At 65.5% G+C, this 85,812-nt stretch carries 93 protein-coding genes, 2 tRNA genes and 1 pseudogene (1 of these 96 only partly in view); 41 read left to right on the forward strand and 55 right to left on the reverse strand.

What is annotated here, in order from left to right; translation table 11 throughout:
- From WC729_RS18085 to WC729_RS18105, 5 genes are all read right to left on the reverse strand, one after another.
- On the reverse strand, positions 1-1,003 hold the 5' portion of the coding sequence (locus WC729_RS18085) for an NAD(P)H-dependent flavin oxidoreductase (protein ID WP_372855271.1). 401 nt of this gene lie to the left of the window's left edge; the window shows 1,003 of its 1,404 coding nt (coding positions 1-1,003); the start codon lies at positions 1,001-1,003; its stop codon lies off the left edge, out of view.
- A gap of 66 nt (positions 1,004-1,069) precedes the next feature.
- Positions 1,070-2,206: a glycosyltransferase gene (locus WC729_RS18090; RefSeq protein WP_372855273.1), complete on the reverse strand. Its 1,137-nt coding sequence runs from the start codon at positions 2,204-2,206 to the stop codon at positions 1,070-1,072.
- Between the two features lie 48 nt (positions 2,207-2,254).
- A complete protein-coding gene (locus WC729_RS18095) occupies positions 2,255-3,370 on the reverse strand; it encodes a glycosidase (RefSeq protein ID WP_372855275.1) in 1,116 nt (371 codons plus the stop codon).
- Complete coding sequence (locus WC729_RS18100) at positions 3,367-4,125, reverse strand: SDR family oxidoreductase (protein ID WP_372855277.1); 759 nt, start codon at positions 4,123-4,125, stop codon at positions 3,367-3,369. Before WC729_RS18100 ends, WC729_RS18095 begins: the two co-directional genes overlap by 4 nt.
- Positions 4,126-4,160: 35 nt before the next feature.
- Positions 4,161-5,036 carry an alpha/beta fold hydrolase gene (locus WC729_RS18105; protein ID WP_372855279.1) on the reverse strand — a complete coding sequence of 292 codons (876 nt, stop codon included), beginning with the start codon at positions 5,034-5,036 and terminating at the stop codon, positions 4,161-4,163.
- Positions 5,037-5,073: 37 nt separating this feature from the next.
- Between WC729_RS18105 and WC729_RS18110 the strand changes: the two genes are divergently transcribed.
- Positions 5,074-6,474 carry a protein adenylyltransferase SelO gene (locus WC729_RS18110; protein ID WP_372855281.1) on the forward strand — a complete coding sequence of 467 codons (1,401 nt, stop codon included), beginning with the start codon at positions 5,074-5,076 and terminating at the stop codon, positions 6,472-6,474.
- A gap of 18 nt (positions 6,475-6,492) precedes the next feature.
- Positions 6,493-7,905, forward strand: a complete 1,413-nt coding sequence (gene astD, locus WC729_RS18115) for a succinylglutamate-semialdehyde dehydrogenase (RefSeq protein ID WP_372855283.1) — start codon at positions 6,493-6,495, stop codon at positions 7,903-7,905.
- A gap of 4 nt (positions 7,906-7,909) precedes the next feature.
- Here astD and WC729_RS18120 read toward each other — a convergent pair whose 3' ends face one another.
- The 4 genes from WC729_RS18120 to WC729_RS18135 form a co-directional block, all read right to left on the reverse strand.
- A complete protein-coding gene (locus WC729_RS18120; RefSeq protein ID WP_372855285.1) occupies positions 7,910-8,260 on the reverse strand; it encodes a GFA family protein in 351 nt (116 codons plus the stop codon).
- 811 nt (positions 8,261-9,071) lie between these two features.
- Complete coding sequence (locus tag WC729_RS18125; protein ID WP_372855287.1) at positions 9,072-12,122, reverse strand: efflux RND transporter permease subunit; 3,051 nt, start codon at positions 12,120-12,122, stop codon at positions 9,072-9,074.
- On the reverse strand, positions 12,119-13,153 hold the full coding sequence (locus WC729_RS18130) for an efflux RND transporter periplasmic adaptor subunit (RefSeq protein ID WP_372855289.1): 1,035 nt from the start codon (positions 13,151-13,153) through the stop codon (positions 12,119-12,121). The genes WC729_RS18125 and WC729_RS18130 overlap by 4 nt, the downstream gene beginning before the upstream one ends.
- 132 nt (positions 13,154-13,285) lie before the next feature.
- Positions 13,286-13,918: a TetR/AcrR family transcriptional regulator gene (locus tag WC729_RS18135; RefSeq protein ID WP_372855291.1), complete on the reverse strand. Its 633-nt coding sequence runs from the start codon at positions 13,916-13,918 to the stop codon at positions 13,286-13,288.
- A gap of 91 nt (positions 13,919-14,009) precedes the next feature.
- Between WC729_RS18135 and WC729_RS18140 the strand changes: the two genes are divergently transcribed.
- The 5 genes from WC729_RS18140 to WC729_RS18160 all read left to right on the forward strand — a co-directional run bounded on the left by WC729_RS18140 (position 14,010) and on the right by WC729_RS18160 (position 18,953).
- Positions 14,010-15,449 carry an efflux transporter outer membrane subunit gene (locus WC729_RS18140; RefSeq protein WP_372855293.1) on the forward strand — a complete coding sequence of 480 codons (1,440 nt, stop codon included), beginning with the start codon at positions 14,010-14,012 and terminating at the stop codon, positions 15,447-15,449.
- A gap of 615 nt (positions 15,450-16,064) precedes the next feature.
- Positions 16,065-17,048 carry an alpha/beta hydrolase gene (locus WC729_RS18145; RefSeq protein WP_372855295.1) on the forward strand — a complete coding sequence of 328 codons (984 nt, stop codon included), beginning with the start codon at positions 16,065-16,067 and terminating at the stop codon, positions 17,046-17,048.
- Positions 17,049-17,470: 422 nt separating this feature from the next.
- Positions 17,471-17,689: a hypothetical protein gene (locus WC729_RS18150; RefSeq protein WP_372855297.1), complete on the forward strand. Its 219-nt coding sequence runs from the start codon at positions 17,471-17,473 to the stop codon at positions 17,687-17,689.
- Positions 17,690-17,801: 112 nt separating this feature from the next.
- Positions 17,802-18,503, forward strand: coding sequence for a hypothetical protein (locus WC729_RS18155; RefSeq protein WP_372855299.1), 702 nt, complete (start codon positions 17,802-17,804; stop codon positions 18,501-18,503).
- Between the two features lie 192 nt (positions 18,504-18,695).
- Complete coding sequence (locus WC729_RS18160) at positions 18,696-18,953, forward strand: cupin domain-containing protein (RefSeq protein ID WP_372855301.1); 258 nt, start codon at positions 18,696-18,698, stop codon at positions 18,951-18,953.
- 27 nt (positions 18,954-18,980) lie between these two features.
- Here the strand turns inward: WC729_RS18160 and WC729_RS18165 are convergent, their stop codons facing one another.
- The gene (locus WC729_RS18165; protein ID WP_372855303.1) at positions 18,981-19,349 is read right to left on the reverse strand and encodes a response regulator transcription factor; all 369 of its coding nucleotides are present in this window, start codon (positions 19,347-19,349) and stop codon (positions 18,981-18,983) included.
- Positions 19,346-20,224 carry a S1C family serine protease gene (locus tag WC729_RS18170; RefSeq protein WP_372855305.1) on the reverse strand — a complete coding sequence of 293 codons (879 nt, stop codon included), beginning with the start codon at positions 20,222-20,224 and terminating at the stop codon, positions 19,346-19,348. The genes WC729_RS18165 and WC729_RS18170 overlap by 4 nt, the downstream gene beginning before the upstream one ends.
- 324 nt (positions 20,225-20,548) lie before the next feature.
- Between WC729_RS18170 and WC729_RS18175 the strand changes: the two genes are divergently transcribed.
- Positions 20,549-21,832: a BNR-4 repeat-containing protein gene (locus WC729_RS18175; RefSeq protein WP_372855307.1), complete on the forward strand. Its 1,284-nt coding sequence runs from the start codon at positions 20,549-20,551 to the stop codon at positions 21,830-21,832.
- Between the two features lie 66 nt (positions 21,833-21,898).
- A complete protein-coding gene (locus WC729_RS18180; protein ID WP_372855309.1) occupies positions 21,899-22,423 on the forward strand; it encodes a hypothetical protein in 525 nt (174 codons plus the stop codon).
- A gap of 40 nt (positions 22,424-22,463) precedes the next feature.
- On the opposite strand, the gene WC729_RS18185 is transcribed toward WC729_RS18180, so the two are convergent.
- The 6 genes from WC729_RS18185 to WC729_RS18210 form a co-directional block, all read right to left on the reverse strand.
- Entirely contained in the window at positions 22,464-24,347 is a 1,884-nt protein-coding gene (locus WC729_RS18185; RefSeq protein ID WP_372855311.1) for a methyl-accepting chemotaxis protein, read from the reverse strand.
- 219 nt (positions 24,348-24,566) lie between these two features.
- Positions 24,567-25,298 (reverse strand): ABC transporter ATP-binding protein, encoded by a 732-nt coding sequence (locus tag WC729_RS18190; protein ID WP_372855313.1) that lies wholly within the window; start codon positions 25,296-25,298, stop codon positions 24,567-24,569.
- Complete coding sequence (locus WC729_RS18195; protein ID WP_372855315.1) at positions 25,288-26,058, reverse strand: ABC transporter permease; 771 nt, start codon at positions 26,056-26,058, stop codon at positions 25,288-25,290. The genes WC729_RS18190 and WC729_RS18195 overlap by 11 nt, the downstream gene beginning before the upstream one ends.
- Before the next feature lie 198 nt (positions 26,059-26,256).
- On the reverse strand, positions 26,257-26,688 hold the full coding sequence (locus WC729_RS18200; RefSeq protein WP_372855317.1) for a hypothetical protein: 432 nt from the start codon (positions 26,686-26,688) through the stop codon (positions 26,257-26,259).
- 24 nt (positions 26,689-26,712) lie between these two features.
- Entirely contained in the window at positions 26,713-27,372 is a 660-nt protein-coding gene (locus WC729_RS18205; RefSeq protein WP_372855319.1) for an SCO family protein, read from the reverse strand.
- A complete protein-coding gene (locus WC729_RS18210; protein WP_372855321.1) occupies positions 27,369-28,436 on the reverse strand; it encodes an ABC transporter substrate-binding protein in 1,068 nt (355 codons plus the stop codon). The genes WC729_RS18205 and WC729_RS18210 overlap by 4 nt, the downstream gene beginning before the upstream one ends.
- Positions 28,437-28,542: 106 nt before the next feature.
- Here WC729_RS18210 and WC729_RS18215 point away from each other — a divergent pair, with 106 nt between their 5' ends.
- A complete protein-coding gene (locus WC729_RS18215) occupies positions 28,543-28,992 on the forward strand; it encodes a copper chaperone PCu(A)C (protein WP_372855323.1) in 450 nt (149 codons plus the stop codon).
- A gap of 137 nt (positions 28,993-29,129) precedes the next feature.
- Positions 29,130-30,458, forward strand: coding sequence for a mannanase (locus WC729_RS18220; RefSeq protein ID WP_372855325.1), 1,329 nt, complete (start codon positions 29,130-29,132; stop codon positions 30,456-30,458).
- Positions 30,459-30,516: 58 nt separating this feature from the next.
- Here the strand turns inward: WC729_RS18220 and WC729_RS18225 are convergent, their stop codons facing one another.
- On the reverse strand, positions 30,517-31,455 hold the full coding sequence (locus tag WC729_RS18225; RefSeq protein ID WP_372855327.1) for an energy transducer TonB: 939 nt from the start codon (positions 31,453-31,455) through the stop codon (positions 30,517-30,519).
- 327 nt (positions 31,456-31,782) lie between these two features.
- Between WC729_RS18225 and cobA the strand changes: the two genes are divergently transcribed.
- The 5 genes from cobA to WC729_RS18250 are packed head-to-tail and all read left to right on the forward strand — an operon-like array spanning position 31,783 to position 35,663.
- A complete protein-coding gene (cobA, locus tag WC729_RS18230; RefSeq protein WP_372855329.1) occupies positions 31,783-32,571 on the forward strand; it encodes a uroporphyrinogen-III C-methyltransferase in 789 nt (262 codons plus the stop codon).
- Positions 32,568-32,864 carry a DUF2849 domain-containing protein gene (locus WC729_RS18235; RefSeq protein ID WP_372855331.1) on the forward strand — a complete coding sequence of 99 codons (297 nt, stop codon included), beginning with the start codon at positions 32,568-32,570 and terminating at the stop codon, positions 32,862-32,864. Before cobA ends, WC729_RS18235 begins: the two co-directional genes overlap by 4 nt.
- 1 nt (position 32,865) lies before the next feature.
- Positions 32,866-34,497, forward strand: a complete 1,632-nt coding sequence (locus WC729_RS18240; RefSeq protein WP_372855333.1) for a nitrite/sulfite reductase — start codon at positions 32,866-32,868, stop codon at positions 34,495-34,497.
- A complete protein-coding gene (locus WC729_RS18245) occupies positions 34,490-34,915 on the forward strand; it encodes a DUF934 domain-containing protein (protein ID WP_372855335.1) in 426 nt (141 codons plus the stop codon). The genes WC729_RS18240 and WC729_RS18245 overlap by 8 nt, the downstream gene beginning before the upstream one ends.
- Positions 34,908-35,663, forward strand: coding sequence for a phosphoadenylyl-sulfate reductase (locus tag WC729_RS18250; protein ID WP_372855337.1), 756 nt, complete (start codon positions 34,908-34,910; stop codon positions 35,661-35,663). Before WC729_RS18245 ends, WC729_RS18250 begins: the two co-directional genes overlap by 8 nt.
- 125 nt (positions 35,664-35,788) lie before the next feature.
- Here the strand turns inward: WC729_RS18250 and WC729_RS18255 are convergent, their stop codons facing one another.
- Positions 35,789-37,279 (reverse strand): replicative DNA helicase, encoded by a 1,491-nt coding sequence (locus tag WC729_RS18255; RefSeq protein ID WP_372855339.1) that lies wholly within the window; start codon positions 37,277-37,279, stop codon positions 35,789-35,791.
- Between the two features lie 225 nt (positions 37,280-37,504).
- Here WC729_RS18255 and WC729_RS18260 point away from each other — a divergent pair, with 225 nt between their 5' ends.
- Genes WC729_RS18260 through WC729_RS18270 form a run of 3 tightly spaced genes read left to right on the forward strand, consistent with a single transcriptional unit; the run spans position 37,505 to position 39,139 of the window.
- On the forward strand, positions 37,505-37,987 hold the full coding sequence (locus WC729_RS18260; RefSeq protein ID WP_372855341.1) for a UPF0262 family protein: 483 nt from the start codon (positions 37,505-37,507) through the stop codon (positions 37,985-37,987).
- Positions 37,988-37,991: 4 nt separating this feature from the next.
- Positions 37,992-38,681 carry a glycoside hydrolase family 25 protein gene (locus tag WC729_RS18265; RefSeq protein ID WP_372855343.1) on the forward strand — a complete coding sequence of 230 codons (690 nt, stop codon included), beginning with the start codon at positions 37,992-37,994 and terminating at the stop codon, positions 38,679-38,681.
- Complete coding sequence (locus WC729_RS18270) at positions 38,678-39,139, forward strand: cytidine deaminase (RefSeq protein ID WP_372855345.1); 462 nt, start codon at positions 38,678-38,680, stop codon at positions 39,137-39,139. The genes WC729_RS18265 and WC729_RS18270 overlap by 4 nt, the downstream gene beginning before the upstream one ends.
- 8 nt (positions 39,140-39,147) lie before the next feature.
- On the opposite strand, the gene WC729_RS18275 is transcribed toward WC729_RS18270, so the two are convergent.
- Positions 39,148-39,336: a hypothetical protein gene (locus tag WC729_RS18275; RefSeq protein WP_372855347.1), complete on the reverse strand. Its 189-nt coding sequence runs from the start codon at positions 39,334-39,336 to the stop codon at positions 39,148-39,150.
- A gap of 163 nt (positions 39,337-39,499) precedes the next feature.
- On the opposite strand from WC729_RS18275, the gene WC729_RS18280 reads away from it, so the two are divergent.
- Entirely contained in the window at positions 39,500-39,838 is a 339-nt protein-coding gene (locus WC729_RS18280) for an RcnB family protein (protein WP_372855349.1), read from the forward strand.
- A 128-nt stretch (positions 39,839-39,966) separates the two neighbouring features.
- On the forward strand, positions 39,967-40,521 hold the full coding sequence (gene dcd / locus WC729_RS18285) for a dCTP deaminase (protein ID WP_372855351.1): 555 nt from the start codon (positions 39,967-39,969) through the stop codon (positions 40,519-40,521).
- A 195-nt stretch (positions 40,522-40,716) separates the two neighbouring features.
- Here dcd and WC729_RS18290 read toward each other — a convergent pair whose 3' ends face one another.
- The 5 genes from WC729_RS18290 to WC729_RS18310 all read right to left on the reverse strand — a co-directional run bounded on the left by WC729_RS18290 (position 40,717) and on the right by WC729_RS18310 (position 43,819).
- A complete protein-coding gene (locus WC729_RS18290; RefSeq protein ID WP_372855353.1) occupies positions 40,717-41,073 on the reverse strand; it encodes a tetratricopeptide repeat protein in 357 nt (118 codons plus the stop codon).
- 184 nt (positions 41,074-41,257) lie between these two features.
- Complete coding sequence (locus WC729_RS18295) at positions 41,258-41,680, reverse strand: ExbD/TolR family protein (RefSeq protein ID WP_372855355.1); 423 nt, start codon at positions 41,678-41,680, stop codon at positions 41,258-41,260.
- Between the two features lie 33 nt (positions 41,681-41,713).
- Positions 41,714-42,199, reverse strand: coding sequence for an ExbD/TolR family protein (locus WC729_RS18300; RefSeq protein ID WP_372855357.1), 486 nt, complete (start codon positions 42,197-42,199; stop codon positions 41,714-41,716).
- A gap of 94 nt (positions 42,200-42,293) precedes the next feature.
- Positions 42,294-43,070, reverse strand: coding sequence for a MotA/TolQ/ExbB proton channel family protein (locus WC729_RS18305; RefSeq protein ID WP_372855359.1), 777 nt, complete (start codon positions 43,068-43,070; stop codon positions 42,294-42,296).
- Between the two features lie 89 nt (positions 43,071-43,159).
- Complete coding sequence (locus tag WC729_RS18310) at positions 43,160-43,819, reverse strand: energy transducer TonB (protein ID WP_372855361.1); 660 nt, start codon at positions 43,817-43,819, stop codon at positions 43,160-43,162.
- 245 nt (positions 43,820-44,064) lie between these two features.
- On the opposite strand from WC729_RS18310, the gene WC729_RS18315 reads away from it, so the two are divergent.
- Positions 44,065-44,883 carry a hypothetical protein gene (locus WC729_RS18315; RefSeq protein WP_372855363.1) on the forward strand — a complete coding sequence of 273 codons (819 nt, stop codon included), beginning with the start codon at positions 44,065-44,067 and terminating at the stop codon, positions 44,881-44,883.
- Here the strand turns inward: WC729_RS18315 and WC729_RS18320 are convergent.
- The 3 genes from WC729_RS18320 to WC729_RS18330 all read right to left on the reverse strand — a co-directional run bounded on the left by WC729_RS18320 (position 44,880) and on the right by WC729_RS18330 (position 46,283).
- Positions 44,880-45,221: a Rossmann fold domain-containing protein gene (locus WC729_RS18320; RefSeq protein ID WP_372855365.1), complete on the reverse strand. Its 342-nt coding sequence runs from the start codon at positions 45,219-45,221 to the stop codon at positions 44,880-44,882. The two genes, WC729_RS18315 and WC729_RS18320, sit on opposite strands and share 4 nt — an antisense overlap.
- Positions 45,218-45,589, reverse strand: coding sequence for a dihydroneopterin aldolase (locus WC729_RS18325; protein WP_372855367.1), 372 nt, complete (start codon positions 45,587-45,589; stop codon positions 45,218-45,220). Before WC729_RS18325 ends, WC729_RS18320 begins: the two co-directional genes overlap by 4 nt.
- A gap of 61 nt (positions 45,590-45,650) precedes the next feature.
- Positions 45,651-46,283, reverse strand: coding sequence for a glutathione S-transferase family protein (locus WC729_RS18330; protein WP_372855369.1), 633 nt, complete (start codon positions 46,281-46,283; stop codon positions 45,651-45,653).
- Positions 46,284-46,374: 91 nt separating this feature from the next.
- Here WC729_RS18330 and WC729_RS18335 point away from each other — a divergent pair, with 91 nt between their 5' ends.
- From WC729_RS18335 to WC729_RS18350, 4 genes are read left to right on the forward strand one after another with little or no spacing between them, the layout of a single operon-like run.
- Entirely contained in the window at positions 46,375-46,887 is a 513-nt protein-coding gene (locus WC729_RS18335; RefSeq protein ID WP_372855371.1) for a GNAT family N-acetyltransferase, read from the forward strand.
- A gap of 38 nt (positions 46,888-46,925) precedes the next feature.
- A complete protein-coding gene (locus WC729_RS18340; protein ID WP_372855373.1) occupies positions 46,926-47,492 on the forward strand; it encodes a DUF1285 domain-containing protein in 567 nt (188 codons plus the stop codon).
- The gene (locus WC729_RS18345; RefSeq protein WP_372855375.1) at positions 47,489-48,091 is read left to right on the forward strand and encodes a CoA pyrophosphatase; all 603 of its coding nucleotides are present in this window, start codon (positions 47,489-47,491) and stop codon (positions 48,089-48,091) included. The genes WC729_RS18340 and WC729_RS18345 overlap by 4 nt, the downstream gene beginning before the upstream one ends.
- Positions 48,079-49,287, forward strand: coding sequence for a CCA tRNA nucleotidyltransferase (locus WC729_RS18350; RefSeq protein WP_372855377.1), 1,209 nt, complete (start codon positions 48,079-48,081; stop codon positions 49,285-49,287). Before WC729_RS18345 ends, WC729_RS18350 begins: the two co-directional genes overlap by 13 nt.
- On the opposite strand, the gene WC729_RS18355 is transcribed toward WC729_RS18350, so the two are convergent.
- From WC729_RS18355 to gcvA, 3 genes are all read right to left on the reverse strand, one after another.
- Complete coding sequence (locus WC729_RS18355; RefSeq protein WP_372855379.1) at positions 49,257-50,900, reverse strand: putative bifunctional diguanylate cyclase/phosphodiesterase; 1,644 nt, start codon at positions 50,898-50,900, stop codon at positions 49,257-49,259. The two genes, WC729_RS18350 and WC729_RS18355, sit on opposite strands and share 31 nt — an antisense overlap.
- 147 nt (positions 50,901-51,047) lie before the next feature.
- Positions 51,048-53,300 (reverse strand): DNA topoisomerase IV subunit A, encoded by a 2,253-nt coding sequence (gene parC, locus WC729_RS18360; RefSeq protein WP_372855381.1) that lies wholly within the window; start codon positions 53,298-53,300, stop codon positions 51,048-51,050.
- A gap of 39 nt (positions 53,301-53,339) precedes the next feature.
- Entirely contained in the window at positions 53,340-54,239 is a 900-nt protein-coding gene (gcvA, locus tag WC729_RS18365) for a transcriptional regulator GcvA (RefSeq protein ID WP_372855383.1), read from the reverse strand.
- A gap of 113 nt (positions 54,240-54,352) precedes the next feature.
- Between gcvA and WC729_RS18370 the strand changes: the two genes are divergently transcribed.
- From WC729_RS18370 to purC, 5 genes are all read left to right on the forward strand, one after another.
- On the forward strand, positions 54,353-54,535 hold the full coding sequence (locus tag WC729_RS18370; RefSeq protein WP_372855385.1) for a hypothetical protein: 183 nt from the start codon (positions 54,353-54,355) through the stop codon (positions 54,533-54,535).
- A 46-nt stretch (positions 54,536-54,581) separates the two neighbouring features.
- Positions 54,582-55,487, forward strand: coding sequence for an alpha/beta hydrolase family protein (locus tag WC729_RS18375; protein WP_372855387.1), 906 nt, complete (start codon positions 54,582-54,584; stop codon positions 55,485-55,487).
- Positions 55,484-56,698 (forward strand): kynureninase, encoded by a 1,215-nt coding sequence (kynU, locus tag WC729_RS18380; protein ID WP_372855389.1) that lies wholly within the window; start codon positions 55,484-55,486, stop codon positions 56,696-56,698. Before WC729_RS18375 ends, kynU begins: the two co-directional genes overlap by 4 nt.
- A gap of 64 nt (positions 56,699-56,762) precedes the next feature.
- Positions 56,763-57,662 (forward strand): hypothetical protein, encoded by a 900-nt coding sequence (locus tag WC729_RS18385; RefSeq protein ID WP_372855391.1) that lies wholly within the window; start codon positions 56,763-56,765, stop codon positions 57,660-57,662.
- Positions 57,663-57,851: 189 nt separating this feature from the next.
- Entirely contained in the window at positions 57,852-58,631 is a 780-nt protein-coding gene (purC, locus tag WC729_RS18390; RefSeq protein ID WP_372855393.1) for a phosphoribosylaminoimidazolesuccinocarboxamide synthase, read from the forward strand.
- Between the two features lie 21 nt (positions 58,632-58,652).
- On the opposite strand, the gene WC729_RS18395 is transcribed toward purC, so the two are convergent.
- Positions 58,653-58,802, reverse strand: coding sequence for a hypothetical protein (locus WC729_RS18395; RefSeq protein ID WP_372855395.1), 150 nt, complete (start codon positions 58,800-58,802; stop codon positions 58,653-58,655).
- 143 nt (positions 58,803-58,945) lie between these two features.
- Here WC729_RS18395 and purS point away from each other — a divergent pair, with 143 nt between their 5' ends.
- The 3 genes from purS (at position 58,946) to WC729_RS18410 (ending at position 60,246) form a co-directional block, all read left to right on the forward strand.
- Positions 58,946-59,176, forward strand: coding sequence for a phosphoribosylformylglycinamidine synthase subunit PurS (gene purS / locus WC729_RS18400; protein WP_372855397.1), 231 nt, complete (start codon positions 58,946-58,948; stop codon positions 59,174-59,176).
- Positions 59,173-59,841 (forward strand): phosphoribosylformylglycinamidine synthase subunit PurQ, encoded by a 669-nt coding sequence (gene purQ, locus WC729_RS18405; RefSeq protein ID WP_372855399.1) that lies wholly within the window; start codon positions 59,173-59,175, stop codon positions 59,839-59,841. The genes purS and purQ overlap by 4 nt, the downstream gene beginning before the upstream one ends.
- Before the next feature lie 333 nt (positions 59,842-60,174).
- Positions 60,175-60,246 (forward strand) — tRNA-Cys (locus WC729_RS18410).
- 15 nt (positions 60,247-60,261) lie between these two features.
- Here WC729_RS18410 and WC729_RS18415 read toward each other — a convergent pair.
- Positions 60,262-60,603, reverse strand: coding sequence for a hypothetical protein (locus WC729_RS18415; RefSeq protein ID WP_372855401.1), 342 nt, complete (start codon positions 60,601-60,603; stop codon positions 60,262-60,264).
- Positions 60,596-61,339: a queuosine precursor transporter gene (locus WC729_RS18420; protein WP_372855403.1), complete on the reverse strand. Its 744-nt coding sequence runs from the start codon at positions 61,337-61,339 to the stop codon at positions 60,596-60,598. The genes WC729_RS18415 and WC729_RS18420 overlap by 8 nt, the downstream gene beginning before the upstream one ends.
- Before the next feature lie 81 nt (positions 61,340-61,420).
- Here WC729_RS18420 and WC729_RS18425 point away from each other — a divergent pair.
- Positions 61,421-61,497: transfer RNA gene (locus tag WC729_RS18425), tRNA-Arg, on the forward strand.
- A gap of 141 nt (positions 61,498-61,638) precedes the next feature.
- On the opposite strand, the gene WC729_RS18430 is transcribed toward WC729_RS18425, so the two are convergent.
- The 9 genes from WC729_RS18430 to WC729_RS18470 all read right to left on the reverse strand — a co-directional run bounded on the left by WC729_RS18430 (position 61,639) and on the right by WC729_RS18470 (position 69,363).
- A complete protein-coding gene (locus tag WC729_RS18430) occupies positions 61,639-63,132 on the reverse strand; it encodes a tetratricopeptide repeat protein (protein ID WP_372855405.1) in 1,494 nt (497 codons plus the stop codon).
- A complete protein-coding gene (locus tag WC729_RS18435; RefSeq protein ID WP_372855407.1) occupies positions 63,129-66,023 on the reverse strand; it encodes a M16 family metallopeptidase in 2,895 nt (964 codons plus the stop codon). Before WC729_RS18435 ends, WC729_RS18430 begins: the two co-directional genes overlap by 4 nt.
- Positions 66,024-66,198: 175 nt before the next feature.
- Positions 66,199-66,615, reverse strand: coding sequence for a DUF1801 domain-containing protein (locus tag WC729_RS18440; RefSeq protein WP_372855409.1), 417 nt, complete (start codon positions 66,613-66,615; stop codon positions 66,199-66,201).
- A gap of 29 nt (positions 66,616-66,644) precedes the next feature.
- Positions 66,645-67,061, reverse strand: coding sequence for a DUF1801 domain-containing protein (locus WC729_RS18445; RefSeq protein WP_372855411.1), 417 nt, complete (start codon positions 67,059-67,061; stop codon positions 66,645-66,647).
- Positions 67,062-67,065: 4 nt separating this feature from the next.
- Positions 67,066-67,284 (reverse strand): hypothetical protein, encoded by a 219-nt coding sequence (locus WC729_RS18450; RefSeq protein WP_372855413.1) that lies wholly within the window; start codon positions 67,282-67,284, stop codon positions 67,066-67,068.
- A gap of 30 nt (positions 67,285-67,314) precedes the next feature.
- Complete coding sequence (locus WC729_RS18455; protein ID WP_372855415.1) at positions 67,315-67,725, reverse strand: SRPBCC domain-containing protein; 411 nt, start codon at positions 67,723-67,725, stop codon at positions 67,315-67,317.
- Positions 67,722-68,045, reverse strand: a complete 324-nt coding sequence (locus tag WC729_RS18460; RefSeq protein ID WP_372855417.1) for an ArsR/SmtB family transcription factor — start codon at positions 68,043-68,045, stop codon at positions 67,722-67,724. Before WC729_RS18460 ends, WC729_RS18455 begins: the two co-directional genes overlap by 4 nt.
- 102 nt (positions 68,046-68,147) lie before the next feature.
- Positions 68,148-68,630: a hypothetical protein gene (locus WC729_RS18465; protein ID WP_372855419.1), complete on the reverse strand. Its 483-nt coding sequence runs from the start codon at positions 68,628-68,630 to the stop codon at positions 68,148-68,150.
- Between the two features lie 148 nt (positions 68,631-68,778).
- Positions 68,779-69,363 (reverse strand): isochorismatase family protein, encoded by a 585-nt coding sequence (locus tag WC729_RS18470; protein WP_372855421.1) that lies wholly within the window; start codon positions 69,361-69,363, stop codon positions 68,779-68,781.
- Positions 69,364-69,418: 55 nt separating this feature from the next.
- On the opposite strand from WC729_RS18470, the gene pncB reads away from it, so the two are divergent.
- Both pncB and WC729_RS18480 read left to right on the forward strand, forming a co-directional pair.
- Complete coding sequence (gene pncB, locus WC729_RS18475; protein WP_372855423.1) at positions 69,419-70,723, forward strand: nicotinate phosphoribosyltransferase; 1,305 nt, start codon at positions 69,419-69,421, stop codon at positions 70,721-70,723.
- A gap of 169 nt (positions 70,724-70,892) precedes the next feature.
- Positions 70,893-71,327: a hypothetical protein gene (locus WC729_RS18480; protein WP_372855425.1), complete on the forward strand. Its 435-nt coding sequence runs from the start codon at positions 70,893-70,895 to the stop codon at positions 71,325-71,327.
- On the opposite strand, the gene WC729_RS18485 is transcribed toward WC729_RS18480, so the two are convergent.
- Both WC729_RS18485 and WC729_RS18490 read right to left on the reverse strand, forming a co-directional pair.
- Positions 71,324-71,527 carry a hypothetical protein gene (locus WC729_RS18485; RefSeq protein ID WP_372855427.1) on the reverse strand — a complete coding sequence of 68 codons (204 nt, stop codon included), beginning with the start codon at positions 71,525-71,527 and terminating at the stop codon, positions 71,324-71,326. The genes WC729_RS18480 and WC729_RS18485 overlap by 4 nt on opposite strands.
- Before the next feature lie 40 nt (positions 71,528-71,567).
- Positions 71,568-72,233, reverse strand: a complete 666-nt coding sequence (locus WC729_RS18490; protein ID WP_372855429.1) for a DJ-1/PfpI family protein — start codon at positions 72,231-72,233, stop codon at positions 71,568-71,570.
- Between the two features lie 169 nt (positions 72,234-72,402).
- Here WC729_RS18490 and WC729_RS18495 point away from each other — a divergent pair, with 169 nt between their 5' ends.
- A complete protein-coding gene (locus tag WC729_RS18495; protein ID WP_372855431.1) occupies positions 72,403-72,717 on the forward strand; it encodes a hypothetical protein in 315 nt (104 codons plus the stop codon).
- 296 nt (positions 72,718-73,013) lie between these two features.
- On the opposite strand, the gene virB11 is transcribed toward WC729_RS18495, so the two are convergent.
- The 8 genes from virB11 to WC729_RS18535 form a co-directional block, all read right to left on the reverse strand.
- Positions 73,014-73,946: a P-type DNA transfer ATPase VirB11 gene (gene virB11 / locus WC729_RS18500; RefSeq protein WP_372855509.1), complete on the reverse strand. Its 933-nt coding sequence runs from the start codon at positions 73,944-73,946 to the stop codon at positions 73,014-73,016.
- A gap of 62 nt (positions 73,947-74,008) precedes the next feature.
- Positions 74,009-75,130 carry a TrbI/VirB10 family protein gene (locus WC729_RS18505; protein ID WP_372855433.1) on the reverse strand — a complete coding sequence of 374 codons (1,122 nt, stop codon included), beginning with the start codon at positions 75,128-75,130 and terminating at the stop codon, positions 74,009-74,011.
- Entirely contained in the window at positions 75,130-75,825 is a 696-nt protein-coding gene (locus tag WC729_RS18510; RefSeq protein ID WP_372855435.1) for a TrbG/VirB9 family P-type conjugative transfer protein, read from the reverse strand. Before WC729_RS18510 ends, WC729_RS18505 begins: the two co-directional genes overlap by 1 nt.
- Positions 75,822-76,673: a virB8 family protein gene (locus WC729_RS18515; protein ID WP_372855437.1), complete on the reverse strand. Its 852-nt coding sequence runs from the start codon at positions 76,671-76,673 to the stop codon at positions 75,822-75,824. Before WC729_RS18515 ends, WC729_RS18510 begins: the two co-directional genes overlap by 4 nt.
- Positions 76,670-77,935, reverse strand: a complete 1,266-nt coding sequence (locus tag WC729_RS18520; RefSeq protein WP_372855439.1) for a type IV secretion system protein — start codon at positions 77,933-77,935, stop codon at positions 76,670-76,672. Before WC729_RS18520 ends, WC729_RS18515 begins: the two co-directional genes overlap by 4 nt.
- Positions 77,935-80,307 (reverse strand): VirB4 family type IV secretion/conjugal transfer ATPase, encoded by a 2,373-nt coding sequence (locus WC729_RS18525; protein ID WP_372855441.1) that lies wholly within the window; start codon positions 80,305-80,307, stop codon positions 77,935-77,937. The genes WC729_RS18520 and WC729_RS18525 overlap by 1 nt, the downstream gene beginning before the upstream one ends.
- Positions 80,286-80,570, reverse strand: a complete 285-nt coding sequence (locus WC729_RS18530; protein ID WP_372855443.1) for a type IV secretion system protein VirB3 — start codon at positions 80,568-80,570, stop codon at positions 80,286-80,288. The genes WC729_RS18525 and WC729_RS18530 overlap by 22 nt, the downstream gene beginning before the upstream one ends.
- A gap of 21 nt (positions 80,571-80,591) precedes the next feature.
- Positions 80,592-80,885: a TrbC/VirB2 family protein gene (locus tag WC729_RS18535; RefSeq protein WP_372855511.1), complete on the reverse strand. Its 294-nt coding sequence runs from the start codon at positions 80,883-80,885 to the stop codon at positions 80,592-80,594.
- A gap of 187 nt (positions 80,886-81,072) precedes the next feature.
- On the opposite strand from WC729_RS18535, the gene WC729_RS18540 reads away from it, so the two are divergent.
- The gene (locus WC729_RS18540; protein ID WP_372855445.1) at positions 81,073-82,308 is read left to right on the forward strand and encodes a nucleotidyltransferase family protein; all 1,236 of its coding nucleotides are present in this window, start codon (positions 81,073-81,075) and stop codon (positions 82,306-82,308) included.
- On the opposite strand, the gene WC729_RS18545 is transcribed toward WC729_RS18540, so the two are convergent.
- Positions 82,305-83,594: an MFS transporter gene (locus WC729_RS18545; protein ID WP_372855447.1), complete on the reverse strand. Its 1,290-nt coding sequence runs from the start codon at positions 83,592-83,594 to the stop codon at positions 82,305-82,307. The genes WC729_RS18540 and WC729_RS18545 overlap by 4 nt on opposite strands.
- Before the next feature lie 22 nt (positions 83,595-83,616).
- Positions 83,617-84,384, reverse strand: a complete 768-nt coding sequence (locus WC729_RS18550) for a 2-keto-4-pentenoate hydratase (RefSeq protein ID WP_372855450.1) — start codon at positions 84,382-84,384, stop codon at positions 83,617-83,619.
- Positions 84,385-84,588: 204 nt separating this feature from the next.
- Between WC729_RS18550 and WC729_RS18555 the strand changes: the two genes are divergently transcribed.
- Positions 84,589-85,608 carry a LacI family DNA-binding transcriptional regulator gene (locus tag WC729_RS18555; protein ID WP_372855513.1) on the forward strand — a complete coding sequence of 340 codons (1,020 nt, stop codon included), beginning with the start codon at positions 84,589-84,591 and terminating at the stop codon, positions 85,606-85,608.
- Between the two features lie 79 nt (positions 85,609-85,687).
- Positions 85,688-85,812: pseudogene (locus WC729_RS18560) on the forward strand (5-dehydro-4-deoxy-D-glucuronate isomerase); the annotation flags it as partial.

The raw sequence follows: 85,812 nt of genomic DNA on the forward strand, positions 1-85,812 counted from the left end.
TGCCCTTCACGCCCACGTCGAGCTGGAAGATGTGATCCCCGGCCTCCTGGGTGGAGAAGGCGATCTGGCGCTCGGACCGCGCCTCTAGCGCGCGGAGAAAGGGGTTGCGCACCGCGCTGGAATAGAAGCCGGTCGGCGAAAAGCGGTGAAGCAGGACTTCGCCTTCCTCGATGTCGGTGAGCTTGGCCTTCCAGCCTTCCGGGATCGGGCTTTCCCGAGTCAGCAGCGGGCGCGTGCCGAACTGGAAAGCGATCTGGCCGAGCTCGGGATTGTCGATCCAGTTGCTCCAGTCGCGCAGATACCAGACGCCGCCGGCCATGATGATCGGCACGCTGTCCGGAATGCCGCCTTCGCGCATGGTTTCGCGGAGCGCCTTGACGCGGGGATAGGGATCCTCGGGCTTCAGCGGATCCTCGGCATTGGACAGGCCGTTATGGCCGCCGGCGAGCCAGGGATCTTCGTAGACCACCGCCGCGAGCCAGTCGGCCGCCTTGGAATAGGCCCGCTTCCACAGCGCGCGGAAGGCGCGGCCGGAGCTGATGATCGGCAGGTAATTGACGTTGTAGGAGGCAGCGATCTCGGACAGCTTGTAGGGCATGCCCGCGCCGCAGGTGACGCCTGCGACCATGCCGCGAGTCCGCTCCAGCACGCCGTGCAGGATGCGCTGGGCGCCGCCCATTTCCCACAGCACGTTGATGTTGATCGCGCCCTTGCCGCCCGAGATGTCGAACGCGCGCTTGACCTGCTGCACGGCGCCCTCGATCGCATAGTCGATCAATTCCTCGTGGCGCTCGCGGCGATTGAGCGCACGATAGACCTGCGGAATGATCTTGCCCTCGGGGTCGTAGCTGTCGGCGTTCACGGCGGATACGGTGCCGATTCCACCCGCCGCAGCCCATGCGCCGGCTGACGCGTGGTTGGTCGCGGCAACGCCTTTTCCACCCTCCACCAGCGGCCAGACTTCCTGACCGTTATAGATGATGGGCTTCAGACCTTTGAACACACGACCTCCAACCTTAACATACGTTCGATATAGCGTTTGAGTTGCGCTTAGCGAGCAAATTGCGACTCAGCCCAAGGCCCCTGGCCTGCCCATCGCCGCTTCGTAAAGCGCCTTGTAGCGGGCGATCATGACAGCCTCGTCATAGTCGGCCACGGCCTTTGCCCTGTTTCGGGACCCGACAAAGGCGCGTGCGGCCGGTGCGCAGCCGGCAAGTGCCTGGAGCGAGTCCCGCAACCGGACCTCGCCACGATCGACGATATACGCCTTGTTCTCGGGCGCGACCATGTGCGGGATATCCCCGACCCTGGGGGCCACGATCGGCAAGCCCGCCGCCATGCCCTCGATCACTGCGATGGGGAATTGCTCGCTCTTGGACGAGAGAGCCAGGATGTCGAACAGGCCGATATAGCGATGCGGGTCGGGCAGGAAGCCGGGCAGATGAAGGCGATCCTCCATGCCCATCGCTTCGGCCGTACCCATGATCCGTTCGCGCTCCGGCCCTTCGCCGATAATGACCAGCCGCACGCGGGCGGAGACGCCGCCGGTGGCGCGGACCAGGGCAGGCAGGTCCTTCACCTCGCGCAGGCCGGCAAGCGTGCCGATCACCACTTCGCCGGGCTTGCGGCGGAAGCCGGGGATGGCCTTGGGGTCCGGCTTGCCCGCGTAGAGCGCGGTAGCGATGCCGTTTGGGATACGGTGGACGCGGCTCGCGGGCTGCTTCCAGCTCCGCTCAGCGATCTTCTCCAGCGTCTGCGATGGCACGACCAGCGCGTGCGCGGCGGGCAGCGCAAGGCGACGATACATGTTGCGCTCGATCTTCAGCCCGCTCGCTTCGTCGGCATTGAAACCGTCCTCGTGATGGACCAGCGGCGGCATGCCTTTCGAAAAGACGCGCCGCGCCATCACGCCGTCGACCGCGCCCCAGTTATAGGTCAGCACCAGATCGAAGCGGCGCATGAACTTGGCCAGCGCCTCGTAGCGCGAGACCGAGGGTTTGCCGGTGAGCGGCGGCGGGTTCTGCGCGATCTCGTAGCTGATGCCGGCCGTGATCGCGTCGCGCGCGCCGAGCTGGTCGGGCATGCCCGAGACGATGGTGTGGCGCGCATGACCGCCGAACGCGTTCATCAGACGAACCGCCCGCGCCTCCTTGCCGCCGAGGCTGAAGGTCGAGTGGAGGTGCAGGATGTTGACGGGTTGCGGCATCGGGAGGGTGCGTTAGCGGGAAAACCTTGGTGCGTCATTACTTGCCGCTCAGGCGAACGCCGTCTTTGGGATGTGAGTGATGCGGCAGGCCAGATCAGCCTCGCCGCTCGCGACGATATAGTGGTCGCCGGCATCCGCGATGCCCGTCGTGAACACGACATTGTCGAGATACATCAGGTCTTTCAGCGGCTCGGTCAGCATGGGCGCGGGTTCGATCAGCGGCTCGTGGCTGGTGCGGGTCGCCTTCGACGGATCGTCCCGGTCCATCAGCGACCAATAGGTGCGGTAGATGCCGACCACGCCGAGCGGCTCCACGCCGTGCCACAGGCTGAGCCAGCCATCGTCCGTCAGGATCGGGGGCGTGCCGCCACCCATGCGCGCTGTCGCCATGGTTGCCGAATGCGGGCGGATGCCGGGCTTGTCATGGGGCTTCCAGTGCAGCGCATCGGGCGACGTCGCGAGGTTGATCGACGGGCCCGCGCGCCATTCGCTGCCTGGGGGATAAGCGAAATAGAGATCGCCGAGCGGGCGGGTCTGCGCCCAGTGCTTGCCGCCGATCAGCCCTTCGAAGATCAGCATGTCCTTGTTCTGATGATCGAGGACAATGCCTTCGAGCGTCCACTCCATCGCGTCATCGGAAGTGTAGAGCGTGGTCGAATGGCGTTCCGGGCTGACCGAGCAGGTCGTCATCAGATAGCGGTCGCCGACCTTGCTGATCCGCGCATCCTCGACGCCGTAGCATTGGTAGGGCGCGCGCGGTGTGATTGCCCGGTCGTAATGCACCGTGACGACACCGCGGCCGTCGGCGGAAAGCTCGACCGGGAGCAGCCAGGACAGCGAGGTCAGCGCCATGACCTTCCAGCCGCCGCCGCGCATCATGAACTTGCGCGGATCGGAGGTGTCGACGAAATCGAGCGGCCAGGCGTCGAGCTCGTAGCCCCCGTCCTCCCAACGGATCGCATGGATATGCCCATCCGAGATCGGTGCGCGCAGCGCCTCCGCCACGCGCACCATCAGCAGCAGATTGCCGTTGGGCAGCCGCGTCATCCCGGGATTGAACGCGCCGAGGATATAGGTTTCCGCCCCAAGCTTGCCGGCGAGCGGCGAGCGCGAGAGGTCCACATCGCGCGGGCTGAAGACGAGACGATCGAAGGAAAAGGTCATTCTTCAGCCTGTGCACGAGGCGTGATCGTCAATTGCTGGACGACCGCGCGGTTGGGTTGCGTGAGGATGTAGTGGACCGCAACGGCGATGTCCTCCGCACGCAGCATCTCGCCTTTGTGGATCATCGCGCGCTGCTTCTCGGGCGGGATGTCGGGCAATTGCATGTCGGCGCCGGTCTTGCCCGGCTCGACCAGCGCCACCTTGACGCCCTTCGGGCCCATCTCGCGGCGAAAGGCTTCGGCGAAGCCCTGGATGCCGTATTTGATGCCGGCATAGACGGTCGAATGCGGCCCGAGATTGTGGGCGCTCATCGATCCGATCAGCACGATATCGCCCTGCCCGTCGAGCTTCTCCACCGCGGCATGCGCCGTGAGGAGATAGGCGGTGAAGTCAGTCGCGATGGCGTAGCGCAAGTCCTGTTCGGACATGTCGCTCAGCGCTTCGGCGGCGATCGCCGCGTTCACCACCGCGATATCGAGGCCGCCGAGCCAGGCCACGGCCTTGTCGACGAACGCCGCGACATTGTCCGGATCGGCGAGGTCCGTCGCTATCCCCTCGCCCTCCCCGACCTGCCGGATGCGCGCCAGGGCATCCTCCAGATGCTGCGCATCGCGGCCACAGATGAAGACGCGCGCGCCTTCGGACGCCAGCAGTACCGCGATGGCGCGGCCGATGCCCGTGGTGCCGCCCGTGATGATGGCACGCTTGCCGGCGAGGCCGACGACCTCGGTATGGGCGTCCGACAGATCGAGCATGGGGGTCCTCCCGCGGATGTGGAAGGAAGACGCGTTCAGATGGTGGCCGGTTCCCTCATCGTGCGATCGAGCAGGCGCCCGATCGCCTCGATCGCCTCGGGCTCCGCGAGGGTCGGCGTGTGGCCCACCCCCTCGACCGTCATCAGCTCCGCATCGTCCAGCGTGGCCACCATGCGTTCCGCCGTCCGCGCGCCCAGCACGTCGGAGCGGCCGCCCCGCACGATCAGGGTCGGTACCTGCTTCAGCTGGCCGAGCGCGCTCCACATGTCAGGCCCCGCCTCATTGCCGGGGACGCGGAACGGCTCGGCGATCTTCATGTCGTAGTCGAGCACGATCCTCCCCGAACTGTTGAGCCGGTACAGCCGTTTGGCCATGGCCAGCCAGTCCTCGATCTCATAGGCCGGATAGACGTCCGCATTGGCCTCCATCACGGCGCGTGCGGCGTGCATCCAGGTCGGCCAGGTGTTCGACTTGCCGACATAGGTGCGGATACGCGACAGGCCGGCCGCCTCGATCTCCGGCCCCACATCGTTGAGCAGCGCGCCGACGACCTTCTCGCGCGCCGTACCCGCGAGCAGCATGGTGACGATGCCACCGAGCGACGTGCCGAACGCGATGTAGGAGGACACGCCGAGCTCACCGAGCAGCCCCTCGATATCCTGGACATAGGTCAGCGGGACATAGGTCATCGGGTCCTTGGCATAAGCGCTCTCGCCGCGCCCGCGCAGATCGACCGCGATGACTCGCCATTCGGGCGACAGCCGCGCGGCCACATCCTCGAAATCGCGCGCGTTGCGGGTCAGGCCCGGCAGGCACAGGATCAGCGGGCGATCTTCCCGCCCGGGATAATCACGATAGTGAAGCCGCAGGCCGTCGTTCGACCACCAGTAACGATTTTCATACGCCGACATGGTTGCATCCTGCGGTTTGCGCCTCCCATATCGCCGGATGACCCGCCCCCCGCAAGCATATCGGCCCGAAACCGCAATTCTGGAGCTGGGGGACGGATTCTACGACCCGGTCGAGGCCGCCGATTTCCCGGAAACCCGGCTGCGATTCCGCAACGACCGGGCCGCGGCGAGCCTGGGACTCGAGGGGCTGAGCGATGCCGAATGGGTCGCGCATTTCGGGCGGTTCCGGCCGCTGGCGGGCAGCCTGCCCCAGCCATTGGCGCTGCGGTATCACGGGCACCAGTTCCGCGTGTACAATCCCGATATCGGCGACGGTCGCGGCTTCCTGTTCGCGCAAGCACGCGACGATCGCGGCCGGCTGATGGACCTGGGCACCAAGGGTTCCGGGCAGACGCCGTGGAGCCGGTTCGGCGACGGCCGGCTGACCCTGAAGGGCGGCGTGCGCGAAGTGCTCGCGACCGAGATGCTCGAGGCACTGGGCGTCGAGACGTCGCGCAGCTTCTCGCTGATCGAGACCGGCGAAGCGCTCGAACGAGGCGACGAGCCCTCCCCTACCCGCTCGGCGGTGCTGGTGCGGCTGAGCCATGGGCATATCCGGATCGGCACGTTCCAGCGGCTGGCCTATGGCCGCGACGAGGACGGCATCCGCCGCCTGACCGCTTATGTGCTGCGCCATTATTATGGCGAGGAAGCGGGCGACGACGCGCCGGTCCGGCTGCTCGACCATGTCGTCCGCCGCACCGCGCGGCTCGCGGCAAGCTATATGGCGGCGGGTTTCGTCCACGGCGTGCTCAACAGCGACAATATCAACGTGACGGGCGAGAGCTTCGATTACGGGCCGTGGCGCTTCGCCCCGACCTGGGACCCGGGCTTCACCGCTGCCTATTTCGACCATGCCGGGCTCTACGCCTTTGGGCGCCAGCCCGAGGCGATCCATTGGGACGCGATGCAGCTTGCCGTGTCGCTGCGCCTGATCAGCGAGGCGGAGCCGCTGATCGCAGTGCTGGAGCGGTTCGGCGAGCAGTATCAGCCGGCAGTGTCCAGCGCGATCCTGTGGCGGCTCGGGCTCGAACCCCGCGATCCGGAGAGCGACCGCGCCGTCGTCCAGGCGGTCGAACGGGCGCTGCGCAGCGACAATGCATCGATCGACCGGTTCTTCTTCGATGCGTTCGGCGGGACGCTGCCCGACTCCTATGGCGCCGCGTTCGACGAGGTCCGGACGGTGCTGGCGGCCTATCGGCCCCGCAGCGACCGGCGCCATGCTTATTGGCAGGGCGCGCCCTGTTCGATGCTGATCGACGAGGTGGAATCGATCTGGTCGGCGATCGCCGAGCATGACGACTGGTCCGCCTTCAACGCCAAAGTCGCCGCGATCCGCGAAATGGGTGACGCGCTTCGTTCGGTTGAGCCGGATCAGTGGAATTTGCCGGCAAACTAGGGCAAGACCGAATGCAATATGGCATCCGAGATCGTTTCGACTGAACCCGCAACCGGCGCGATCCTGTGGCGGCGCGAGATCGGCGATGTCGATGCCGAAGTGGCGATGGCCCGGGCGAGCTGGGCCGAATGGGCCGCCCGCCCGCTTGCCTATCGCATCGAGACGCTGCGCCGCTTCGCCAATGTGGTGCGCGCCAAGGCCGATGCCCTTGCCGACCTGATCGCCCGCGAGACCGGCAAGCCGCTGTGGGAATCGCGGACCGAGGTCGAATCGGTGATCGCCCGGGTCGATATCTCGGTGACCGCCTATGCCGAACGCACCGCGCAGCGCCGGCTCGACGCGCCGATGGGGTCGCGCATGGCGCTGCGCCACAAGCCGCACGGGGTGCTGGCGGTGCTCGGCCCGTATAATTTCCCGGCGCACCTGCCGTGCGGGCACATTCTGCCCGCGCTGCTGGCGGGCAATGCCGTGGTGTTCAAGCCGTCGGAAAAGACGCCCGCGGTCGGCGCGTTCCTGGTCGAGTGCTTCCATGCCGGCGGCGTGCCGGAAGGGTGCATCCGCGTGTTGATCGGCGGGCCGGCCGAAGGCAAGGCGCTGGCCATCCATGACGGCATCGACGGCCTGCTCTTCACCGGCTCCGCGCATACCGGCGTCTCGCTCCACCGCGCCTTCGCCAACCGGCCGGAAAAGATCCTGGCGCTGGAGATGGGCGGCAACAACCCGATCATCGCGTGGGACACGCCCGACATCCACAGCGCGGCGATCGTCATCGTCCAGTCGGCCTTCACCACCGCCGGCCAGCGTTGCACCGCGGCGCGCCGGCTGATCGTCGACGAAAAGCTGTACGACCCGCTGATCGACGCGGTGAACAAGCTGGTCGGCCGCCTGATCGTCGGCGAGCCACATGCGACGCCTGCGCCCTTCATGGGGCCGGTGATCGACAATGAAGCGGCCGACATGCTGACCGAGAGCTTCCTGGAGCTGATGATGCGCGGCGGGCGGCCGATCCGGCATCTCGAACGCGTGGTCGAGGGACGGCCGTTCCTGATCCCCGCGCTGATCGATACGACCGAGATGCGCGAGCGGCCCGATATCGAGCTGTTCGGCCCGATCCTGCAGGTGATCCGCGCCAAGACCTTCGACGAGGCGCTCGCCGAGGCGAACAACACGCGGTACGGCCTGTCCGCCTCGCTGCTCAGCCAGGACCCGAAGCTTTACGACCGGTTCTGGGCCAATGCGCGCGCGGGCATCGTCAACTGGAACAAGCCGACCAACGGCGCCTCGTCGAAGGCCCCGTTCGGTGGGATCGGCTGGTCGGGCAATCACCGGCCCAGCGCCTTTTATGCTGCGGATTATGCTGCGTATCCGGTCGTGTCGAACGAGGCGGACCAGGCGCGTGCCTCGATCGGCGTGGGATTGCGCGAGGGCTGAGGCGTCAGAGCCTGGCGCCGTCGAATCGATGCAGTTCCAGCGCATCCAGATCGGCCGACGGCACGCAGCGCAGGTTGATCGCGCTGGTTTCCGAACCGTCCGGGCTGACGCCATAAGCGAACGGCTCGGTGCCGCAGGTGCGGCAGAACTGATGCTCGATCTTGTGCTTGTTGAAGAGATAGGCGTCGAGCGCCTCCTCCCCGCTGTTGAGCGTGAAACTGCTGCGCGGCGCGAAGGAGAGGAGCAGGCCCTTGCGACGGCAATGCGAGCAATTGCAGGAGATGGCCGTGGTCGGCACGTCACCCTCGACGGTGAACGTGACTGCGCCGCAATGGCAGCTTCCTTCGAACGACATGTCTCTACTCCCGAAAAGGCGGATCTGCCCGGCATGGCTATGGGCAATTGGCGGTCGCCGCTACCCTGTTGTGGGTGCGGGCGCTGTCGCATCGACCTGCCTTTTGCGCGGAGGCTGAGCATGGGGCCCGCGACGGGTCCGAAGCTTGTCCTGCGCCGTGATATCGGCAAGGAAAGAGCATAACAGCGCGACGATTTTTTTCTTCCCCTGTTATTTCCAATTTTGTTGGAGATATTTTTATTGAATCTCAGCCCCTTGCCTGCCGTTTTCCCTGTTATGCCATAACAGCGGAAAAATTGCGCAAAACAGCGGGTAAAAACGCGCCGCGTTCCGCTGTTACGTGGGTCAAATCGATTAAACGGGGCGCATCGATTCAACTGTCCAGCGGAGGCTGCTTTTGTGGCTCGGTCCATCCGTCCGCCACTGACATGACGGAACGAAGCGTTGAATCGAACGGCCGTGAGACCTGCGCGCGGGGTGATCGGGCTGCCCGACTGAGCCGATCCGGCCGGTTCTGGAGGAAGCTTATCGCGGAAGTCGACGATGGCGACGGTGTGATTGAATGGGCGAACGAATCGCCTTGGTTTATTTGCAGGGTTGGGCGCAAGTTGGTCGCGCATGTCTGCGTTTGGCCGCTAGCGGAATGGCCGCTTTGAGCGCGCAACCCGATGGTAGCCGCCGTTGGCCAGCAAGTTTGGTTCCCTCTGACCGGCGCTCCAGCGCACGGTCTTACCGTTCGCCGAACAGGTTTCCGCAGTCCCGCGGAGGGCTGCGCCATTCACTCGCGTCACGGTGGTTTCGGACGAGATCGCTAGTTGCCAGTGACCCGGAACCAGATGGCGTAGAGCGCCGGCAGGAAGAGCAACGTCAACACAGTGCCGATCGCAGTGCCGCCGATCAGCACGAAGGCCATCGGCCCCCAGAAGCTGGACGTCGTTAGCGGGATGAAGGCGAGCACGGCCGCCAGTGCGGTCAGCAGTACCGGGCGTGCCCGCTGCACCGTTGCTTCGACGATCGCGTCATGTGTCGAAAGCCCGGCCTTCTGGTTGTCGTGGATCTGGCCGATCAGGATCAGCGTGTTGCGCATCAGGATGCCGCCGAGGCCGATCATTCCGAGGATGGCATTGAACCCGAACGGCTGCTGGAACAGCAGCAGCACAGGGACTGCGCCCACCAGTCCCAGCGGCGCTGTCAGAAACACCATCGCCGTTGCCGCGAATGAGCGAACCTGCAGCATGATCACCGTGAGCATCAGCACGATCATCATCGGGAACACCGCCCCTAGTGCCACATTGGCCTTGGCGGCTTCCTCAACCGCACCGCCGGTATCGATGCTATAGCCCTGCGGCAGCGCGGCGCGGATCGGCGCCAGTGCCTTTTCCACCTGTGCACTCACTTCAGCAGGCTGAAAACTTTCGTCGATGTCGCCACGCACCGTGATGATGGGTACGCGGTCGCGACGTTTGAGAATCGGCGCTTCGGGCCGATATTCGACGCGGCCGATCTGATCGAGCGGAACCGTGCGCCCATCCGCCGTCGCCAGCGACAGGTCGGCGAGCCGCGCGGGATCGAAGCGTTGCGCACCGGCGGCGCGCGCTTCGATTTCCACGGTTCGGATGTCCTCGCGGACTTGTGTCACCGGCACACCGCTCAGCAGGAGCTGGAGTTGCTGCGCGGCCGACTGCGGGTCGAGCCCGATCGCCCGCAGCCGCGCCTGATCGAGGACGAAATGCGCAGTCGGCACAAGGTCGCCCCAATCGGTGTTGACCTGACGCATGTTCGGATTGGCGCGCATCATCGCCGCCACCTGGCCTGCGATCGCCCGCACTCGATCGGGACTGGGACCACCGACGCGGAACGTCACGGGATAGGGCACCGGCGGGCCAAACAGGAGTTGGGTTACCCGCACGCGCGCTTCGGGCGCCAAACCTCCGGCAATGCGCGTCCGAAGCCGGGCCTTGAGCGCATCGCGCGCTCTCGCGTCCGGCGTTAGGACGATGATCTTGGCGAACGCCGGATCGGGCAGCTCGGGACTGAGCGACAGGAAAAAGCGTGGAGCCCCCTGGCCCACATAACTGGTCACCACCTTCGTTTCGGGCTGCGCCCGCAGCCAGTTCTCCACCTTGCGGGTCGCCGCGTCGGTCGCCGCGATGCTGCTGCCTTCGGGCATGTAGATTTCGGTGATCAGCTCGGGCCGTTCGGAAACCGGGAAGAACTGTTGCTTCACCAGCCCCATGCCAAGGACCGAGAGCAGGAACGCCACCACCACAGCACCTGCCGCGAACCATTTGCGGGTGATGGCACGGCGGACAACCGCGCGGAATCGCTCGTAGCGTGGCGTGGCGTAGATAGCCGCATGACCTCCCGGCACCGGCTTGATCGCCGGGAGCAACTGCACCCCGAGATAGGGCGTGACGGTCACCGCCACGATCCAAGACACGATCAGCGCGAAACCGACGACCCAGAAGATGTTGCCGGCATATTCGCCCGAGCTCGATTTGGCGAACCCTACCGGCATCAACCCGATGATCGTGACCAGCGTGCCTGCGAGCATCGGCGCTGCGGTGGAGGTCCAGGCATGGGCCGCTGCCTTAGTGCGCTCCCAGCCTTCCTCCATCTTCACCACCATCATTTCGATGGCGATGATGGCATCATCCACGAGCAGGCCAAGTGAGAGGATCAGCGCGCCGAGCGTGATCCGGTCGAACACGCGGCCGGTCGCCTCCATCACCACGAACACCGCGGCGAGCGTGAGCGGCACGGCAGCGGCGACGACGATGCCCACGCGCCAGCCGAGGCTGATCAAGCTCACCACCATCACCACGGCAAGGGCCACGAAGAATTTCAGCATGAACTCGCCGACCGCTTCGTCGATGTTCACCGCCTGGTCGGAAACCTTGCTGAGCTGCAGACCCACCGGCAAGTCACGCGTGATCGCCTGCTCTTCGCCCTCCAGCGCCTTGCCGAGACTTAGGCCGTTCCAGCCGTCCCGCATCACAATGCCGAGGAGGATCACCGGTTCGCCGCCGTTGCGGATCAGGAAGGTGGGCGGATCCTCATAGCCGCGCGAGACCGTTGCGATGTCGGAGAGGCGAAGCGTACGCCCGCCGGCCACGATCGGCGTAGCGCGGATCTGGTCGAGATCCGAATAGGCGCCGTCGAGCCGGACGAACACGCGCGGCCCCCTTGTCTCGGCCGAACCAGCCGGCGCCACGATATTCTGCCGGGCCAGCGCACCCAATACGTCGCTCACCGGCACGCCCAGCGTCGCTAGTTTCGGGAAGGAGAAATCCACGAAGATACGTTCGGGCCGCTCGCCGATCAGGTCGATCTTCTTGACACCGGGTACATGCAGCATCCGTTGGCGCAGCGTCTCGGCATGGCGAGCAAGCTCGCGCGGCGGCATCCCCTTGGCCTTGACCGCGTAAAGGGCGAAATCGGTGTCGGAATATTCGTCATTGATGAAGGGCCCGAGCGCGCCTTGCGGCAGACGCGAGGCTTCGTCTCCCAGCTTCTTGCGCGCCTGGTAGAATTGATCGGGTACTGCCTTGGGGGGTGCCGAATCCTTGAGCGTAAGGGTGAGGAAGGCGAGCCCGGGCCGGGTGAAGGCCTCTACCCGGTCGTAATATTCCAGCTCCTGGAGGCGCTTCTCGAGCGGTTCCGCGACCAGGTCCTGCATTTCCTGCGCGGTCGCGCCGGGCCATGCAGCCGTCACGGTCAGCACTTTTACCGTGAATGTCGGATCCTCGGCACGGCCAAGATTCAGAAAGGAAAGCGCGCCGGCGACGATCACGATGATCAGCACGAACAGCGTGACCGCCCGCTCGCGCACCGCGAGTGCGGAGAGGTTGAAGCCACTCATCGCGCGGCCTCCGCCGTATAAACGCGGACGGTCTCGCCAGCATGAAGCTGGTCCGAACCGAGCCCGACCACGCGCTCGTTCTCGCGCAGGCCACCCGCGACCACGGCGGTTTCGGCATCGAGCCGCGCGACGCGCACGCGACGCCATTGGACCTGGTTGCTCCCCGTAGGCAGCACCCAGACCCCCGGCCCCGAGCCCGGATCGTGCAGCGCGCCGAGCGGCACGATCACGCCTGCATCACGCGTCGCCGCGATCGACACGGTGACGGTACGGCCTAGCGGCGCCTGCGCGGCGTCATTGCTCAGAACGTAGCGCGCATCGAAGGTGCGTGTGCGCGCATCGGCGGAGGCGGAAAGCTGACGCAGCCGCGCAGACGAATCGGTGGATGCGCCCTCGATCGTCGCGATCGCCGTCGAACCGATCGCCGGACGGACCGTTTCCGGCAAGCTGACGGACGCTTCGCGTGGTCCTTCCTGCGCAAGCCGCACGACCGGCTGCCCGGCCGAGATCACCTGCCCGGGTTCGGCAAGCGTATCCACCACGACGCCATCCGCGTCGGCGCGCAGCACGGCATAGTCGCGCGCATTGCCCGCCGTGCGCGCGGACGCTTCCGCTGCGGCCAACTGGGCCTGTGCGCTATCGGCCGCAGCCTTTGCCTGGTCATAGGACTGGGCCGAGATAGCGCCCTCCTGGTCGAGCCCACGCAGCCGCTGCTCTTCGGTGGTGGCCTGAACTGCCCGGGCGCGGGCTGCCGAGACAGCCTCTTGCTGCACGGCGACCGCCAGTCCGAGATCGGTCGGATCGATGCGCATGAGCGGCTGGCCACGGCGGACGCGATCTCCGACGTTCACCAACCGTTCGACGATCTTGCCGCCGACCCGAAAACCCAAGTCACTCTGCACCCGAGCGGAAACCACGCCCGTGAAGCTGCGAGAGGCTTCACCTGCTGGCCGTACGGTTGCGATCTGTACCAGCGGCGCTTCGGTACGCGGATCTCGCTCGGCGGTTCCGCCGCAGCCGGCGAGCAGCAAGGCGAGTATCGCGGCCACGCACCGCGACGAGGGAGACACACCAGGCATGAAGTAACCCCAAGCGAGTGACGATTTTCGCAATCTGTCACGCTGTGACGATTCTGTCAATTCGTCACAGCTAAGGCATTCAGTTCATGGAGCCAGGCTACGCAGCACCAGCCGCGCTACAGCTCCTGTACTCGCTTCCAGGCGATTCAATTCGAGCTTGAGGAGCAGCGGGTTGGCGAATACGGCCATGGTCTTGAGGATCGCTAGACAGACCTCATCGATTGGCGTCTTGCGCTCGAATTCGCCCGCCTCGCGCCCGTCGAGCACGATGCGGCGAATGATCTGGGTGAGCGTTTCCAGATGCTCTTCGATGGCGCTCCAGCGTTCTTCCAATGCGACGGCCACGATGTCGTGCAGCTGGCGTTCGTTGAAGAACAGATCGCGTCCCCCCTCGGCCAAAGCCTTGAAGACTTGCCCCAGTCGCGCCTCTGCCGAACCCGTCCCCTCGGCTATTCTCCATAGTGGATCGTCGACTTCGCGAAGCGTCATTGCGCAGATCGCCTCGCCGATTGCTCGCTTCGAATCGAAGAATTTGTAGATGTAGGCCGTGGAGAACCCGATCGCCCGCGCGAGATCGGCCACCGAAGTTCGGCGATAACCGACCTGCAGAAAGTGATGGTTGGCCGAGGAGATGATCTGGTCGCGCCGTTCATGCTCGGCGGGTCCGCGCTGGCCGACCCTCTTCGGCGGCTTCTGTCCGTTGGTAACGCTGTTCATGGTTTCATGTTTACACGAAATTCCCGATTGACGGAATGTGACGGTTGTGAGATTTCGTCACTACCCAGCCAGCCCATCGAGGAAAGCCCTAATGCCGAACCTTCAGGCGCGCTCGATCCGTCCAGTCGCAATGCTCACGCTCGGTATTTTCCTGAGCAGTTGCGCGGTCGGCCCGGACTATGCGCCGCCGCGCCCCGAGATGGCTGGCCGCTTCCGTGCCACTGCCAGCCTGCCACCCGCCGCCGGGCCGCAGGCCGATCTCGCCTCCTGGTGGCGCGCGTTCGACGATCCGATGCTCGACAAGGTGGTGAACCAGGCGCTCGCCGAGAATCTCGATCTCGCGCAAGCCGTTGCGCGTGTCCGCCAGGCGCGCGCCGCTGCGGGGATCGCCCGTGCCGCGCTGCTGCCAAGCGGCGAACTGAATGCCTCGGCAGCGACTGCCCATCAATCGGTGGAGACGCCTGACGGACGAATCCAGCAGGCTCTTGGCGTCAACCGTGACGGCAATCTCTACGCCGCCGACGCCGGTGCGAGCTGGGAGGCGGACGTCTTCGGCGGGCTGCGGCGCGGCCAACAGGCGGCCCTCGCGGACTATCAGGCGGCGGACGCAGACGCTGCGGCCGCGCGCGTCGCGGTCGTAGCCGAAGCGGCCGACACTTACATCCTGCTGCGCACCCTGCAGGCACGGTTGACCATTGCCCGTGAACAGGCCGGGGCGCAGCGGCAGCTGCTCGACCTCGCCCGCTTGCAATTTGCACGTGGCATCCTTGCCGAGGCCGGTCTGCACGAAACGGAAAGCGCCTGCGCGAGCAGCGAGGCGCAGGTGCCGACGCTCGAATCGGCGCTTGAATCGACGACCAACGCCCTTGAAGTGCTGATGGGCGCGACACCGGGAAGCTGGCACGCGGCGCTTGCGGTACCTTCCGTCATTCCCGCTCCACCGGCGATCGAGAGTGCGGACGGCCCGGCCAGCCTGTTGCGTCGGCGGCCGGACATTATCGTCGCCGAGCGCAAGCTTGCCGCTGCCAATGCGCGGATCGGCACAGCGATTGCTGAATATTATCCGCATTTCTCGATATCGGCACTGCTTGGCTTTTCGAGCACGTCCGCGGCGAGCCTGTTCGGCTCGGGTGCGGCGCAGGCACAGGCGATTGCGGGCGTGCGCTGGCGGCTGTTCGATTTCGGTCGCGTCGATTCCGAAGTTGCAGCGGCGCGCGGGCGCCATGCCGAGGCGCTGGCGGCGTATCGCCAAGCGGTGCTGCAGGCGACCGCGGACGTCGAGAATGCCTTCACCTCACTCGCCAAGAGCCAATCCCAGACGCAATTGCTGCAATCGAGCGAGGACTCACTCGACCGGCGGCGGCAGAGCGTGCTGACGGCCCAGGCGCGCGGCGTCCTGAGCCGAGTCGACGTGCTGCAATCCACCGGTCGCCTGCTTCAGGCCCGTGATGCGCGCGTTGGCGCCCAATCGAACGCGGCACGTGCGGCGGTTGCGTCTTTTCGAGCTTTGGGCGGTGGTTGGCGGGGGTAGAAGCAGCTGTTCGCCGCGGCCCCCCGTAGCGCGGAAGCCATGCGTGCAGAGCAGCCGCAGCGCGCGCTCGATCGGATGCTCACAGCGATCGCCCGCCATCATATCCTCATTCATACAGAACGTTCTGCCCTCGAACGAGCCTCTCCTGGGAACACAACCTAAGTATGAAGGATAAATCTCAGGGCTAGCCTAAATATAAGACCACTAATGAGTGCCTTGGGCAGACTGGCCCGGTCACAGAATAGTATGGCCATCGGTCATGTGACCGCGGTGCCCTGCGGCGCACGCAGTCCCGGTCGGTGGAACGGAAGAAAGGGACGACGATGCTCAAGCCTGCGACACATGGCCGCCCCTCACATGGGAGTCCGCGCAGCATGGGCGGCGCATCGGCATCTAGCTGACTCCTCGGGGCGCGAGTCCCGCCGGAACACCAGAAATCATCGACCCAGGGGGACGGTCCCACCGCCCTCATCGGGGCGGTGCGCCCAACGTCCGGGGGATGCCGGACACCAACTGCCACGAAGGAGACTGACAGTGACGAACGCAAGTACCAGCGCCCGCCATATCACCCGACATCTTCTGAAGTTCACCACCATCCTCGCAGGAGTAATGACCATGACCGAGACCGCTCTCGCCCAGGACATCGCCAACGATCCGAGCCTGGACCCGCAAGTGCGCGCCTTCCTGACGGAGGTGAACAAGGATCCCAGCCCCTTCTGGGAACTGCCGCAACCCAAGCCGCAGGAAGTGCTGACGGGCCTGCAAAACCAGACGGCTGTCGACATGTCGGGCGTCACCACGACCGAGCGGACGATCACCCAGGACGGTCGCATCGTGAAGATCTACATCATGAAGCCCGAGCATGTGACCAGCAAGCCGGGCGTCCTGCTGTTCATCCATGGCGGCGTGTGGATCATCGGCAACTTCGCCAACCATCAGAGGCTACTGCGCGACTTGGTCGTCAAGTCGGGCCAGATCGGCGTGTTCGTCGAGTACACGCCCCTGCCGCAGGCCAAGTTTCCCACGCAGCTGGAGGAATCCTATGCCGTGCTGAAATGGGTGCACGAGCATGGCGCGGAGATTGGCGCGGACGGCAGCCGAATCGCTGTCGCCGGCAATTCGGTGGGCGGCAATATGACGGCGGCGATCGCGCTGATGGCCAAGGATCGCAATGGCCCCAAGATCAGCTATCAGGTGCTGTTGATCCCGGCGACGGATGCGAGCGTCGACACCGCATCCTATCATCAGTTCGCCAGCGGCTACTTCCTGCCGCGCGCTTTCATGAAATATGGCTGGGATCTCTACGTCCCCGACGCCGATGCGCGCAACAACCCCTATGTCTCGCCGCTGCGCGCCAGCGATACGGAACTGAAGGGGCTGCCGCCCGCGCTGGTGATCACCGCCGAGAATGATCCGCTCCGCGACGAAGGGGAAGCCTATGCCCATAAGCTGATGGGTGCCGGCGTCGAGGTGGCGGCGATGCGCTACAACGGCACGATCCATGACTTTGTAGCGCTGAACGCGCTGCGGCATGTGCCGACCACCGAGGCGGCGCTGCAGCAGGTCGCCGACGGTATCCGCGAGCATCTCTCCCGCTAGACAAGCGCATGAAAAGGGCTGGCGCCGGCCTTGGCGCCAGCCCTGACGCGTGGAAGAGTTTCACGCTGCGGCCTGATTTCTGTCGAGATCACGAAGCCGAGAACATCGTGTCCGATTTCTTACCCCTTCAGCCCAAAGCTGTCGGGCATCCGACGCCAATCGGCCTCAGGCAATACGCTTCAGGTTTGATCCCACAAGGTGATCGTACGATTGCGCGAGGTCTGTGCACAGGGCCTGGCATTCTATGGACTCTCGAGTTCCGGGGTCGAGCGGCCAGCCCTCCGGCGAACGCCCGCTATCCGAAAGAGGCCGAATACTTCTGAACGACCGCTATTGGGGCGCATAGCCGTCATTCCGGCACCATCGGCGGTTAGGGCATCGCCCGGCTCCATGTCATCCCGGCGCGGCAGCGCAACGACCGCATGCCGCAAAACCTGTGCGGCATCGGTCGCGACGGCAATGTCGGCATGCCGGCGCCAATATTCGATCGGTGGAATTACGGGGATTACGGTAACAGGGATGACGGCGGCAGCTTACCAATTGAAATGCTGCTGGAACGCAACCGCCTGAAGGATCGAATGACTGATCCTCATTCGCCAGATAAGGTCGTCCAGTCACGCGATCATGTGAAGGGTAGCTGATATGCGTAGCTGGCGCGCGTTCGTCTCCGCACTGATCCTGTTCCAGATGACGGGCCCGGCGAGCTTCGCAATCGTGGCTGTGCCTCCCGAGATCGTGGGGCCGCCCTCCTACATGGCGAGCGTCGATTGCCCCTCGCAGATTGCCAGGCCGGGCGGGACGACGATGGGGACAGCGATCCCGGTGCCGGCGCTGCGCCTGGGCTCCTCCGTGCAACGCGCGAAGGAGTCCTTCGGGACTGGCGGAGGCGGCACCTCCAATGCAGCTGAATTTGCGCGCCGCAGGAGCCTAGGCCTGCCCATCGCGCCCAGGACGTTCGATGTGGCGGGATCCGCCCTCCCCGCAATCTATGCGCCCGAAGCGGCTCAGTCGGTGTCGGGCTTCTATCCCTATCAGCGGCTGCCCCTGAAGACGGCATCGAAAGGCTATTGGCCGAACGGACTGATTTATGCGCAGCCGGCTTCCGCAACCATGGGGCGTATCGCTGCGCTGGTGCTTACGCTTTCAAGGCCGCCTGCCGCCAAGGCAAAGCTCCGGATCACACCTGCCTGGAAAACGAATGAAGGCGTTTGCCAGCGGCAACCGGGCATCGACGTCTTCGCATCCGCCATGTCCTTCGAACAGCTTCGCAGACTGTTCTCACCATCGGGTTGCAACTGGCGCCAGCTCGCCGCGTGCAAGCCCGCCGAGTGGCCGCGTGGGCAAATATTGTTCGTTCAGCAGACGCGCGGCGGTGTCGGCTATGAGCATCGGTGGGTCGATTACGATATGCTGGCCGCTGCGCGTTTCGGGAACCGACCCAAGGTCCATCGTTGATAGCGCTCTGCAACGATCTACGCCGGATAGTGAACGTCAATCGCACCCAGGAGAGGACAGATGTCACGGAAGGATTTCGACCCCGCAACGGTTGAGGCAGATGGACGACCTGCGTCGCAGGCCAGGCTCTTCGATCCTGCGCAAGGGGGTCCGTGGAGGGGCTCTCTTGACGGGATTGCGTTAGGCGGGCCGGTGACGGTGCTTGCTTATGGTACGGATGAAATCGGTGCCGGGCCACGTCTTCACGTGCACCCGTATGACGAGACCTTTATCGTCATCGAGGGCCATGCACGATTTTTTGTCGGGGATACGACGCTTGATGCATGCGCGGGCGAGGTCGTTCTCGGCCCAGCCGGCGTACCGCATACCTTCAAGAATCTGGGGCCTGGCCGCCTCCAGACGATCGACATTCACCACTCCCCAAGATGGATCCAGACAGATCTGGAATAGGATTGCCGGTCCGCGCCGGCGCCCCTCCTAGAGATGGATGATTCCCCGCCGCGCCGCATGCGCCACGGCATCCGTACGCCCGGTCGCGTCGAGCTTGTCGATCAGTCGGCCCACATGGAATTTGGCCGTGTCCGGCGCAATGCCGAGCCGCTGGCCGATCGCCTTGTTGGACAAGCCCTCGGCAAGCAGCGCGATCACGTCGCGCTCGCGCGGCGTCAGCTCGAACCCGTTCTCACTCGCGTCGGGCGCGCTGAGGACCAGGTCCGCCGCTTCGTCGGCGCCGGTAATCCGCAGCTCCGGGACCTGACTCAGCATTTCTGCGAGCCGGGCGGCAAGCGCCGGATCGTCGATGCGAATGGCGAGACGCAGACCCGTCGCTGGATCGCTTATGCTCACCGTTCCGGCCGATCCCCGATTGTCACCTTCACCTCCAGTGCCGCCCCCCCGCGCCGAAGCAGGAGGGTAACCTCGGAACCGACCGGTGTCGCGCGTAGCGTCCGCAGGAGCGCGCCGACATGCGCGATCCGGCGACCGGCCCAGGACAGGATGATGTCTCCCTGATGCAGGCCGGCACGCGCCGCCGGCCCGTCCCGGTCGAGCGTCATCACCATGCCGCCATGGCCGCCGTCATCCAGCGGCACGTCCTTCAGGCCGGCGCCGAGATAGGCGACCGGGACCCGGCCATGGTCGAGCAATTGCGCCGCGACCCGATCGATCGTCGCCGCCGGGATGACCAACGTCCGGCCGCGCGGGCCGCGCACTGCCATGCCGAAAGCGCCGCCGGCCCCGTCGACGGCGAGGCCACCCTCGGCGCGCTGCCGCAGCTGCAGGTCAAGCTCGATCCGCGCGTCGATCGTGCCGCCGCGCATCGATTGCCAGGCCGGCCCGACCGCGGCGATGCCGCCGAACGCGATCAGCGGCGCGCTTTCGGCAGCCGCCACGATCAGCGCGAGCGCGCCGGGTCGGACGGCCATGTTGGCAAGCGTCGTCACGGGCGCCTTGAGACCCTCGACCCGAAGCAAGGCGATATCGGTTGCCGCGTCCCGGCCGACCAATGCCGCGTGCCGCACCGTGCCGTCGGACTCCTCGATGGCGATCGCGCCTTCATCGGCCAGCGTCTCGTCCGGCGTGATCACCAACCCGTCGCGCCAGACGAAGCCGCTCGCGAGCGAATGGTGCGACTGGACTTCGACGATCGAGGGGGTGGTAGCGGCGGCGAGGTCGGCGAGCGACGCGGAAAGCTCGGCGAAAGACGATGCGGTGGTGGCCATGGGCTAATCTCCTGTGCTCCGGGAGATAGGGTGTCGCCCCGGTGCTTCGCTACTGCCCGGCCGGGTAGGTTCTCCCCGTCCGAACGGGCTTGCCGTTCGAGCCATCAACCCGGCGACACGCGAATATCGCAGCATGGTTGAACGACTATAGAGCTAATCAAGCAACAATGACTTGCGCCAATAAGGGCTATGGCGTAATTTCTTCCTGCAAAAAGGCCCAAGATTGTTGCTATAATTGGCACATTCTAAACAAGGCGTGTTTGTAGCGTGAACTCAAGGAGTTGAACGACCCGATAAGCTGAGAACAAAATCAGGAGAGAGATAATGCGTGTTCATTCGATTGCGCTGACGGCGGCGCTGTGCCTGTCGCCCCTGCTCGCCGCTGGAGCCCAGGCCCAGGTGACCGTCGAGCAGGTCCCCGCCGAAACCGATTCCTCCAACCAGGCGGCCTGGTGGCGACCGATGGTCGTCAAGGGCAACACCACGTACGTTGCGTTCAACGCGCCCGGCACCGCGGCGGGGACCCATCAGGTCAAGATCGGCGTGAAGGTCGGCACCGGCCCATGGGTGATCGGATCGCTCAAGGACCAGTTTGGGGCGATCTGGAGCCATCCCGACGATATCGGCCATGATCAGCCCACCATCGCCGTCGACGGCGACGGCTATATCCATGTCTGGGCCGATCATCATGTCGACGACTGGCGCTATTTCCGCTCGAGCGCCCCGAACGACCCCTCAGCGATACTGCGCCGCGTCGGCGAGATGCCCGGCACCGTCGGCGCCACCTATCCGATCGCCGAGCACGCCCCGAACGGCGATGTCTATCTGATGATCCGCAATCACTTCAACGGCGCCGGCCAGGGGGAGCTCTATCGCTGGAACAACGCCGCCAACAGCTGGTCGAAGATCGACGTGTTCGCGCGCGAGACGGGGAATTATGTCTATCCGGACGATCTGCAGGTCGACAGCGCCGGCAATGTCCACCTCGCTTTCGAATGGGCCTATGGCATGCCGAGGGCGCTGCGGCATTACGGCTCCTATATCAAATATGACGTCGCCGCCGCCCAGTGGCGCACCGCCAACGGCACCGCGGTCACCCTGCCGGTGACGCGCACCACCGCCAACCTGGTCTATCAGGGCCTTTCCACCGGGGAGTTGTGGAATAATTCGGATACGGGGATCGGCGTCCAGGCCGCCGGGCTCACCGTCGACAACCTCAACCGGCCGAGCGTGGCGTACCGCTACCGCACCGACGGCGGCTCCAATGCCTACGACTATGACGTCTATCGCCTGCGCTGGAACGGCAGCGCCTGGGCGGACAAGGTGAAGATCTTCACGGCGACCGACAACGTCCCCGCGGCGGTCGAGACGACGCATAACGGGACTCGCGCCCGCGTCTATTTCACCGTGTCCGGTGTCGGGCTGATGGGAGCGGAAAGCCCGGGCTATGTCCCCTATGCGCTCGCCACCGGCCAGCCTGGCGTCTCGCGCATTTCGGGCGTGCTGAAGACCAGCACCGAGGACGTGATCTACGCTGCGGCGCCGACGGAAATCGACGCCAACCGCGGTCGACTCTACGTCGTCACCGTCGGCAATACCCTGCCCTGATGAGAAGATGCTCCGGCGGCGAGATGTCCGCCGGAGCATCTCGATCGAAACCGCCGGAGCAAGGACGTGACAGACAGAATCCCGGCACCGGCAGGTGGCCGATCATCGATCGCGGTGGTGTCTCTCGCATTGGCCGCAGCGTTGGGCATCCTGATCCTGCTGTTCGCGCTGCCGTCGAGAGATATCTCGCCCGCGGAATCGGGGATCGTGATCGTCCCTGCTGCCATGAACATGGCGCAGCCCGTGCCGGAGTCAGTCCCCGCAGCCGACCCGGATCCGATCCTGACGCAGGTCACGATGGATGGCGCACGATCGTCCGCGATGTTCCAGCTTGCGGGCGGCACTGTTCGCGCCGTGATGCTTGGACAGGAACTGCGCCCCGGCTGGCGCCTGAAGGACGTCACGTCCGGCTCCGTCACCTTCGCCACGGCCAATGGCGATCTTCGGTTCGCGCTGTCCAGCGTGGCAGTCGATGCCGGACTGGAGGGGTTGGCCGGCGCGGCGCAGCCCAAATCCATCCTTGTCCCCGAGGCGCCCGCGGTCGCTGCCGACGGATCTGCGGTCACGCGCTGCGCGGACCCGGAATGCTAGCCTTTACGAGGCGCGCTACACCGTCGACGGCATTTCGCCGTCACGCCGCGCGCAAGGTCTCCGCGAACCGAGTCAGCGTCGCGGTCAGTTGTTCGGCGCCGTCCCGCACCAGGCCGGCGTTGCGGCGGGTCAGTTCGGCCTGCTCGCCAATATCGTCAAGCGCCATGGTGAACGCGCCTGCGCCCTGGATCACGGTGTCCGCCTGTTCGTCCACGCTGTGCGAATTCCGGCCGACTTCGTCGGTCATCGCGCACTGGTCATTGACGATCCGCAACGTCACCGCCGCCGATTGCGCCAGCGCCTCGAGCGACAGGCGAACGCCCTCGCTCAGATCCGAGCTCGCCTGCGCCGCGATACCCATCTTCGAAACGCTCACCCCGACGGTGGCGTTGAGCTGGTTGGTCTGGGTGGCGAGCGCCTTGACCTCGTCGGCGACGACGGCAAAGCCACGCCCCGCCTCGCCCGCGCGCGCTGCTTCGATCGTGGCGTTGAGCGCCAACAGGCGGGTGCGCGTCGTGATCGCCGCGATCTGATTCGCCGCCCTGCCGATCATCTCGACCTGATCACACATCGCCTGATTGGCATTGCGCGCCACCGCTGACCGGTCAGCCGAATCCTGGATCGAATCCCGCGTCCGCGCCGTTTCCGCGCTGACGTTGCCCAGCATGTCGCCCATCGCCCTGACGCTGTTCATGACGGCGCCGATCGCGGTCGCCGCCGCGCGCGAGCTCTGGGTGATGCGCTGCGCATGGCCATGCTGCGACTGGACGCTGCCCAGGGTGCTGTCCGCGCTGGCCTCAAGGTTGCGCGCCGCCTTCATCAGGTCGCCGGTCAGCGTCGATACCATCTGTTCGATCTGGTCGGCGGTGCGCGCGTTGGAGTCGCGGAGCTGGCCGCGATGCTGGATTTGCTCGTCGACCTCCCGGGCCGCCAGATGGGCCGCCAGTTCGCGATCGCCATGGGACTGAGCGAGGGCGGCGTCGGCGCACCGCCGCGCCTCCTCCGCCACGCGCATGCTCTCCCGTGCGTCGCGACCGCTTGCCTCCAGCCCATCGCGGTTCCGCGCCACCATCAGCGTAGAGATCGTCGCGGCAAGCACGAACAGCAACGTCACCACCACTGCCATCGGCCATAGCTGCGCGATCGCGATGCGGCCGGGTGTCGGCGCCTGCCAGTCGAGATACCCCAAGGCCGGCGAACCGCCAGGATCGACCGCCAGGTTCGCATTGCCGGCGTCGTCGGCGGGCGCGCGGTGCCATGACAGCCCGGTAATCCCGAACGTCCGCTCCCACTCCTCCAACAAGCCGGAATCGATCTCCCGCACGCTGAAAAGATACCGAAACCCGCCCGGCGGCGGGGCAATCTCCGGCGATTCACGCACGATGGTCGATGCAGCGATGATCGCCGCGCGCCCGTCATAGCGCGCGATCATCCCGACACCGCTACGGAGCGCTGCCAGCGCGGCAGCGTCGTGCGGCAGTCGCGCCAGCAAGGCCTTCATCGCGTCCGGCGCGGCCACCGCCAGCGGCAGCGTGGCCTTCCTGTCCCACCGCAACGCGAACAGCGACGTGCCGCGCTCGTCGATCACATAGATATGTTCCGGCCGCGCCGCATTCATCACGATATTGGAAACGGCCCAGCGCTCGTCCAGCGCGCCATAGAGATTGGTGGCGGCATCGTTCCAGCGCGACGTGCTGAAAGTGCTTTTCTCGATCGATGCCAGCCTGGCCTGGACGGCGCCCGCGACCGTCGCGTGAAGCGCGATTTCGGCATTGTCGTTCATCCGGCCGACCAGCGCATTGACGAGCAGCGCGCATCCCGCCAGCGCGACGACGAACGCGCCGATGAGAACGCGGTTCAGCACCGCGTTGCTCAGGCGCCGGCTGGCCGATATGACGGCAATGGCCTTGAAGAGGGTCAACATCGCCCGACCCTGTGCCGGATTGATTAAGATCGCTCGGCGGCGACCTAAGTGAATATACGCTGGCCAGCGGCGACGTTCGCACTCTCAACGGGCTGATCGCCATCGCGCGCGGCGGCATCGACGAGTCTATCGAGGCCGAAGGATAGGGAGAACGGTCGTTACGGCACCGGCCCGCGGACGATATCGTCCGCACCGCCCCGACCCATTTCGCGAACTATTTCAAAGCCCGAGTTCCTTCAGGATCGCTTCGCGCAGGTTTTGCGCTTTTGGGTTCGAGAGCTTGCGCGGATGCGGCAAGTCAATTTGGAAGCTGGTCTGGATGATCGTCGGACGCGGCGACAGCACCAGGATGCGATCCGCAAGATAGATCGCTTCCTCGACATCATGGGTGATCAACAGCACCGTATGACGCTCTTCGTCGAGAATGCGCCGCAACTCGGTTTGCATTTTCAGGCTCATCAGGGCGTCGAGCGCCGAAAAAGGCTCGTCCATGTACAGGATCTCGGGCTTCACCACGAAGGCGCGGGCGAGCTCGACGCGCTTGAGCATGCCGCCCGACAGCTCGTGCGCGTACGCCGACTCGAACCCGCTGAGCCCGACCATCGCGATGTAGCGATCGGCGAGTTCCACCTGCTCGCGGTGGCTGCTGCCGGTCAGGCCGAACATGAGATTTTCCTGCACGGTCAGCCATGGGAACACCGACCCCTGTTGGGAGATCATGATTCCGTTCCGGCTCGGCCCGTTGCGCTCGACGCCGTCGATCCGGATCGTGCCCCGATCCGGACGCTCGAACCCGGCAATCATGTTCAACAAGGTCGACTTGCCGCAGCCCGAAGGTCCGACGATCGCGACGAACTCGCCGTCGCTGACATCGAAGCTCACGCCCCCGACGACCGGGAGCGTGCCGAAGCTCTTGGTGATGCCGTCAATGACGATCTGTTTATCGGACATAGCGCCACTTCACCGTGTTCATGCGCTCGAGCAGGCGCGTGGCGCCGTCGAGCAGCAACCCGATCACGCCGATGATGATCATGCTGGCGATCACGAGATCGTAGCGGTTGCCGGCGTTGCGCGAGTCCATGATGAGATAACCGAGGCCCGAGTTCAGCGCGATCATCTCCGCGGCGACGACGACCAGCCACGCGACGCCGATGCCGATGCGCATGCCGACGATGATCTCCGGCAGCACCGCTGGAAACACGACCCGGCGAAACAGCACCGAGCGCGAGACGCCGAAATTGGCTGCCGCCCGCAGGTAGCGCCTGTCGATCGTGCGCACGCCCGTGGTTGTCTGCACGATCATCGGGAACACCGACGATATGAAGATCAGGAAGATCGGCGACATGTTGCCGACCCCGAACCAGAGGATTGCGACGGGAATCCAGGCAATCGGCGAGATCGGCCGCAGCATCTGGAAGAGCGGGTTCAGCGTGTAATAGGCACCGGAGACCCAGCCCATCCAGAGGCCGAGCGGAATGGCGACCAGGAACGCCAGCCCGAAGCCGATGCCGACACGGAACAACGATGCGCCGATATGCTCCCACAAGGTGCCGTCCTCCACGAGCGCCCACGCCCCGGTCGCGACCTGCCACGGGGTCGGGAAGATGGGACTGTCGCTTCGCGCGACGATCATCCACCAGACCGCGATCAGGAGCCCGATCACGAGCACCGGCGGCACGACCCTTGCCAGCTTGCTGTCGATTTCCCTCACCCTTCCCCCCGAAGTGTTTGTCGCATTGCCCGCGCAACCCGCCGGGTTTGCGGCATCACGATTGGATTTCACAACCTCGAAACACAGCCGGCAAGGCGCGAAACCTCATATTTTCGCGCGGTGACCGCAGAGTGTGGCGTGAGGGCAACAAGGTAGCAACGTACCTACAATCGGCGAGGCGCTGACGCGGGGCTGGACTCACATCGCGTTCGTCAGCCTGAGCCAACGCCAGCGGAGCCGTTGCCACCCGGGAGCAGGCGCCGGATCAACGATCACGCTGAGTTGCCCATTGGCATGCGCGGTGCACTGAAAGCTGTACGTCGACGCCACCGCGAACGGCAAGCTGAAGCGCTGGCCCGGCATGATCAGCGTCGGGCCGAAGAGGTGCGGCACATTATCCGCGTTCCTGAGCACCAGGACGTCGTTGAGCCCGAGCGTCAACCGGATCGTCTGCGGCAGGATATCGATCTTTTCGCCGGCCATGTGGCGCGCCGAGGTGCCGCGCGGAATCTCGAACAGCTTGTCATGCGACACCACCTGGATCGGCGCCAGCGCGGCCCACCCAAGTCCGCCGAGCACGAGCAGCGACAGCGCGCCCACCACGGCGCGCCGGCTTACAAAGCGTTTCAACGAAGACGGTCCCATGCCGGACGATCAATGCGCCAGGAGGAACTGGATGTCGTGGATGAAATCGGCGGGGTCATGCCCGAAAGGCATCATCGCCCGCAGCTTGCCGGTGCGATCGATCAGAAAAATCGACGATGTATGGGCCATCGCATAGTCGGGGCCAGTGCCCTGCTTGACCGCCGTGACGCCATAGTTCCGTCGCACCGCCGCCAACGCGTCCGGCGCGCCGGTGGCGCCGATAAAGCTCGGATCGAACGCCGCCAGATAGTCCCGCAAATGCGCGGCACTGTCGCGCGCCGGATCTACCGTCACAAAGATTATCTGCACCGAATCCGCCGCCTTGCCGAGACCGCTGCGGGCCTGCGCGAGCGTCGCCAGGGTGGTTGGGCACACCGCCGCACAATAGGTGAAGCCGAACTCCAGCAGCACCACCTTGCCGCGGTAGCGCGCGAGCGTCACCTCTGACCCGTCGGAGCCGCGCAGCGAAAATTCCGGCGCGCTATGCGGTGGATCGAACGCGCCGGCCCTCAATCCCCGCGGTTGCGCGGCGTCGCGCGCGGTGGCGTTCGTCCCCTGCGGTGGCGTGGCGTCGCGTGCAAAAAGCGTCAGCGCCGCCCCTGCGATCAGCAGCAGGACGATCAGGGCCGCGGCATAATAAGGGAGCCTCGGGTTCGACTGCCCGGTCAAAGTGCAATCAACGCAGGGCGTGATGCCCGCGCGAAGCTGTCGTCCACATATGTCGCGTAGGGCACCGGGTGGGGCAGCGTACCGGCCTCGACGCCCATCTGCATCAGCTCATCGAACTCCTGGGGAACCATGCGCAGATCGCCATAGGTCACGCGGTCGGCCGGATTGGTCATCACGAAACGGAGGATGTTGGGGTCCTGGTTGAAATAGCGGCGGCCGGCGGCAATCTGGACGGCCTTTTCGCGGTTCTGCGGTTGCTGGTCGAGCCACGCGCCCGCGCCGAGCACATAGTTGACGAGATTCTGAACCAGCGGCCGGTTCGACTTGATCAGTTCCTCGCGCACCGTCAGGACGCAGCACATATATCGCGGCCATTCGTCGCGCGTCATCCGCAGCACCCTGGCATAACCGGCCTTCTGCGCCGCCGCGCCGAACGGCTCGCCGGTGCAATAGGCGTCGACGCCTTTCACGAACAAGGCCGCCGGCATATCCGCCGGCGCCATCTCGACGATCTCGACGTCCTCCGGCGTCATGTTCTCGGCGGCAAGCATCTTGCGCAGGAACAGGAAGTCGACCGCGAAACGGCTGGGAATCGCGACGCGCTTGCCGGCCAGGTCGCGGAACGTCCGGTAGGACGAATCGGTGCGCACCATGATCACGGCGCCCGAGCGGTGGCCGATGGACACGACCTTCACCGGAACCTTCTTGTCGGCGAGGTCCATCACCAGCGGCGCCAGCATATAGGCTGCCTGAAGGTCGCCGGACATCAGCGATTCCTTCACTTCCGGCCAACCATTGTACTTGCTGTACGCGAACTGCGATCCGCCATCCTTGCCGGTGTGGTTCGCCGCCTCATTTGCAGCACAGGCGACCGGCAGCGTCAGGTTGCAGGTCACCGCCAAACCGCCGACCGTCAGGGGCTTGGCTTCCGCGGGGGAAGAAAGCCATCGGCCGGCAGCGATCCCCCCGGCAGCGAGTGCACCGACACCAAGCGCGCCACCCAGCAGCCGCCGGCGATCGATCGTCCGGCCGGAGCCGGTACCAGGAGGAGGCGCGCTTTCCATAACTCTGCATTGGGGGTAGCAATTGGTGCCCGACCGCACAAGCGCCGCCCCATCGCCTCGGCCGGGGCAGGAAGCGGCGGCCACGCGACCTGAGGGGGAGATTGTTGTGAGACGGTTGGTTTTCGCTCCGTTTTTGTTGTTTCCCCTCGCGGCGTGCGTGCAAACAGCGCCGCCCGAGGTGAAAGACGTCTGGACGCGCGACACCGTCGGCGGTTCGGCAAACGCCGCAGTGTTCATGACGATCAGGTCGCAGACCCCCGACCGGCTGATTGCCGCGTCTACCCCCGTCGCGAAGAAGACCGACCTGATGACGATGGCGGGCGGCAGCGGCGCGATGGAAATGAAATACGTAAACGGAATCGATATTCCGGCCAACGAGCCTGTAAGCCTGAATCCGGGCGGGCTGCACGTCTGGCTGGCCGACCTGAACCAGCCGCTCAGGGCCGGCCAACGCTTTCCGATAACGCTCAGATTCGAGAAAGCTGGCGAGCGTCAGGTTATCGTAACGATCATAAAACCGGCTGCGGCACCTCCCGTGTCAGGGATGGGAATGTAACCCGGTATTCCGCTGCGGATATCAACGATCTCAGCCGCGCTGAAATGCCGTCCTTCGATCGCTGAGAGCTGATCTCCGCCCCTTCCAATTCCCGACCCCCGCGTTATCCTCTTGTCCAACGTTAGACAGGAGGGGTCATGTTCACGCGGAGAGAAGTGGTCGGCGCCGGTGTTGCGATCGCGCTTGCGGGGCCGGCAGCGGCTGCAAAGGCCCCCGACCGCTTCGTAAAGCGCGACGGGATTCGCTTCACCATCGGCGGCAAGCCCTATCGCTATGCCGGCGCGAACATGTGGTACGGCGCCTGGCTCGGGGCCGATGCGCCTTATGGCGACCGGGACCGTTTGAAGCGCGAGCTCGATGCGCTGGCCGCGATGGGCGTCACCAATCTGCGCGTGCTCGCTTCTTCCGAGAAGTCGCCACTGCTCAACGCGGTCGAGCCGGCGATGCATGACGGCCACGGGCAGTACGACCCGGCGCTTCTCGGCGGGCTCGATTATCTGCTGGCCGAGATGGGCAAGCGGCAGATGCGCGCGGTGCTGTACCTGACCAATTTCTGGGAATGGTCGGGCGGGATGATGACCTATCTCAGCTATGTCGACCAGGGCCGCTTCATCAACATGAACGACCCGGCGCATCCCTGGCCGGAATTCCCCGATCATGTCTCGCGCTTCTACGGCCGGGCGGATGCGGTCGCACTGTATCACCGGCATATCCGCGCGATCGTCGGGCGGACCAACAAGATCACCGGCAATCCTTACGCGAACGACCCGACGATCATGGCGTGGCAGCTCGCCAACGAGCCGCGGCCGGCTGGGAGCGACGCGGTGGGGCTGGCCGCCCTGCCCGCCTTCCAGGCCTGGGTGCAGGGCACCGCGCGGCTGATCCGCAGCCTGGCGCCGCGCCAGCTCGTCTCGACCGGGAGCGAGGGGTTGAAGGGCGCGCTCGAGCGCGAGGGGATCGTGAAGGCGGAGCACCAGATTGCCGAGATCGACTATCTGACCTGCCATATCTGGCCGCTGAACTGGGGCTGGGTCGATGCGGCGAACCTGGCGGGCACGGAGGAAGCGGGCGCGGCCAAGGTCGCCGATTATATTGCGCAGCATATCCGCATCGCGACCGAGCTGGGCAAACCGCTGGTGATCGAGGAATTCGGCTATCCGCGCGACGGAGGCAGTTATGATCCCTCGGCAGCGACGGCCTTCAAGGACCGTTATTACCGCCAGATCTACGCCGCGGTAGAAGCGAATGTCGCGCACGCCGGGCCGATCGCCGGGACCAATTTCTGGGCCTGGTCGGGCGAAGGTCGGGCGGCGCATGCCGATCATCGCTTCGTGCCGGGCGATAGGGCCTGGCTTGGCGATCCGCCGCATGAACCGCAGGGCTGGTACGGCGTGTTCGACTCCGACGCCTCGACCCGGGCGATCATCCGCGCGCACGCCGCGGCGGTCGCCACCTCAGTGGCATAGCCCGGTTGGAGCATCCAGCGCTATGTTAGTACATGGATCGGCCGAACTTCATCCGACTCTACGGCACCCATGTCACCGGCAGAATCGCCCATGAAGGGACAGCCCTTCCCTGCCCATCTCGCGCTGGATTGAAACGTCCGCGAAGCATCGCTGCTCGGCAGGAAGCCGCATCCAGATCGGGACCGGCGGTCTGCGCTATCCGGCACGCCTTGACCAGCCCGTCATCTCCCACGTCCAGTATCATCAACACGTTTCCACCGAGATGAGCGGTTCGGGCCGCTTCCGGATAATCCTCCTCAACGAACCACGCGCTGCTAGTCTCACCCAATGGAGTGGGTACCGATTTCCCGAAGCCATATCGCTGGGAGTCGATGCCCCATGAATCGAACAGCCGGGATTGGCATCGCGTTATTTCGGCAAACGCCGCTACCGCGTCCCGAGCCGGTATGGTGGTCGAGATGTCGCCCCGGATAGTTAAGGTCTGCGCCGACGCCAGCCCGTCAAATGCGGCACGGTCCGCCGTGACGATGGTCCAGTGCTTTCCTGGCTTCGGCTTGCTCGGGCGCGGATATTCGAACGGCATTTCGACGAAAGATTTATAAGGTGCCCGAGTTTCAGCGCCCGGATCGAGCGCTACGGAGCCAAGCCCTCGGCGGAACTTGTCCTTCTTGCTCAGAGATATGGTATATATTGTTACCGACAATTGATCGAGGCTTGGCGCCAGAGCGACAGTTGCCGGATTATCCTCGGTGCCGTAATTGCGCGCGGCAGCGCACGGCGTTTTCTCGTCCCGATATAAAACCCACGACCCAATAGGCCCGACCGGAAAATCAAACTTCGAAAACAGCCTTGAGAATGGGTCCCCTCCCCCGGTTGGCGGCAGCGCAGATGGCAGCACCTGGGGATGAGGCACCACCACATCCGCTGAGGAACTCGTGCTCTGCGCATAGGACGAACCGGCGGCGCAAAATGCCAAAACCGTTAGAGCCTGTTTCATGAATCAGACCACCCCGATATCGTTAGATGAGGTTGCGCGCCGATATCGTTATCTAAGCGGTACAGTGAAGCCTCATAATCGTCCGGCGGGCCGCTTGTCTCCCGCATTGTGAGCGAACGACGCGATTCTATCCTTCATATAATTTGGAATGCGGGCAACGATGTCGGAATCCAGGAGCGTCGGCTATGGTTCATGCTTTTCGCGGCGTTCGATACCGGCAGAACCACAGGACGGTTATCATGATCACGCGGCGGCATAGATTCGCTAAGGGCGCCCCAAGCAAGCATCCGTTGCGGCTTGCCGGCCCGGGGACCATCTGCACTCCCCATGGCAAGCCTTCTCGATCCTTCCGCGCGTGGGCGCGTGATCCTCGTTGGTGCCGGCCCGGGCGACCCCGGGCTACTGACCGTTCGCGCGGTCGAGGCGCTGAAGACCGCTGACATCCTCGTCCATGACGGGCTGATCGATCCGCGCGTGCTCGATATCGCGCCCGCCTCGGCGCAGCGCATCTCGGTCGCCAAAAGCCGCGCGCGGCACACGTTGCCGCAGGAGGCGATCAACGCGCTGATCGTCGCGCATGTGAAGACCGGCGCGATCGTCGTGCGGTTGAAGGGCGGCGACCCGTTCATCTTCGGACGCGGCGGCGAAGAGGTCGAAGCGGTTCGTGCGGCCGGGTTGCCGGTCGAAGTCATCCCCGGCGTGTCGGCGGCTCTGGGCTGCGCGGCCGAAGCCATGTTGCCCCTCACCCACCGCGACCATAGCAGCGCGGTCAGCTTCGTCGCCGGCCAGTGCAAGGGCCTGACCGAGCAGGATTGGTCGGGCCTCGCCGGCAAGGGCCGCACGCTCGTCATCTATATGGGCGTCGCCACCGCTAACGACATTGCCGACAAGCTGATGCGCGACGGCGTGGCGCCCGACATGCCGGTGGCCGTGCTCGAGCGCGGCACGCTCTCCGGCAGCCGCGCGATCAAGACCTTGCTCGCCGATCTCGGATCGATGGTCGATCGCGAGAAGGTGGCGAGCCCGGCGATCATCGTCGTGGGCGAAGTCGTGGAATTGTCGGACGCCGAGGACAAGCTCGGCCGCTGGGCACGAATAGCGGAGAGCGTTGCGTGAAATTGTTGACCGGGAACGACCTGCCGAACGGCGACGTGATCTGGTGGACCGGCCAGGGCTGGTCGCGCCATGTCGAGGATTCAGTCGATGTCGGCGACCAGGGCGAAGCGATCGCCGGCGCCGAGGAAGGCGCCCGCCGCGTCAACGCGCCTTATGTGATCGATGCGACCGCGACCCCCGAGGGGCCCCGCCCCGCGCATATCAAGGACCGCGTCCGCGCGCTTGGGCCCACGGTGCGGCTCGACCTGACATTGAAGCCCGCCGATCCGGCCGCGGGGAGCTGGGTGATCTGAGATGTATAAATACGACCAATATGACCAGGCGATCGTCGATGCCCGCGTCGAGGAATTCCGCGACCAGGTGAAGCGCCGCCTTGCCGGGCAGATCACAGAGGACCAGTTCAAGCCGCTGCGGCTGATGAACGGGCTGTACCTGCAGCTTCATGCCTACATGCTGCGCGTCGCCATCCCGTACGGCACGCTCGACGGGCGGCAGATGCGCATGCTCGGGCACATCGCGCGCAAATACGATCGCGGCTATGGCCATTTCACGACGCGGCAGAACATCCAGTATAACTGGATCAAGCTTGCCGACGCGCCCGATATCCTGGCCGATCTCGCCACCGTCGAGATGCATGCGATCCAGACCAGCGGCAATTGCATCCGCAACATCTCGTCGGATCAATATGCCGGTGCCGCGGCGGACGAAGTGGCCGATCCGCGCCCCTGGGCCGAGCTGCTGCGCCAGTGGAGCACGTTCCACCCCGAATTCAGCTATCTGCCGCGCAAGTTCAAGATCGCGGTGATCGCGGCCGATGAGGATCGCGCGGCGATGCGGCTGCACGATATCGGCATTCAGCTGCTCGAACGCGATGGCGAGCTTGGCGGCAAGATCTTCGTCGGCGGCGGCATGGGCCGCACGCCGATGGTCGCGCCCGAGATCAAGGATTTCGTCGGTGCCGACGATCTGCTCAGCTATGTCGAGGCATGCCTGCGCGTCTACAACCGCTATGGCCGGCGCGACAATATCTACAAGGCGCGGATCAAGATCCTGATCCATGAGCTGGGCGCGGACGAATATCGCCGTCAGGTCGAGGAGGAATTCGCGCTCGTGAAGGCCCTGGGCATCGACCCGCCAAAGGCCGAGTTCGACCGGATCACCGCCTTCTTCGCCCCGCCCGCCTTCGAACAGGGCGCGAGCGAGCTGGTCAACCGCAGCGACCCCGATTTCGCGGTGTGGATCGACCAGAACGTCAAGCCGCACAAGCAGCCGGGCTATGCCATCGTCAATATCAGCCTGAAGCCGGCCGGCGGCATTCCGGGCGATGCGACGGCCGAGCAGATCGACTTGATGGCCGCGCTGGCCGAGCGCTATTCGTTCGACGAGCTGCGCGTGACCCATGCGCAGAACATCGTGCTCCCGCATGTCCGTAAGGCCGATCTGTACACGGTGTGGCAGGCGCTGAACGAAGGCGGGCTGGCCGAGGCCAATCTCGACCTGATCAGCGACATCATCGCCTGCCCTGGCCTGGATTATTGCAGCCTGGCCAATGCCCGATCGATCCCGGTCGCGCAGAAGATCGCCGCGCGTTTCGCCGATCCGGCACGGCAGCGCGATCTGGGCGAGCTGAAGCTGAAGATCAGCGGCTGCATCAATGCCTGCGGCCATCACCATGCGGGTCATATCGGCATCCTCGGCGTCGACAAGAAAGGCACCGAGAATTACCAGCTGCTGCTCGGCGGATCGGGGGCGGAGGATGCTAGCCTCGGCAAGATCACCGGCCCTGGTTTCGACGAAGACGGCATCGTCGACGCGGTCGAGCGGGTGACCGACCGCTATGTGCTCCTGCGCGAGGAGGGCGAACGCTTCCTCGACACCTATCGCCGAGTCGGCATCGATCCGTTCAAGGAGGCGATCTATGGGTGATCTGCTGCGCTTTCGCGATGACGCGGCACATGACGAGCCGGCGGTCACTCTCGATGCCTTTATGGGCCAGACCAACGCCACCGCGGTCCGCATCGAAGCGGGCGACGATGCGCGCGCGCTGATCCCGCATCTCGGCCAGATCGCGCTGATCGAAGTGAGCTTCCCCAAATTCCGCGACGGGCGCGGCTATTCCTCGGCGCGGGTGCTGCGCGAGGCGGGCTATACCGGCGAATTGCGTGCGGCGGGCGACGTCCTGGTCGACCAGATTCCGCTGATGAAGCGCTGCGGCTTCGACAGCTTCGCGCCCGAGGCGGAGATCGACGAAGCGACGTTGCAGGCGTCGCTCGCGCGCTACGAGCATGTCTATCAGGCAGCGGCTGACGGCGCCGTGCCGGTGTGGAAATTGCGGCATGGCTGAAGCCGCGCGGAAGATCGATGTCATCGACACCAGGCCCGCCTTCACCCAGGCGGATGCGGACGCGCTCAACGCGCGCTTCACGGGAGTCGACACGCTGACCATGCTGAAGGCGCTGTTCGCCGACGGCACGCTCGGCACGACGGCGGTCGTTTCCTCGTTCGGCACGGAAAGCGCGGTGCTGCTGCATCTGGTGGCGCAGGCCGATCCGAGCGTGGCGGCGATCTTCGTCGATACGCTCAAGATGTTCCCCGAAACGCTTGCCTATCGCGAGACGCTGGTGAGCGCGTTCGGGCTGACCAACAGCTGGGTGGTCGAGCCAGACGCAGCGGTGCTCGCGGCGAAGGACGACAAGGGCCTGCGCTGGTCCTACGACCCCGATGGCTGCTGCGACATCCGCAAGGTCGAGCCATTGAAGCGCGCCAAGGCAGGGCTCGACAGCTGGATTTCGGGGCGCAAGGCGTTCCAGTCAGTCACGCGCCAGAACATCCCGCGCTTCGAGGTCGAAGACGGCAGGCTGAAGCTCAATCCGCTCGGCGACTGGGTGAAGGCCGATCTGGAAGCCTATTTCGCTGAGCATGACCTGCCGCGGCATCCGCTCGAGGCGGAGGGGTATCTGTCGATCGGGTGCCAGCCCTGCACGAGCAAGGTGCAGCCGGGCGAAGACCCCCGCGCCGGACGCTGGCGCGGGTGGGACAAGGTCGAGTGCGGGATCCATGTCGACAAGCCTGGGGAAGAGCCGGTTTTTTAATCCTTCTCCCTTCGGGAGAAGGTGGCGCGCAGCGCCGGATGAGGGTGATTGGACTATACCTCACCCTCACCCTTCCCATCGCTTCGCGATGGGCCCCTTCCCTCTCCCGCTGGGAGAGGGAGAGTTTAGTACCCCACGAAATCCGAGAACCGCGTCACGCTCGGCTCGAACTTCAGGATCACCTTGCCGGTGGCGCCGTGGCGCTGCTTGGCGATGATCAGTTCGGCCAGGCCGAACACCCGCTCCATGTCGGTCGCCCATTGCGCGTGATCCTCGAAGATCTTCGCGCTGTCGCCCTCGACCGGGCGCTTGGGCTCCTTGGCGGCGACGTAATAATCCTCGCGGTACACAAACATGACGATATCGGCGTCCTGCTCGATCGAGCCCGATTCGCGCAGATCCGATAGCTGGGGGCGCTTGTCCTCGCGCTGCTCGACCGCGCGGCTGAGCTGGGAGAGCGCCATCACCGGCACGTTCATGTCCTTGGCCAGCGTCTTCAGGCCACGGCTGATCTCCGAGATTTCCTGCACGCGGCCGTCGCCCGAAGCCTTGGCCGAGCCGGTCAGCAACTGGAGGTAATCGACCACCACCAGCCCGATCTGGTTGTTGTGGCGCCGCTGCAGCCGGCGCATGCGCGTATGCAGCGCGGCGATGCTGAGGCCGGCGGTGTCGTCGATATAGAGCGGCAGATTCTCGAGGTCGGCGGCAGCGGCGGCGAGCTGGTTGAACTCGGCGCGGCTGATCTTGCCCATGCGCAGCGCCTCGGAACTGATCCGGGCCTGTTCGGACAGGATACGCGTCGCGAGCTGGTCGGCCGACATTTCGAGGCTGAAGAACGCGACCTTGGCGCCGACTGACTCTTCGGGCGCAATGCCATCCTGCATGTCGCGCATCCAGCGCTGCGCCGCGTTGAAGGCGATGTTGGTGGCGAGCGAGGTCTTGCCCATGCCCGGACGGCCGGCGAGGATCATCAGATCCGAATGGTGCATGCCGCCCATCTTGGCGTTGACCGAGTCGAGGCCGGTGGTGACGCCCGACAGGTTGCCGCCCGAATTGAGCGCGCGCTGCGCCATCTTCACCGCCATGGTGGTCGCCTGGGCGAAGCTCTTCACCTGACTCTCGGTACCGCCATCGGCCGCGACCTTGAACAGTTCCTCTTCGGCGAGCTCGATCTGAAGGCGCGGATTGACCTCTTCGGACGTGTCCAGCGCGCGATCGACCAGGCCGCGGCCGACCGTCACCAGCGTGCGCAGCATGGCGAGGTCGTAGATCTGTTGGGCGAACTGGCGCGCGCCGATCAGGCCCGCGCCCGAGCCAGTGAGCTGAGCGAGATAGCTTGGGCCGCCCAGCTCCTTCATGCCCTCGTCGGCCTCGAACATCGGGCGCAGCGTGACCGGGGTCGCAAGCATGTCGTTGCCGCGCGCCTGCTTGATCGCGGCGAAGATCCGGCCGTGGACGGGCTCGTAGAAATGATCGGGCTCGAGCTTGTCGACCAGATCGTCGGCCAGCCGGTTGTCGATCATCATTGCGCCGAGCATCGCCGCCTCAGCCTCCACATTCTGCGGGAGCGTCTGGGCTTCGGGGAGAATCGGTGTCGTGAGGATCGCTGTGGCCATGCCGCTCCTTTCCAGAGGTCGCCCGCGGGCTCAATAGACCGCGCAGCACAATAGCGGGGATAACTCACCCTCCCTCTCCCAGCGGGAGAGGGAGGGTGAGGTTGATCCTCACAGCGACGGTCACCCTCACCCTTCCGCCGCTGCGCGGCTCCCTCCCTCTCTCGCTGGGAGAGGGAAGATTGCGAGCGTGTTGTTACCGGCCGCCATCCCCTTTACGGGACCGTCATGGCCGACCCGCGCATCATCGCCGTATCCCTCGACGAGCGCACCATATTGTGGCGGTCGGCGGATATCGAGCAGGAACGGCGAATCGCGATCTTCGACCTGGTCGAGGGCAATTATTTCTGCCCGCAACGTCCCTATCCCGACGGCTATGCCGGGCCGTTCCGGATCGCGCTCGCGGTGGAGGACGGCCGGCTCGCCATCGCGATCCACCGCGAGGACGATTCGCATCTCGAGACCTATGTCCTGGCGATGGGGCGCTTCCGGCGACCGATCAAAGACTATTTCGCGATCTGCGACAGCTATTACGAAGCGATCCGAAACGCGACACCTGCCCAGATCGAGACGGTCGACATGGCGCGCCGCGGCATCCACAACGAAGCGGCCGAATTGCTCAGGGAACGGCTGGAGGGCAAGATCGAGATCGATTTCGACACCGCGCGGCGACTCTTCACGCTGATCTGCGTCCTGCATATCAAGGGCTGACGGCGTGGCTTTGCGCCTCTGGGGCCGCCGGATCGGGCGGATCGGCGCGCTGGGCATCGTCCTGGCGCTGACCGGCGTCGTGGCATGGACCTTTGCGCTGAGCTGGCGCCCGTCCGACAAATATGACTTCCAGGGTGTCGACGTGTCCGAGGACCAGGGTGTCATCGACTGGTGGACGGTGAAGGCCGGCGGGGCGGACTTCGCCTATCTGCGCGCAACCTATGGCGCGGATGGCCGGGACGAGCGGTTCGCGACCAACTGGGCGGACACCTATGCCTCGGGCATGCGGCGCGGGGCGCTGCACGTCTATTCGCTGTGTCGGCTCGCCGCCGATCAGGCGAACAATTTCAACACCACGGTACCGCGCGTCAGCGACGCCCTGCCCGCGGCGGTGGAGATCGATTTCGATCCGGATTGCGATTCGCGGCCGGTGCGGGGCGTGGTGCTCGGCGAAATCCGGCGGTTCCTGACCATGGTCGAATCGCACACCGGCAAGCCGGCCCTAATCAAGATCAGCAAGCGGTTCGAGGCGACCTATCAGGTGACCAGCGCGATCCCCCGGACCATCTGGGCGGTGCAGGATTTCTTTCCGCCCGATTATACGGCAAGGCCATGGCGGATGTGGCAGGCGAACGACATGCGGCGGATCGACGGGATCAACGGCGCGGTGCGCTGGAACGTGGTGGCGCCGTGACCGACGACGACATCGCCATCCGCGATCGCCTGATCGCTGCCGCGCGCGAGGCGGCGCTCCAGGCCCATGCCCCCTATTCGCGCTTCGGCGTCGGCGCAGCGGTGCTACTGACCGACGGCAGCGTGGTGACCGGCACCAATTTCGAGAATGCCAGCTACGGCCTGTCGCTCTGCGCCGAGACCGTGGCGCTCGCGACGACCAACGCCCAGGGGCGGCTGCGCGACGTCGTCGCGATCGGCGTGATCGGCGGCGCGATGGACGCAGCGGGCAAGCCGACCGGCACCAAGCCCGTCGGTCCGTGCGGCCGCTGCCGGCAGGTGATCAACGAAGCGGCACAGCTCGGCAAGCGCGACATCGTGGTGTGGTGCGCGGGTGCCGAGGGCGATGCTTATGAGCGGCATCTCCTGTCGGCGCTGCTGCCGCACGCCTTTGGGCCGGGCGATCTCGGGATCGACTGACCCGCCCCTCAGCGGAACACGGCGCCTACGAGACCAATCGCGAACAAGGTTCCGGCATAGATGAAGGCGATGCGGCGCAGGCTGGAGGCATAGCCGCGGCGCAAAAAGAACCAGACAGAAACCGTCGGAAGCAACAGCATACCGGCGAGCAAAAAGGCGCTCATGCGCCTTGGCTCGCTCTGACAGTCGCGCTTCATTGCTCTTCCCCTTCGCACGGCGGACGGTCGCACGCCCGCAGGCTGCCATCAACCTGGCACTGCATGTCGTTATTATAGCGAAATAAAATGGCCCTATCGGGCCTATTGGAACGTCTGCCGTCGAGGGTCGTATTGAGCGAGGTTAACCAGGAGAACCTCCCCCATGAAGAACAGCATTCGCGCCGGCGTCATCGCCGTGTTGCTCACCACGTCGGTCAGCGTGCCTGCGATCGCGCAGCATCGCCAGCCCTCCCATCCGCAGGCCCATGGCCAGCAGCAGCGTCCATCGTGGCGCGAGGTGACCGCTTCGCGCGGCCACAAATGGCGCAAGGGCCAGAAGCTCGCCCGCAACCAGCGCCGCTATGTGGTCAGCGACTGGAACCGGCGCGGCCTGCGCACGCCGCCGCGCGGCTATCAATGGGTACGCGAGAACAACAATAGCGGCGATTACCTGCTGGTCGCGGTCGCGACGGGCCTGATCGCCAGCATCCTTACCCAGTAAGGGTCCCCGGACGCCTATTGCGGCCGGCGCGCACGCCCTGTGCGCGCCGGCCATTGTCGTTTCGACGCGATCGGTCTTGCCCCGAACGGCCATTCCCGCGAAAGCGGTCGGCTAGAGGGAGGCGCTTTATGTCGATCATGTCGGACCGGTGGATTCGCGAGCAGGCGCTCGCCAACGGCATGATCGAGCCGTTCGTCGATGGCCAGAAGCGCGACGGCTGCATCTCCTACGGCCTGTCATCCTATGGCTATGACGCTCGCGTCTCCGACGAATTCAAGATCTTCACCAATATCGACAGCGTGATCGTCGATCCGAAGGATTTCGCGGCGAACAGCTTCGTCGACCGCAAGACCGATGTCTGCATCATCCCGCCCAACAGCTTCGCGCTGGCGCGGACGGTCGAATATTTCCGGGTGCCGCGCGACGTGCTGGTCATCTGCCTCGGCAAATCGACCTATGCGCGCTGCGGGATCATCGTGAACGTCACCCCGCTCGAGCCCGGGTGGGAGGGACATGTGACGCTGGAATTCTCGAACACCACCCCCCTGCCCGCCAAGATCTATGCGAACGAAGGCGCGTGCCAGTTCCTGTTCCTGGAGGGCAACGAGCCCTGCGAGGTCAGTTATGCCGACCGAGCCGGCAAATATATGGGCCAGCGCGGCGTCACCCTGCCAAGGCTCTAGAAGCGTTAAGTCTGATTTGCAGGCGCGCGCTCCTCTTCAGCCCAAATGAGAAAGGGCCGGACGGACGCCAAAGCGTACCGTCCAGCCCTGTGATGCCGCGATCTCTACCCGGTTGAACGACGCCCTATCGCGGCGAGCGACAGTCCGGTTACGGCTCCCTGAACCCTGGCCCGCCCCGACAAGGGCGTTGCGCCATCAGCGTGAGGACATCTGCCGCGCGTCGAGCCGGGCAAGCCCCGCATTGGCCAGCATGTGCGACGAGGCCGTACGCTCGGCCGTGACGTCCATCAGCATGTCCGGCTGAGCCAGGACCTCCCGATAGAGGGCGCGTGCCTCGTCCTGCCGACCCGTGCTGCGATAGACCGCCGCCAGGTTCAACATCAGTTCGGGACGCGAGGGGAAAATCCGGCGCTCGGCGAGCAGGGTCCGCTCAGCCGTATTGAAATCGCCTTGTTTGATTGCAGTGAACCCGGTGCGGTCGCTCGCGACAGCGGCGCTGCCCGCACCAGCCAGCACAATTCCGGCAATCAGCACTCCAAAACCGATACGCATTGCTCTTCTCCTACCGACCTTTCCACGAAAGGTTTCACTTTTGTGACATCGTTGTGTCACTTCCATGACTATACCGCAACAGTTTTGCGACAGATCGGTTACGGATTTGCGTATCGTCGTTGGACAATAAAAAAGGGCGGCCCCGAAGGACCGCCCTTTCCTGTTTCGTCCCTGATCGAAGCGATCAGAAGTCGTTGCGATACTGCTCGTTGCCGATGAAGCCGAGCTTGGTCACGCCAGAGCGCTTGATCACCGCGAGAACCTCATCGACCCGCGCGTAGCGCGCCTGGGGATCCGGCTGGAAGTGCAGCTCGGGTTCCGGGTTGATGGCCTTGGTCGCCTCCAGATATTGCTGGAGCGTGACCTTGTCGACCGGCGCACCGTTCCAGGCGATCGTGCCTGCCGGGTCGATCGTGACCTTGTTCTTCTGCGGATCGATCGGCGGCGGCTGGTTGTTCGGGTCGTTGATCGGAAGATCGACCTTCACCGCATGCGTCTGGATCGGAATGGTGATGATGAACATGATGAGGAGCACGAGCATGACGTCGATAAGCGGCGTCGTGTTCAGATCCATCATCGGCTGGCCATCATCGGAGCCACCGCTCATTGACATATCAAATTACTCCTAAGCTCTGACCGGTCACATGCGCTCGGCGTTGCCGCCGGGCGGAGGCTCGGAAATGAAGCCGACCTTGGCAAAGCCTGCCATCTGCATCGTGTAGATCGCACCGCCAACGCAGCGATACGGTACGTTCACGTCACCACGGATATGCGCTTCGGGAAGTTCCAGATCGGGATTGCCCACGCCACCCTGGCGCGCAATCTCGTCCCTCAGCTTCTTCACCGCGCGTTCGAGCAGCTCAGTGTGAGTCACCGGTGCGGTGCCCCAATAGATGCCGCAGGTACCATCCGGCTTGGTCAGAATCGAAAGCGACACATTCTCGGGCTTCGTGGTCGTGGGGTCGTAACGAATGTCGGGAAGCTTCAGCTTCACCGCCTGCAACACGACGGGCACCGCGATCAGGAAGATGATGAGCAGAACCAACATGACGTCCACCATCGGGGTCGTGTTGATGTCCGACATCGGCTTTTCTTCGGCGCCATCGCCGCCAACGCTAATTGCCATTGAGGACTATCCTATCCTTGCAACTGCGCCGCCGGGAAACTCCGGCGGCGAGGAGGCGGGGCGCCGCCGACGTGGCGCGCGCCCCGCCCCGTCATCAGCGTGCTGCCGTGGTGGTCGCAGCTGCCGGCTTCGCTGCCGGAGCCGCCGCACCCTTACGAACAACCGGGCGAACCGCGCCGTCAGACGCCAGGTAGCCGAGCACGTCGTTCGAGAACGCGTTCAGATCTTCGGCGATCGACTTGTTGCGACGCTGCAGCCAGTTGTAGGCGAGCACCGCCGGAACGGCGACGACGAGACCGAGGGCGGTCATGATCAGCGCCTCACCGACCGGGCCGGCGACGGCGTCGATCGATGCCTGACCGGCAGCGCCGATCTTGATGAGCGCGCGGTAGATGCCGATAACCGTACCGAACAGACCGATGAACGGCGCGGTCGCGCCGACGGTCGCGAGGAACGCCAGGCCCGAGTTCAGCTGCGAGTTGATCGTCGCTTCCGAACGCGCGAGCGAACCGTGCAGCCAGTCATGAGCCTCGACCGGATCGGTCAGGCGGGTATGCTGCTCCTGAGCCGACAGGCCGTCATCGACGATCTGCTTGTAAGCCGAGTTCTTCTCGAGCTTGGCCGAAGCCTCACGCAGGCTGTTGGCATTCCAGAAGCCGCTGCGCACGCGCTTGTACTGGTTGATCACCTTCTGCTGCTCGAACAGCTTGGTGAACAGGATGTAGAGCGAGACGAAAAGCATGAGCACGAGAATGCCGAACACGGTCTGAGAGATCAGGCCGCCTTCGCGAAGGGCGGGGACCAGACCGTACGGGTTGTCGCCCTTGGGGGCGGCTGCTGCGGCGCCGGCCGCAAGGATGGTGGTGAGCATTTTGGTTGGTTTCCTCTAGGCTGTATTTTTTACTGTCAAATCATCTGGAAACGGCCCGGGCACGACGCGCCGGGCCGAATCCCTAACCCTCAATCCTCAGGCAGCACCCACTTGACCGGCAAGTTGACGTTCGTGACCATGGGCTGGCCATTCTCGTCCTTTGCCGGGGTGTAGCGCACCCTGCTGCGTGCAATGCGGCACGTCGTATCGTCCAGCGAGCTGTTACCGCTCGACGTGGAGATCGTGCACGCTGACACGCGGCCATCGATACCGACGGTCAGCCTTGCAACCACACGACCCTGGGCACCGGCGCGAATCGCCTCCGATGGGTAGGAATCGTTGTTGAAGAACTGGCCAGGGTTACCCTTGAGGCCGGCCGCCTGCGACACGCGGGGCGGCGCTGGCGGTGGAGGCGGCGGGGCAGCAACCGGCGTCGGCACATATACCGGCGGCGGAGCCTGCACCGTCTGGATGACGACTTGCGGCGGCGCCTGGGTCTGCACGATCGGCGGCGGCGAGACGACCGGAGGCGGCTCGAGCGGCTGATCTGGCGGAGGGGGCGGCGGCTCGTCAGGCGGCGGGGGCGGCGGCTCCTCGACGTCGAAGGTCTTCAACTTCTCCGACATAGCCTTCACGTATTTATACGTGAGACCGGTGACGAAGGCGTAACCCATGACGGCGACGATCACCGACACGATCACGATCGCCACCACGCGGTTGCCGCTTACATTACGGTCAGCATAAGCCATTCAGAAACGAAACTCCTCTATCCGTACACGACGCGTATCGCCGATCCGTAACGTCCGTTCGTTCGATCCGCCTGTCATGGGCTGATGTATCCTTGGACAGTGGCGATCCTATATGACCCCCAAAACCCTGACGCAAACGCTTTGTCTCGCGCAACAAACGTACAATCCCGACGTGGCAGAATTATTTCTGTATAAGATCGGTACGAACGCGTAACCCCCCGGGCATGATTCCTGTTCCGAAACTCATGCTTGCGGTGGCTTTCGCAGCAGCCGCAAATGCCGCCTCCGCCCAGCAACGGCCGCCGATTCCCGCCGATTCGGTGGTAGTTACGCCTCCTTATGCGGACTATGCCGATCTGGTCCTCGCGGCCCCTACGATCGTCGATGCGACCATCCGCAGCGCCACCCGGCTGAAAGGCCCGGACGCGGCCGGCGTCGAGACCGGGAAGGCCCGCCTTTATGTAGAGGTCGACGTGCTGGCACTGATTCGCGGCGCTGCAGCATTGCCGCCGCGAATCGCCTATGTGCTCGACGTACCGGTCAATGCGCGGGGCCAGCTGCCCAAGTTGCGCAAGCTGCGCGTCCTGCTCTTCGCCCGGCCCGTTCCGGGTAACGGAGCACTGATTCAGCTCGTCCGGCCCGACGCACAGCGCAACTGGACGCCTGGCGCCGACGCACTGACCCGGCGAATCACCCAGGAGACGCTGAACCCCGACGCACCGCCGAAGGTGACGGGAATCGGCAACGCCTTCCATGTCGCGGGCGACCTGCCGGGATCGGGTGAAACGCAGATATTCCTCACCACGGCCGATAGCCGGCCCGTTTCGCTGGGCATCCAGCGCACCCAGGGGGAACAGCCGCGCTGGTCCGTGGCGCTGAGCGAGCTAGTCGGCGAAGGTGCCACCCCGCCCGCTCGCGATACGCTCTTATGGTATCGCCTTGCCTGCGCATTGCCACCGACGCTTCCGGACGCGAGCGTGGCGTCCCTCGCCGAAAGCGATGCTGCCATTGCGCGCGAAGACTATCGCCTGGTGATTCGCTCGCTGGGCCCCTGCACCCGCTAACCCTGAGCGACGACCGTCAGGACCTGTCCTGTGGTGGAACACGCCGCAGCGAGGAATCGGGCCGAGGCGGCGACATCCTCAACAGCGGCCCCGGCCATCACGTCGATCGCCCCGATTCGGGCATGCGGTGCCTTCTCGATCGCGAGCGGACCGATCGCGGCGATCAGCATGGCACGGTCGATCGACTGAATCGACGAGTCGATCAGCAGCAGGACGACCTCGCCCTCGGCTGCGCGCAGCAATTCCACGACCTCCCCTGCCCGCCCGGCCCGGGCACTGACCAGGGACGCGCCGGAAACCGTCGCAAGCGAGTCGCGAACGGTTTCCTCCAGCGTCATTTGCGGTGGCGGATAAGCGTGATGCCGATCGATTCGCCGGCTTCGGAGATCGCCAGCTTGACGATCTTCACCATGACCCGCGCGACGCGCTTGTCCTGCAGGAACAGAGTCTCGGCGATATGGTCGGCGACACCCTCGACCAGGGTGAAATGCACGCCCTCGGGCAGCGCGGTCGTCGCCGCGCGCTTGAGATCGAGATAATTCTTGGTCGCACCGAGCGGCGAATCGGGCGCGAAATGCGCCGGGCAGTCGAGATCGACCGTCAGCGAGATGCGCAGCGGCTGCGGCAAATGGGTTTCTTCGGAATAGATGCCGGTCAGTACCGGCACTTCGAGATCATGCACTTCAAGGCTGAGACGATCGTCCAAGCGCTGCCCTTTCATGGTGTGGCGGGCGCCATAGCAGATGAGGGAGCGGTGGAAAGCCGCGTCAGGCGGCGGCGCTTGGCCGGGCGCTGACGGCGGCATGCCAGCGTGCGACGCCGCGGCAGCTCTCCGGGACCTGGAATTTGGCGGCGCGGGCGAAATCGATCGTCACCAGCGCGCTGATATCGGCGAAGCTGAAGGCATCGGTCGCGATCCAGTCGCGATCCGCCAGCCGCGCGTCGAGCGAGTCGATAAAGGCTCCCCACATGATGAGGCCGCGCGCGCCGAGCTCCGGTATCTGCGGCATGGCCGGCCATTTGCCGGGCGCGGCGCGATCCTGGAAGGCCGGATGCACGTTGCGGAAGGCGTAGACGGCGGCGGCATAACCGTCCGATTCGATTCGCCTAGTCCAGGATTCGATCCGCCCGATATCGAGCGGGTTGGTGCCGAACAGGGAGGGCGCCGGCTGCACCGCCTCGAAATAGCGGCAGATCGCGGCCGATTCGCAGATCACTTCGCCATCGTCGAGTTCGAGCGCGGGCACGGCACCGCGCGGATTGACCGTGAGATAGGGGTCGGCGAGCTGCTCGTTGCGGCGCAGATCGACCATCACCCGCTCGATCTCGATGCCCTTCTCCGCGAGGAAGATGCGCACGCGCCGCGGGCTTGGGGCGAATTCGGCATCGTACAGCTTCATTGGACGACTCAATTCGGCTTGCGTTCAGGCCTGCCGAGGCTAAAGCGCGCGGCCCCGTGCGTCCATGCCGGGACTCGATGGAGCAACCACATTGATCAGCATCGTGCCGATTTCCGACGTTGAACCGCAGGCGGTGGAGCATCTGCTCGACCGCGCGTTCGGCACGGGCCGGCACGAGCGAACCGCCTACCGGATTCGCGAGGGCATGCCCGCGATTCCCCGGCTGAGCTTCGCGGCGCTGGAAAAGGATGCGCTGGTCGGCACGATCCAATGCTGGCCGATCCTGTTCGACGGCGATGACGGCCGGGACGTACCGCTGGTGATGGTCGGGCCAGTCGCGGTCGAGCCGGCGCGCCAGCGCGACGGGATCGGGCGCGACCTGATGCTCTCGGCGCTGAACGCCGCCGTCGCCACGGGCGATGCGGCGGCGCTGATGCTGATCGGCGACCCGGAATATTATGGGCGTTTCTTCGGCTTCACCGCGGATCGCACCACCGAATGGCGCGTGCCGGGTCCGGTCGAGCAACGCCGGCTGCTAGCCATGGGCGATTCGGTCCCGAACGGCGGCGGCATGCTCGGTCCGCGAATCGCCGCGCTCGCCTGACGCTTTACGCCCGGGCGGGGCTGCCGTACCGCGACGCGATGCCGATGGACCCCCTCCCCGATCTTGCCGCGCTGTCGCTCGCCGATATCGCGCGCCTGGCCGAGGAGCGGAAACTGCCGCCGGTCGAGCGCTGGAACCCGACTCATTGCGGGGACAGCGAGATGCGCATCGCGCGCGACGGCACCTGGTTCCATCAGGGATCGCCGATCGGGCGCCAGGCGATGGTCAGGCTGTTCTCGACGATCCTCCGGCGCGAGGCGGACGGGAGCTATGTGCTGGTCACACCGGTCGAGAAGCTCGATATCGCGGTCGAGGATGTCCCCTTTGTCGCGGTCGAGATGAAGACCGAGGGCGAAGGGCGCGAGGCGCGGATGGCGTTCCGGCTGAACACCGGCGACCTGGTGACCGCCGGGGCCGAGCATCCGCTCCGCTTCGAGGAGCGCGAGGATGGCCCGCGCCCCTATCTGCACGTCCGCGGCGGGCTCGAGGCGCTGGTTGCGCGTCCCGTCTATTACGATCTCGCCGCGATGGCGCTGGCGAGCGACGATGTGCCGCCGGGCGTGTGGAGCAGCGGCATTTTTTTCGCATTGGAACCGACTGAATGAGCCTCGCCGACCGCCTGCGCAACGCGCTCGAGACCGGGCATGGCATCGATACCGTGTTGCTGACCGGGGATCACCGCGACCTGGAGCTCGACCAGTCGGCGCCGTTGATGAACGCCGCGGTGCTGGTCGCCGTGACTGACCGGCCCGAGCCCGGCGTGATCCTGACCCAGCGCACCGACACGCTGTCGCGCCACCCCGGGCAGGTCGCCTTTCCCGGCGGCCGGATCGATCCGGGCGACAGCGGCGCGATCGACGCGGCACTGCGCGAGGCGGAAGAAGAGATCGCCCTGCCGCGCGGCCAGGTGATCGTGATCGGCGAGGCCGACCGCTACCGCACCGTCACCGGATTCGAAGTGACCCCGGTGATCGGTATCGTCCCACCCGACCTGATCCTGATCCCGAGCGCGGCCGAGGTGGCACAGGTATTCGAGGTGCCGCTCGATTTCGTGCTCGACACCAGCAACCATATCGAGGTGGCGGTCGAGTGGCAGGGCCGTAACCGGCATTATTACGAGATCACCTGGGACGGGCATCGCATCTGGGGTGCGACCGCCGCGATGATCGTCAACCTTTCCCGGCGGCTGCGATGGAACGGATGATTCTGCCCCATGCCGCGTGGCGCGCGCGCGAAGGGCTGACCAAGCTCTGCGGCGTGCTCGGCGCGGCGGAGGGCAAGGTGCGTTTCGTCGGCGGCGCGGTGCGCGACACCTTGCTCGGCATCGATGTCGCCGATGTCGATCTGGCGACAACTCATTCGCCCGAGCGCGTGATCGCACTGCTCAAGGACAATGATATCAAGGCAGTGCCGACCGGCTTGGCGCACGGCACGATAACGGCGGTGCTACCGGGCGGTGTTCCGGTCGAGGTGACGACCCTGCGCTCAGACGTCGCGACGGACGGGCGTCACGCGACCGTCGCCTTCACCGACGACTGGCAGGAGGACGCGGCACGGCGCGATTTCACGATGAACGCGCTCTATGCCGATCCGTTGACCGGCAAGATCTTCGATTATTTCGGCGGGATCGACGACCTCGCGGCCCGGCGGGTGCGCTTCATCGGCGATCCCCTGAAGCGTATCGCCGAGGATCACTTGCGCATCCTGCGCTTCTTCCGCTTCCATGCGCGGTTCGGCGACGCGCCGGATCAGGCTGGGATCGATGCCTGTACCGAGCGGGCGAACGACCTGATGGCCCTCTCGCGCGAAAGGATCGCGGCCGAGCTGGTGCGCTTGCTGGTCGCAGTGCACGCGGTGCGGGTGGTCGAGTTGATGATCGAGCGACGCATCTTCGCGCCGGTGCTGCCCGAGATCGACAGTGCCGCGCGGCTGGCTCGGCTGGCCGCGCGCGAAGCGGGAGCGGGAATCGCGCCCGACCCGATCCGGCGGCTCGCGGCGCTGATCCCGGCCGACACCAGGGTGGCGGACGATGTCGGCGCGCGGTTGAAGCTGTCCAAGGTCGAGCGGCGCCGGCTGATCAGCGCAACCGAACCCGTGGGCGAGGAACCCGCGACGGTGATCGGCTATCGGCTCGGGAAGGCTCTCGCGATCGACCGGCTACTGCTGTCGGATCGACCGGAGAGCGAGGCTGCCTCGCTGATCGACTGGGAAGCGCCTGCCCTGCCGCTCACCGGAGGTGCCCTGGTCGAGCGCGGGCTGCGCAAGGGGCCCGAGGTCGCGACGACGCTACGCCTGATCGAGGAGCAATGGATCGCCGAGGGCTTTCCCGATGCGGCGCGTGTCGAGCGAATCGCCGACGCGACGGTGGCTCAGTTCCTGCGGGCTTCCAACAGCGCATAGGCAGCATCGGCCTCGAGCGGCCGCGCATAGACGAACCCCTGACCATAGGTGCAGCCGAGCGCGGCGAGCGTCTGGCCGAGCTCGTTGGTCTCGATCCCTTCCGCCGTGGTCTGCATGCCCAGCGCCTGGGCGAGCGACAGGATGGCGCGCACGATCGCGATCTTGTCGCGGTCGGCGAGCATGCCAGTGACGAAGCTGCGGTCGATCTTGAGGATGTCGATCGGCAGCTTCTGAAGATAGGCGAGGTTCGAATAGCCGGTACCGAAATCGTCCATCGCCAGCGTGGTGCCCAGGCCCTTCAGCGCATGCATGATGCCGGCGATGCGATCGGGATCGCTGACCAACGCGCTTTCGGTAAGCTCCAGGGTGAAGCGCGATCCCTCCAGCCCGTTGGCGGCCAGCGCGCGTTCCACCACCGGCGCGATGACGTCGCGCTGCAGCTGGATCGCCGACAGGTTGACCGCAAGCTTCACACCGCAATGACCGCCGGCCCGGCGATCCCACAGGGCGAGCGTGCGCGCCGCCTCCTCGATCGCCCAGCGGCCGAGGGGTACGATCAGCCCGGATTCCTCGGCAACCGGGATGAAATCGCACGGCGAATATTCGGTGCCGTTCTCGTCCGCCCAGCGCGCCAGCGATTCGAAGCAGACAATCTGCCCGGTCGCGAGATCGCAGATCGGCTGATAGGTCAGGCGCATCTGGCCGCGGTCGAGCGCGCGGCGCAGCGCCGTCTCCATGCCGAACTGCTCGCGCGCGATGTCGAAGGCCTGAGTCTGATAGGCCTCGGCCCGGCCGCTTGTCTTGGAACGCCGCACTGCGAATTGCGCGTGGCGGATCAGCTCCTCGGCATCGTCGACGTCGCTCGATCCGAAGGCGATGCCGATCGAGCAGGCGACGCGGATCTCGAAATCGGAGAGGCGGAAAGGGGTGGACAACGCGTTCTGGATTCTCTTTGCGAGATGATCGGCGTCGCCCGGCCCCTCCTCAAGGGTCATCAGGATACCGAATTCGTCGCCGCCGGTGCGCGCCAGCACATCATGCGCCCGGAGCGCGCCCTTGAGCCGGCGGGCAACGGTGATGAGCAGCTCGTCGCCCGCCATCGAGCCGAGACAGGCATTGACCCGGCTGAACCGGTCGAGGTCGACGATCAGCACGGCATAGCGCGCGCGCTGCGCGGTATCGTCGATCAGCGATTCGAGGTGATCGCTGAAGCCCGCGCGGTTGGCCAGGCCGGTCAGGCTGTCCGTCATCATCTCGCGACGGAGATTATGTTCGGTGCGCAGCTCCGACGTCTGGTCGATCAGGGTGATCAGGCAGCGGCCCTCGGGATTGCGCGTCAGGCGAGCCAGCGTCACCTGATAATAACGGCAATCGACCGCGTCGCCGAACTGCCAGGGGAAATCCTCCCGCAGCGAATCGCTTTCGATGAAGTTGGTGATGCGCGCGGCGATCAGCGCGATCAGCGGCGACGCGCCAGTCGTGGCGCCGAGGCCGGCAAGACGAAAAGGCCGGTTCGCCATCTGAATGGCGACGCTCCCGCCAGATGCGACGACGATCGCGGCGGGGATCGGAAGAAGATCGAAGGTCGCGGCGATGCGGTCGGCGTCGCTCATGCGTGATTCATCGGCCTCCATCACCATGGGAGGCTCTTCCGTCTTCAAGACCCGGGACCTGAACGACATCATCCAGGGTAGCGCTACTTCAAACAGGTTAAGACCGGCTGAAGCTTGGGCCGTATTTCAGCCACTTGATCCCATGAATCAGAAGCGATTGTCTCGGGGAAAACCCGTAGGTGGCATGCGCCCGGCAGCACCCCGCGCCGCGCGCCACGGCGCGAGATCGGTCTCGGTGCGAGTCCGCCCGGTCTCGCCGCCCATCGCCCAGCTCAGGCCATTGGCGAAGACGAAAGTGATCGCATCGGACAGGCCACCGTCGCGGTAACGCTGGAGCTGGACGCCCTGCCCGCGCGACAGCTCGGCCAGTTCCGTGAGCGGGAAGACGAGCAGGCGGCGATTGTCGCCGATCGCCGCGACATAGTCCGCAGCCGGATCGACCGGCCGGACGAGTTTCAGCTTCGCCCCGATTCGCGGCGTCACCACCGTCTTGCCCTTGCGTGTCTCGGCGATCGTATCCGCCGTCTTCACGATGAAACCGCGCCCGTCGGTTGCGGCGACCAGCAGTTTCTCCGCGCGGCTCGCCGGCATCAGCTCGACGATGCCGACATCGCCGTCGAGATCGATCATCGCGCGTACCGGCTCGCCGAAACCACGGCCTCCCGGCAGCTTGTCCGCCGCCAGCGTGTAGAAACGGCCATTCTCGGCCGCGAGCAGGATCTTGTCGGTGGTCTGCGCCGAGAAGTGCAGGAACGGCGCATCGCCCTCCTTGAACTTCAGCTCGGCTGCCGCGGCCGCATCGATATGGCCCTTCATCGCGCGGATCCAGCCGCGCTGCGACAGGATCACGGTGATCGGCTCGCGCTCGATCATCGCCTCGAGCGGGATCTCGCGCGCCGGTGCCGCTTCCTCGATCGTGGTGCGGCGCTTGCCCAGCGCCGTCTCGGGGCCGTAGCGGTCGCGCAGCTTGCCGAAATCGCGCTTGAGGCGGGTGCGCTGGCGTGCGTCGCTGCCGAGCAGCGCCTCGAGCCCGGCCTTCTCGGTCTCGAGCCCGTCGCGCTCCTTGCGCAGCTCCATTTCCTCGAGCCGGCGCAGCGAGCGCAGGCGCATATTGAGGATGGCCTCGGCCTGACGGTCATTGAGCTCGAACTCGGCGATCATGACCGGCTTGGGCTCGTCCTCGGTGCGAATGATCGCAATCACCCGGTCGAGGTTGAGAAAGGCGATGATATAGCCGTCGAGCAGCTCGATGCGGTCGGCGATCTTGGCCAGCCGGTGCGCGGTGCGACGCTGGAGCACGATGAACTGGTGATCGACCCAGCCGAGCAGCGCTTCACGTAAGGACATCACACGCGGGGTGCGGCGCGCGTCGAGCACGTTGAGGTTGAGGCTGACCCGGTTCTCCAGATCGCTCATCCGGAACAGGCTTTCCATCAGCAGGGTCGAGTCGACCGTGCGGCTGCGCGGCTCGATGACGATGCGGACCTCGGAATCGGATTCGTCGCGGATGTCGGCGAGGATCGGCAGCTTCTTGTCGTTGATGATCGTCGCGATCTGCTCGATCAGCTTGCCCTTCTGCACACCGTACGGGATTTCCGTGACGATCGCATTCCAGGTGCCGCGCCCCTGATCCTCGACATGCCAGCGCGCACGGACGCGGAAGCCGCCGCGGCCGGTGGCGTAGGATTCGGCGATCGCGGTCGCGCTGTCGACGACCAGGCCGCCGGTCGGGAAGTCGGGGCCCGTCACATGCTCGAGCACCTGCGCGTCGCTCGCGTTCGGCTGGTCGATCAGCAGGATCGCGGCGTCGAACAGCTCGGCGGCATTGTGCGGCGGGATGCTCGTCGCCATGCCGACCGCGATGCCGGCCGCACCGTTGGCGAGCAGGTTCGGGAACATGCCCGGGAACAGCTCGGGTTCCTGCTCTTCCCCGTTATAGGTCGGGCGGTAATCGACGGCGTCTTCATCGAGGCCGTCCATCAGATCGATCGCAACCTGAGTCAGCCGTGCCTCGGTGTAGCGATAGGCCGCGGCGTTATCGCCATCGATATTGCCGAAATTGCCCTGACCGTCGACCAGCGGGTAGCGCATGGCGAAGCTCTGGGCGAGGCGGACCATCGCGTCATAGACCGACTGGTCGCCATGCGGGTGATATTTGCCGATCACATCGCCGACGACGCGGGCGCATTTCTTGTAACCCTGAGTCGGATCGAGCCGCAGCAGCCGCATCGCCCATAACAGGCGGCGGTGCACGGGCTTCAGCCCGTCGCGGACATCCGGCAGCGAGCGCGCGGTGATCGTCGACAGCGCGTAGACGAGGTATCGCTCGGACAGCGCGCTGTCGAACGGTGCATCGACGATGGCATTGAAGGGATCGGGTTCTAGGATTTCGGTAGGCATTGCCCCCCGGTTAGCAGGCGGAATCGGGCAAGGCTAGGATCACACGGGGCTGGGCAGGTCGCGGGCCAGTTCGGCGAGCAGCCATTCGCGGAATCGCTTGATCTTCGGCACGCTGCGGCGCGGCTCGGGGCAGACCAGCCAATAGGCATAGCCGCGGGTCGAGACATGGTCGAACAGCCGCACCAGCCGCCCCTCGGCCAGATCGTTGCGCCAGAAAAAGGGCGTCAGCATCGCGACGCCCTGGCCCGCCATCGCGGCATGCCCCTCATGCGCCTGGGAATCGAGCCTGACGCCGACGCGGAGCGGCCCATCCGGCGCATCGACGCCGACTTCCTTCAGCCAGTGCGGCCACCAGGGATCGTGCGGGCTGATCAGCGGCAGGCGCAGCAGGTCGGCAGGCTCGAAGCTGGGCCCGTGGCGCCGCAGGAAACCGGGGCTGCACATCGGGGTGAAATCGATCGGGAGCAGCAAATCCTGCGACAGGTCGGGCCAAGGCCCGCGGCCGGCGCGGATCGCGATGTCGACATCGTCAGCGGCGAAATCGGACAATGCGTCGCTGGTCAGCAGGCGCACCGCCATGTCGGGATGCGCCATCTGGAAACTGCCGAGCCGCCAGGCGAGCCAGGTATTGGCGAAGGTATTGGAGGTGGAGACGGTCAACAGCCCCTCATCCTCGGCGCGGATCGTGGCGAACGCCGAATCGAGCGCGTCGAAGGCGCGGCCGACCTGGGGCGCGATGCGCCGCGCGGCTTCGGTCAGCACGACGCGCTTCTTCTCGCGGCGGAACAGCGGCACGCCGAGCCGCTCCTCAAGCAATTTCACCTGATAGCTCACCGCTGCCTGAGTCATGCCGAGCTCAGCCGCGGCGCTCGTGAAATTCTCGTGCCGGGCGGCAGCCTCGAACACACGAACGGCGGAGAGAGGCGGAATGCGACGCATGCATAAAAGATAAGGCAGCCTTATGGATCATGTCCAACGATTTGTTGGCGCGGCATGACGTATCGGCGCATATCCCCTTTGTGTTCAACGCCAAAGCATAGAGGAGAATGGCGATGCGCGACGATTTCCACAGCCAGGCCTGGGCCGAGAACCACCGCCAGCTCAGCACCGCGATCCATAAGCTGGGTCGCTCCGTGTTCGCCGTTTTCGAGAAGCTGCAGGCTTTGCAGTTCGACGCGCCCTGGCGCGTGCGCCAAACCAAGCGCGAGAAGGCGACCTGCGGACCCGCTGCCTGAGGCCGCAGGCTTCGACAGCATGACGTGAAGCGCGTATCGGGGGAGCATGTTACGGCTTGCCTCGGTCGCGCTTCTCGCGTTGATCCCCGCGGTGATGACCGCAACCGACCCTCCCCTGCTCACCTGGGACGATCTTTCGGCCCGGCCACGGCCCAGCCCCGATGCAACGATCGCTTATGGCGACGACGAGATGCAGAAGGTCGATGTCTGGGTTCCCAAAGGCGCTCCTGCTTCTGGGGCCTCCTTCCCGACCGTGCTGATGGTCCATGGGGGATGCTGGACGACCAGCATCGCCGACCGGAGCCTGATGAACTGGATCGCCGGCGACCTCCGCGCCAAGGGAATTGCGGTCTGGAATATCGACTATCGCGGCGTCGACCGCCCGGGCGGCGGTTATCCGGGCACTTTCCTGGACGCGGCCGCTGCGGCTGACGCACTGGCCGCGAACGCCGGGCGCTTCCATCTCGACACCAGCCGCATCGTTGCGGTCGGCCATTCCGCCGGCGGGCACCTCGCCTTGTGGCTCGCGGCGCGGCCAAAAGTGCCCAGGGACAGTCCGCTCCGAACCGCCGCCGCCCTCCCGATCGCGCATGTGATCAGCCTGGGCGGTCTGCCCGATCTCGAAGCGACCGCGGCCAGCCCCGACAATGGCTGCGGCGTCGATGTCGTCGTCCAGCTGGTCGGCGCGCCGGGCACGCGGCCGGACGTCTATGCCGACACCTCGGTCCCGCGCCTGCTGCCGATCGGCGTGCCGCAGGACCTGGTCAACGGCCGCGAAGACAGGATCATCCCGGTCCGGTTCGGCACCGACTATGAAGCGCAGGCAAAAAAGGCCGGCGATACGGTCGCGCTTCACTTCGTGCCCGCAACCGGTCATGTCGAACTGGTGACACCCGATACCAATGCCTGGACCGAGACGGTGCGGCTGATCCGCGCGGCGTTCGCCCGATGACCCCGGACGACGCGCGTGCGCTCGACGCAAGCGATCCCTTGCGCGGCTTTCGCGACCGGTTCGCGCTGCCCGAGGGTGTGATCTATCTCGACGGCAATTCGCTTGGCCCCCTGCCGCGCACCAGCAGCCCGGCGCTCAGCGACGCGATCGAGCGGCAATGGGGCCAGCGGCTGATCCGGAGCTGGAACGAGGGCTGGATCGAGGCGCCGCGCCGCATCGGCGCCAAGATCGCCCCGCTGATCGGCGCGGGTGCCGACGAAGTGATCGTGGCCGATTCGACCTCGGCCAACCTGTTCCGGCTGATCGTCGCGGCGCTCCGGCTCGATCCGTCGCGCACGACCGTGGTGAGCGAACTCGGCAACTTCCCGACCGACCTGCACATCGCCGAAGGAGCGGTTGGATGCGTGCCGGGGGCGACCCTTAAAGCGGTGCCGCGCGAGTCGATCGGCGAGGCGCTGGGTAACGACACGGCGCTGCTGCTGCTCACCCATGTCCATTACAAGACCGCCGAGCGGTTCGACATGGCCGCGTGGACCGCGCGAGCGCACGCCGCCGGCGCGCTGGTCCTGTGGGACCTGAGCCACAGCGCCGGCGCGGTGCCGGTCGACCTGAACGGCGCAGGCGCCGATCTCGCGGTCGGCTGCGGTTATAAATATCTGAACGGTGGCCCGGGCGCGCCGGCCTTCCTTCACGTCAACCGCAAATGGCAGGAAAAGCTGGCCAATCCCCTGTCGGGATGGATGGGGCATGCCGCGCCCTTCCTGTTCGAGGACGGTTATCGCCCCGCTTCGGGCATGACTCGCTGGCTGACGGGGACACCCCCGATCCTCGGCCTCGCGGCGCTCGAGGCCGGGGTCGACATCTGGTCCGACGTGCCGGCCGACCAGGTCTGGGCCAAGAGCGCCGCCTTGTTCGACGCTTTCGCCGCAATCGGCGACGATCTCGGTCTGGAATGCGTCTCGCCGCGCGATCCCGCGCGGCGCGGCAGCCATATCAGCTTCCGTCATCCCCAGGCCTACGCGCTGTGCCAGGCGCTGATCGCCCGCGGCGTGATCGGCGATTTCCGCGATCCCGATATCCTGCGCTTTGGCCTGACGCCGCTCTATCTCGGCTTCGAAGACATTGTTCACGCCGGAGAAAAGCTGCGCGACCTGCTCGAAACGGGCTCTTATCTGGACCCGGCATTCTCGAAACGGAACGCCGTCACCTGATCCATCGTTTCCGCGTTAACCATTTCTATACTATGTTCCGCCGCGATCGACGGGGGAAACATCGATGCGAATCGTGGCAGTGGTGGCGGCATTCCTTTTGCTCGCCGGATGCGAACAGGTGCCCAGCCAGAGCGCCGGCGCGGCCGGCACCTCTCCCGATCCATCCGCAAGCCTCGGATCGTCCAGCGCTTTCGATTATCGCTATGCCTTCCGCATGCCCGCCTCGCGCATCGCCTCGGTGCAGGAAAGCCATGCGCATGGCTGCGACCAGCTTGGCCCGGCGCGCTGCCGAATCACCGCCATCCGCTACAATGTCGACGACCAGAACCGGGTCGAGGCGGTCCTCACCCTGAAGCTCGATCCCACGGTCGCGCGTGCCTATGGCAAGGCCGCCACCGATACGGTCACGCGGGCGGGCGGATCGATGACCAAGGCCGATATCGCGGGCGCCGATTCCGGTGCCGCCGCGGGGCGCAGCGACCGGGTGATCGCGCGCTTGCGTGATTCGCTCGGCAATGCCGAGGCGCAGCTGCGCGGCACGGTCTCCCCCGAGCAGCGCGTGCAGCTTTCCGCCAAGGCGGACCGGCTGCGCACCGCAATCGCCACGATCGGCGAGGTCGATCAGGGCGCCGGCACCTCCGTCGCCACGACGCCGGTGATCCTCACCTACGCCTCGGGCGGCGCAGGCGGCGGCCTGGGCGCTTCGGACGCGACCTTCGACACGGCGGGCCAGACCTTGCTGTCGTCATTGGCAGGGCTGGCGACGGTGCTCGCCGGCGTCGGCCCCTGGTTGCTGCTGCTGCTGGGCGGCGCGCTGGTCCTGCGCAGGATCGTGCAGGGCCCTGCCGACCAGGCACTCGCCCCCGAGCTGCCGCCCGCGCCGCGTGAGACCGGCGAGGACCGCAACGTGATCCAGCGCTGGTTCGCGCGCGACGAGCATCGCGAACGGGAAACCGTCGACTAGAGACCATCATTCCTTTCCTTTGGGAGAGGACGAGCGGCTGCACATCGTCCCAACAGTCGCTCTATCCGTAGAACCCCGCGGCCAAGCTGATTGCGCCCCCGGCACCCTTCCGATATAGCGCCGGTCTTCCGGCCCCGGCCTGCGCATCCGCGCCGCCGGGGCTGCTCATTTTCCGAGGGTAACGCCATCATGGCTCGCCGCCGCCAGATCTACGAAGGCAAAGCCAAGATCCTCTACGAGGGTCCCGAACCCGGCACCTTGATCCAGTATTTCAAGGACGACGCGACCGCGTTCAACGCCCAGAAAAAGGGGACGATCAGCGGCAAGGGCGTGCTGAACAACCGCATCTCCGAGCATGTCTTCACCCTGCTGGGCCATATCGGCGTGCCGACCCACTTCATCCGCCGCCTCAACATGCGCGAGCAGTTGATCCGCCAGGTCGAGATCATCCCGGTCGAGGTCGTGATCCGCAATGTCGCAGCCGGATCGCTGTCGACGCGCCTCGGCATCGAAGAGGGTACGCAGCTGCCCCGCACGATCATCGAATATTATTACAAGGACGACGCGCTCGGCGATCCGATGATCACTGACGAGCATATCGCGGCGTTCGGCTGGGCGAGCCAGGAGGAGATGCACGACATCGCCGACCTGGCCATCCGCGTGAACGATTTCCTGTGCGGCCTCTTTGCCGGCATCGGCATCCGCCTCGTCGACTTCAAGCTCGAATTCGGCCGCATCTGGGACAATGACTATGCCCGGGTGATCCTCGCCGACGAGATCAGCCCCGATGGCTGCCGCCTGTGGGACATGGAAACCAACGAGAAACTCGACAAGGACCGGTTCCGTCGCGATCTCGGCGGCGAAGTCGAGGCCTATCAGGAAGTCGCGCGTCGCCTTGGCCTGCTGCCCGAAGGTGCCGACGGCGCGGTGCTCGACCTCGAGAAGCACCGGCTGAGCAAGGGCAAATAAGCCCCTCGGAGTCGTTCCGCTTCAGCCCTTCACCCGGTAGCCGCCGATGATGCCGAAGATATAGGCGCTGAACAATGCAAGCTGGACGCGGCCACTCGGGTCGCTCCAGCCGAAATATTGCCCGCCGAACGCGAACAGCGCGATGAACATGATCGTTGCCAGAGTGGCCATGGCTGAAACTCCCTACCCCGCCCCTGCCCCGCACAGGACGCAGCCAAAGGCTGCTCCGGGCGCGTAAATTTTCCATGAAGCTTGCGGCAGGGCGCTGCGCTCGCCATAGGGTCGCCAACCAATCCCAAGCCCAGGAAACGCTCATGAAGCTTCGCATCTTCGTCACGCTGAAGAACGGCGTGCTCGATCCGCAAGGCAAGGCGATCCACAAGGCGCTGGACGGCCTCGGCTTTGCCGGGATCAACGATGTCCGTGCCGGCAAGCTGATCGAGCTCGACGTGGACGACGGCACCACCGACGCGAGCATCGACGAGATGTGCCGCAAGCTGCTCGCCAACACCGTGATCGAAAACTACCGGGTGGAACGGGCATGAAGACAGCGGTCATCGTCTTTCCGGGCTCCAATTGCGACCGCGACCTCGCCGTCGCGCTCGAAGCCGTCACCGGCGTGAAGCCGGCCATGGTGTGGCATGGCGAGACCAGCCTGCCTGACGGCACCGGCCTCGTCGCCCTGCCCGGCGGCTTCTCCTATGGCGACTATCTGCGTTCCGGCGCGGTGGCTGCGCGATCGCCGGTGATGCGAGCGGTGGTCGAGGCCGCGGAACGCGGGCTGCCAGTGCTCGGCGTCTGCAACGGTTTCCAGGTACTGACCGAGACCGGCCTGCTCCCGGGCGCGCTGATGCGCAACGAAGGCCTGGACTTCGTCTGCCGCGACGTCGAACTGACCGTCGCCAATGCGCAGTCCGCCTTCACCAGCCGCTATGGCCAGGGCGAGACGATCACTGTCCCCGTCGCCCATCACGACGGCAATTATTTCGCGGATTCGGAGACGCTCGACCGGCTCGAAGGCGAAGGCCGCGTCGCCTTCCGCTATGCCGGTCAGGTCAACGGGTCGGCGCGCAAGATCGCCGGTGTGCTCAATGCCGCGGGCAATGTGCTGGGCATGATGCCGCATCCGGAACGCCGCATCGAAGCGGCCCATGGCGGCGTGGACGGCCGGCGGCTGTTCGAAGGCCTGCTCGAGACCGTCGGGGCCTGAACCCGAATTTAGCCAAATAGGCTATTGCATTGCGGATCGACCGCTGTCATAGCCGGATCATGGCCATGACCATCCCCTTCGCGCAACCGCGCCTCGCCAGCTGTCGACATTGACGCTCGCATAGCTGCGCCCTGCATTCGGGGCGCGGCACGATAAGGGGTGCCCGCTTCGTCGGCGGAACGGCGCGGGATCCGATCCCGTTTCCTCACCTCTGAAAATCCCCAGAATTCTGCTGCCTTCAGGCGTGGCCGAACGCAATATAGTGCGCGGCCGGTCTGTGATTCCGGTGCCAGCGGGTGCAAATCCCGCCGGTCACTCCTGAGGGCAGCAGTCGTCCGAGTGGCGAAATGGGAACGCAGCGGACTGCAAATCCGCCATGAGCCGGTTCGATTCCGGCCTCGGACTCCCTTTTATTGTAACCTATTCGGTTATCTCTCTGGCGCGGAACAGGTGCGTGTAGCGCACCAGCAGAGTGAGCGCGGCCGGCCAGAAACAGGTATTCCAGATATCGTGCCAGTTCGCCGCGAGCTCAGGCTTCACGTTGATCACGATCACGTCGCGAATGTCCCATGCCTCGCCCGCTACGGCGAAGGCCAAGACCACCAGCCAGGGGCGCCAGTCACCCACCCGCCATTTGAACAGCCGCGCTGCCCCGAACAGGATCAGCAGGCCGATATAGACGTGCAGCGCATCCTTGGAGAGCCCGCTATGGTTGGTCAGCCAGAGCTTGCCTTGCTGGAAGGCGCTGAGATGATCAAACACGCGCTTTGAACGGTGTGAAATCGGTGCCTTCGTCGAACACGTCCACGCCCTCGCGGCGTTTCAGGAAATTGACGACGAGATAGGTGACCGGCGTCAGCAGCACTTCCCACGACACCTTCAGCACCCATTGCGTGATCAGCACCTTCAGCACCAGATCGTTGGTCCAGCCCTCGGCATAGAGGAAGGCGAGCGGATAGAAGATCAGGCTGTCCACGCCCTGCCCGGCGATCGTCGAACCGATCGTCCGGGTCCAGAGATGCTTGCCCCTGGTCCAGATCTTCATGCGCGCGAGCACATAGGAATTGACGAACTCGCCCGCCCAGAAAGCGATCATCGAGGCGAACACGATCCGCGGCACCTGGCCGAAGATGACTTCGTATGCAGCCTGGTTCTTCCAGTCGGGCGACGGCGGCAGCGCAACGACGACCCAGGACATGAACGCCATGAAGGCGACCGCGACAAAGCCGGCCCAGATCACCCGCCGGGCGCGGGCATAGCCATAGACCTCGGTCAGCACGTCGCCGATGACATAGCTGATCGGGAAGAACAGGATGCCGGCGCCGAACGGCCACAGGCCGATGCCGGGCAGGTTCACCACCGCCACCTTGCCGGCACCCAGGACGTTGGACAGCAGGATGATCGCGACGAACGCGGCCATCACGAAATCATAATAACGGAAATGGCCCCCGGCCACCTCCCCTGCGCTGACTGTCTTCAGCCCGCTACCGTCCGCCATGCCGTTCCCCAATGTTCGTGCAGGCATTTTATGAAGCCGGTTTCGCCCCCGCGCAATCCGCGCTAATCCCCGCGCCATCGCGCGCCCGTAGCTCAGTTGGATAGAGCACGAGACTTCTAATCTTGAGGCCGCAGGTTCGACTCCTGCCGGGCGCGCCACTGCCTTCCAATAGCCCGGAACCAGGATACCGCAGAGAAGGATGCCAAGGGCCCCAAGCCGGCCCTGGATCGAGACGGGCGATCACCATGCAACCGGCCCGATCGGATCAGGGCTGGCCGCATCGATATTCGAAAGCCGGCTCAGGAATCGGCAAGAGTCGGATCGAGCACGAGCGCGCGGGCGCGGTCGGATTTGGCGGCCTGGAGATCGCCCAGTGCCTCATGCGCTTCCGCGCGACGCCAATAGGCGAGCGCGAGATCCGGATTGCCGCTGATGGCCGCGTCGAACTCCTCGATCGCGCGCGGATAGTCGTCGATCTGGCGATACGCCTCGCCCTTTGCGTTCAACGTGTCCGGATCGCGAGGCGACAGCCGCAGCGACGCATTATAGTCGCGGATCGCCCGGTCCTGGCGCCCCTGCGAGGCGTAGGCGTTGCCGCGATTGTAATAAACGGCCTCATATTCGGGGTCGATCGCCAGGGCCTTGTCAAAAGCCGCGATCGCCTCGTCATATTCCTCGGCATCATTATGGATCAGCCCGAGCGTGTTCAGCGCATAGGTCGATTTGGGATCGAGCTTGAGCGCGGCATCGATGTCGGCCAATGCTGCGGCTGGTTGATCGCTGCGCAACGCCAGAGCGCGCTGGACGCGGAAGGTCGCATCTTTCGGGGCGGCCGCGATCGCACGACCATAATCCGCAACGGCTTTCGCCGTGTCCCCGTTCGCCTCGAACAGTGCGGCGCGTCCCGTCAACGCGTCCGTCGATTGCCGATCGACGCGGATCGCACGATCATAGGCCGCCATCGCTGCCTTGGCGTCGCCGGCCTGGCTCAGCGCCTTCGCCTCCAGCACCAGCGCGTCGAGCGGCTCGGGCAAGGCGGCGCGCGCGTGATAAGCGGTGGCGGCAGCCCGCCAGCGCCCGAGATTATAATTGGCGTCGGCACGACCGAACAACGCGCTCGCGTTCCTGCCGTCGGCCGCGAGTACCGCATCGTACCGCGCCAGCGCTTCCTCGTTTCGATCGAGCCGAATGAGCATGCTGCCGATCGAGTTCAGCGTATCGGCATCCTTCGGGTCGAGCGTGTGCGCCTGCTCGAAATCCGCCAGCGCTTTCGTATCGTCCTTGCGGCCCGCAAGGATCCAGCCCCGATTGTACAGGGCGCTTGGCGACGGCCGGGCCGCGATCAGCGCGGTATAATCGGCCAATGCCTTGTCGGGCTGGTCGAGCTTGTTGAAGACCAGGGCGCGCTCGAACCGCGCATCGCCGTCCTCGCCAGCGCCCACCAGCCTATTCAGGATCGTGAGCGCCGCTTGCAGATTGCCGGCTTTACGCTCCGCGCGGGCCAGGCCGAGCGCGGCAGTGCGATCCTCAGGGCTGGCGGCCAGCGCCAGCCGGTAAGCGGCACCGGCGTCCGCCCCGCGACCGAGCGCCTCCAGCGCTTGCGCACGGGCCAGCTGGCCACCCTTTACCGATTGATCGAGGCCCAGGGCCTTTTCGCTATTGCGCAGCGCCGCTTTGGGATTCGATTCGAGTTGCGCGATTGCCTGGGCCACGAGCGCGGGCGCATCTGCGGCCATTCCTGCGGTCGGCGCGGCAAGCACCATCGCGACGGCCAGCATCCTCCAATATGTCATCGCCCGCCTCCCTTGCGGCCTTTTGCCGCTCCGCCGGCCGCCGGTGCTGCGGCATTCGAACCCGCGCCGACAACCGGTGCGGCAATCGCCACGATGGGCGCCGGGGCGAGCCATTTGGCCGCTGCCGCGTTCACCTGATCGACCGTGATGGAAGACATGAGCGACTCGAAGCCCATCGCCTCCTCGATCAGCGCCGGGTTCGCCGCTGAACCGTCAAGGGCACCCGCCCACCAGACGTTGCGCCCCCGCAACGACGCCATCTGGGCCAGCATCGGTCGGCGGGCAGCTTCCAGCGCCTCGGCCGTTATGCCGCCCGAGGCGATCTTGCGTGCCACAATCTGCGCCTCGGCCACCAGGCTATCCAGATCGGTCGGGCTTCCCTCGATTTGCGCGAGGAGCACCCCCTGATCGGCGTGGTCAGGCATCTGCGTCAACACTTGCGGCGAATAGCTTTTGCCAAGGTCAGTCCGGATGCGCTGCCGCAGTTCCGTATCGAACACCGCGGCCGCCAGCTTCAGGGCATATTCCTCAGCTCGGCGCTCCGGAGTCGCCACATACAGCGGCCAGACGAGGCGCGCGACGGCGCGATCCGCCGGGCCCTCGTGCGTGGCACGGATCACCGGCACCGGTCGATCGGCAAAGCGCAGGAAGTGCGTGCCGGGAAGCGCGCGGTCCGCCTTCTGCCGCGGCGGCAGTGCGCCGAAGGTATCCGCGACGAGCCGGATAGCGGCGGCTTCCTCGATATCGCCGACGATGGTCAATTCGATCGGCGCGGAGACCAGCGCGGGCTTCAACACGCGCGCGAAATCGGCACTGCGCCATGCGTCCATCGTCGCGCGGGCAGGCAGCACCTCGGGATTGCCGGGGTCGACCGCCGCGACAAAGGCATCGGCCAGGACCGCGCCGGGACTGCTGCGATACATACGCGACATGATGTCGATGGCATCGGGAAGGCGTTCGTCGATGACCGGGCGAAAGCCGGGGTCGGTCATGAAGGCGGCGAACACCTGCAACTGGGTTTGCAGATTCGCCTGAGTCGTCGAGCTGCCGAAATCAAAGGCTTCGTTGCCGAGCTGGAGTTTCAGGTCCCAGCCCACCCCTTGCAGGCTGGCCTCCATCTCCTCCGCCGACAAGCGTCCCAGCCCACCGGCCGAGAGCAGCCCGGCGCCGAGGGTCGCGGCCAACAGGTCCTGGTTGGCGATTTCGCGCCTGCCCGCGCCGAAACGCGCCCTGAGTTCGACCTCGTTCTTCTCCAGCGTCGAATGCTTGAAGTTGAGGATCACGCCATTCCCGAAGCGCAGGCGGATGAAACCGGGAACCTTGATCTCCTCGCGCTGGACGACGGCGGTCGCCGTGCCGAAATCGGTATAGGCCCAGGCGAGCTTCTTGCGATCGCTGAAGGCCGCCAGCGCCGTTCCACCTTCCGCGCGAATCCAGGCCGCGCGGATGGCCTCCCGATCGACGGGCTTGGGCATGACGAGCGTCACCAGCGGGCCGGCTCCCGACCATGCCGCCGCGAAGGACGCCTTGACCCCGGCCGGATCCAGACCCTCGACAGCCACGTCATAGGCGTGCATCGCCTCCCGTGGTGATGGCGTGGTGCGCCATTCGGCAGCGCGCGCCAGGATCGTGTCCGCCAGCGCGGGACCCAATCGCCCGTCGGCAAGGGAGATGGCACCGCGCAACGCGCCGCGCCCGGCCTCCAGCTGCACCTCCAGTTCGCGTTCGGTGGGCCCGTCCTTCGCGAAGCGGCGAAGCTCGGCCTGGGCCGCAGCGAGCCCCTTTTCCCATTTTTCTCCCGAGGGCACGACAATCAGGCAGGTGCCGGCATATTCACGCTGGCTGTTATCGACGATGGCCGCCCCGACAAGGCCACTGTTGCCGGCGTTGACCAGCGACTTGAACCGCTCTGCCAGGATAGCCTGCCAGATCGCGTTCCGGGCCTCCCGCGTCGTGCGGTCGATCTCGCTGGTATCGCGCGGCAAGGGCGGCTGTACCCGGCATGCCGACACGATCGTCGCCATGCCCGGCGCGACCGTCGAGAAAGTGTCGAGACCGCGGCTGAGATCGGCCTTGCCAAAAGGCGCACGCGTTGGTCGATCGCCCTTTCCTTGCCAGGTGGAGAAGCTTGCCGTGACCCGCGCCTCCAGCGCCTCGACCGGCTGGTCGCCAACGGCCACCAGCACGGCATGCTCGGGCCGGTACCAGCGATCGTAAAAGGCCCGCAGCGTGTCGGGTATGGCGGCGGCGAGCGCCTCGGGCGTGCCGCCGGGAAGGCGGTTGACCGCGCGCATTTCCGGCGTGTTGAAGCGGCCCACCGCCTCGCCCGCCTTGGTCTCGGGGCTCTCGCGCGATTGCCGCTCGGCGAGCACGACATTGCGCTCGGTGGCGACGGCAGGAGCCGGGAAGGCCACACCGTCGGCGACGTCGCGCAGCCAGCGGAAGCCTTCGTCCACGCCCTGTTCGTCCGCCTTGCCGAAATCGAGTTTATAGGTCGTCGCAAAAACCGTGGTTTGGGCGTTCTGGTCACGGCCGAAAGCAACGCCGAGCGCTCCGAAGCGGCGATCGAGTCCCCCATCCGGCGCCGACCGGGTCGCACGGAACGCCATGTGCTCGACGAGATGCGCGTAGCCGCGCTCGGTTTCCGCTTCCTCGAAGCTTCCGGTGTCGATCCCCAGGCGCAGCGAAAGCCCATTGGCGGGGAGCGCCGCCCGCATGATGAAATAGCGCATGCCGTTCGGCAGCACGCCGGACCGGATCGCCGGATCCGCCAGGACGGTACGGCGAACCGGAATCGGGTCTGCCGACGACTTTTCCTGCGCCACCGCGACACCCGCGCAGCCAAGTGCCAGCACGACGCCGGCGCCGATGATCCGATTGCTGATCGCCACTATTTACCCCCGATTCCCACCAGCTTAGCCGGAGCGCCCCGGTCGCACCAGCGATGCGGCGCGCCGTCAGGGGCGATCGAGGCAATTCCGGAGTGAAACCGGTGCTATTCTGGCTGCACTTTGCCGAGCGCGCGCAACATGTTGGCAAGATGCCGAAACCCGGCCGCAGATAGCCCTAGCTCTTCCCCGAACGGCGGGGACGAACGGTCGACCTGTTGAGCGCCACCGCGGCGCGAACCAGCGCCTTCAGCGCGTCCTCATCGACCTTGTCGTTCTCATGGAAATCGATGGCGCGCCTGACATTGCCGTCGAGGCTGGAGTTGAACAGACCTGACGGGTCCTCCAGCGACGCCCCCTTGGCGAAGGTCAGCTTCACGACCTGCTTGTAGGTCTCGCCGGTGCAGATCATGCCGTCGCGTTCCCACACCGGAACGCCGCGCCACTTCCACTCCTCGACCACATCGGGCTCCGCCTGTTTGATCAGGCCGCGGAGCCGGGCAAGCATCTCGCCCCGCCAGTCGCCCAATTCCGTGATCCTTGTATCGATCAACCGGGAGGGGGAATCCCCGCCTTCATCCTTCGAACTACTCATCCTATGCTCCATGCTTGGCCGGCAATCACTCACATCCGTTCGCCGGGCAATTGGCTGGCCTGCGTCACCCAGGCGGCGAGTTGCGCCTCGAAATCATCGCCTTCACGGATATGGAAATACCGTGTGTCGTTGCTCTTCGATTCGACCGGCGGCACCGGATGCAGCGACGTGCCGCGGAAAAAGGCCAGCTTCACGTAATCGGTGAAGCAATGGATGCCCAGGAACCAGCCCTCGCCCTCGACGCCGTACAGCGGCGAGTTCCACTTTACCGCCTTGTGAACGCCGGGAACGGTACGCTCGATCAGCGCGTCGAGGCGGCGCCCGACCTCGCTCTTCCACCCCGGCATCGCCGCGATATAGGCCTGCACCGGGGCATCGCCCTCGCCCTTCGCGACCTGCGGATTGCCGCCCGCGAGAAGCGGCGGCGCCTTTGACCCGCCGGACATCGCCCTATCCGGCGACTCGTCGCCCGCTGCGCCACCGGGCGGCATAGGGCAGGAAGAACATGTACAGCCCGCTGAACAGCAGAAGGAAGAGCGGGAGCAGCGGCGAATAGACGATCCAGGGCGGCGGGGTGCCCAGCGCCATGGCGACGAAATTGGCGAGCACGGTCGCCGTGAAGATGATGGACAGCCAGCGATGAGTCTGCCGGATCCAGGTGCTCAACATAAAATCTCCTTTAGAAGGATGGCGGCGATATCAGTCGATGCGCGCCAGCAGTTGCTCCAGATTGCCGAAGAAGCGCGGCCACCCCGCCTTGGCGCCGAAATAGGCCTGTTGCTGGTCCGGCTTGAAACCCACCTGTTCCATGCGGAGGCGCGTGCCCGTGTCGGTGGCACTGAGAGTCCAGGTGACCACACTTTCGAGGCCCATGCCGGCCCAGCTATAGGACAATGTACGGTGCGGCTCGACCTCTAGGACCTGACAGTCGACGCCGCCCCAGTCAGCGCTGAAGCGGAAACGATGGTCCACCACGGGCTTGAAGTCAGCCTTCATCAACCACTCCTCGATCAGATGCGGTTGAGTGAGCGCCCGCCAGATCTTTTCCGGCGGATACGCAATGTCACGCTCGACAGTGACGGTGCGCGTTTCAATCGCGGTATCGGTCATTGGTCCATCCTTCTGAGCAGGTCTTCGAGATCGTCGAACCGGCTTTGCCAAAACCCCGCCATCTGGCTTGTCCAGTCAATCAGTGGCGCGAGAGCATCGGGCAGCGCGCTGTAATGAGTCAGCCGGCCATCGGGGCGGTCGCGCACCAGCCCGGCCTGTTTCAGGACGCCGAGATGCTTGGACACAGCCGGTTGAGAGACCCCCGCCTGAGACGTCAGCGACCCGACCGTCTGCTCTCCGTCGCGGCACAGCCGCTCGAAAAGGGCGCGTCGCGTCGGATCCGCGAGGGTCCTGAAAATAATGTCCTGTGCGTTCGTCATGCGTAATCGATAACTCTCTGGCTATGGGTCAATCCATAACCAGTGAGATATGAATGAGTCAAGCTACCGCGACGAACTGGTCTGGGGCCTTTGGCCCGCCGGCTATTTTGCGGTTCGCCCCAGCGGCCATCGCGCAGCCTTGTCCGATCGGGCATGCGCACGGGCCAGCGTATCCTGGCGAGCGCGGCTGCCGTCGTGCAGTTCGCGTTCGCCCGCGAGATACTCGCTCCGCTGCCCCTGCAGGCTCGACGCCGTCATCTGCAGCGCGCCGCGGACCATCTTGATCGTCGCGAAGTGCCGGTCCGCATAGTCGTCGTCGAACCTCGACCAGTCGACATCGCTCCACAGCTGGTCGTGATCGAGGAAGTCGGTCAATTCCTGCCCGGGCAGCCGCCCGAACGCGTCGTGATATTCCTGAAAGGACTCGATCAGGGCCATGGCCTGACGGCCGACATCCTGCGCCTTGCCGGCGCCCCGCGCCACGAGGATGAGATTGGCCGTCAGTTCCCGAACCGCCGACGCGACGGAGCCCCCCGCCGCTTCCTGCGCTATGACTGCTTCGGAGCGTTCACTAACCAGCCTCATATAGCGCCCCTCATCAGGTCGGGTTGTCCCGCCGTGATTGTGTGACACCACAATAGCCCGGGCGCGGCGACTGCTCCAAGAGCCCGCACGGGCCGTCCCTATCCCAAAGCGGCACGTTCGGGTCCATAATGGTGCGAGGGCCGGCGCCTCAGGCCAGGGCCACGGCCTGCCCTGCGAAATCCTCGGCCAGGACCTGATCGATCGGCCGGGCGATGCCCCGCGTGAGCGCCTGCGGCACGGTGACGCGGAACCCGCGCTCGACCAACCCGTCGATCGCCCAGCGCACGCAATAATCCGCCGCCACGCCGATCACGATCGCTTCCGCGACGCCCGCTGCCTTCAGGTCGCGGAAGAAAGCATCGCGATCGATCGGCGCGCCGGCGTCGATCGGCTCGACCGTCAGCCCCGCTTCCCGCCACATCGCGAACACGCCCTTTTCCAGGCGCCAGACCGGAATGGCCGGGTCGACCTGTGCCGTATCAAGCACATTGTGCCAGCCAGGCGTCTCGCGGACGCAGTGGATCGGAAACTCCTTCGCCTCTTCCGACAGCGGATAGGTATCGGCAAAATGCGTGTCGAAGGTGAACAGTACCCCGGCCGTATCGTCGGGGCTGAGTGCCCCGAGCCAGGCGTTCATCGGCCCGGCCAGCGCATCGGCACCGCCCACCGCCAGCGCGCCGTCCGGATTCATGAAATCCGCCTGGGTGTCGACGACGATCACGATCTTCTTCATCTCATGCTCCAGCATTGGGGTAGACGCCCGCGGCGTTTGCCGGGAAAAGCTTGCCATGGTCCTGACTGATATAGCGACGCGCACCTATAATCACGGCTGGCGGCTCGATCCGATCGTGCGCAGCCTGCTCGATACCGATTTCTACAAACTGCTCATGCTGCAGATGATCCGGCATCTCCATTCGGATGTAGAGGTGACCTTCTCGGTCCTCAACCGCACGAAGACGGTCAGGCTCGCCGACACCATCGACGAAGGCGAATTGCGCGCCCAGCTCGATCATGCCCGGACGGTGCGCTTCGGCAAGAAGGAGCTGATCTGGCTCGCCGGCAACAGCTTCTACGGCAAGGAGCGGATGTTCGCGCCCGACTTCATCGCCTGGCTCGCCGAATTCCAGCTGCCGCCTTATGAGCTGCACATTGTCGACGGCCAATATGAGCTGCGCTTCGCCGGCCCGTGGACTCACACGACAATGTGGGAGATTCCCGCGCTCACTATCATCAACGAGCTTCGCTCCCGCGCCGCGTTGCGCAATCATGGCCGTTTCGAGCTCGACGTCACCTATGCCCGCGCCAAGGCGAAACTGTGGGACAAGGTCGAACGGCTCAGACAATTGCCCGATCTGGTCCTCTCCGATTTCGGCACGCGGCGGCGGCATGGCCATTTGTGGCAACGCTGGTGTGTCGAAGCGCTGAAGGAAGGACTTGGCGACCGTTTCATCGGCACCTCCAACATATTGCTGGCGATGGATGGCGACCTGGAGGCGATCGGCACCAATGCGCATGAGCTGCCGATGGTCGCCGCCGCGCTTGCCCGCGACGATGCGGAACTCGCCGCCGCACCGTATCGCGTGCTTGAGGAATGGCGCCAGCATTATGCCGGCAATCTGCTGATCGTGCTGCCCGACGCCTTCGGGACGACTGCCTTCCTGGCCGATGCGCCCGACTGGGTCGCCGACTGGACCGGCTTCCGCCCCGACAGCGCGCCGCCGATCGAGGCCGGCGAGCAGATCATCGCCTGGTGGATGCGCCACGACGTCGATCCGCGCGAGAAGCTGCTGATCTTCTCCGACGGAATGGACGTCGACTCGATCGAGCGGACCTATCGCCATTTCCACGGCCGCGTGCGCATGAGCTTCGGCTGGGGCACCAACCTCACCAATGATTTCCGCGGCTGCGACCCGCACGGCAACGAGGGGCTCGAGCCGATCTCGCTGGTGTGCAAGGTGACGAGCGCCAATGGCCACCCGGCGGTCAAGCTTTCCGACAACCCCGCCAAGGCAACCGGCGACCCGACCGAGATCGCGCGCTATCTGCGCGTCTTCGGGGATGCCGGCCGGGTGGAGAGCGAAGTCGTTGTCTGATCACCAGGTTTCGCTAAACAGCAAGCTGCCAAGCGACACTATCCTCTCCTGCTGGAGCATAAGGTAGCCGGCGGGATCGACCGTAACCTGCTACTTTACCGGCCCTTAATCCCCTCCAACTACTCGCTCCTGTCGGCGCCACGCAGGTGGCGCCGACGCGGGGAATATCGTGCCACAACCACTATCGATCCGGCTATTCGCAGTGCTGTTCGGCTGCTCGGTCGTGCTCTCCGTCGCGCTCGCCATCTACACTTCCCGATCGATGACCTTCGGCTTTGCGATCACGCCCGAGGCAAGCGCGACCCTTGCCGGCAGGATCCTTGCGATCAGGATGTTCGGTGCGGCTTTCGCCGTGTCGCTGATGCTGCTCGTCTTCTTCTTCAAGTCGCGCTCCGCGCGCGGTGCACTGGTCGCGCGCTGGGTGCTGGGTGTGGTGACGAGCGTCGTCTTTCTGCGCAGCATCGGCGTGGTCGATCCAGTCAATGACGGCGGCGCGGCCGCCCTGGCTGTATCGCTCGTCCAGCTGACCATGGAAGCCTTCGCCATCCTGCTGCTCTACGGCGAGGACGCAGCTGACTGGTTCGATGCGCGGGTCTGGCGCTAACCCTCGATCAGATCCAGATACGCCACGACATCATTGTCCGTCGCCAGGAACAGCCCGTCCTGCACCTCTTCCGGCTGGGCCGCGGCGATGACCATCGCTTCGCTGAGCGGCCCGTAGAACAGGGTCGACGCCCCTCCCCCGTCATTGCCGTCGGACAAATGATACAGGCGCACGGATACGCTGTCGGAGGTGGTTCGCATCGACGCTAGATGCGGCGCGCGGCGATCGACGGCAAGCCCGTCAGCAGGGAATGCAGAGCGGCACCGTGTTGCCCGCCTTGTCCAGCGGGCAATCGTCGGTGTCCGGGATGGCGCCGCCGACCGGCGGGCAGGGATAATATTGAGTCGAGAGCTGCACCGCCTCCGCCGCCTCGGTGCCGTTGAGCAGCTCGATCAGCCGCAATGACTCGTCCAGCCCCGAGGAGATGCCGCCGCCGGTCAGCCGGTCGCGGTCGAGATGATAGCGCGGATGGCCCTCGACCACCTTCACATGCTTGTAGCGCTTGAGGCACGGGATGAACGCCCAGTGCGTCGTCGCCTCATAGCCGTCGAGCAGGCCCGCCGCCGCGAGCAGCATCGCCCCTTCGCACACCGAGGCGACCAGCGGCGTCACCGCTGCCTTGTCGCGCAGGAAGCCAAGATAGGTCTCGTCCTTCATCAGCACATTGAGCGCCGCGGGGTCGCCGCCCGGCACCCACAGCGCGGCATAATCGGGGCTCGCCTCGGCAAAGGTCTTGAGCACTTCGAAGCGGAAGCCTTCGCGGAAACAGTGCATGCGGCTTTCCGCCGCGACCAGTTCGATCTCGAACCCTGCCCAGGTGAACATCTCGTACGGACCGGTCACGTCGAGCATGTCGACTGAATCGTACACCGGAATGCCGATGATCTGCTTGACGTCGCTCTCCACGCTGCCCTCCTCCGCCCCGATGTTCGCGCACCATAGCGCGTCGCCGTTTCGGCCGATGCGGGGTTGACGCCAAATCGGGGCTTTTTGCGGTCGTAGAAGCAGGCAAAGCGCTTCATGATGCCGCAACTGACGTGCCGCGGATCGCTGCCGCTTCAGGAAAGGGCTTTGCGTGCCGGCCGGGGAAGACACCCATTGCGACGAGGATGAGGCCGGCCCACGCCGCCGCCTGTCCGGCGAGCGCGTCGGGCTGATGCTGGTCGGGCCCGCGCTCTTCGTGCTGTCGGCATCCCCGGTTCAGGCGGCCGGCCCCGGGCAGCATTTCGTCGAGCTCTGCACGGCGCAAGGCATCACCTGGATGGCGCTTCCCGATACCGGCCAGATACCTGCGGACGAGTCCGACAAGGCGAACGGTCACGCCACCTGCGCGCATATTCTGCGCCCGCGCGCCTTGCTGCGTCCCCGTGGGAATCGCGCCGAAACCTGATCTCCTGACGCCGTTGATTCAAAACCGATGGAAACTGTTGCAGCGTGGTTCCGCGATAGAAACCCGCGCTGCTCTTTCACAGGTCTGGCGAAATGGAATTCCCTGTTCCGGCGGAAATTTTCCCTGTTATCCGGAGTCGAATTCCCTGTTATCCAATAACAGGGAATTTCTATTCAACACACTGTTATAGAAGTATAATACCGGCGGAAAATCGCCCGATCATGCCGAAAAATAAAAGATTTCCCTGTTATTTCCCTGTTCTTTGCTCCGGAACAGGGAATTTCAGGCTCGGCTCTCTAGCCCCGACGCCGGAGCACAACCTCCGCCACATGCCGCCGCCCACCCGCGCGCGCGAGCTGGACGAACACGTCGACCGTGCTCCGCACATAATGCAGCACATCGTCCCGGTTCAGCCGCGTGCCGGTCTGCAGCACCAGCAGCGCGATCTGTTCGACTGCCCGCTCCGCGCTGTCGGCATGAACCGTGGTCATCGATCCCGGATGCCCGGTATTGACCGCGCGCAGGAACGCATAGGCCTCCTCGCCGCGCAGCTCGCCCAGGATGATCCGATCGGGCCGCATGCGCAGCGACGCGCCGAGCAGGTCGTCGGCGCTCACCCGCGCCTCGCCCAGCGCGCTGCGCGCCGCAAGCAGACCGACGGCATTGTCGTGACGCAGATGAAGCTCGGGCGTGTCCTCGATCAGGATCAGGCGTTCGTCCGCCGGGATCTCGCGGATCAGCGCGTTGAGGAAAGTGGTCTTGCCGGTCGAGGTGCCGCCCGAGACGAGGATGTTCTTGCGCGCCTTCACGGCCCTGGCGAGCATGCCGGCGATGTCGCCGGCATCGAGCATCATCGTCAGCGCGCGGTCGATGTCCGTCGTATCTTCCTCGCCATGCCGCGTCTCGGCGAAGGCGCCGCTCGCGACATAATCGCTGAGCGCGAGATCGGGCGAGACATGCTTGCGGATCGCGAGTGCCAGCGGACCGCGCGTCGCCGGCGGGCCGACCACCTGGACGCGCGCGCCGTCGGGCAGGGTCGCCGAGAGCAAGGGATGCTCGCGGCTGATGCCCTGGTGCGACAGCGCGGCGATCTGGCGCGCGAGCCGCGACAGGGTCGCCTCGTCAAGTCCCGGCGCCTCATGCCGCTCGATCGTGCCGCTGGTGGTCTCCACCCACACCTCGCCCGGGCGGTTGACATAGATGTCGGTGACATCGGCCCGCTCGAGCATGCTCGCCAGCGGTGACAGATAGCTGCGCAGATAGACCGGGCGGTCGTCCCGCGCGGGCGCGCTCACCGCTTCGTCTCGACGCCGGTGAAATCCAGGTCGCGCGCGACGAACACGCTGATCGCGGTACCCTGCTTGACCTTGAGGGTCGGCTGGATCTGCTGCCCCTGGGTCAGTCCGCTCGTCGCATTCTGCATCGCGCCCGGCAGCGCGACGATCACCGGCGAGTTGGAATTGCCGATGCGCGAGGCAAGATTCACCCCCACATCAAGCGTCGATTGCAGGATCGCCGATCCGAAGCGTTCGAAGAAATGGCTGTTGACCCTGCCCTTGATGCCGACGCGGCCGAGCGGGTCGGCGGCGGGCGAACCGATCGCAATCGTCACGCCGTCCGGACGGACGAGCCGGGTCCACATCACCGTGGCGCGATTCTGACCGGGCTGGAGATCGGCGCGATACTCGCCGATCAGCCGGCTGCCGCGCTGGATCAGCACCTTGCTGCCGTCAAAACCGCGTACGTCGCGCTGCACCAGCGCGCGCGCCAGGCCGGGCCGGGTCGAATCGAGCGCGGTCTCCAGCACCGCCGGGATCAGCGTCCCCTGCGGCACCGTAGTCGGGCGATGGCGCATCACGCTCGCCCGGGCGCGGGTCGCGACCGCGGCACCCCCGCCGTCAGCGGCTGCGGCACCGGCGCCCGCCGCACCATCGGCGGCAACCGGCGATCCGGCGATATCGCCCGTCGTCGTATCGATGATCAGCGCCGGATCGCCGGTCGCCCGCGCCCGCGCCGGCGGTTCGTTCACGACGGGCTGCTGCGGCATGGGCTGCGGCACATAGATGATCTGCGGTTGCTGGATCCGCTGTGGCGGCGGGGGCGGTGGTGGAGGCGCCGGGGTCTCCACCGCGACCGGCGGCGGTGCCGGTGCGGGCGGGATGAACAGCGGCGCGGGCTGTGGCGATGCTCCACCGAGATTTTCGGCGAAACCCGGCTTCGTCGGTGGCGCCGTCAGCGCACGCCGCCGCATGTCGAGCACGCTGAACAGGATGATCGCGACAAGACCGAGCCCGATCGCGAACACCCACCACGGCATGCCCGCCGCCGGCAGCGCGACGACCGGCCGAACGCTGGCTTCGCCATCGGGGCCAATCCGGGGATCGCCGCCAGTGGCCGGAGGTGCGCTCGCCATCAGCGTTTGGCCCTGGGCTTCACGCGCACCGCGCTCGCCACGTCCTTGTCGAGGCGGAACAGCAGCTTCGGCTTGACGCTGTCGATGACATATTGGCCGTCGCGCATATGGCCGTCGACCAGCATCTCCCGCCCCTTCTCGTCGATCGCGAAAACCGCCGGCAGCGGCTTGTCGGCCGGCCAGACGATATAGGTCTTCTCGCCATCGTCATCGATCTCGGACGGCCGGATCGCGCGTGTCCCGCCGAGCTTGTAGCGTCCCGGCTCCACGAGCGGCGCTGTGTCGGCGACGGTCGCCACCGCCGTCGGCGGATAGGTGAACCGCACCGTATAGGCCATGTCGGGCAGCGGGCCGTAGAGCGGCGCCAGATCGAACATATAGCTGCGGGCGTCGGTCACCACGGTCAGGTTGGTGGTGACGCCGGGCTGCACTGCCTTGATGAACAGATGATCGCCGCGCTTGTTGGAAGTGACCTGCCACGCGCCGCTGTCGCCCACTGCGACATTCTCGATCCGCTCATCGAGCGCGAACTCGACAGTGAGTTGATAGCCCGTCGCGACCTGGAGTTGCACGACCTGGTTGGTATCGTAGAGCACCGTCTGGATGCGCGGATCGCCCGGCCCAGGCGCCGGGCGCACTTGCGCCATGACCGCCACCGGCATCAGCAAGGCAAGCAGGACCAGTACGAGCCTCAAAGCTCGACCTCGGGCCGCGAGGGCCGGTTCGGCGAGCGCTGCGGCGGTGGGAAATTGGGCGGAGCGGCCGCTGGCACGCCATTCTGCACGGGAACTTCGGTGGTCGTCGTGGTTGTGGTGGTCGAGGAATCGATCACCGCAGTGCCCGGTGCGACTGGCTCGACCGGCGTCACATCCTCGGCGTCGCGGCGATATCCGGTCACCTGGAAGCCGAGCGGGTTCACGAACCGGTCGTCGCGCGTCATCGGCTCGCCAGAGAAGCGATAGCGGATCACTGCGACCCATGACTGGACCGGCAGCACCCGGCCGCCGGCGTCCTGACGCTGCGTATCGAAGCGGACCAGGGTCGAATTGCCGCCGAGCGGCGACACGCTCTTCACCCGCGTGCTGACCACGGTCGAACGCGGATAGCGTGCGAGCGGGCTGGCCGGGTTCGTCACTTGCACGCCCGACACATATTGCGCCTTGGCGGGGTCGGCCGACCACAGGGTCGTTTTGCGATAATTGGCCTGCAACGACGCGATGTCGAAGCTTTCGCGCGCGATGACATATTGGACGAGGAAGGACTGGGTCAGCGCCTTGTCCGGTGCGATCTTGTTGGCATCGAGCGGCTTCAGCGCCTCGACAAAACCGGTGTGGCGATCGACCAGCAAGGTATAGGGCTCGACGGTCTTGAGCGGCGTCAGCACGATCAGCGCGATCGCCTCGCACACCGCGATCGTGCCGGCCGCAGCCGCGACGATCCAGGCGGTCCGGCGCGAGGCGCGCAGCAGGTCCTGCCGGTCGCTCGCCCAGCTCTCAGCCTCGCGATAATAGGCGTCGAGCGATTCTCGTGAGGTCTTCTTCATGCGTTCCTGTCCCGCCGGGACGCGCCGGCCGATACGCGCCCGCGCGTGCGGCGCCGATAGCTTTGGCCGAGCGGCACCGGTGCCGCCACCGGAATATCACGCGACACGGCCTGGGTCGTCCCCTGATAGCTTAATTGCGCCGCCGGCGGCGGCAACAGCCCAGCCTCGCGCCGCTGGTTCGCGGCGACCGCATCGGCGACCGAATGCGCGCGGGTGCGCGGATCGGCGATCTCATGCTGTTCGGCCCCGGCAAGCGCCGGCTGCGGCGCCCGCTCGCGCAGCGCCTCGGCCCAGCGCGATGCGGCAGTGCGCACGGCCTCCGGCATACGGAAGCCCTGTGCCACCCGCGCCGTGGCGATCAGTGCCGCGAGCAGGGTCAAAACAAACACCAGAGTCAGCGCCAGCAGCTCGGTCGGCACCGACGGCGTCGGGATATTCTGACGGCGCAGCTCGAGGATCTGGATCAGCCAAGGCTCCATCAACGCCAGCTCGACGCCCAGCACGATCGATGTCGACAGTGCACCCAACGCCGCCCCGGCAATCCCGCGCACCCAGCCCTCGAACAGGCCCCGCGTCGTGTCGAACAACAGGAACAGCGCGAACAACGGCCCGAGCGCCAGCAACAGCCCGGCGACCACGCGCACCGACGAGAAGGACGCGATCGCCCCCGTCAAATACAGCGTCCGCGACTGGCTGAGCATCGTCGCATCGCGCGTCGGGTCCCAGCGCGGCTTCTGCTGAAGCTGCTGCAATTTCTGATATTGCTGCTGCTGTTGCTGCGGCGTCAGCGGCTGGGTCGGCCCGACAATCTCTTCGGCATCGACCGGCTTACCGGTGCCGATCCGCTGCAGCTCGGCCAGCCCATTATCGATCCCCTGCAACCGCCCGACCAGGCCCCCATCCGAACCGGGCAGGCCCGCCGAACCACCGATGCTCGCCGCCAGCTCGGCCGGACCGTGCATCGCGACATTATAGGCCAGCGTGCGAAAGGCCGGCCAGCTCGTCGCCAGCGCCAACACCACGCCGATCTTGACCAACGCGAGCACACCCTCGCGTGTACCGGGCGTCTGGCCCAGGATCATGCGATAGCCGAACAGCGCGACGAAGATCGTCAGCAGCCCGGTCAGCAGCACCGATACGATCGATCCCGGCGCCGTCAGCGCCTGATAACCACCCTGCCCGATCGCCTGCGCCTGGCAATCGACATAACCCAGCACGCCGCTGAGGAAAGCGCCGCCGGGCGAGATCGACGGGCATGCCATCAGGCACGCTCCAGCAGGCGCGGGATCCAGCTCTGGGGATCGTCGCCGCTCTCGGCGCGGATCTCGTCGAGCAGCCGCACGGTGCGTTCGCGGCCCGACAGGATCGTGAGGATATCGCGCTCGCCCGACAGGTTGAGCCGCGCTACCACGCTGTCGGTGCCGTGCTTGATCAGGAAGCAATGCGCGTCGTCAGGCAAGGTCCGCACGATCTCATACTCGTGCGGCGTCAGGCCGAAGCCATCGACATAATCCGCCGCTCGCGCCTTGGGGTTGGTCATGAAGATCTGCGTCGCGGCCTGTTCGATGATCGCGCTGGCGATCTTGCTCTCCAGGGCGTCCTGCGCGCTCTGGGTCGCGAAGCCGACGATGCCGTTCCGCTTCCGGATCGTCTTCTCCCAATCCTTGATGCGGCGCACGAACACCTCGTCGTCCAGCGCCTTCCACCCCTCGTCGACGACGATGATCGCCGCCGTGCCGTCGAGCCGCTCCTCGACGCGGTGAAACAGGTACATCATGGCGGGCGTGCGCACCGCCGGATCGTCGAGGATCGCGGTCATGTCGAACCCGACTGCCTCGGCCGAGAGATCGGTCAGATCCTCCTCGTTATCGAACAGCCAGGCGCGCTCGCCGTCACCCCACCACGGCCGCAGCCGCGCCCATAGATCGGCGGCATGCGGACGATGCCCGCCGCGGAACAACTCGGCGAAATGGCGCAGCCGGCGATGCTCGCGTGGCTGGGCGAAGTTCGCGTCGACCGCGTCCTTGATCTTCGCCACCTCGTCGATGTCGGCGCCGCCCGCGAGCTGCGTGACCCAGTCGATCAGGAATTGGCGGTTGCCGGGATTGTCCTCGACCTGCAGCGGGTTGAGCCCCGACGCTTCGCCCGGCCGCAACAGATCGTAGCGCCCGCCGATCGCGCGGATGAACAGCTCGGCCCCGCGATCCTTGTCGAAGAAGATCACCCGCGGATGGAACTTCCGCGCCTGGGCGAGCAGGAAGTTGAGCACCACCGTCTTGCCCGAGCCCGACGGCCCGATCACCGTGAAATTGCCCAGGTCGCCCTGGTGGAAGTTGAAATAATAGGGCCCGGCGGCGGTCGTCTCGAGCAACGTCACCGCGTCGCCCCAGTGATTGCCCTCGGCCCGCCCGAGCGGGAAATTATGGCTGCTGGCGAACCCGGCGAAATTCCCGGTCGAGATCAGCCCGCGCCGCGCGATATATTTGAAGTTGCCCGGGAACTGCGCCCAGAAGGCGGGTTCCAGCGCAATCTCCTCGCGCACCGCGATGATGCCGAGATCGGCGAGCGACGCCTGCACTTCCGCCACGCCAGCATCCACCGCCGCCGGCGTGTCGCCGCGCACCGCGATCGTCATGTGATGCTCGCCGAAGCCCGCACGCCCGGCCGCGACTTCATCCTTCGCGCTCGACAGCTCGCCACGCAGGCTCACTGCCTCATCCTCGGCCGACCGCATCCGCCGCAGCGCAAGGTTCATCTTGCCGAGCGCGGCCTGCCGATCGACGAAACCAAAGGATTGCGACACGGTCAGCTCGAACGGCAGCCGCAGCAACTCGTCCAGCATGCCCGGCGCTGTCTGCGCGGGGTAATCCTTGATCGAGACCATGCCGACGAACCCGCGCTGCGTATTCCCCGCTGGCCCGAGCTCGACCGTCTCCTCACCGAAGCTGACACGGCGATAGGGGATGTAGCTGCCGGCATCCTGCATCGGCATCAGCACCGGCCGCATCTCGCCATTGTAGAGCGCCGACAGGAATTCGAGCGGCTCCGAGCACACGCCCTGCTTGGTCTCGTACACGCCGAGCAGCCGCGGCGCGTAGCTCCCGAGCTGCGCCAGCAACGCGTCGCGCGCACCATCGAGTTGGCGCAGTTCGTTGGCCGAGGTCGCTTCCGACGTCGTCGTCGCTCGCCCGAAGACACCGCGCACCCGATCGGCAATCCCGACCCGGCCCTGCAATGGGCGGCGGATCAGGGTCACGAACAGGTCGTTGACGTATAGCTGCTTGCTCGCCAGCCGTGCCCGCCACGCCGCGTCGAGCTGGCCGGAGAAGGCGTCGGGGAACTTAGCCGGCAGCTCCACCTCGGCCTGGCGGCGGATGACATGGTGGTACAGCGCAAAGCGCGACGATCCGATCGCCTGCAGCATCGCATCGCGCAACACCTTGCGGTAATTGATCTCGTCGGTGTCGGCGGTCTCGAACAGCAGCCCGCGCAGATGGATGAACTGCATGAGCAACCCGTCACGCGTCTCGATCGTGTGATCGTCGACGTGCCGCGCATAAGGAAGATGGGACCCCGCGAACTTCTCGCGGGCGACCGCCCGCCGGTCGGATGTCAAGGGCGGTAGGAGTTGCATCGCCAGATCTTATGGTTGCGCACGCGCGGACAGCGACCGAGGCGCGTCAGCCACAAGTCGAAGATACGCGGCTCCCGCACGCACATCACGACGCCGATCAGATGAACGATCAGCGCGACGCCCAGCACCCAGAAGGCGTGGAAGATCAGGAACAGCTCGGTCGCGATGACCGCGTTGAACACGAAATAGCTATAGGTGACACCGGCAAACATCTGCGGCCGGGTGAGCGCGACGAACAGCGGGTCCCGCTCCAGCCCGTTCATGCGCCCCCCCTGTTCATAACATTAGTATCCGGCGCTGGCGGTGGACTGGATGCCGGCCACGATGCTGGCCGCCCCGAACAGGATGAAGCAACCCAGGATCACCGTCGCGCCATAACGCCAGTTGATCCGCCCGGTCAGCATCAGGAAACCGACCGAGGCGACCGCGATCACCGCGACCACCGTCGCGACCGTGCCCAGCAAGGTGCCCTGAAGCCAGCGCACCGCGGAAACGATCGCGCCCGAGCCCTGTGGATCGGCGAGTGAATCCTGCGCCAGCGCTGCACTTGACTGGATCGTCGCCCAGGCAGCGGCCAACCAGCCGCCACCGCGTAATTTCTTGCCGTTCAACCCGTACATCCCCGCGTAACAGTCTGATTCGCCCGATTTCGACTTTGCGCGCTGGCTCGGCACTTGCCAACAGCTTTCGGCGGCGGGTTTCCAGCGACGGGACGGCGTGGAGCTTGAAGGTCGGGCGATTGCCAATCGCGCTTTTTCCGCAGCGATGCTAAACTCGATCCACCCCGACGCAGCATCAGGCAGCACCGAAATTCGCCCCAAGGCATCCCCTGAATTCGCGCTCGCCTGCGCCCTGATCGCCCGACCGCTCTCGGACGAACGCACCGCGCGGATCGTCGATCTGGCAAAAGGGGCGGATTGGGGATGCGTTGAGCGGATCACCGCGCGACACCGCGTGGCCGGGCTGGTCCGCGAGGGGTTGGTGCATGCCGGTCTCGCCGTGCCGCCCGGCATCGCCGAGCGTGCGCAGCGGACCATGACCTCGGCACTGCGGAATACGGGCGAGGCCCTGCGCCTGCAGGTACTACTCGAAAAGGTCGGGATCGAGCCGCTGTTCCTCAAGGGCTCAGCGCTTGCGGTGCGCGCTTATGGCTCGATCGCGGTGCGCGATTCGGTCGATATCGACATGGTCGTGTCGCCCGGCGACGTCGCCCGCGCCTGGACCGTGCTCGACGAGGCGGGTTATGAGATGACCGCGCCGTCCAGGCCACTCCCGCCCGGCGCACTCAGGACCTATCAGGCGATCTCCAAGGACAGCGCGCATCATCATCGCCAGCGCAAGGTAAGGATCGAGTTGCACTGGCGGCTTTCCGATGCCGCGAGCGATACCGGCATGCCGCCAGCGAGCGACCGCCGCATGGTCCAGATCCCTGGCGCCGGCGCCCTGCGCACGCTCACCGACCCTCCCCTGTTCACCTATCTGTGCGTGCACGGCTCGGGCCATGCCTGGGCGCGACTGAAATGGCTGGCGGACATCGCCGCACTGCTCGGCACCAGCGAGGATGGCGGCGCGAGCCTGTGGGCGGCAGCGCAAGCCGCCGGTGCGACGCGCCCGGCAGCTTCGGCGATCATGCTGGCCAATGCCGCATTCGACACGCCCCTGCCCCCCGGTTTCGCCGCGCCGCGATCGCTCCGGCTCAGATTGCTCAACACGCTCGCCTTGCGGGTGATGGCGGCAGGCGGTGGCGCGCGGGAATTGAGCGAGACGCCCTGGAACTCGGTGGTCGAGCCGAGCGCGACCCTGCTGACCCTGTCGCGCTGGGGCGATGCCTGGGCGCATATCCGGCGCGTCGCGATCCCGGCCGAGGACGTGGTGCTGCTGCGCCTCCCCTCGGGCCTGGGCATCCTCTATCCAGTGCTGCGCCTGCCGCTGTGGATCTGGAAACGATCGCCCTGGTCGCCGCGCCGGCGCGGGCCGGCGCAGCGACAAGGGACGGCTTAGGCGCCTTCGGTGCGCGCCAGCTTCGGCGACAGCAGATGGATCGATGCCAGCGCCAGGAAATAGGCGCATCCGGCAACGATGAAGATCGGCGTGTAGCTGCCGATGCGGTCGAGGATCTGCCCGATATAGAGCGAGAAGATCATGCCGCCGATCGCCCCGACCGTGCCGCCGATGCCGATCACCGACCCCACCGCGCTGCGTGGGAACAGGTCGGACGGCAAGGTATAGACGTTTGCCGAGAAGGCCTGGTGCGCCGCGGCGGCCACGCCGATGATCAGCACCGCCAGCCACAGATTGTCGATATATTGTGCGAAGAAGATCGGGGTGACGCACAGCGCGCACACGAACATCGTCGATTTGCGCGCGAAATTCACCGACCGGCCGCGATGGATCATCCGCGACGACGCCCAGCCACCCACCACGCTGCCCACATCGGACAGCACATAGACCGCGACCAGCGGCGGGCCGAAGGTCTTGAGGTCCAGATGATAGGTCTTGCCCAGGAAATCGGGCAGCCAGAAGATGTACATCCACCAGATCGGATCGATGAAGAACTTGCCGAGCGCGAACGCCCAGGTTTCCTTGCGCCGAACGACCACGCTCCAGCGGATCGGTTCGACCGGATCGGCCGGGTCGCTCTGGACATAAGCGAGCTCGGCCGCCGATATCCGCTTCGATTCTTCCGGACGACGATAGATTGCCAGCCAGGCGACCAGCCAGACCAGGCTCGCCGCACCGGTGATGACGAACGCCATGCGCCAGCCATAAGCGAGCGTCAGCGCCGGCACGACCAGCGGCGTGATGATCGCACCGACATTCGCGCCCGCGTTGAAGATGCCGACGGCGAGCGCGCGTTCCTTGGCGGGGAACCACTCGGTCACCGCCTTCACGCCTGCCGGAAAGTTGCCGGATTCGCCGAGACCAAGGCCGAAGCGGACCATGGCGAACTGGGTGACGCTGTGGACGCCGCCATGCGCCATATGCGCGATCGTCCAGATCACGAAGGCGATGGCATAGCCAAAGCGGGCGCCGATCCGGTCGACCAGCTTGCCGAAGCCGAGATAGCCGATCGCGTACGCGGTCTGAAACCAGAAGACGACGTTGGAATAGCCGATCTCGGTCCAGCCGACCTCGGCGTGCAACGTCTCCTTGAGCACGCCCAGCATCTGCCGGTCGACATAGTTGATCGCAGTGGCGGCAAAGAGCAGCCCGCAGATCACCCAGCGATACCGGCCCATCCGGGTCGCCGCCGCGTCGGCGACCTCCGGCATCGTCGATTCAGCCATCACTCTCTCCCGAAGAGCCCCTTCACGAGGCCTTTATCGTGCATTCCACCGCGAGATCCGTACCGAAGCGTGCCTCGATCCGTTCGCCGATCCTGACGGCATGTACCCCGGTTACCGCGCCGCTGGAAATCCATTGTCCGGGCTTCAGCGCAATTCCCCGCTCGGCCATCAGCTCGAACAGGAAACGCGCCGCGCCCACAGGACCATCGAGCATGTCCTCCGCCTTGCCGGTGCCGATCACGTCGCCGTCGATCGCCACCGCGAGCGGCCAGCTGTCGATCTCGGCGCGTTGCCAGTCGCGGATGGCGGCCCCGATGACGAGGCCGTTATTGTTGCCGAAATCGGAAATCGTCACCGCCGCGCCCAGATCGTTGATCGCCGCCAGCGGCGAACTGGCGATCTCGATCCCGACATGCACCGCATCGATCAGCGCAGCCGCTTCCTCATGAGTGAATCGGGTCTTGCCGGCAGGCGGCGTGACGCCGATCCGCAGCAGGAATTCGGCCTCGGCCGCGGCAAAGCCGCCAACGAAGACGGGCATCGCCACCGGCTCGGCGGTCGCTTCCACGATCTGACTGGTGAAGATCGGCCCGGCGAGGCGGTCGACCCCGTCGATCGGCGGATTGATCCGGCCGACCTTCCAGCCGCCGATCTCCGCCTCGTTCAGCGCGATCGCTGCGTCCTGCACCGCATAGGCATCGGCAAGTGCGACCGGCACCGTGCCCGGATAATCCGGCAAGGACCGCCCGGCGCGGCGCGCATCGACGAATGATTGTGCAATATGACCCACTTCATGGGCAAAATCGGTGGAATCCACCCTCGTAACCCTCCCGCACGCGCTGTCGGCGCTTTCATATAGGACCCTAAGGTAAACCGGTGTCAATGACAAGGACCGGTTCTGGTGGTTTCGATGTCCCCCTCCCCGCGGTGCTCATTGTTGCGGCTATGATGCGCATTTGGCGATTTGCCAGGATAGGCGCTATGCCTTCGCATGATGCGAAAAACCGGCCTTCCCACGATCAACGACGTCGCCCGCATCGCGGGCGTTTCCAAGAAGACGGTCAGCCGGGTGATCAACCGGTCGCCCCTGCTCAGCGACGACACGCGCAAGCATGTCGAAGGCGTTATCAGCGGGCTCGGCTATGTCCCCAATCCCCAGGCGCGGGCACTGGCGCTCCGGCGCAATTTCCTGATCGGGTTGATCCACGACAACCCGAATGCGCAGATGGTGATGAACGTCCAGCAGGGCATTCTCGAATCACTGCACGGTACCGAATTCGAGTTGGTCGTCCGCCCGATCGACCGCGGTTCAGCGACGATGCTCGACGATGTGCGCAATTTCCTGGAGCGCCAACGCCTGTTCGGTGTCGTCCTGCTGCCCCCGGTCAGCGAGAACAACCAGCTCGCCAAGCTCTGCAACGATATCGGCTGCCGTTATGTGCGCATGGGCTCGGCCGAACTCGACGATCCGGCGCATATGGTCGCCTCCAACGACTGCGAGGCGGTGACGGCAGCGGTCGACTATCTGATCGACCAGGGCCACAAGCGCATCGGCCTGGTGCTCGGCCCGCATGGCTTCCGCTCGGCGCGCGAACGACGCCAGGGTTTCGAACAGGCACTGACCGCTGCGAAGATCACCCTGCCCCGTTCGATGATCGCGGAAGGGAATTATACGTTCGAATCCGGGGTGATGGCGGCCGATCGTCTGCTCGACCTGATGCCCCGCCCGACCGCGATCTTCGCCTGCAACGACGAAATGGCGGCCGGCGTGCTCCACGCGGCGCGCCAGCGCGGCATCGACGTCCCGCGCGACCTGTCGATCGTCGGCTTCGACGACACACCGATCGCCGCGCATATCTGGCCGCCGCTGACCACGGTGCGCTGGCCGATCATTTCCATGGCCCGCTCCGCGGCGCTGAAGCTCACTGCCGATGGTGACGAGGTGGTGGAAGAGCCATCCATGTTCCGCTCGACGCTGATCCGTCGCGGTTCGGTCGCGCCGCCTCGCGACTGATATTGCGAAAGCTCCTGACACCGGTTACCCCGCGTGTCGAAGAATCAAGCGCGACATAGGCGCAGCTGGAGGGACCCTGATGTTCGACCGTACTTATTACGCCACGCACCCGGACATGATGGAGTGTGTCTCGAACGACGAGCTGCGCGACCGCTATCTGATCCAGGGCCTGTTCCGCGCGGGCGAGTGCGTGCTGAACTATAC

Source organism: Sphingomonas sp., from assembly GCF_041661825.1.
Classification (GTDB): Bacteria; Pseudomonadota; Alphaproteobacteria; order Sphingomonadales; family Sphingomonadaceae; genus Sphingomonas.

Excerpts from the sequence above, each read along its gene's own strand:
- WC729_RS18090 (WP_372855273.1), bottom strand. The coding sequence starts at position 2,206 with ATGCCGCAACCCGTCAACATCCTGCACCTCCACTCGACCTTCAGCCTC.
- WC729_RS18095 (WP_372855275.1), bottom strand. The coding sequence starts at position 3,370 with ATGACCTTTTCCTTCGATCGTCTCGTCTTCAGCCCGCGCGATGTGGAC.
- WC729_RS18100 (WP_372855277.1), bottom strand. The coding sequence starts at position 4,125 with ATGCTCGATCTGTCGGACGCCCATACCGAGGTCGTCGGCCTCGCCGGC.
- WC729_RS18105 (WP_372855279.1), bottom strand. The coding sequence starts at position 5,036 with ATGTCGGCGTATGAAAATCGTTACTGGTGGTCGAACGACGGCCTGCGG.
- WC729_RS18110 (WP_372855281.1), top strand. The coding sequence starts at position 5,074 with ATGACCCGCCCCCCGCAAGCATATCGGCCCGAAACCGCAATTCTGGAG.
- astD (WP_372855283.1), top strand. The coding sequence starts at position 6,493 with ATGGCATCCGAGATCGTTTCGACTGAACCCGCAACCGGCGCGATCCTG.
- WC729_RS18120 (WP_372855285.1), bottom strand. The coding sequence starts at position 8,260 with ATGTCGTTCGAAGGAAGCTGCCATTGCGGCGCAGTCACGTTCACCGTC.
- WC729_RS18125 (WP_372855287.1), bottom strand. The coding sequence starts at position 12,122 with ATGAGTGGCTTCAACCTCTCCGCACTCGCGGTGCGCGAGCGGGCGGTC.
- WC729_RS18135 (WP_372855291.1), bottom strand. The coding sequence starts at position 13,918 with ATGAACAGCGTTACCAACGGACAGAAGCCGCCGAAGAGGGTCGGCCAG.
- WC729_RS18140 (WP_372855293.1), top strand. The coding sequence starts at position 14,010 with ATGCCGAACCTTCAGGCGCGCTCGATCCGTCCAGTCGCAATGCTCACG.
- WC729_RS18145 (WP_372855295.1), top strand. The coding sequence starts at position 16,065 with ATGACCGAGACCGCTCTCGCCCAGGACATCGCCAACGATCCGAGCCTG.
- WC729_RS18150 (WP_372855297.1), top strand. The coding sequence starts at position 17,471 with ATGCCGCAAAACCTGTGCGGCATCGGTCGCGACGGCAATGTCGGCATG.
- WC729_RS18155 (WP_372855299.1), top strand. The coding sequence starts at position 17,802 with ATGGCGAGCGTCGATTGCCCCTCGCAGATTGCCAGGCCGGGCGGGACG.
- WC729_RS18170 (WP_372855305.1), bottom strand. The coding sequence starts at position 20,224 with ATGGCCACCACCGCATCGTCTTTCGCCGAGCTTTCCGCGTCGCTCGCC.
- WC729_RS18175 (WP_372855307.1), top strand. The coding sequence starts at position 20,549 with ATGCGTGTTCATTCGATTGCGCTGACGGCGGCGCTGTGCCTGTCGCCC.
- WC729_RS18185 (WP_372855311.1), bottom strand. The coding sequence starts at position 24,347 with ATGTTGACCCTCTTCAAGGCCATTGCCGTCATATCGGCCAGCCGGCGC.
- WC729_RS18190 (WP_372855313.1), bottom strand. The coding sequence starts at position 25,298 with ATGTCCGATAAACAGATCGTCATTGACGGCATCACCAAGAGCTTCGGC.
- WC729_RS18210 (WP_372855321.1), bottom strand. The coding sequence starts at position 28,436 with ATGGAAAGCGCGCCTCCTCCTGGTACCGGCTCCGGCCGGACGATCGAT.
- WC729_RS18220 (WP_372855325.1), top strand. The coding sequence starts at position 29,130 with ATGTTCACGCGGAGAGAAGTGGTCGGCGCCGGTGTTGCGATCGCGCTT.
- WC729_RS18225 (WP_372855327.1), bottom strand. The coding sequence starts at position 31,455 with ATGAAACAGGCTCTAACGGTTTTGGCATTTTGCGCCGCCGGTTCGTCC.
- cobA (WP_372855329.1), top strand. The coding sequence starts at position 31,783 with ATGGCAAGCCTTCTCGATCCTTCCGCGCGTGGGCGCGTGATCCTCGTT.
- WC729_RS18240 (WP_372855333.1), top strand. The coding sequence starts at position 32,866 with ATGTATAAATACGACCAATATGACCAGGCGATCGTCGATGCCCGCGTC.
- WC729_RS18245 (WP_372855335.1), top strand. The coding sequence starts at position 34,490 with ATGGGTGATCTGCTGCGCTTTCGCGATGACGCGGCACATGACGAGCCG.
- WC729_RS18250 (WP_372855337.1), top strand. The coding sequence starts at position 34,908 with ATGGCTGAAGCCGCGCGGAAGATCGATGTCATCGACACCAGGCCCGCC.
- WC729_RS18255 (WP_372855339.1), bottom strand. The coding sequence starts at position 37,279 with ATGGCCACAGCGATCCTCACGACACCGATTCTCCCCGAAGCCCAGACG.
- WC729_RS18260 (WP_372855341.1), top strand. The coding sequence starts at position 37,505 with ATGGCCGACCCGCGCATCATCGCCGTATCCCTCGACGAGCGCACCATA.
- WC729_RS18275 (WP_372855347.1), bottom strand. The coding sequence starts at position 39,336 with ATGAAGCGCGACTGTCAGAGCGAGCCAAGGCGCATGAGCGCCTTTTTG.
- WC729_RS18280 (WP_372855349.1), top strand. The coding sequence starts at position 39,500 with ATGAAGAACAGCATTCGCGCCGGCGTCATCGCCGTGTTGCTCACCACG.
- dcd (WP_372855351.1), top strand. The coding sequence starts at position 39,967 with ATGTCGATCATGTCGGACCGGTGGATTCGCGAGCAGGCGCTCGCCAAC.
- WC729_RS18290 (WP_372855353.1), bottom strand. The coding sequence starts at position 41,073 with ATGCGTATCGGTTTTGGAGTGCTGATTGCCGGAATTGTGCTGGCTGGT.
- WC729_RS18295 (WP_372855355.1), bottom strand. The coding sequence starts at position 41,680 with ATGAGCGGTGGCTCCGATGATGGCCAGCCGATGATGGATCTGAACACG.
- WC729_RS18300 (WP_372855357.1), bottom strand. The coding sequence starts at position 42,199 with ATGGCAATTAGCGTTGGCGGCGATGGCGCCGAAGAAAAGCCGATGTCG.
- WC729_RS18305 (WP_372855359.1), bottom strand. The coding sequence starts at position 43,070 with ATGCTCACCACCATCCTTGCGGCCGGCGCCGCAGCAGCCGCCCCCAAG.
- WC729_RS18310 (WP_372855361.1), bottom strand. The coding sequence starts at position 43,819 with ATGGCTTATGCTGACCGTAATGTAAGCGGCAACCGCGTGGTGGCGATC.
- WC729_RS18315 (WP_372855363.1), top strand. The coding sequence starts at position 44,065 with ATGCTTGCGGTGGCTTTCGCAGCAGCCGCAAATGCCGCCTCCGCCCAG.
- WC729_RS18320 (WP_372855365.1), bottom strand. The coding sequence starts at position 45,221 with ATGACGCTGGAGGAAACCGTTCGCGACTCGCTTGCGACGGTTTCCGGC.
- WC729_RS18330 (WP_372855369.1), bottom strand. The coding sequence starts at position 46,283 with ATGAAGCTGTACGATGCCGAATTCGCCCCAAGCCCGCGGCGCGTGCGC.
- WC729_RS18340 (WP_372855373.1), top strand. The coding sequence starts at position 46,926 with ATGCCGATGGACCCCCTCCCCGATCTTGCCGCGCTGTCGCTCGCCGAT.
- WC729_RS18345 (WP_372855375.1), top strand. The coding sequence starts at position 47,489 with ATGAGCCTCGCCGACCGCCTGCGCAACGCGCTCGAGACCGGGCATGGC.
- WC729_RS18350 (WP_372855377.1), top strand. The coding sequence starts at position 48,079 with ATGGAACGGATGATTCTGCCCCATGCCGCGTGGCGCGCGCGCGAAGGG.
- WC729_RS18355 (WP_372855379.1), bottom strand. The coding sequence starts at position 50,900 with ATGAGCGACGCCGACCGCATCGCCGCGACCTTCGATCTTCTTCCGATC.
- parC (WP_372855381.1), bottom strand. The coding sequence starts at position 53,300 with ATGCCTACCGAAATCCTAGAACCCGATCCCTTCAATGCCATCGTCGAT.
- gcvA (WP_372855383.1), bottom strand. The coding sequence starts at position 54,239 with ATGCGTCGCATTCCGCCTCTCTCCGCCGTTCGTGTGTTCGAGGCTGCC.
- WC729_RS18370 (WP_372855385.1), top strand. The coding sequence starts at position 54,353 with ATGCGCGACGATTTCCACAGCCAGGCCTGGGCCGAGAACCACCGCCAG.
- WC729_RS18375 (WP_372855387.1), top strand. The coding sequence starts at position 54,582 with ATGTTACGGCTTGCCTCGGTCGCGCTTCTCGCGTTGATCCCCGCGGTG.
- kynU (WP_372855389.1), top strand. The coding sequence starts at position 55,484 with ATGACCCCGGACGACGCGCGTGCGCTCGACGCAAGCGATCCCTTGCGC.
- WC729_RS18385 (WP_372855391.1), top strand. The coding sequence starts at position 56,763 with ATGCGAATCGTGGCAGTGGTGGCGGCATTCCTTTTGCTCGCCGGATGC.
- purC (WP_372855393.1), top strand. The coding sequence starts at position 57,852 with ATGGCTCGCCGCCGCCAGATCTACGAAGGCAAAGCCAAGATCCTCTAC.
- WC729_RS18395 (WP_372855395.1), bottom strand. The coding sequence starts at position 58,802 with ATGGCCACTCTGGCAACGATCATGTTCATCGCGCTGTTCGCGTTCGGC.
- purS (WP_372855397.1), top strand. The coding sequence starts at position 58,946 with ATGAAGCTTCGCATCTTCGTCACGCTGAAGAACGGCGTGCTCGATCCG.
- purQ (WP_372855399.1), top strand. The coding sequence starts at position 59,173 with ATGAAGACAGCGGTCATCGTCTTTCCGGGCTCCAATTGCGACCGCGAC.
- WC729_RS18420 (WP_372855403.1), bottom strand. The coding sequence starts at position 61,339 with ATGGCGGACGGTAGCGGGCTGAAGACAGTCAGCGCAGGGGAGGTGGCC.
- WC729_RS18430 (WP_372855405.1), bottom strand. The coding sequence starts at position 63,132 with ATGACATATTGGAGGATGCTGGCCGTCGCGATGGTGCTTGCCGCGCCG.
- WC729_RS18440 (WP_372855409.1), bottom strand. The coding sequence starts at position 66,615 with ATGAGTAGTTCGAAGGATGAAGGCGGGGATTCCCCCTCCCGGTTGATC.
- WC729_RS18445 (WP_372855411.1), bottom strand. The coding sequence starts at position 67,061 with ATGTCCGGCGGGTCAAAGGCGCCGCCGCTTCTCGCGGGCGGCAATCCG.
- WC729_RS18450 (WP_372855413.1), bottom strand. The coding sequence starts at position 67,284 with ATGTTGAGCACCTGGATCCGGCAGACTCATCGCTGGCTGTCCATCATC.
- WC729_RS18455 (WP_372855415.1), bottom strand. The coding sequence starts at position 67,725 with ATGACCGATACCGCGATTGAAACGCGCACCGTCACTGTCGAGCGTGAC.
- WC729_RS18460 (WP_372855417.1), bottom strand. The coding sequence starts at position 68,045 with ATGACGAACGCACAGGACATTATTTTCAGGACCCTCGCGGATCCGACG.
- WC729_RS18465 (WP_372855419.1), bottom strand. The coding sequence starts at position 68,630 with ATGAGGCTGGTTAGTGAACGCTCCGAAGCAGTCATAGCGCAGGAAGCG.
- WC729_RS18470 (WP_372855421.1), bottom strand. The coding sequence starts at position 69,363 with ATGAAGAAGATCGTGATCGTCGTCGACACCCAGGCGGATTTCATGAAT.
- pncB (WP_372855423.1), top strand. The coding sequence starts at position 69,419 with ATGGTCCTGACTGATATAGCGACGCGCACCTATAATCACGGCTGGCGG.
- WC729_RS18485 (WP_372855427.1), bottom strand. The coding sequence starts at position 71,527 with ATGCGAACCACCTCCGACAGCGTATCCGTGCGCCTGTATCATTTGTCC.
- virB11 (WP_372855509.1), bottom strand. The coding sequence starts at position 73,946 with ATGCTCGAGCGGGCCGATGTCACCGACATCTATGTCAACCGCCCGGGC.
- WC729_RS18505 (WP_372855433.1), bottom strand. The coding sequence starts at position 75,130 with ATGGCGAGCGCACCTCCGGCCACTGGCGGCGATCCCCGGATTGGCCCC.
- WC729_RS18515 (WP_372855437.1), bottom strand. The coding sequence starts at position 76,673 with ATGAAGAAGACCTCACGAGAATCGCTCGACGCCTATTATCGCGAGGCT.
- WC729_RS18520 (WP_372855439.1), bottom strand. The coding sequence starts at position 77,935 with ATGGCATGCCCGTCGATCTCGCCCGGCGGCGCTTTCCTCAGCGGCGTG.
- WC729_RS18525 (WP_372855441.1), bottom strand. The coding sequence starts at position 80,307 with ATGCAACTCCTACCGCCCTTGACATCCGACCGGCGGGCGGTCGCCCGC.
- WC729_RS18530 (WP_372855443.1), bottom strand. The coding sequence starts at position 80,570 with ATGAACGGGCTGGAGCGGGACCCGCTGTTCGTCGCGCTCACCCGGCCG.
- WC729_RS18540 (WP_372855445.1), top strand. The coding sequence starts at position 81,073 with ATGCTAAACTCGATCCACCCCGACGCAGCATCAGGCAGCACCGAAATT.
- WC729_RS18545 (WP_372855447.1), bottom strand. The coding sequence starts at position 83,594 with ATGGCTGAATCGACGATGCCGGAGGTCGCCGACGCGGCGGCGACCCGG.
- WC729_RS18555 (WP_372855513.1), top strand. The coding sequence starts at position 84,589 with ATGCGAAAAACCGGCCTTCCCACGATCAACGACGTCGCCCGCATCGCG.